Genomic DNA, 111,404 nt, shown 5'->3' on the forward strand with positions numbered 1-111,404 from the left:
GGGGGCGCGGCGGGCGGCGGTGCTGGGCTGGACTGCGCAGCGGCAGGACTCGCCAGCAGGGCCAGCAAGGCGAGGGTTCGGCAAGAGGCCATAGATCTAAATCTCTCCGTGATAACGATGGTCACGCCGGGATGGTGTCCAGCTCGAACTGGCCCTGGAATGTTGTGGCGACCGGTCCCGTCATCTCCACGTGGTCATCGTCGCGCCAGGCGATGTCCAGCACGCCACCATCGACGACGATCTCGGCATGCCGCCCTACCAGGCCACGCCGGCTGGCGTTGACCAGGGCGGCGCAGGCGCCAGATCCGCAGGCCAGCGTCAATCCCGCGCCCCGTTCCCATACCCGCAGCCGCAGCCGGCCCGGTGCCAATACCTGAACGAACCCGACATTGGCACGGTCGGGGAAGATCGGATCATGCTCGATCCGTGGGCCCAGGTCTGACGCAGATTCAAGCGGTTGATCGAAGAATGTGACGTGCGGATTGCCCATTGACGCTGCAGCCGGGTCACCATCGAGCGGCACGTGCAGCGTGTCCGCCGCGTGGGCCAGTGGAATGTCCTGCCAGCCAAGCCGTGGCTTGCCCATATCCACCCGGACACGCCCATCGGGCAGCATCTCAGCCGCCAAAATGCCGGCGATCGTGCGGATCGACTGCCTGGGGTGCCCAGCTTCACGGAACAGCAGGTCAGCCACGCAGCGTGTGGCATTGCCGCAAGCCCCAGCCTCACCGCCATCGGGGTTGTAGATGCGCATCGTCACGTCCGCATCCTCGGCCGGCCCCAGCACGATGAACTGGTCGCAGCCGATCCCGGTATGCCGATCGGCCAGTGCGGCCACGCGAGCCGAGGTGAGACCGAGGGGGCCAGCACGCTCGTCCACCACGACGAAATCATTGCCGGCGCCGTGCATCTTGTGGAAAGGGACGCGCATGCGGCGGCTTATAGCCCGGGCGTTTGGCGGAGGTAAGACACCGCTTTCCCGCAGGTGCTTGATTTCCAGGTAATCCGTAGGGTATACGCCCGCCCCTAGTCTGTGCGCTGGGCCTGAAATGGGCATGCCCAGCCACGACGCCTGCGTTTCTGTCTGCAGGTCATTCGTAAGGAGATGCAAATGCCCAAGTTGAAGACCAAGTCGTCGGTCAAGAAGCGGTTCAAGATTACCGCGACCGGCAAGGTGCTCGCCGGCCCCGGCAAGAAGCGCCACAACCTGATGGCGCGCAGCCAGAAGTCCAAGCGCGCCAACCGCGGCAGCCAGACCCTGACCCACGCTGACGGCCTGACCGTTAAGCAGTGGTGCCCATACGGCCTCGTTTAAGGAGAATCAGGAATGGCACGCGTCAAACGGGGTGTAACCACCCACGCTCGTCACAAGAAGGTTCTGGAACAGAGCAAGGGCTTCGTCGGCCGCTCGTCCACGAACTACCGCATCGCGCTGGAGCGGCTGGAAAAGTCGCTGCAATACGCCTACCGCGACCGCCGCGTTAAGAAGCGCGAGTTCCGCGGGCTATGGATCCAGCGCATCAACGCTGCCGTGCGCGAGCATGGGCTCACCTACAGCCGATTTATCGATGGCCTGAACAAGGCTGGGATCGAGATGGATCGCAAGGTGCTGTCCGCACTCGCCTTCGACGACCCGGCCGCGTTTGCTGCCGTGGTGCAGAAGGTCCAGGCCGCGCTGGCCTAACGAATGGTGGGCCGGCCCTTGACCCGTCGCGGCTTCGCCGCGCTGGCGGTGCTCGGGCTGGCCGCCTCGCCTGCCCTCGGGCAGAGCAGAGTTCCGGAAGTGGGGCCGCCCTTGGGGGTCGTCACCCTTCGGATCTCGTCCGCCAACGATGCGGGCTTTCTTCACGATCTGGCGGACTACACCAATCACTACGGCTTTGTCGTCGCCGGGACGCCCGGCGGCCCGGTCGTGGATGGCCGTCCCGCGTTCCTCGCCTGGTTCCGGCGCGACGATGGCGTGGTGATGCTGGTCACCGACATTTCCGCGGCGGAGAAGATGCAGACCTTCTTCTACGGCCGAAAGGACGGAACCGGCGGCGAGATCGCGGCCGACCTGATGAAGAACTATGTCGGCAAGATGAGTGCTTATCCGGCGTTCGGCGCGGGCAACTAATGCATCGGCGGCCCCTGGATTCGATCAACACCCAAATCAGTGGCATGCAATCATGACCGACCTCGAGACGCTCCAAGCAGAGACCGAGGCAGCGATCGCTGCCTCCACCACCCCGCGTGAGTTGGACGCGGTGCGCGTCGGCATCATGGGCAAATCCGGCCGATTGACCGCTATGCTGAAGGAACTGGGCCGCGCTACCCCCGACGAACGGCGGGAACGCGGCGCTGCTCTGAACCGGGTGCGTGACGTCATCACCGGGGCGCTGGATCTGCGCCGGGTCGGGCTGGAAACGGCGGCGCTGGACTCCCGGCTGGCGGCCGAGCGGATTGACGTCACCCTGCCCCCACCGCCCGAGCAGTCCGGGCTGATCCATCCGATCAGCCGCACCATGGAGGAAATGGCCGCGATCTTCGGCGCCATGGGCTTCAGCGTCGGCGAAGGGCCCGATGTGGAAACCACCTGGCACAATTTCTCCGCCCTCAACATCCCCGCCCACCACCCGGCGCGCGCCGAAATGGACACCTTCTATCTACCCGGCACCCGCAACGGCCACCCGTTGGTGCTGCGGACGCACACCTCCAACGTGCAGATCATCTCCATGCTGCAGGGGGAGCCGCCGCTGCGGGTGATCGCGCCGGGTCGCACCTATCGCGCCGACCATGATGCTACCCACTCCCCCATGTTCCACCAATGCGAGGGCATCGCGATCGACCGCGGCCTCACGCTCGGCCACCTCAAGGGCTGCCTCATCGACTTCCTGCGCGCCTTCTTCGGCATCTCCAACCTGCCGGTCCGCTTCCGCGCCTCCTACTTCCCCTTCACCGAGCCCTCGATGGAGGTCGATATTGGATGGAACCGCAAGACCGGCGAACTCGGCGGTGGCGGCGACTGGCTGGAGATCCTCGGCAGCGGCATGGTGCATCCCCGCGTGCTGGCCAATTGCGGCGTCGACCCGCGGGAGTGGCAGGGCTTCGCCTTCGGCATGGGGGTTGAGCGGGTGGCGATGCTGAAATACGGCATGTCCGACCTACGCCCGTTCTACGAAAGCGACGCCCGCTGGCTCCGCCATTACGGCTTCAACCCCCTTGCCCCCGTGGCCCTGCACGAGGGAGTGGCCCCATGAAGTTCACCCTCTCGTGGCTGAAGACGCATCTGGATACGGACGCGCCGCTGGACACGATCACCGACGCGCTGACCCGCATCGGCCTGGAACTGGAGGGCGTGGAGGATGCCGGCGCCCCGCTAGCGCCGTTCCGCATCGCGCATGTTGTCGAAGCGGTGCAGCACCCCAATGCCGACCGCCTGCGCGTCTGCACCGTGGACACGGGCGATGGCGCCCCCGTCACGGTGGTGTGCGGCGCGCCCAATGCCCGCACCGGCATGAAGGCGGTATTCGCCCCACCGGGCAGCTACATCCCCGGCCTGGATACCACGCTGAAAATCGGCGAGATCCGCGGCATCCAGTCCGCCGGCATGCTGCTGTCCTATCGCGAAATGGCCCTGGGCGAGGACCACACCGGTATCGTCGACCTGCCCGAAGACGCCCCGATCGGCATCCCCTACCCCGCCTACGCCGGCCTCGATGACCCGGTGATCGACATCTCCATCACCCCCAACCGCGGGGACGCGCTCGCCGTGCGCGGCGTCGCGCGGGACCTTGCGGCCGCCGGCATCGGCACCCTGCGACCCTGGGCGCGCCCGGCGATCGAGGGCAAATTCCCCTCCCCCATCACCTGGCGAATCGACAGCCCCGCCTGCCCCTGGGTGCTGGGCCGAACCGTGCGCGGCGTGCGCAATGGGCCGAGTCCGGAATGGCTGCAGCGCCGCCTGCGTGCCATCGGGCTGCGGCCGATTAGCGCCCTGGTGGACATCACTAACTTCTTCACCATCGATCTGGGCCGCCCGTTGCACGTGTTCGACGCGAACAAGGTGCGAGGTGGCGTGCTAGCCTTCCGATCCGGCGCTGGCGAGACGTTCCGCGCCCTGAACGGCCGCGACTACACCACCACGGCGGACGATTGCGTGATCGCCGACGCGGCCGGCGTGCAGTCCCTCGCCGGCGTGATGGGCGGCGAGGCAACCGGCAGCCAGTTGGACACCACCGACGTGTTCATCGAATGCGCCCTCTTCGACCCCGTTGCCGTGGCACTGACCGGTCGCCGCCACGACATCATCTCCGACGCCCGCAGCCGGTTCGAGCGTGGGATCGATGTCTCTCTCCTCCCCGCCGCACTCGATGCGGCAACCGCCATGGTCATCGAACTCTGCGGTGGCGAGGCAAGCGAAGTCGCCGAGGCCGGTGCCGAACCCGCCTGGCAACGCCACGCCACCCTTCGCTTCGAGCGCCTGGAAACCCTGGGCGGCTTGGCCGTCCCAGCGGCTGAGGCCGTGGCAGCGCTGGAGGCGCTGGGCTTCACCGTCCAGTCGCGCGATGCGAACCAGGTGACGGTCGCCGTGCCACCGTGGCGCAACGACGTAGCGTCCGCCGGGTCGCTGGACCAGGCGCCCGCCCTGCTCCCCGAACTCGCCCTATCCGCCGCCGCTGGCCGTGCCGAAGCCGAGCCGGAGGCTGACCTGGTCGAAGAAGTCCTGCGCCTGCGCGGGCTAGATGCGGTTCCCGCCGTGTCGATGCCCGCAATGGCGCCGGTGCCCCTGGCCACCTACACCCCGCGTCAGGTCCGCGCCGCCACCGCCCGCCGCACTCTCGCCAGCCGCGGCATGCTCGAATGCGTCACCTTCTCCTTCGTCGCCCGCGACCGTGCCGCCCTGTTCGGCGACGCCCCGGCGGCGTTGCGCCTGGTCAACCCCATCGCCGCCGATCTGGACCAGATGCGGCCGACTCCCCTAGCCACCATCACCCCCGCCGCCGCCCGCAACGTCGCCCGCGGCCTGCCCGTCGGCGCGCTGTTCGAAGTCGGGCCCGCCTTTAGCGCCGAGTCGCAGGAGGTGCTGGCCGCCGGGTTACGCCATGGCCCGGCGCCGCGCAGTTGGGATGGCGCGGCCCAGGCCGCAAGCGCCATGGGGACCAAGGCCGACGTATTTGCCGTACTTGCCGCTTTGGGCGTACCCATGGACAGCCTCAGCGTCACTGCCGAGGCGCCCGCGCACTACCACCCCGGCCGATCCGGCACGGTTCGGCAAGGCCCGAAGCTAGCGCTGGCCTATTTCGGCGAGTTGCACCCGCGCGTGCTCGCCGGGCTGGATCTTCCAGGCCCGGCCGCGGCGTTCGAGGTGCGGCTTGACGCAATCCCCGAACCGAAGCGGCGCCGCAAGGCCCTACCCGACCTACCCACTTTCCAACCGCTGCGGCGCGACTTCGCCTTCGTCGTCGACGCGGCCACCCCGGCGGAAACCCTGCTGCGCGCCGCCAAAGGGGCCGAGCGCACCCTGATCACCGGCGTATCGTTGTTCGACGTTTACGAGGGCGAAGGTGTGCCCGCCGGCCAAAAATCGCTGGCGATCGAGGTGGTGATTCAACCCCGTGACGCCACGATGACAGACGCCGCGATCGAGGCCGTGTGCGCCAAGATCGTCGCCGCCGTCACCAAGGCGAGCGGGGCCGTCCTGCGAGGGTAAACCGCCGCCGCCGTCATCGAACCGTCATCGTTGGGCGCGCATAACTGTAACGCAGTGCCGCCAAACAGCGCGCCATGCCGGATGCGCTCGTCGATCTTGCCACTGTTCTGCCGACCGTGCCACAGCCCCAACGCCATGTCGGCGCTCGCTCCCAGGCGGGCACGGCGTGGCTGTTGCTGCTGCCGTCGGTGCTGTTGCTGATCGCCTTCACGTATTGGCCGATCGCGCAGGTGACGTGGCGCTCGCTCGACCAGGCACGGCTTGGCCAGGCATCGACGTTCGGCCTCGGCAATTACGCGCGGATGTTCGCCGACCCACATTTCGCCCAGGCGGCGTGGAACAACCTGCTCTACGCCGTCTTCACCGTCGTGCCCTCGATCGTGCTGGCGCTGCTGTTCGCGCTAGCCTTGCGGGAGAACACGCGGCTGGACGCAATCCTGCGCACGTTGGTGGTGTTGCCGCTGCTGATCCCATTGGTGGCCGCCGGCGCGCTGTTCACCTTCATCTTGCTACCCGGCGAAGGGCTGCTGGATTTCTACCTGGCGAAGTTGGGCGTCGGCGCGACCAATTGGCTGGGTAATCCCTCACTCGCGCTGGGCGCCGTCATCGCGATCACGGTGTGGAAGAACACCGGCTACTACATGCTGTTCTTCCTCGCCGGGCTGGCGGCGGTGCCGACCGAGTTGCTGGACGCCGCACGCGTGGATGGCGCGGGCGCCTGGAACCGGCTGCGCCACGTCACCCTGCCGCTCTTAGGCCCGACCTTCGGCTTCGTCATCCCGATTGCATTGCTGAACGCGCTGACCCAGGTGGATCACGTGGTGACGATGACGCGGGGCGGTCCTTCGGACTCCACCAATCTGCTGCTGTATTACATCTACCAGCAGGCCGAGCAGAATTTCGACCCGGGCGTCGCCTCCGCCGCCACGGTGGTCAGCGTCGCATCCCTGCTGGCCCTGGCGCTGCTGGCACTGCGCACGTCCGATCGGAACGCGCACCATGCCAGCTAGCCGCATCCCAACGCTGATCGCGTTGCCCGCCGCGGTGCTGTGGGCTGTTCCGTTCCTCTGGATGCTGGTGGCAAGCCTGCGACCAGGCTACGCGCCCGACATCGCCTCCCTACTGCCGCACGGGCCATTCGGCGCCGACAACATCGTCGAGGCTTGGCAGGACGGCAGTTTTCCCATCTGGTACCTCAACACCATCCTGCTGTGTGGTGGCATTCTGGTGGTGCAGTTCGTCACCATTTCCATGGCCGGTTACGCCTTCGCCCGCCTGCACTTCCGTGGCGAGCGGTTGGTGTTCGCGGCGTTCCTGCTGCAATTGCTGCTGGTGCCGACGCTGCTGATCGTGCCGAACCTCACCACGCTCTCCGCGCTCGGACTATACGACACATTGACGGGCGTCGCCGCGCCCTACCTCGCCTCCGCCTTCGGCGTATTCCTGATGCGCCAGACGTTCCGCGCCATCCCCCGCGATTACGAAGAGGCCGCGATGCTGGATGGCGCCTCGCGTCGCCAGGTCATCACCAGCATCCTCCTTCCCATGGCGCGGCCGGGGCTGCTGGCCTTCGCCATCGTCTCCGTCACCTCGCATTGGAACGAGTTTCTCTGGCCGCTGATGGTGATCTCCTCCCCCAGCCATCAGGTGCTGACGGTGGGGCTCGCCTCCTTCGCCTCGGGGTCGGAAGCCGGCGGTACCTGGGGCGTCCTCGCCGCTGGCACGCTGCTCGTCGCCGGTCCGTTGTTGCTGGGCTTCGTCGCCTTCCAACGGCAATTCACCCAGTCTTTCGTGTTCACTGGTATCAAGTAGGAACATCCTATGCGCCGTCTCATGCAGATGCTTCTCGCCGGCACCGCCCTCTGCGGCGCCACCGCCGCGCATGCCGCCACCGAAATCGATTTCTTCTTTCCAGTCCCGGTGCAGGGCCGGCTATCGAACGAGATCCAGCGTCTGGTGACCGATTTCAACAACCGGCATCCGGATATCCACGTCACCCCCACCTACACCGGCAGTTATGACGACACGAACCTGAAGACCCACGCCGCCATCCAGGCCGGTCACTCCCCCGCAGTGGCGCTAATGAGCGCCAATTTCATCCGCGAATACGCCATCACTGGCGACGCGGTGCCGCTGGACAAGCTCATCGCCGCCGACGGCCAGACCGACGATCAATACATGGACAAGTTCTTCCCACCCCTGCGCACCAACGCGATGGAGGGTGGACACGTCTACGGCGTGCCCTACCAGAACTCGACCCCCGTGATGTACATCAACGAGACTGCCTTCCGTGAAGTCGGCCTGGACCCGGACCACCCCCCCCGCCACCTGGGCCGAGTGGGCCGACGCCGCCAAGAAACTCACCAAACGCGACGGCAACACCATCACCCGCTACGGCCTGATGATGGTCACCACCTACGACACACTGGGCTGGCTGATGTCGGGCTTCACCATGTCCAACGGCGGCCAATATTACGACCAGGCTTGGGGCGGCGAGGTCTACTACAACCAGCCCTCCACCCTCGGCGCCGTGCAATTCCTCGACAATTTGGTCCACCGCGACAAGGTGATGCCCGAGGGCGTCACCGACCCGAACGCCGTCGCCTCCGCCTTCTTCTCCGGCCGCGCCGCGATGATCGTGAACTCCACCGGCGCGCTCAGCTTCGTGCGGGACAATATGAAGCAGCCGTATCGCGTCGCCTTCATCCCCCGCGCCATGCGCAACGCCGTGGCCATCGGTGGCGGCAGCCTCATCATCCCCAAGGGCAATACGCCCGAGCGGGAGAAGGCCGCCTGGACCTTCATCAACGACATGACCAGCCCGGCGGTCTCTGGCGGATGGAGCCGGTTCACCGGCTATTTCGCCCCCAACCGCCACGCCTACGAGCTGCCGGAGATGACGTCCTACCTGGCCGAACATCCGGATGCCAAGGTGGCGCTGGACCAGTTGCAATACGCCCAGCCCTGGTTTGCCACCTACGCCACCGTGGCCGTGCGCAAGGCCATGGAGGACCAGGTCCAAGCCGTGCTATCCGGCCGTATCAAGCCCGCCGAGGCCGTCGCCAACGCGCAGCACGCTGCCGATGAATTGCTGCGCCCCTATGCGGAGCGCACCGCCCTGGAGGTGACCAAGTGAGCACGACGACGATCGTCCAGATTACCGATTTGCACATCCGCCCGGAGGGTGTGCCCGCTTACCGCGTCTGCGAAACCAATGCGCTAGCGGAGCGTGCCCTGCGCGTCGTCGCCCGGCTGAAGCCCGACGCCGTCATCATCACCGGCGATCTGACGGATTGCGGCCTGGCGACGGAGTACCAATTGCTGGCGGGTATGCTGCAACGGCACTTGCACATGCCGGTTCACATGATCCCCGGCAATCACGACCGCCGGTCCGAGATGCAGGCTCACCTGCCCGGCGTGCCAATGAGCGAAGGCTTTTTCCAATACACCGCCGAGATCGGCCCGGTCCGGATCGTCATGCTGGACACGGTCGTCCCCGGCCATGGCCACGGCAGCGTCGACGGCGGCCGCCTGGAATGGTTGGACCGCACCCTGGGGGAGCAGCCGAGCCAGCCCACCATGGTCGCCATGCACCACCCGTCCTTCGTGTGCGGCATTGCCCATATGGACCGGATCAAGCTGCAGGAGAGCGAGGCCTTCGCCGCCGTCATCGCCCGGCATCCCCAGGTCACACGGATCGTCAGCGGCCACCATCACCGCCCGATCGTCAGCCAGGTGGCGCACGCCATCGCCTCGATATCCCCCTCCGTCGTGAACGCGGTGGAGTTCGATCTGGACCCGGCCGCGCCGTCCGCCTTCGTGCTGGAGCCGCCGGCGTTCCAGGTCCACACCTGGACGCAGGCCGGCGGCTTCGTGTCGCACAACGTGTTGGTCGAAAGCTTCCCCGGCCCCTACCCGTTCACCCTGGACAAGGACTATCCAGGCCACTCCTAAGTCTAATACCCGGCGGCCGACCCAGCCGGCCGCCGGTCGTCGTTGGCGCCATACAGCAGGCCGGGGCGCACCCGGCCGGACATGGCCGCATCGTTGGCTGGGGCCGCCAACGAGCCCCCGGCCGTTTGGGAGGGCCCCACCTCGATCAGTTCGGCCGCGCCCCAGGGCACTTGTTCCGTAATGGTGTACCCCATGCCGCGCAGCAGGGCCTGCGTGTCTGGGGACAACGCATATGGCTCGGCATACAGCACGTCCGGCAGCCATTGGTGATGGATGCGCGGGGCGTCCACGGCCTCCTGCGGGCTCATGCCCAAATCGACCACGTTGAGGATCGTTTGCAGCGTAATGGTGATGATGCGGGAGCCGCCGGGCGAGCCCGTCACCAGCAGCGTGTGGCCATTCTGGGTGACGATGCTGGGCGCCATCGACGACAGTGGGCGCTTGCCCGGCGCGATCGCATTCGCCTCCCCCTGCACCAGGCCATACAGATTCGGCACGCCCGCCTTGACGGTGAAATCATCCATTTCGTCGTTCAGCAGGAAACCGGTATCACCGGCAATCACCACCGCGCCGAACGACCCATTGATCGTGTAGGTGACCGAGACCGCATTGCCATCCTTGTCGACCACGGAATACTGCGTCGTTTCCGGTTTTTCGTGCGGGGCCGTGCCGGGCTGTAAATCCGCCGAGGGCGTGGCGCGGTCAGTGATGCGCGCGCGGATGTCAGCGGCATAGGCCTTGGACAGCAAGCGATCCAGCGGGTTGTGCACGAACGCCGGGTCACCCAGGAAGGTGTTGCGGTCGAGATAGGCGTGGCGCATCGCCTCCGTCATCAGATGCACGGATTGCGCGCTGTGGAAGCCGAGCGACGTCATGTCGTAGCCTTCCAGAACGTTCAGGATCTCGCACATCGTGACGCCGCCGGACGATGGCGGCGGCGCGGAGACGACCACGACGTTGCGATAGCTGCAGCGCAACGGGTCGGTGTCCTCCACGCGGTAGGCGGCGAAATCAGCTTCCGTCAAGATGCCGCCATCCTCGCGCGCCGCCGCCGCGACTGCCTGCGGAATGTGCCCGTGGTAGAAGGCATCCGCGCCGCCGGCTGAAATCGCGGCCAATGTGTTGGCCAGGTCGGTCTGCACGAGGCGGTCGCCAGGTTGGAACGGGCTGCCGTCGGAGCGTAGGAAAATCTTTGCGATATTCGGTTGGCGTCGAAAACGGGCGATCTTGCTGTCCAAGATATCGGTATCGCCGCGGGCCAACACGAAGCCGTCGCGCGCTAACTGGATGGCCGGCGCCATCACCACGGCCCGGGGCAAGGTGCCATAGCGACGCAGTGCCGCCTCCAACCCCGCGACCGTGCCGGGCACGCCGGCAGAGCGGGTGCCGTATAGCGTGGCCTCGGGGACTGGATTGCCGGCGGGGTCCAGATACATGCCGACCGTGGCCGCGGCTGGGGCGGTTTCGCGGAAGTTCAAAAACCGGTCGCGCCCGTCGGCCAGATGCAGCGTCATGAACCCGCCGCCGCCAATATTGCCGCAGCACGGGTTCACCACTGCCAGCGCGTAGCCAACCGCCACTGCCGCATCCACCGCATTGCCACCCTGGCGTAACATCGCCAACCCGGCCTCCGACGCCGAATGTTGCGCGCTGACGACCATGCCGTTGCGCGCCTCCGTTGCATCAGGTGACGCCGCAAGCGCCGGAACGCCGACGATGAGGAGGGCTGCAAGGATCAAGCCTGATGGCGACATTGGCGACGCTCCGAGGGTGTCGAACCCTACCCTTCAAGCCCCGCGCCGAGCGAGGCGAGAAAGTCCTAACAAAATTTTTACGGTTCTCGATCAAAAATCGTCCAGTTTCTGACTAGGTGACCGATGCTGTCCATCCTTCGACGCTTGCCACCCTACGCGCCGGCGCTGATGTTACTGGTCGCGCTCACCATGGCCACGCTCGCGAGGGCCCGCGTATCCGCGCCCGGCGGTGAAGTGGCACTGGTGTTCCCACCCTGGTGGTCGCAGGCGCAAGTGATGAGCGAGGCCGCGGCCGAGGGCCAGGTTATCCGGCTGGGGCCTTGGCGCAGCGTGGTCGTCATCAGGCCGACCACGGACGGGCAGCCCGGTGGGGCCTGGCTGCGACTAAACCCGATCATGGCAGGATGTGGCGATGTTGCTTGATCCAGGAACGAGCGTGCAGCCCGAGGCAGTAGAGCTTCAAACCATACGCCGCCTCGCCAATCGCGGCCTGCAAACATTGTTGTGGCTGCAAGTGCCGCTCTGCGTCTTCGTGGCCTTGTGGAGGGGCGTCGACGCGATTTCCGCCGGCCTATCGACCGCGGGCATGGCAGCCGCGGCAACGCTCACTTGGGCCGCGTTCGGGTCGGGCGTGGCGACGCGGCTGACGGTTTCTGTTGCGCTGATGGGTTCGATTGCGGTGCTGCTGGCAGAAAGCGGCGGCGAATCCTGGCAGATCGACATCCACATGTATTTCTTCGCGGGCCTTGCCCTGCTGACCGCGTACTGCGACTGGCGCGCGATCGCATTGGCCACGGTGACCGTGGCATTGCATCATTTGCTGCTGAACGAATTCGTGTCGGCCATGGTTTATCCCGGCGGCCCAAACATCCTGCGCGTTCTGCTGCATGCCGTGATCCTCATTCTTGAGGCGTCGGCGCTGATGTGGGCCACCCACACCGTCGTGCAGTTGCTGGCAAGCCGGGCGCGTCTGTCGGAACAGGTGCATCTGGCCGACCAGCGCGCCGCAACCGCCGCGTTAGAAACCGAGCGTCAAGCACTGTTGGCCCGGCATGAGGTCGCAACCAACCTCGCCAGCCGCTTTCAGGACACCGTCACGAAGGTAGTCGGCGAAATGCTGGTCGCGACGGTCGAGATGCAGAAGACTGCATCCAACCTGTCCGGTATCGCCGGCGACGCGTCCGAACAGACGGCGGCAATCGCCGCGGCGTCGCAGCAAACCGCCATCAGCGTGATCTCGGTCGCGGAAGCTGCCGGACGGCTGACGGACAGCGTGTCCGGCCTGTCGGTGGAAATGGCCACCGCGGCCGTTGCGGCACGGGATGCCAGCGCCGCCGCCGAGCAGACCCGCACCACCGTGGCCGACTTGGCCGACGCCGCCAGCAAGATCGGCGAAGTGGTGAGCATGATCCATGGCATTGCCGGCAAGACCAACCTGCTGGCCCTGAACGCTGCCATCGAGGCCGCCCGTGCCGGAGAGGCCGGACGGGGGTTCGCCGTCGTGGCTGGTGAGGTGAAGGCACTGGCCGCGCAGACCGCGCGCGCCACTGCGGATGTGCAGGGCCATGTCGCCACCATCCAGGCCCGCACCGGCCCAGCCGTCGATGCGATCGGTGCTATCGCCCGCTCGCTGGCAGACCTCGGTTCGGTCACCGACCACGTTGCCGCGTCGATCCAGGAACAGGGCCACGCCACGCGGGAGATCGCCGCCGGGGTGCAACAGGCGGCCAGCGGCAGCGACGCCATCGCCTCGAATCTGGAGCAACTGGCGCGCAGCACCTCGCAAACCGATCGCGCGGCGGCAAGCGCGCAAGAGGCAGCGTCCCGCCTGTCCGACCGGTCGGACCGGTTGAACGAGGTGGTCAACCGGTTCGTGACAACGGTGCAGGCGGCGGCGTAGGTCGGCTCAGCCTAATAGGGCAAGACAGTCGAGGTCGTCGACGGCCAGCATGTTGCGCTCCAGGTTTGGCCACCAAACCCGCGCCGGCAGATTGCTGGTGGCCTGCCAGATCGGCCGCAGCATCTGCAGCAGAACCGACCAGCGATAGTCTTCGTCCAGCATCTGCCGTGTGTAGGTGGCTACGCCTAGCCCGGCGATGACGCCATGATAGGCGTCCAGCAGCGGCGCCTCGACCCGGCGGCGGCGATCGGGAAACCACAGCATCGCCATCATGTAGGCGAGGTCGGTCGTGACCGTGCCGATCGCCCAATCCTCCCAGTCCAGCAGCCGGACCCGATCGTAGTCGCTGTTGCGTGGTAGCAGGCAATTCCACCAATGCGCGTCGCCGTGAATTAGGGTCAGGTTTTTGCCGGTATCGAGACGCGCGAGCAAACGCTGTGGCGAGTCCAGCAGCCGCGCGACCACATCACGCCGTTCGTCCGGCAGTGCCTCCCCAAACCGGTCCATGAACTGTTCGAACCGCGCGACGGACCGGTGGAGAAACTGCGCCCACATCATATTGGCCGAACGCCCCGCAAGCTGCACCAGCCGTGGGTCGTCCCACATCGCCGCATGCAGGCCGCCCCATGCCTCAATCACGCTACGGCACTGCGGCACGCTGGGAGGCAGCGGATGCTCTGTTGCGGTGACATGCGTGTCGGTTAGATCCTCCAGCACCAGGTGCCATGGACTTGCCGCAGTCGCGCTGGCAGTCGCATAGCAGTGCGGCACGAGCCGCTTGGGCAAGGTCGGCGCGATGTCGCGGTAGAACGCGATCTCATGCCTGTTCGTGGATGGTCGGCCTTCGACAGCGGGGTGGCCCATTTTGATGATGAGCGACGACGGGGCGGCTTTGGCCCGGTTGCCCTCATAGGTCAAACCGATACGGATTGTATGTGAGCGTAGCTTCTTGACCGAACTCAGCAGCGTGACATCGGCCAATTCGCTGGACGCCAACACGCCGGATCGGCGTAGCACCTCCGTCAGATACGCGGCGGTTGCCGGTGTTGGCATGGACAGCGCCATCATGTTTGCCCCCTCTCTCACGGCCCCTTCGCTGCCCGTAACTGAGGTGACGACCGGGTTCAATCGGGATAGGCTGAGGGACATGATAGCCGCCTCCCCCAGATGACCCATGATTTCCAAGCGGACATCGACGCGGTGAACAGCATTGATGCCGTGCCGACCATTCTGAACGTTGTCTGTGCCACCACTGGGATGGGGTTCGCCGCCGTGGCTCGGGTGACGGAGGGGCGTTGGATCGCCTGCAATGTTCGCGACGATGTTCAATTCGGTCTGGCGCCTGGCGGTGAGTTGAAGCTGGAGACGACGATCTGCCACGAGATCCGGCAACATCGGCAGCCCGTGATCATCGACAACGTCGCCGAGGACGCGGAGTATAGGAACCACCACACGCCGGCCATCTACGGCCTGCAGAGCTACATATCGATGCCGATCATCCTGCAGGACGGCACGTTCTTCGGCACGCTCTGCGCCATCGATACCAAGCCTCGCTTGCTGAAGACGCCAACGGTCCTTGGCATGTTCAAGCTGTTTGCCGAGTTGATCGCGTTCCATCTCGACGCCCATGCGCGGATCGCGCTCAGCGAGTCACGGCTGGCGACCGAGGTCGAGACGTCGAACCTGCGCGAGCAATTCATCGCCGTGCTGGGCCATGACCTGCGCAACCCGCTCGCCTCGATCGGGAGCGGCGCCTCGATCCTGCTTCGGGAGCCGCAGACCGAGAAATCAACCCGCGTTGTCCAGCTGATGCAGAACAGTATCAAGCGAATGGCGGGGTTGATCGACAATGTCATGGATTTCGCGCGGGGTCGGCTGGGCGGCGGCATTACGCTGGCCGTCGATGCAGATGCCAGCCTGGGGCCGGCCCTGGAGCATGTCGTATCCGAGTTGCGGGCCAGTTGGCCGGATCGGCAGATCGAGGCAGCGTTCGACCTCCAAACGGCGGTAAGCTGCGATCCTGCCCGCATCGCCCAATTGTTTTCGAACCTGCTCGCCAATGCCCTCGCCCATGGTGTGCCGGAGTTGCCGATCACCGTGGCGGCCAGCGCCGGCAGCGGCGTATTCCGCCTGTCGGTCGCAAACCGTGGCGCGCCGGTTCCGGCGGAAACGCTGAAGCGTTTGTTTCAGCCATTCTTCCGGGGCGACGTCCGGCTGAACCAGCAGGGGTTGGGGCTGGGTTTGTTCATCGTATCGGAAATCGCCCGGGCGCATGGCGGCACGATCGACGTCACCTCCACGGCCGAGCGAACGCAGTTCACGTTCCAGATGCCATTGCAGGCCAGCGTAGGCTAGGCCGCATGCCCTATGCGGCGAGCGCCAGTTCCGCCAGTGGTTGGAGCTGAACCGCGCGGGTGCGGTCCGACACCAGCACATGGCCGGCGGGCACGCTGGTCCAGCCGCCCGCCGCATCGTCGATCGGCTCCGACACGACCACCAGCCCGCGGGCATCCTGCCGCCAATACAGCGTCGCCGGGCGATTGTCCGAGGCCCAGCGAAACGCCCATAGCCGCGCCCCGTCCGTCAGCGCCGCGGTGAAGCGCAGTGGGGCGGCGATGCCGGCAGCCCCCATCTTCGTGCGGATATCCGCCAAGGTGGCGGCGATGGCGGCGACTGGGTCTGCCGCGAGGCCGCGCGCCAGAGCGGCAAGGAAAATCGCCTCCGAATCCGTGGTGCCGGTTCGGTCGTCGTAGAAATCGTCGGGGATCATCGCCTCGACCCGGCGGCGCACTTTCGCCCACTCGCCCACCTGGCCGTTATGCATGAACATCATCCCGCCCGCGCTGAACGGGTGACAGTTCGCCCGGGTGGTGGCCGTGCCGGTGGAGGCGCGGACATGCGCGAAGAACAAGCCGGACCGTACCTGCGACGCCAGGGAGCGCAAATTTTCGTCCGACCAGGCGGGCCGGACCTCCCGATACAGCCCCGGTTCGGGCCGCTCGCCATACCAGCCCATGCCGAACCCATCGCCATTCGTCTCGGTCTTGCCTTCGCTGGCGTGCAGCGACTGATGCACTAACGAGTGGCACGGTGCGCACACCAGCGACTCAATCAGGATCGGCTCACCCTGGTAGGCAAGGAAACGGCACATGCGGCTGACATCCAAACGCAATGACTGACGCGAGACTGTAGCATTTCATCGGGCCGACATCACCTGATTTGACAGGCTGCGCATCCGACGCGATACCCCGCCGCCCCAACGATATCCTGGATCGCCAGCGCCATGCCCGTGCACGCATTCATCTTCCCCGGCCAGGGCAGCCAGTCCGTCGGCATGGGCCGGGACCTGGCCGCCGCCTTCACTGCCGCCCACGAGGTCTTCGACGAGATCGACGACACGCTGAAGCAGAAGCTGTCCAAGCTGATGTTCGAAGGCCCGGCCGAAGACCTGATCCTGACCGAAAACACGCAACCCGCGCTGATGGCCGTGTCCATGGCCGTGCTGCGGGTGCTGGAGACCGAGGGCGGCTTGTCGTTGAAGCGCAGTGCGGCGCTGGTCGCCGGGCACTCGCTGGGCGAATACAGCGCCTTAACCGCCGCTGGCAGCCTGACCCTGTCCGACAGCGCCCGGCTGCTGCGGCTGCGTGGCGAGGCAATGCAGCGCGCCGTCCCCGCCGGCGAAGGCGCCATGGCCGCCCTGCTGGGCACTGATTTGGAGGCCGCCCGCGCCATCTGCGCCGAAGCGGCCGAGGGTGAGGTTGTGGAGGCCGCAAACGACAATGGCGGTGGCCAGGTGGTGATCTCCGGCCACCGCACCGCAGTCGAACGCGCGGTGGAGCTTGCCAAGACGCGCGGGATCAAACGGGCGATGCTGCTCCCCGTGTCCGCGCCGTTCCACTGCTCGTTGATGGGTCCGGCGGCGGACGTCATGGCCGAGGCACTGGACGGTGCGGCCGTGCAAGGCCCCTTGGTGCCGCTGATCGCCAATGTGTCGGCGTCCAAGGTGACCGACCCGGCGGAAATCCGCTCCCTTCTGGTCAAGCAGGTGACCGGGACCGTGCGGTGGCGCGAATGCCTGCTGGCGGCGGTCGACCTGGGCGTCGACAGCTTCATCGAATTGGGCGCCGGCAAAGTGCTGTCCGGCCTGGCCCGCCGGGTGGCACCGGACGCTCGCACGGCATCCGCCGGGTCTCCGGCCGAGATCGAGGCGCTGCTGAAGACGCTGTAGCTGCCGGAACCAGACTGGGGCTGCGGCGCTAGGGTTCGTGACTGAACCTATTTGGTGGACGCCGAGATGATCCGGATAAGCATCGTTGCCCTGTTTTGCGCCATGGCGCTAAGTGGCTGCGCCGCCTATCAGCGCGATGCGGTGGGCGATCAGGAGAACCTGCTGTCCGCCGCAGGCTTCACCGTGCTGCCCGCCACTACTCAGGACCGTCAGACGATGCTGGCGGAATTGCCGCCCAATCGCCTGTCGCAGCGGATTGAGGGCGAACACGTATCCTACCTCTACCCCGATCTAGTACTGTGCCGCTGCCTCTACGTCGGCAGCCAGGCGGCTTTCGGCCGTTACCAGCAGATTATGGTGCAGCGGCAGATCGCCGGGGCGCAATTGCAGGCAGCCCGGCTGAATACCGATTTCGCCTGGGATTGGGGTGTTTGGGGCGGATATCGCGGGTTATACTACTAACTCACTCTGCTAACCTGTCGGCGCAGCCTTGCATTCCCGGGCTGGCCGTGCTTCACACCGCGCCTCCCTGCTGGGGCGCTTTGGCGGCGCCCTGGCTATGCCCACTTCCGGGCCGATCCAGCCATAGGGCCGAACATGCCATTATACGAATGCGTGCTTATTGCACGTAACGACGTCACGCAGCAGCAGGTCGAAACCGTCGCCGATACCATCGCCACCCAACTTGAGGGCGAAGGCGGGGCGATCAAGAAGCGGGAATACTGGGGCCTGCGCTCACTCGCATACCGCATAAAAAAGAACCGCAAGGGGCATTATATGCTTCTCGGTCTCGATGCGCCGCCGGCTTCCATCAACGAGATGGAGCGCCAGCTGGGCCTCAACGAAGATATCCTGCGCTTCATGACCATCCGCGTCGAAGAGATCAACGACGAGCCGTCCGCCATCCTGTCGCGCAAGTCCGACGATCGCGAGCGTTCGTTCCGTGGACCCAAGCCGGCTGGCCGGTTCGAGAGCGGCCGCAAGCGTGGCTTCGACGATCGCGAGGAATTCCGCGCGCGTGATGATTTTGGCCGCGACGAGCGCGGTGGTTTCAACCCTGGCGGGGAGGAATAAGCCCCTATGTCCGACATGAATCCCGCTGCGTCCAACGACAGCGACGTTAATCCCGCCGCCCGCCGCTCCGCGGTTGGTGCCCGCCGGCCGTTCTATCGCCGTCGCAAGTCCTGCCCGTTCTCTGGCCCGAATGCGCCGAAGATCGACTACAAGGATGTGCGCCTGCTGTCCCGCTTTTTGTCCGAGCGCGGCAAGATCGTGCCCTCCCGCATCACAGCGGTGTCGGCAAAGAAGCAGCGTGAGCTGGCGCAGGCGATCAAGCGCGCCCGCACCCTCGCCCTGCTACCCTACATTCTGGCCTAAGGAGCAGCCATCATGGCCGCCGTTGAACTGATCCTGATGCAACGGGTCGAAAAGCTAGGGCAGATGGGCGATGTCGTCCGCGTCAAGCCCGGCTTCGCCCGCAACTACCTACTGCCGCAGAAGATGGCTACCCGCGCCAACAAGGCGAACCGCGAGGCGTTCGAGACGCAGCGTGTCCAACTCGAGGCGCAGAACCTGCGCAAGCGTGAGGAAGCCGAGCGTTTTGCCGAGCGTATCGGCCAGATGACCGTCGTGATCATCCGCCAAGCCAGCGATTCAGGCAGCCTGTATGGCTCCGTTACGGTGCGTGACGTGGCCGATGCGTGCGTGGCCGACGGCCTGACGGTCACCCGCCAGCAGGTCATTCTCGAGCACCCGATCAAGGCGCTCGGCCTGGCTAAGGTGCGCGTCGTGCTGCACCCGGAAGTCTCGATCACGGTGACGGCCAACGTGGCCCGCAGCCCCGAGGAAGCCGAGAAACAGGCACGTGGCGAGCGCATCGGCCAGGATGCCGAGGACGAGGATGCCGCGGCTGACGAAGAGATCGCCGCGCTGTTCGAGCCCGGCGCCGAGCCCGGCACGCTGCCCAGCTAGCTGCCAAAATGCCGTTTTGGTGCCCAACAAAGCGCCAGACCGGCCGATTTGGCCTGCCTGCGGAATAACAGATAGTTACCGTTAGATGACCAAAGGTTTTTGACGGCGTAATGTTGAGCGCTCATGCTTGCCCGGCTTTTGTTGGCCGAGTGAGGTGCAATGCGGTCTATTCTCGATACGATCTTGCGACGGTACGTCACCAGCGGCCGTCTCTCTGTCCGTTACCCGGACGGCAGCCTCGTCACATATTCAGGCGCCGCAGGACCCGAAGCCGGCCTAGAGATTCGTACGGCGACGGCGCTTCGGCGTCTGATTATGGACCCCGCTTTGGCAGTCGGGGAGTGCTACATGGATGGCACACTATGCCCCCTTGGCGGAACAATCTACGACGTGCTGGACGTTCTCGGCCACAACATGATCGCGTCCGGGGCCCATCCCGGCCTGCAAATCGCGGACAAGATCCGCACGGCGTTCCGTCGGTGGGGCAGTTTAACCCGGCCACACAATCACGCCGCAACGTGGCGCATCATTACGACCTCGGCGACAAATTGTATGGTTTGTTTCTGGACAAGGACTGGCAATATTCCTGCGCCTACTTCCCGACCGGCAGCGAGACGCTGGAAGAGGCGCAGATTGCCAAGAAGCGCCACATCGCGGCCAAGCTGATGATGGACCGCCCAGACTTGACGGTACTGGACATCGGCTGCGGCTGGGGTGGAATGGGGCTGACGCTGGCCCGCGACTACGGTGCCCGGGTCACCGGCGTGACGCTCAGCACCGAGCAACTGGCCCGGGCGCGCCAGCGGGCTCAAGAGGCCGGGCTGAGCGATCGGGTGAAGTTCGAACTGCTCGATTACCGCGATCCAAGCCTGATCGGGCCGTTCGACCGAATTGTGTCGGTCGGCATGTTCGAGCATGTGGGCATCAACCATTACGACACGTTCTTCCATCACGTCCGGCGGCTTCTTGCGCCCACGGGCGTGTCGTTGATCCACGCGATCGGCCGGTCGGACCGGCCTTCCACGACCAATCCCTGGATCAACCGGTACATCTTCCCGGGCGGCTATTCGCCTTCCCTGTCGGAGGTGTTCCCGGCTGTCGAACGCAGCAAGCTGATTGCGACGGATGTGGAGATCCTGCGGCTGCACTATGCCGACACGCTGCGCCACTGGCGCCGCCGGTTCGCGGCCAAGCGGGTTGAGGCCGCGGCGATGTACGACGAGCGATTTTGCCGCATGTTCGAATTCTATTTGGCAGCTAGCGAGATCGCGTTCCGCCGCATGGGCCATATGGTCTGGCAAGTGCAGCTAACCCGCGAATTGCGCACGGTTCCGCTGACCCGGGATTACATTGTGGAGGCGGAGCATGGACATGGCGCGCTGTCTCCAGTGTCTCAGAATGCGAGCGAGGACGCCGACTAGCCAAAACTATCCCCGTTACTATCCACAGCTACACCCGGTATCCACAGGCACGGGGCGTGCCGTTTGGCTGCGACTCGTCTATGCTCGCGACTCGCATGAATAGCATCGACACGCCTCTCCTCGGACTCTCCCAGCGGATTCCGCCCTCTAACATGCAGGCGGAGCAGGCGCTGTTAGGCGCACTGCTTGCGAATAACCGAGCGTATGAGCGGGTGGCCGAATTCCTGGCGCCCGAGCATTTTGCCGACCCGGTGCACGGCCGGATCTTCGCCGCCATCCATCGCCGGGTGAACAGCGGCCAGTTGGCCGACGCGATCACCCTGCGGGCGGAGTTCGAGCATAGCGGCGTGCTGGATGATGTGGGTGGCACCGCCTATCTGGGCCAATTGCTGACGGCGATGGTCGGCATCATCAACGCCGGAGAGTATGGCCGGGCGATCCACGACGCCTGGCTGCGCCGCCAGTTGATCGATGTCGGCGAGGAGGTCGTCAACAACGCCTTCGGCGCCGATCCGGAAATGGACGGCAAGACCCAGGTGGAGGCAGCCGAGCAGCGACTGTTCGACATCGCCGATAAGGGCGTTACCACGGGCGGCTTCATCGTCTTCGAACAGGCGCTCACCGCCGCCATCCAAGGCGCCGAACGCGCCTTCCACCGACCCGGCGGCGTATCCGGCCTGGCAACCGGGCTGCGCGACCTGGACAAGAAGATGGGTGGCCTGCACCCCTCCGACCTGATGGTCCTGGCCGGCCGCCCCGGCATGGGCAAGACAGCACTTGCCACCAAGATCGCATTCGGCGCCGCCCGGTCCCTCCTGGCGGAGGCGCGAGCGAACGGCAATGGCGACGCCGTGCCGAAGGGCAGCGTCGCATTCTTTTCGTTGGAAATGAGCGCGGAACAGATCGCACTTCGTCTGCTAGCGGAGGAGGCACGGGTTTCCGGCGACAAGATCCGGCGCGGCGACATCGCCCAACGTGACTTCGACCGCTTCGTGCAGGTCAGCCGCGAGATCGCTGGTTTGCCACTTCATATCGACGAAACACCCGGCATTTCGGTATCGGCACTGCGCACGCGGTGCAGGCGGCTGAAGCGGACCAGTGGGTTGAGCCTCATCATCATCGACTATCTGCAGCTGATGCGCCCCTCCGCCGGCACGCGACCAGAAAACCGGGTGTTGGAGATCAGCCAGTTCACCCAGGGTTTGAAGGCGATCGCGAAAGAGATGGCGGTCCCGGTCATCGCCCTCTCCCAGCTTTCCCGCGCGGTAGAGCAGCGGGAGGATAAGCGGCCGCAGCTCTCCGACCTGCGTGAGTCCGGCACGATCGAGCAAGATGCGGACTGCGTCATGTTCGTCTATCGCGACGAGTATTATCTGCAACAACGCGGGCCGAAGCAGACGCAGTTCGACTCGGATGACAAGTTCAACGCCGCCATGGACAAGTGGCAGCAGGATATGGAGCGGGTGCATAACCGCGCCGAATTGCTGATCGAGAAGCAGCGCCACGGCCCGACTGGCAAGATCGACCTGCTGTTCGAGGGTGAGTTCACCCGCTTCGCCGATCTGGACCTCGTCCATAGCGACATGTAGCCGGCTCCTGCTATCGTCCGGCGAAACCACGGGGTGCGCGAATGGCCGAGATCAACCACCAGATCCTGCTCGCCAGCCGGCCGACCGGTGCGGTCAGCGCCGAAAATTTTCGCCTGGTCGAAACCCCGTTGCCGCCGCTGGTGGAAGGGCAGTTCAGGGTGCGCAATCACTTCCTGTCGCTGGACCCCTACATGCGCGGGCGCATGAACGAGACGAAATCCTACACCGCCTGCCAGGCCCTAAACGAGGTGATGGTCGGCGCCACCGCCGGTAAGGTCGTCGAATCTCGCAATCCGGCCTGGTCAGTTGGCGACACGGTAACGGCTGGGTTCGGCTGGCAGGAATACGGCACCACCGACGGCGCGGGCGTGAAGAAGGTGGATGCCAGCCGCGTCCCCCTCTCCGCCTATATCGGCTGCGTGGGCATGCCGGGTGCCACCGCCTGGTACGGGCTGCTGCATGTGTGCAAGCCGGTGGCCGGCGAGACCGTGGTGGTGAGTGCGGCCAGCGGCGCGGTGGGCAGTGTGGTCGGCCAACTGGCCAAGAAGCATGGCTGCCGGGTCGTGGGCATCGCCGGCGGCGCGGACAAATGCCGCTACGTGGTGGACGAGTTGGGGTTCGATGCCTGCGTCGACTACAAGGCCGGTGCGCTGGAGGCCGATCTGAAGGCCGCAGCGCCCAGCGGCATCGACTGCTATTTCGACAATGTCGGCGGCGTCGTGTTGGACGCCGTCATGGCGGACATGAACGCGTTCGGCCGGATCGCGATATGCGGCGCCATCTCCGGCTACGACGGCCACCCAATGATCATGGCCAATCCCCGTCTGATCCTGGTGTCCCGCCTGAGGATCGAGGGCTTCATCATCTCCGAACATCTGGACGTCTGGCCGCAGGCGCACGCCGAATTGGGCGAGATGGTCGCTAGTGGCGCGTTGAAATTCCGGGAAAGCATTGCACAGGGCCTGGCCAGTGCGCCGGTGGCATTCATGGGCATGCTGAAGGGCCATAATTTCGGCAAGCAACTGGTGAAGCTGATCCCGTGACAGCTTCGCCCGCGGCCGACTCCCTATGGCCGACCTGTCTCGAAATCGACACCGCTGCTGTTGTCGCCAATTGGCAATCGGTGCGGCGCGGCCCGACGGCCAGCGTGGTGAAGGCGGACGCCTACGGCTTGGGCGCCACCAAGATCGCCCCGGCCCTGCACGCCGCCGGGTGCCGTCATTTCTTCACCGCCCATCCGTCCGAGGCGATGGCCATCCGCGACCTCATCCCCGGCGCCATGCTGGCGGTGCTGAACGGGTTGTGGCCCGGCCTGGAGACAGACTTCGCCGCCAACGACCTGACCCCTGTGCTGGGCACGCTGGACGAGGTGGATCGCTGGGCCGCCCATGCCCGCCAGAACGGCCGCGCCCTGCCCGCCATCCTGCACATCGACACCGGCATGAACCGGCTGGGCCTGGATGCGTCGGAGTTGGAGGTCCTCGCCGCCGACCCGGCACGCCTCGGCGGGCTGACGATGCGCTACGTGATGACGCACCTCGTCTCCTCCGAATGCCCAGCCGATGCGATCAACGAGACGCAGCGCATCCGCTTCGCTGCCGCCTGCGCCCGGCTACCGGCGATGCCCCGCTCCCTCGCCAACTCCTCCGGCCTGTTCCTGGGGGCGGACTTCGACTCCGAGCTGTCTCGGCCGGGGGCCGCGCTGTATGGAGTGAACCCAACACCGGGCCAGCCGAACCCGCAGCGTTCCGTGGTGCGCCTGCGCGCCCGGGTGCTGCACGTGCGGGACGTGCCGCAGGGGGAGAGCGTTGGCTATAATGGCCAATGGACCGCCGTGCGGCCCAGCCGGATCGCAACGGTGTCGGTCGGTTATGCCGATGGCTATCTTCGTTCGCTCAGCCACCGCGCCACCGCGTATTTTGACGACCAGCCCGTGCCGCTGGTAGGTCGCGTATCTATGGACCTCTCCACCTTTGACGTGACGGAAGTACCCGGCCTCGCGGCCGGCCATTGGCTAGACATGATCGGGCCCGGCGGCGTGGATGCGCTGGCTGCGGAGGCCGGCACCAACGGCTACGAAATCCTGACCTCGCTCGGGCGTCGTTATAAGCGCGTCTATCTGTGATCGTGCTCGACTGGCTGGCGGCCATCGGCCGCGCAGCGTTCGCCATCTGCCGCACCACCGGCGCCGTCGCCCTGTTCGGGGCGGAAGGCGTGTCCCACATCGTCCGCCCGCCTTATTACGGGCGCATGTTCCTGCGGGCGTTCCTGGAATTCGCCTATTTCAGCCTGCCGGTGGTGGCGCTGACGGCGGTGTTCTCCGGCATGGTGATCGCGCTGCAATCCTACACCGGCTTCTCCCGCTTCAATGCGGAGGGCGCGGTCGCCTCCATCGTCGTGCTCTCGGTGGTGCGGGAGTTGGGTCCGGTGCTGGCCGGGCTGATGGTGGCGGGCCGTGTGGGTGCGGCGATGGCGGCCGAACTCGGCACCATGCGCGTGACCGACCAGATCGATGCGCTGGGTACATTGTCCACTAACCCGATGAAATACCTGGTGGCCCCTCGCCTGCTGGCCGGCACGTTGGCGTTGCCGCTGTTAGTCGTTGTGGCCGACATACTGGGCGTTGCTGGCGGGTATCTGGTTGCCACTGTGAAACTGGGGCTCAGTCCGTCTGCCTACCTGAACAACACGTTCAACTTCGTCACCACCAACGACGTCGTCAGCGGGCTGGCCAAGGCCGCGGTGTTCGGCTTCCTCATCGCGCTCATGGGCTGCTTTCATGGCTATAACAGCAAGGGTGGCGCGCAGGGCGTTGGCGCCGCGACCACATCGGCCGTGGTGATGGCCTCCATCATGATCCTGGCGGGCGACTACGTGCTGACGGAGTTGTTCTTTGCCCACTGACCCGATCCCCAAGATCCGCATCCGCGGGCTGCGCAAGCGCTTCGGCGACAAGCAAGTGCTGGACGGCGTTGACCTGGACGTGATGCCAGGCACCTCGATGGTGGTGATCGGCGGCTCCGGGACCGGCAAGTCCGTCCTGCTGAAATCCATCCTCGGCCTGGTCGAGCCCGACGAAGGCACGATCGAGATCGACGGCCGCAACATCCTCACGATGAGCCGGCACGAGCGGGAAACGCTGAACCGCCAGATCGGCATGCTGTTTCAGGCCGGCGCGCTGTTCGACAGCATCCCGGTTTGGGAAAACGTCGCATTCGGCCTGCTGGCGCAGCAGAAGATGAGCCGTGACGACGCCCGCAAGCGCGCCGGCGAAGTGCTGAGCCAGGTCGGCCTCGCCGCGAGCGTCGGTGACCTGTCCCCGGCCGAACTCTCCGGCGGCATGCAGAAGCGTGTCGGCCTCGCCCGTGCCATTGCCGCGCAGCCGAGCATCCTGTTCTTCGACGAGCCGACCACCGGGCTGGACCCAATCATGGGCGCCGTCATCGACGGTCTTATCGTGGATTGCGTCAAACGCCTTGGCTCGACCGCCGTCGCCATCACCCACGACATGGCGAGCGCCGTGCGCATCGGCGACCGCGCCGCCATGCTCCACCGTGGCAAGATCGTCTGGACCGGCCCCGCTGCCGACCTGCTGCAAAGCGGCAACGAGGTCGTGGACCAGTTCACCCACGGCCGCCGCGACGGCCCGATCCAGATGGAATTGCGCAAGTAGCCGGCGGCTCAGTCCTCCGCCTGCACGAAGGTCACCACCGTCAGCACCGCCGCCACCGCTGCGGCCGGCCATAGTGCTCCCAGGCCAAGTTGGCGGAACACGAACCCGCCAATCACCGCACCCGCCACCAGGCCCAGCCAGCGCAGAAAATTGGGCACCCAGCCGAGCGGCGGGCCCCCCATCATCGCGCTCGCCATATGCTGCGCCATCTTCACCAGCGTGCCGGTCATGTAGGTCAACCCGACGCTGACCTCGCCGTCATGCTCGAACACGCTGTTCTCCACGCCCATGGCCAGCGTGGCAGCACAGATCGCCAGTGTGGTCTGGCCGAACGCCTGCAGCGCGCCCGCCATGGTCAGCAGGGCCGTAACCAGCGTCATCACCGCGGCCCTGCCGCCACGTACGACCCGGCGCAGCAGCGTGGCCAGGATCACGCCTACGACAAACAGGCCAACGATGCCCAGCGGAACCGCTGCGTGTGCCCAATCGGGGCTGCTCAACTCCACCCCCATCTGGGTGGAATTACCGCTCATGAACGAGATGAAGACGCCGCCGAGCCATAGGAAGCCGATGGCGTCGACGTAACCCGCAAGCCCGGCCAGGAAGATGGCAAGGGGCTGGTCCCGCCTTGGACGGAACACCTAGGCGGGTTTTGTCCCATTGCCGCTGTGTGCCGGGTCGGTCTGGGACGGCGGGTCGCTTGCAGGGAAGCTCTCGTCCAGCGACTCGTCCAACGCGTCCTCGTCGGCCTGTGTCGGCGGGGGGGATTTTGGATCAGCCATCGCGGTTCTCCCTAGGGTATTCGGTGGTAACTTCTGCCCAGCCGCCCGAGTGCTTGACCGGCCGGGCGGGCCAGAGGATGGCTGCGTCATGGCCAAACCCACCCATCGATTTGTCTGCCAATCCTGCGGTGCCGTCACGGGCAAATGGTCGGGCAAGTGCGATTCTTGCGAAGAGTGGAACACGATCGTCGAGGAGCCGATCGAAAACCGCCCCGGCGCGCCGAAAGCCGGCGGCAAGTCGTCGCGGCTGGACTTCGTCGGCCTGCAAGGCACCGCCGAGCCACCGCCCCGCGCCCAAACCGGTATCGCCGAACTGGATCGCGTGCTGGGCGGCGGGTTGGTCAACGCATCGGCGGTGCTCGTGGGCGGCGATCCGGGCATCGGCAAGTCCACGCTGTTGCTTCAGGCAGCGGCATCCTTGGCCCGGGCCGGACGGCGCGTCCTGTATATCACCGGGGAAGAATCGATCGACCAGGTCCGCCTGCGCGCCCGGCGGCTTGGCCTGTCGGATGCCAAGCTGGAACTGGCTGCCACCATCAACGTGCGCGATATCGCCGCGGCGCTGGAGCAGGCGACGGACGCCGCGCTCGTGGTGATCGACTCGATCCAGACCATGTGGATGGACACGATCGATTCGGCACCGGGCACGGTCAGCCAGGTGCGCGCCTGTTCGTTCGAGCTGATCCGGTTGGCGAAGTCGCGCGGTTTCGCCCTTGTTCTCGTGGGACATGTCACGAAGGACGGCGCCCTGGCCGGCCCGCGCGTGCTGGAGCACATGGTCGACGCAGTGCTGTATTTCGAGGGCGATCGAGGCCACCAATTCCGCATCCTGCGCGGGGTGAAGAACCGCTTCGGCGCCACCGACGAGATCGGCGTCTTCGCCATGACCGAAACGGGGCTGGCGGAAGTTCCCAACCCCTCCGCCCTGTTCCTGGCGGAGCGCCGGGGCAACATCGCCGGGTCAGCCGTGTTCGCCGGGCTAGAGGGCACGCGACCGGTTCTGGTCGAGGTGCAGGCCCTGCTATCCCCCAACGCCGGCGGATCGCCGCGCCGCTCGGTCATCGGCTGGGATAGCGGGCGGCTGAACATGATGCTGGCGGTGTTGGACAGCCGCGCCGGGCTGCGCCTGTCCAGCCACGACGTGTATCTTAACGTCGCAGGCGGTCTGCGCGTGATCGAGCCGGCAGCAGATTTGGCCGTCGCCGCCGCCCTCGCCTCCGCCGCGACGGAAACGCCGACCGACGCCGGCACGGTCTATTTCGGCGAGATCGGGCTGTCGGGCGAGGTGCGGCAGGTAGCGCAGGCCGACGCCCGGCTGAAAGAGGCGCAAAAACTGGGCTTTGCCGCCGCGTGCCTGCCGCGTCGCCTAGCCCAGGGCGGGCGCAAGCCGGCGGTGCTCCCCGGCTTGCGCCTCAACGAGATGGGTCATCTGGCGGAGCTGGTGGCCGCGTTCACCGGCAAGGGCTAGGCCATCTGGCCCAGCCGATCCAACCCGGCGGCGCTGCCCAGCACGGCTGCCTTCTCGCCGCGGGTCATCGCCGCGGCGGCGGCTTCAAGTGTGTCAGCCTCCTCCAGCTTCGCCAGGCCGGTCGCCAGCCCGGCATCCTCGGAGCGACGCCGCGTCGGCGGCAGCATCCGGACATGCGCGGCCCACAGCGCCGGGTCATCGCGCAGGCGGCGCATTGCCTCCGGGGTAGGCCCATCACCCATCTCGCGGGCGCGCGCGACCGCCATGACCAGCACGGGCGGGGGCGCCACCTCCTCCGGGATCCGCAGCAACCCGATCCGGCGTAACCCACGCCCAATGCCGGCGCTGCCCGTGACCAACACCAGCGGGATCGCGAGGGCCTGGCCGATCACCACGGGCGACATCCAGGCCAGCAGATAGGGCGACACCAGGAACGACGCGACAGCCAGCGATATGCCGAACAGCGTGTGCCAGGCATACAGCCGCGCAATCATGCCGAACGGAATACTGCCATCGTCGCGGCGCTGCGCGTTCCAGCCGGAGTCCCGCCCCAACAGGATGGCGAACACGTCCAATGACTGCGTCAGCATCGTCACCGGTGCCAGCAGCCCGGCAATCACCGTCTCCAGCAGCAGGGAAAACATGGCCCGGATCGCCCCGCCACAGCCGCGCCGCATCCGGCTATCGAACAGCAGGGCGATATAGGCCAGCAGCTTCGGCGCCAGCAGCAGCGCCATAGTGCCGATGAACACCAGCTTCGCACGCTCCGGGTCGATGATCGGCCAGGTCGGAAACAACGACTTCCCGTTCGGGAAATAATCCGGCCGAATGAACCGCGACTGCAACGAGATCAAGATCCCGACAAGGATGAACGCCAGCCACATCGGCGCGGTGATGTAGGACCCGATCCCCGTCAGCAGATGCATCCGGCTCACCCAATGCAGCCCCCGCGACGGCAGCACCGCGATATGTTGCAAATTCCCCTGGCACCACCGCCGGTCCCGCACCGCCAGATCCGGCAAGGAGGGCGGGCTCTCCTCATATGACCCCGGCAAACCCGGCACCATATGCACTGCCCAGCCGCCCCGCCGGATCAGCGCCGCCTCGACGAAATCGTGGCTGAGGATGTGGCCGCCGAACGGCTTGCGCCCCCGCAGCAGCGGCAAGCCGGCCTGCTCGGCAAACGCCACCGTGCGGATCATCGCATTATGGCCCCAGTAATTGCCCTCCGCCCCGTGCCACCAGGCGATGCCATGCGCGATCACCGGCCCGTACACCCGCCCGGCAAACTGCTGCATCCGGGCAAACAGGCTGTTGCCGTTGGCAATCGTCGGCAGTGTCTGGATCAGACCCACTTCCAGATGCTGCTCCATCGCGGCCGCCAGCCGCACCAGGGCGTCGCCGGTCATCACGCTATCGGCGTCCAGGATCAGGAATTGCGGGTAGCCGCCGCCCCAGCGCCGCACCCAGTCGGCGATGTTGCCAGCCTTCCGCTCGGTATTGATCGGGCGGCGGCGATAAAACACCCGCGACCCCGAGCCCAGCCGGTCGCGCAGGGCAAGGAACGCCGCCTCCTCCGCCACCCACACATCGGCATCCGTCGTGTCGCTGAGGATGAAGGTATCGAACTGGCTACCCTGCCCGGTTTCCCGCAACGACAGCTGGATCGCCTCCAGCCCTGCCATCACCCGGGAAGGCTGTTCGTTATAGGTCGGCATCAACAGCGCCGTGCGTATGCCCAAGCTTGGTAGCGGAGTCCGCAGCCCGATTCCCAGCCGGCGCCCGCCACGGAACAGGCAGGATATGAACCCGGCCACCGAACTGGTGAACGACAGTGCAATCCAGGCGAACAGCGCCACGAACAGGACCATCAGCACCACGATCAGCGTGGTGATACCGCCGGAGTCCAGCACCGCCGCCATCTCCCGCGCCGCCTGCACCGTCATCGCGATCGCGGGAACGATCACGACCAGCCGGCGAAGCCACACCAGATGAGGCGCCTTGCCCACAGGTCGCATCCGCGGCGCCGCCGGGCCACGCAGCGCCTGCACTGGCATGTCCAGCGGCGTCTCCAGCGGCAGCGCCGCGGGGGAGTCCGGACTTATGTGGTCCATCGATACAACCAGGTCTCGGTGAGCGGGGTATCGCCAGCCATCAGCCGGCCGTGCAGTTCGATCGCCGTCTCGCGGCCCGGCACCAGCTCGAAGCTGATGCGCCAGCCGACCCCGGGAATCTCGGTCGACGTTAGGTTGCGCAGCTGGCCCTTGTCGTTCGTGACATCCAGCTTCGGTGTGATGCCGGGCTTCAACGGCGCCAGATCCAGCACGACCAACCGCGACCCATCCGGCCCCGGCCCAACCATGGTGTTGGTGAACGGCGTCGGCAGCCCTTTCACCGGCGGCGCGGCACACCAATGCAGCCTGTAGGCGTAATTATACGCCACCCCCGCCTGCAGCTTCGATTTCGGCCGCCAAAACGCGACGATGTTGTCGTTCACCTCTTTATCGGACGGGATCTCCACCAGCATCACCGAACCCTCGCCCCAGTCGCCGATAGGCTCGATCCAGGCGCAGGGGCGGTTTTCGTATCGTGACTCGATATCCTCGTAGCCGGCGAAGCTGCGTTTGCGCTGCTGCAGGCCGAATCCCTTCGGGGATTTGTCCATGAAACTGCTCACCTGCAGCCGGGTGGGGTTGTCCAGTTGCCGCCACAGCGTCTCACCGCGCCCGGTCAGCATCAGCAGCCCATCCGAGTCGTGGACCGCCGGGCGCCAATCATCCACGCGATTGCGTTCATTGCCGTCGAACAGGAACATGCTGGTCAATGGCGCGATGCCGGCCTGGTCGATGTCGACCCGGGGAAACAGCGTCACGGTCGTTTCGAACACCGTGTCCACGCCCGGCGAAATCACGAACTTGAAGGCGGCAGCCGCACTTTGGCTGTCCAGCAGCGCATACACCGTGATCGGCTGCGCCACCTTCCCCGGCTTCGGACGTTCGATCCAGAATGTCTTGAAATATGGAAATTCCTCGCCGCCCGGGTCCGCCGTCTTGATCGCCAGGCCCCGGGCCGACAGGCCGTAGCCGAGCCCTTTCGCCACCGCCCGGAAATAGCTCGCGCCGAGAAACGCGGCGACCTCGTCGAAATAATCCGGCCGGTTCAGCGGCGCATGCAGCCGGAACCCCGCATAGCCGAGATCCTCGTTGGTTGGGCGCTGCACGCTACCGAAGCTGAATTCCTCCGGATTGTAGCGCACCGGGGCACTGCGACCGTCCACGACCTCATTGACGTCGATGCGGCCCTTGTAGATCGAGCCTCGATGGAAGAATTCCACCTGCCACGGCAGCTTCGTGTCCCGCCACAGCGCATGCCGCTTGTCGAAGCGGAGCATGCGGTATTGGTCGTAGCCAATATTGGCGAGATACCCCGGCAGGCCGGTTTCCTGCGCCTGAAAGGGCCTGGAGGCGAGATCCCGCGCCGCGTCGCGCACGGTGGCGGCGGAGAAGGCGGTGCCGGTGTCAGGGGCGGCCAGGCTGGGCCGCGCTGCCAGTACCGCGGGCAAGGCGGCGGCGGCGGCGAGTAGGTCGCGTCGTTGCAAACTCTGGATCTCCGATGCATCCACACCACAATGTGCGCAGACGTGTAGGGTTGCGTCATGATCCGCTAGACCAGTCACATGCCACCCGTTACGAGGAGCGCCATCATGACCGACCTACGCATCACAGCCGGCGCTTTCACCTTCGGCGCCCGGTTCGAGGCATCTGCCCCCCGCACTGTGGCCAAATTCCGCAGCCTGCTACCCTACCGCGAGCGCGTTATCCATGTGCGTTGGAGCGGTGAGGCCTGCTGGATTCCGTTAGGTGACCTCGACCTCGGCCTCGGCTACGAGAATCCGACCAGCTACCCGGCGCCGGGCCAAATCATTCTGCACCCAGGCGGCGTCAGTGAGACGGAGATCCTGTTGGCCTATGGCAGCGTCCAATTCGCCAGCAAGGTTGGCGTTCTCGCCGGAAACCACTTCCTCACCGTCACTGAAGGGCTGGAGAATCTGCCGGCTTTGGGTAAATCTGTGCTGTGGAGTGGAGCGCAGGAGATTGTGTTCGAGCTTGTTGGTTAACCAGAGCCTCTTCGCATGAACTGGGTCGATGTCGCCATCCTGGCGGTGATTGCCTTTTCTGGCATGCTCGGATTCCTGCGCGGGATGGTGCGGGAGGTTTTCGGGCTGATCGCCTGGGTCGGCGCCGTCATCGCTGCGATCTGGTTCTTCCCGCAAGTTCAAGGCATTGCCCGCCGCTCCATCGAAAACCCGGACATCGCGGATCCAGTAGCGTTCGGCGCGGTTTTCCTGGTCGTGCTGATCATCCTGTCGCTGATTGCGCGCATGTTGGGCGGTGCTGTACGCAAGTCGGCGCTCGGTGGATTGGACCGCACGCTGGGCCTGGTCTTCGGGCTGGCCCGCGGTGCGGTGTTGATGATCGCTGCCTATCTCATAGCTGGTGTGGTCGAACCGGTGGACCGCTGGCCCAATGAAGTGTTGGCAGCGCGCACCTTACCATCCATCTATGTCGGATCGGTCTGGGTCGTACAACGTCTGCCGCCGGAGTATCGGCCGGCGCTGCCCGTCCCGCCGACCGATCGGCCCGCGAGTTCGGCAGATCTGCTACATGCCAACCCCGTAGGCCGCGCGCTCGGCTCACCGCCGCCGCGCCTGTAGGAGTGTCGCTCATGCTGCCGGACCGTTTTGACGACGACAAGCCGCACGAGGAATGTGGAGTTTTCGGTGTCTGGAATGTGCCAGACGCCGCGGCGCTCACCGCGCTGGGCCTGCACGCGCTGCAGCATCGTGGGCAGGAAGCCACGGGCATCGTTAGCTTCGACGGGCAGAAATTCCACCAGCACCGCGGCCTCGGCCTGGTCGCGGATACATTCGGCGATGCGCGGGTCATCTCGTCACTGCAGGGCCCGACCGCAGTCGGGCACAACCGATATGCCACGACCGGCGAGACGATTCTGCGCAACGTGCAGCCACTCTATGCCGATTTCGAGTTCGGTGGCCTAGCGGTCTCGCATAACGGTAACCTGACCAACGCGATGGCGCTGAAACGCGCCCTCGTGCGTCGCGGCTGCCTGTTCCAGTCCACCACCGATAGCGAGGTGTTCGTTCACCTCATCGCCATCAGCCTGTATTCCACCGTGGTGGACCGTCTGATCGACGCGCTGAAGCAGGTCGTCGGCGCCTACTCCCTGGTATGCCTCTCCAACGACGCGCTGATGGGCGTCCGCGACCCGCATGGCGTTCGTCCCCTGATCCTGGGGCGCATTGGCGGCAACGAGCGCAATAATGGCGGCTGGGTCCTGGCCTCCGAAACCTGCGCGCTGGACATTGTGGGGGCTGAATTCGTCCGGGACGTGGAGCCGGGCGAGATCGTTATCATCAACGACAAGGGCGTTCACAGCATCAAGCCATTCAGCCCGGCGAGCGACCGGTTCTGCGTGTTCGAATATATCTATTTCGCCCGTCCCGACTCGGTCGTCGAGGGCATGCCCGTCTACGAAGCCCGCAAGCGCATTGGTGAGGCCCTCGCCCGCGAATCGGCGGTGCCGGCGGATGTGGTGGTGCCGGTGCCGGATTCAGGCGTGCCCTCTGCCATGGGCTACGCCGAGGCGAGTGGCCTACCCTTCGAGCTTGGCATCATCCGCAATCACTATGTCGGTCGCACTTTCATCGAGCCGACTGACCAGATCCGCAACTTGGGCGTGAAGCTGAAGCACTCCGCAAACCGAGCCGTGCTGAAGGGCAAGCGCGTCATCCTTGTGGACGACTCGATCGTGCGCGGGACCACCAGCCGCAAGATCGTGGAAATGGTGAGACAGGCCGGCGCCGCGGAGGTGCACATGCGCATCTCCTCCCCGCCGACGACACATTCCTGCTTCTACGGCATCGACACGCCGGAACGTGGCAAGCTGCTGGCCGCGCGGCATGACGTCGCCGAGATGGCCAAGCTGATCGGCGCCGACACCCTAGCCTTCATCAGCATCGACGGGCTGTACGAGGCGCTGGGCAAGGCTGGCGGGCGTGGCGCGCAACCGGCCTATTGCGACGCCTGCTTTACCGGCGACTACCCGATCAGCCTGTCGGACATGACCAATGAGGCAGAGCGTCAGCTCAGCCTGCTACCCGGCCAGTGACCCGGCGTTGACGGGTCGCGTTGCTTTCGTCACCGGGGCGAGCCGCGGAATCGGGGCTGCTGCGGCGATCGCCCTGGCGAAAACCGGGACGCATGTGGTGATAACGGCCCGCACCCAGGGTGGCCTGGAAGAAACCGACGACGCGATCCGCGCCGCCGGCGGCACCGCGACCCTGTTGCCGCTGGATCTGGCGGAGGGCGACGTGCTGGATACCGTCGGCCCTAGCCTGTTCGAGCGGTTTGGCAGGCTGGACGCGCTGATCCACGCCGCCGGGTCGCTGGGAAAGCTCACCCCAGCGCCGCACATCCTGCCACGGGACTACACGGCCACGGCGGCGGTGAATATGGAGGCGGCTTGGCGGCTGATCCGCACCTGCGGCCCGTTGCTGCTGGCGAGCAGCGCCGGGCGTGCCGTGTTCGTCACCGATGCGTTGGTGGCCAACCCGCGGGCGTACTGGGGCCTGTATGGTGCCACCAAGGCAGCGATGCAGCATCTGGTGCTGTCCTGGGCGCACGAGACGGAGGACACGACCTGCCGGGTAAACCTGTTCGACCCCGGCCCGGTCGCAACCCGGCTACGCAAGGAGGCAATGCCGGGTGAAAACCCTGCCAAGCTGCGCCAACCGGAGGATGTGGCCGATCCGCTCGTTGCCCTGTGTGCCGCGACCGAGCAGCGGCACGGTGCGATCGTCACGGTGGCTTAGACCCCCGCCTTCGGATGCGCGGCGGTCAGCCGGGGACGCAGCAGAACCCGTTTCGTCTGCTGCAATCTCTGCTGGATTGGTCGGTCCAACCAGCGGTCGAATGCAACCCCGGCGAGTACTCCGCAGCCAGCGCAGGCCAGGCACAGCACGTTGGTGACGGGCAGGTTCAGCCGCATGACTATGCCTGCCATCAACGTGACTACGGAGAAATGGACCAGGTAGATCGAGTACGACGCCTGCCCCAGCAGCATCAGGACGCCCGGCACGCGAATGCGGCCCGCCTGCTCCAACCGGACCAGCGATACCACGATCGCCCCTGCGCCGAGCGCACAGGCAATCCCGGCCCATTCCGGGTGATCGTTCCGCGCCATTCCGACTACGAACGCCCCAATGCCCGTCAGCAGCACGGCATTCCAGACCGGCGCCGGCAGCAGGTTGGATGCACGGCGCAGCCACCAGGCGCATCCTAGCCCGACGGCAAATTCCAGACAGATCGAACGCAGGTAGTAACCTGCCAGACCCAACTCCGCCCCGCTTAGCGTCAGCAACAGTGTGGCGACCTGCCATGCGAGCAGCAGCGCCAGCCCCATCGTCCGGTTGATGATGATGACGGCGAACACGGCGTAGAAGAAAAGTTCGTAGGTTAACGTCCAGGTGACGTTTACCAGCGCGTCACCAAGCTGGGGCAGCAATAACGTGCTTGCCACCAGCGCGGATGGGGCCAGCTTGCCAATCTTATCCGGCCCTCCAAAGCCGAGGGAATAAAGGGCGATCGCCGGCACGGTCATAATCCAGACCGAGGGATAGATCCGCACGAGCCGGTTGTAGACGTAGTTCCCCAACCGAACCGGGCGGCCGATATCGGCCCCATGCACGTAGGCGATGATGAAGCCGCTGAGCACGAAAAACAGGTCGACGCCACGGTTGCCGGCGGCAAACCAACCGCCGAACGGCACGTGACCCGACCGGATGCCGAAGATAAACTGGGTGTGGAACAGCACGACCAGCAGCGCCGCCACCGCCCGAAGCATCTCCAGCGATCGCAGTTTCGGCAAGCTGGCCCCTCCAGTCGACGCAATTTGGCAGAGTTTGGTTAACGTGAACTAGCACGTCACTCTGCCAGATTTGCATCACTCTGCAGGCATGATCCTGCCGCTCGGCGCCTGTTCCAGGCTGGAATCGTGTCGCAGCGCCATGACGATGACCATTGCCACGAAGCCGGCCGCAGCCAGGGTCCACAGCCCGCCGTTATAGCTGCCGGTCGCATCTTTGATGTAGCCCATGGCATAGGGGCCAAAGAAACCCGATAGATTGCCGATGGAGTTCACCACTGCGATCCCGCCGGCGGCAGCCGGGCCGGAAAGGTAGGCGGTGGGCAGCGTCCAGATGACGGGCAGCGAGGCGAAGATTCCGAACCCAGCGACAGTGAACGCCACCATCTTGACCAGCGGATCGTCGAACATCGTCGAGGCGCCGATACCGGCGGCGGCGATGAACAGGGCGATTGCCGCATGGCCCTTCCGCTCCTGCTTCAGATCGGACCGCCGGCCCCACAGCACCATCCCGACCGTTCCGACGATATACGGCAGCGCAACGACGAAGCCGGTCTGCAGGTTGCTGAGGCCGAAGCCTTTCACGATGGTCGGCAGGAAGAAGCTGAAGCCATAATTACAGGCGACCGCGCCGAAATAGACCAGCGACACCGCCAGCACACGTGGGTCGGTCAAGGCCTGCCACACGCTGTAGTGCCGGGCGGCTTCGCGGACCTTCTGTTCGGTCGCCAGACGGTTGATCAGCCACGCCTGCTCATCCGCGGCAAGCCAGGTCGCATCGGCCGGCTTGTCGGTGAGGTAGAACAACACCACGACGGACAGAACCAGGGCGGGCGCGGCCTCCAGAATATACAACCACTGCCAACCATGCATGCCCATCCAACCATCCAATCCCAGCAGCGCACCCGACACCGGCGCACCGATGACGGAGGACAGGGGAATGGCCGCCATGAACAGGCCGATGATGCGCGCCCGCTCCTTCGCCGGAAACCACAGCGTCAGGAAGAAGATGATGCCGGGGAAGAAGCCGGCCTCGGCAAAGCCCAGCAGCACGCGCACGACATAAAAGCTGGTTTCACCACCGATAAACGCCATCGCGCCGGACAGCAGGCCCCAGCTGAACATGATCCGCGCAATCCATTTCCGCGCGCCGAACCGCTCCAAGAACAGGTTCGAGGGGACTTCGAACAGGAAATACGCGATGAAGAAGATGCCGGCGCCTAAGCCGAACGCCGTCTCGGACAGGCCCAGGTCTTTGCTCATGGTCAGCTTGGCGAAGCCGACGTTCACCCGGTCCAGATAGGCGACGAAGTAACACAGCACCAGAAACGGTACCAACCGCAGCGTTACCCGGCGAAGGGTCCTTGCTTCCAAATCCATCGAACATTCCCTGCAATACGCTGCCTTTGCGGCAGTTCGTTATGGTGCCGACTGTGGCGAAACCGGCCGCGGCTGGAAAGAACAATCTGAACCCAGCGCACCGCGTCACGTTGACCCGTGAGGGGGTAGCGGAGCACCAACCCAGTGATCAAATTACGTATACTTGCGGGATGCCTCGCCCTGGGGCTTGCCGGATGCAACGGTTCCGCCTCCCCGCCAGCAGTGGGACAGCGCGTCGGCGACTCGCTGGACAATGCAGGCGTCGCTACGGGAAACGCGCTCGGGCGGGCGGGCGATGCTACCGGGAGTGCTCTGCAGCGGGCCGGCAACAGCGTGCAAAAGGCGACCTCGCCTTAGCGGATCAGACCCGGTGGCTGTTCACCCCGGTCCGATCAGAACGCCTCGGGTTTCGCCAGCGGCTGCAGCAAGTGGATCGGATTGACCCCAGGTCGTTTACTCGTCGGCGTAGGGGTTCTTCGTTCCGCGGAACTGCAGTCGGATAGGGGTGCCGGGCAAGTTAAAACTATCGCGTAACCCATTGACCAAATAGCGGCGATAATCTTCCGGAGTTTGTTCCGCCCTGGTGCCGAAGATAATGAAGGTCGGCGGTCGCGCCTTCGCCTGGGTGGTGTAGCGCAGCTTCAAGCGGCGGCCGTCCACCAACGGCGCGGCGTGCCGTTCCAGAGCGGCTTCGAACCACCGGTTTAGTTCGCCGGTGGGCACGCGGGTGTTCCAGATGGTGTGGATTCGGCGCACGGCGGGCAGCAGCTTATCCACCCCGGCACCGGTCATGGCCGACAGGGTGACCACCGGAATGCCCTTCATCTGCGCCAGACTGGTTTCCAACCGGTCGCTGACGCCTTTGCGCGCTTCGTTCCGGTCCGCGACCGCGTCCCATTTGTTCAGCGCGATCACGCAGCCGCGGCCCTCACGCTCGATCAGGCGCGCAATCTGCAGGTCCTGCTCGTGAATGCCGTCCACCGCATCAATGCAGAGCACGACGACCTCCGCCATCTTCAGCGCTTCGATGGTGGACGAGGTGCTCATCTTCTCCAGCCCCACCTCGATCCGCGCCTTCTTGCGCAGGCCCGCGGTATCGACCAACTCGATCGGCCCCTCTTCGTCGGAGAAGCGGACGGCGACGGAATCCCGGGTCAGCCCTGGTTCCGGGCCGGTGATCATCCGCTCCTCGCCAAGCATGCGGTTCAGCAGGGTGGATTTGCCCGCATTGGGCCGGCCAACGACAGCCAAGCGCAACGGACGATTCAGGCCGTCCTCATCCTCCTGCCTAGCAGGCAAGCGATCGGCAATTTCGCCCATCAGATCCGCAAGGCCCTCGCCATGCTCCGCAGAAACCGCCAGCGGCTGCCCAAGACCGAGGCTAAAGCCTTCCATCGCCGCCTGCGCGCCGCCCCTGCCCTCCGCCTTGTTGGCGACCAGCAGCACTGGCCGACCCTGCCGGCGGAGCCATGCGGCGAAGTGCTCGTCGGCTGGCGTAATGCCAGTCCGGGCATCGACCACGAACACCACCAGGTCGGCGCCGGCAACCGCCGCCTCCGAACTCGCGCGCATGCGGCCATACAGGCTGTCGGGTGCGCTTTCCTCCAGTCCGGCGGTGTCGACCAGGCGGACGGTCCGGCCACGCAGTTCGGCCGTGGCGTCCTTGCGGTCGCGGGTGACGCCGGGCGTGTCGGCAACCAGCGCGAAACGGCGGCCGGCCAGTCGGTTGAACAGCGTGCTCTTCCCGACATTTGGCCGTCCAGCGATGACGACGACGGGAAGCATCGCTCTAACCGAACGCTGTTAGGGAGGCATCATCCGTCACGACGAACAGCTTACCCCCTGCTGCGACCAAGCCGACCGACACTGCATCTGGCAGATCCTGCTGGCCCAGAACCTCGCCAGTCTGCGGATTCACCGCCGTCAACTTCTCGGTCGAGCCGGCGAGATACAGGTATTGGCCACCCAGCAGCGGGCCTGTCCAGAAAATCGGGTCGCGCGACTTCGCCGGGTCCTCGTATCGGGCCAATTGCGTCATCCAGCGAATGCGGCCATCGGCCTTGCTGAGGCAGGCGATCTGCTGGTCCAGCGTCAGCACGAAGATCCAGTCGCCAGCGATGCAGGGTGTGTTCTGCCCGGCGGCCTCACGCTCCCAAAGACGGCGACCAGAGCGCAAGTCCAACGCCAGGAACAGGCCGCCGACGCCGATCGCGTAGACGACGTTGTCCACGATCACCGGCAGGGCGCGGATAGCGGACAAGTCGGCCATGCTATTGCGCCCACGGGCTGCCGCCAAGCTATCGCTCCACGCCAGGGTGCCGGTGTCGGCGCGCAATGCCACCAGGTCGCCTGAGCCAAACCCGGCTACGACCAGCCCATCCGCATAGGCCGGCGCCGGCTCCCCCAACACGATCGTGCTGGAGCTTGTGGCTTGATAATTCCACAGCTGCTTGCCGTCCGACGTCGACAGGGCGACCAGGCGCTCGTCGATGGTCGACACGAACAGTCGGCCATCCACGACCGTGGGCGCAGACCGCGCGGGTGCGCCTATCGACACGCGCCAATTGGTCTTGCCGGTCGCCGGATCCAACGCCAGCACATCGCTGCGCCCGGTCGTCACGAACACGACGCCAGCGGCAAAGGCGAGGCCGCCGCCGACATTGGTGCTGCGGTCCTTCTCGCCCTGCGTATCCACCCGCCATTGGCGCGAGCCGCTCGCGAGGTCGAAGGCAGACACGCTGGCATCCGAATCCATCGTATACACGCGGCCGCCGGCGATCACAGGGGCAGCGGTGATCTTCTGGCGATAGCCACCGCCCTCCCCGATCGAGCGGCGCCAATGCTGGCTGAGATCACCCAACGCCACATTGCCCATCACATGGGCCGGCCCGCCGCCGGACTGCGGCCATTCGGCATTCAGCACAGGGGCCGGAAGGTTCACCGGACGATGGTCGGACGGGTCGACCTGCATGCCGCGGGTCGTGATGATAACGGCCTCGCGCTTGCCCGGCAGGGGCGGCTTGTCCGATTCGAACAGATCGTCGAGCGTGTTACAGCCGGCCAGCACCGCGATAGGCGCCAGCGACACCGTGCGCAGCAGCACGCGCCGGCTGAAATCGGGGGAACGGCTCATCCGCGGGCCTCCGGCGGGGCACCCAGCACGACCAGCAACTCGCTAGCCCGGCGGCGCAGGCCGTCGGCGGCGGCAGGGTCCGCCACCAGGGTGCGCAACAGCCGGGTCGCCTTATCTTTATCGTCCTGGCGAATCGCCACCATTGCATCCACTTCCTGCGCCAGCGGACGCCACGGGTTCGCCTGGGCCTGCAGCTTGGATGTGCGCGCGGCGATCGCGGACGGGTCGCCAGCATCGATCGAATGCTGCGCCCATAGCAGGTTGCCGAGGTCGCGCAGCATCGGGCTATCACCGTCCGTGCCGACCTTATCCCACAACGCCAGGGCCTTGGCGGTATCGCCGGCCGACCAGCGCAAAGCGGCCTCCTGCAGTTCGGCCAGCGTGCGGTAGCCGGTTGGCGCCGTGGCCGCAATCTTCGCGAACGCGTCCGGATCGGTCGGCTGGCCGCGCTGGGCACCCGGCGTCAGCACGCCAGTGGCCGCCAGATATGGGCCGGACGCCGCCTCGGCCTGGCGGGACTGCTGCCACTTCCAGCCCTGCCAGCCACCAACGCCGATCAACACGACCACCAGCACGCCGGCTCCCATGGCGCCGTAGCGCCGTGCCAACCCGCGCGCGCGCTCGGCCCGGAGGTCCTCATTCAGCTCATCAAAGATGTCGGCCACTCGATTAAAACCCTTGAACCAGGCGCGGGACCATAGCGGCGGGCCCCCGCGCGTGAAACCCTCTGTTCATCCGTTCATGGTTCATTAGATCCATGAACAAGCTTCTGCGTATCACGCTCACCATCTCCACCCTCGGTCTGGCAGCCACCCAGCTATGCGGCTGCGTGGCCGCGGCGGCCGCGGGCGGGGTGGAGGCAGCCAGCGTTGCAGTGTTCGGGCGGGGTGTGGTGGACATCGGTGTCTCCGCCGTCACCGGGCGGGATTGCTCGATCGTTCGGCTCGATCGGCAACAGGATTACTGCGCCCCGCGCGAGCACATGCCCCGCACGGAGCCCTATTGCAGCAGAACCCTTGGCGACGTCCAGTGCTGGCAGGATCCGGAGAGTTTCGGACCGACCCCGCCACGCTCGATCGCCGACAGCCCAGCTGTCACACCGGAGCAAGCGCGACAGATCACGTCGAACTGGCCGAAGACGCTAAACGTCCCCAAGACATTGGATTAGCTAGGCGGCGAAGTTCACCAATCGGCCGCCGGGTTCGCCCAACACTTCGCCATCCCGCATCACCGTGCGGCCGCGGATGATGGTGGCCATCGGCCAGCCGGTGATGGCCATGCCATCGAATGGGGTCCAGCCGCAGGGGGTGACGATCCAGTCATTGGTGATCATGCGCTTCTGCTTCATGTCGACCAGGGTGAAGTCGGCGTCGTAGCCCGCTGCGATCCGCCCCTTCCCGACCACGCCATACACGCGAGCCGGCCCGGCGCACATCAGATCCACCATGCGGGCCAGCGACAGCCGCCCAGCGTTCACGTGGTCCAGCATGACGGGTACCAGAGTCTGCACCCCGGTCAAACCGGCGGGAACCTCGGGCCACGGCTTCAGTTTCGCCGCGTGGGGATGTGGAGCGTGGTCGCTGCCGATTGTGTCGGCAGTGCCGTCGGCGATGGCGGCCCAGGCAGCGTGCCAATGCTCCTTACCGCGGATCGGCGGGTTCATCACGCCGAAGCCGCCAAGACGGTCGTAGACGTCCGGCGCCCATTGCGTCAGGTGGTTGACCAACAGCTCGGCAGTTGCGACGTCCTTGTAATCGCGCAGTAATTCAAGTTCCGACGCGGTGGAGACGTGCAGGATGTGGGTCGCTCGGCCGGTCTTGCGGGCCAGCGCCATCAGCCGCCTGGTGCCCAGTAGCGCACATTCCTCATCCCGCCATTCCATGTGGCTGCGGTATGGCATGCCGGAGTGGAACATTGGCCGGCGCTCCTGCAGCCGATACTCGTCCTCGCTGTGATAGGCGACGGCGCGGCGGCCGTTGCGCATCACCGCCTCCAGGCTGGCATCGTCCTCGATCAGCAGGTCGCCGGTGGAGCTGCCGGCGAACACCTTCACCGCGCACACGCCCGCCATGGTCTCCAGCATGCCGAGTTCCGGCGTGTTGCCATTCGTGGCGCCGACGTACAAGCCCATGTCGCACCAACTATTCGCCTCGATATAGCCCTGCTTCCACGCCACCCGATCGGCATTGGTGATCGAAGGCGTCGTGTTCGGCATGTCGAACACTGCGGCCAAGCCGCCCAGCACCGCGGCCTTGGTGCCGGTCGGCAGCGTCTCGATCGTCGGGTCGCCGGGGTCGCGCAGATGAACGTGCGGATCGATGAGCCCGGGCAGGACGTGCAGCCCAGTCGCGTCCACCACCGCGTCCGCCGTGCCAGAAGCGCCGATGGCCGCGATGCGCCCGTTGCGCACACCGATATCAGCGGCGACCTCGCCCCAGGGCAGCACGGCGGTGCCGTTCTGGATCAGCAGGTCGAAATGGGTCATGCGCGGACTCCGGGGAACGATGGGTTAGGCCTTCACGCCGACGAAAAACAGCCGTGGGAACAAAAGCAACCGGTTGCCATCGGCCCGAACTTCGTAGTTCTCGGCAATAGCAGCTTCATATTGCTGCAAATACCCCGCCTTCTCGGCTTCGGATAGCGGCTTAATGAAGGGTTGCAAGCCAGTGCTGCTCACCCATTGGACGATGGCGGCGGCAGAGTCCATCGGATGGTGATAGATCGTGCGCCACACTTCGGCCAGGCCGCCAGCGCCGACGAGAATGTCGTAATATGCGGTGATTGGCAGCACGGCCAGACGCTCCGCCGCCTTGTCGCCGATCGTCGCAGCCCACGGGCCGGATGCCGCAATCTCCCGCATCAACCGGTGGGAGGGCTCGTGGCGGTTGTCCGGCACCTGCACCGCCAACACCCCGCCCGGTGCCAGCAGACCGAACAGTCGCGGCACCAGCGTCGCATGGTCCGGCACCCATTGCAGGGCGGCGTTCGCATAGATCAGGTCTGGCGCGCGATCTGGCGTCCAACTGCCGATATCGCCGAGTTCGAACCGGCAGCCCGGCAGCCGCTCTCCCGCGGTTTCCAGCATGGATTCAGAGGTATCGACGCCAATAACCTCTGCTCCCGGAAAGCGGTTCACCAGCAACTCGGTCGAATTACCCGGCCCACAGCCGAGGTCTACCACCAGGCGCGGTGATTCCAATTCTACCCGGGCTAGCAAATCGCGCGCCGGTTGGGTGCGCTGTGTCTCGAAGCGGCGGTAGAGTGCGGGATCCCAACTATCGGCTGCCATGGGCGGTCTCCTCCAAACGGGCCAGCACCATATCGCCGACGGCCAGCGATGCGGTCAGGCCAGGGCTTTCGATGCCAAACAAATTCACCAGTCCGGGCACGCCATGCATGTCCGGCCCCAGCACGGCAAAGTCCGCCGCCGGTTCCTTGGGGCCGCTGATCTTCGGGCGAATGCCGGCATACCCCGGCACCAGCGCGTCGTCCGGCAACCCCGGCCAATAGCGGCGGATAGCGGCGTAGAACCCGGCGGCGCGACTGAGGTCGACGTCGTACTCCTCCTGCGCCACCCACTCCACATCCGGCCCGAACCGCGCCTGCCCGCCCAAATCCAGCGTCAGGTGCACGCCGAGGCCGCCGGGCTCCGGCACCGGGTAGATCAGGTGGCGGAACGGCGCGCGGCCCTGCAGACCGTAGTAGTTGCCTTTGCACAGATAGGCTTGGGGGATCGACTGCGACGGGATGCCCACGATCCTCCGCGCCAGATCCGGCGCGTGCAGGCCGATCGCGTTCACCAACGTGCCGCACTCGATCTGCATCGGGTGCTCACCCCCGACGTCCAGGCGGAAGCCGTAGGACAGCACCTCCCCAGACAGCACCGGCGCGTGGAAGGCGATCATCCCGCCGGCATCCTCCAGGTCGCCCTGATAGGCCAGCATCACGCCATGGCTGTCCACGATCCCGGTTTCCGGCGAATGCAACGCGGAGTCCACGCGCAAGGCCGGCTCCATCTCTCGCGCCTGCGCCCCGGTCAGCAGGGTAAGTTCCACACCATTGGCGGCGGCCTGGGCCTGGATCGCCTCCAGCTTCAGCGTCTCCGCTGGGTCGCTGGCGACGATCAGCTTACCGATCTTGTGCGCCGCCACTCCATGCGCCGCACAATACTCGTACAATGCCACCCGGCCCGCGACGCACAGCCGGGCCTTGAGGCTGCCGGTGGGATAGTAGATACCGGCATGCACCACCTCGCTATTACGCGACGAGGTGATCGTGCCGATCGCCCCGGCCGCCTCCAACACCAGCACCTCTCGACCGGCCATTGCCAGTGCGCGCGCCGTGGCGAGGCCGACCACGCCCGCCCCCAGAACAACCGAGTCCACACGTTCGATCATGACCCTAGCATCCTCCACCTCCCCATCGCTGAAAAGCGCCGTTGTCGTCGGCGCCGGCCCCGCGGGGCTCATGGCCGCCGAGCGATTGGCGCTGGGCGGCGTGTCCGTGACGATTTTCGACCACATGCCCTCCCCTGCGCGCAAGCTGCTGATGGCGGGTGTGGGTGGGCTGAACCTGACGCATAACGAGCCGCTCGAAACCTTCCTATCGCGCTATGGCGAGGCAAGGCGCGCGCTGGAACCCGCCATCACCGCATTTCCCCCAGCGGCGCTGCGGGAATGGTGCGACGGGTTGGGCCAGCCAACCTTCGTCGGCAGCAGCGGCCGGGTGTTTCCAAAGGCAATGAAGGCCTCCCCCCTGCTCCGCGCCTGGCTGCGGCGGCTGGACGGGCTTGGCGTGCAATTGCGCCTGCGCCATCGTTGGCTGGGGTGGGAGGGCGACGCATTGGTGTTCGATCCCGCGGTAGAACCGCAAGCCGGCGCCGTCGTGCTGGCCATGGGCGGCGCGTCCTGGCCCAGGCTGGGCTCGGACGGTGCTTGGTCCGGGGGAATGGCGCCCTCGCTGCTGGCACCGTTCCTGCCCGCCAATTGCGGCTTCATCGCGCCGTGGAGCCCCTACATGCTTCGTCACGCCGGCACGCCGCTGAAGCGTATCACGCTCAGCTTCGCCGGCCGCACCGTGCCCGGCGACGCCACGTTGACGGACGCTGGAATCGAGGGCGGTCCGGTTTACGCCCTGTCCGCCGCGATGCGCGACACGATTGCGTCCGATGGCGTCGCCACCGCCATGCTGGATCTACGCCCCGACCTCTCGCTGGAAGACCTGCGCCAGCGCTTGGCCGTACCCCGCCGGGCACAATCCCTGTCCACCTTCCTGCGCAAGGCGGGTGGCCTGTCCCCTGTTTCCGTCGCGCTGCTACGGGAATGCGCAGGCACGCCGGAAAACGTCGCCGCCGCGATCAAGGCGCTGCCGGTGCGACTGACAGGAACGACCGGCCTCGCGCGTGCTATCTCCACCGCGGGCGGATTACGGCTGGGCGCGCTGCACGGCCTGGCGGAACGCGGCGTCTTCGCCGCCGGGGAGATGCTGGATTGGGAGGCGCCGACCGGCGGCTACCTGCTGCAGGCCGCATTCAGCACCGGCTATGCCGCCGGAGAGTCGGCGCTAGCCTGGCTGCAGGGCAACCCGGCTACATCGCCAGACTGACCACGACACGCGTGCCTTCATACTTCGGGTCGACCGCCACGGTCGCCTGAACCGTGCGGGCCATCGCGTTTACGATCATGGTGCCCAGCCCGCTGCCCTTGGGAGCGGCGCCGCTCTCGTAGCCGACCCCGTCATCCTCGACCACCAGCTGCACGGTATCGGCGTGGCGGCGAAATCCGACCCGAATGTCGCCATCACCACCGGGATAGGCATATTTCAGCGCATTGGTGACCAGTTCGTTCACAATCAGGCCGATCGACACGGCCTTGTCCGTCTCCACCCGGATCGGCTCGGCCAATAGGGTGATTTGCCCCGAGCGTTCTTCCACTGCGCCCGCACGACGCAACTCGTCGATCAGGCCCTCCAGATATTGGTCCATGGCAACGAACTCGACGTCGTTGCTGGTGTAGAGCCGGCGGTGGACCAACATCACTGCCTCTACCCGCTCGGCAGCACGCTTCAGCGCCTCTCGCGCGTCAGGGTCGGCGATCTTACGGGCCTGTAGCTCGATCAACGAGGAAATAAGCTGCAGGCTGTTGGCGATGCGATGATTGACCTCTCGCAGCAGCAGCGCCTGCTGGGCGGCCAGTTTTTCCAGCCGATCCCGGCTCTCCTGCAGTTCCTGCAGCGCCGTCTCACGCTCCCGCCGCAGCCGAACCTGATGCTGGGATTGACGAATGGAGGTGGACAGGAACTCCATGAACGTCCCCTGGACGTCCTTGACCACGTAATCGAATGCCCCGGCTTTGAGGGCGGCGACCGCGATCCGCGGCTCCTCCGCCGCGGTGACGAAGATGATCGGGGGTGCCGCGGGCAGCCCGACCAGGTCCGCCAGCACGTCCAAGCCGTCGCGGCCGGGCATGAAGTGGTCCAGCGCGATGACGTCAAATTCCTGCGCGCGGGCCAATGCCAGCCCAGCCTCGCCGTCGCACGCGACCTCCACCGCGAAGCCATCACGGGCCAGGTGGCGCCCCACCAGGCGGCACAGGCCTTGATCGTCATCCACGTAGAGCACTCGGACGGGAGGCGTCACCCGGTCAGTCCGCTTCGGGGACCTGCATCACCGCCAGGAACAGGCCGAGTTGCCGGATCGCGACGGCAAAGCTCTCATATTCGACAGGCTTGGTGATGTAGACGTTGCAGCCCAGGTCGTAGCAGCGCTGGATCTCCACCTTGTCGTCCGTCGTCGTCAGCACGATCACCGGGGCACGGCGCACCAGGTCATCGGCCTTGATCCGGGCCAGGATGTCCGTCCCGCTCATATCCGGTAGGTTCAGGTCCAGCAGCACGAGAACCGGGAGGTGCACATGGCGCTTGCCGTCCGGCCCGGTGCCGAACAGATGCTCCAACGCCGCCGTGCCGTCGGTGAACGGGATGATCTGGTTGTTCACCCCTGCCCGGCGCACGTTCTTTTCGATCAGCCTTGCGTGGCCGGGGTCGTCCTCGATCAGAAGGATCGTCACGGGATTGGCATTCACGCCGCATTCTCCATCGCGTTCGGTGCGACCACTGGTAGCCTAATGATGAAAGTCGTTCCTACGTCCAGCGTCGACGTGCAATCTATACTGCCACCCAGCCTGCGGACCAAAGCACGGACATGGGCCAATCCGATACCCTCCCCCGGCACCGTTTGGTCGCCAGCGCGACGAAATAGCTCGAACACTCTCTCAAAATCTCGCTCGGCGATACCGCGCCCATTATCAGAGATCTCATAGCGGATCATCGGCCCCTCTCGCCTGCCCTGCACACGGATCAGTCCAGGACGTCCAGGCTTGAGGTATTTTAGGGCGTTATCAATGACATTGGTGAACACCTGCTCAATCGCCAGTCGGTCGGCGGTGATGTTCGGCACGGTGGCGATCTCAATTTTCGCCTCCTTCAGGGTGGTTTGGTGCTGCATGCTGTCCGCCATCGCATCCAGCATGCCCGCCATATTCAACGGCTCCGCCGCCAGCACCCGGCGCCCCTCCCGCGACAGCTTTAGGATCGCGTTGATCAGCCGGTCCATCTTGCTGGTGGAGCTTTTGATGAAACGCAGGGCTTCCGGGATGTCCTCCAACACGGCCTCGCGCAGGTCGGGCGGCGTGTCCTCAACCTTGATGTGCAGGCTCAGCGCCTGAGCAGCCTGCTCCAGCTCACTGGTAAACCCCATGATGTTGACCAGCGGCGCCCGAAGGTCATGCGAGACGATATAGGCGAACCGCTGGATCTCCTCATTGGCCGCGGTGAGGTCGGCGGTGCGGTTTCGGACAGTCTCGTCCAGCCGTTCGTTGCTCATCTCCAGCAGGACGTTCGCCTCGTCCCTGGCCACCTGGGCGGCCCGCATCGTCTGCAGGTAACCGCGCAACCCCAGCCCGATCAGCCCAGCCAGGCCCAGCACCGTCACCAATCCAGCAAAGTCGATCGCGATCAGAAAACGTCCGCCGCTGGTGACCACCGCAACCCGGCGCGCCAGGTCGACGTCCAACTGGCCCTCTAGCGACGCGACGAGCTGGCGGATCATCACCATGCTGTCCCGCCCGAGATTGCTGCGGACCAGCGCGACCGCATCGGGGAGTTTATCGTCCTGCGCCAGTGTGATCGTCTGACGTAGCTCGGCGAGCTTGGCCACGACCACTTGCTGAAATGCCGCCACCTGGGGGTCGCCAGGGCGATCCTGCATCAATGTCTTCAGCAGTCCCGGCAGCACCTGCTCGGCGTGGACCAGCGGATCGAGGTAGTCGGGGTTCAGCGTCAACAGGAAGCCGCGCTGCGACGTCTCGGCATCCTGAGCCGCCAATAGGATCGCCCCAACATTGTTACGTTGGGCCCGTGTCGTCTGCGCCCTGGCGAGCGCGGTCGAATTCCGGCTCGCCTGCCAAACCGACGCCCCGGCGACGCCAACGAGCAAGAGCAACACCGCGGCCAATGCGACGATGCCGGCACCGCCCAAGGCACGGGGCGCACGCTTAAGCTGCACAGGGGCATTCACCATAGGATGGTTATGCCGCCTCGAGCCCTGATGCGTCAGTCGGCCCAGGCAAGGAACGCGCAATGATTAATCACGAGACCGTGATCTTGGTGATGGGTCGGCGAAATATTCAAGACTGTCACGAACCCCTTGGTCCATTCCATGGTTAGGGTGTCATATGAGACGCCGCTGCCGCAGGGCGTGGCTTGGCTTGCCCTGCCCCACAGGCAGCGCTGGGCTGCAAACGGGGTAGACACTGCCATTTGGAGAACGAGTTCGATGGACCAACCGGTATCAACCATGACAGCGTCGACGACCGTGCGGGGGGACATCGACGAGGTTGCGATCAATACGATCCGGACCTTGGCCATGGATGCAGTGCAGAAGGCTAATTCTGGTCATCCCGGCACGCCCATGGGAATGGCCCCCGTCGGCTACACCTTATGGCAACACGCGTTGCGGTATGACCCGGCGGATCCGCATTGGCCAAACCGTGACCGCTTCGTCCTCTCCGTCGGCCATGCCTCGATGCTGCTCTACGCGCTTCTCCATTTGGCACAGGTCGCGTCCGACAAGGAACACCGGGACAAGGGTCCATACGCCGTCACGCTGGACGACATTAAGCAGTTCCGGCAACTCAGTTCGGTCACGCCGGGTCATCCGGAATACCGTATGACGGCGGGCGTCGAGACGACGACGGGCCCGCTGGCACAGGGAGTGTCCAACAGCGTCGGCATGGCAATGGCGCAGCGCTATCTGGCCGCGCGCTACAACCGGCCTGGCTATGACATATTTGATTATCATGTCTACGCCCTTTGCGGCGACGGCTGCATGATGGAAGGCGTGTCAAACGAAGCAGCTTCCGTCGCCGGGCATCTGAAGCTCGGGAACCTCACCTGGATCTATGACAGCAACCACATCACCATCGAGGGCGCCACCAGCCTGGCGTTCAGCGACGATGTGGGCGGCCGGTTGGCCGCGATGGGTTGGCACGTCATCCACGTGAACGACGCGAACGACACTGCGGCAGTGGCCAAGGCACTGGACGATGCGAAGGCCGTCACCACCGGCCCCACCATCATCGTAGTGCATAGCATCATCGGCTACGGCGCGCCCAAAAAGGCCGGCACGCGCGAGGCGCATGGTGAACCGCTGGGCGTCGAGGAGATCAAGGGCGCCAAGCGCAATTATGGCTGGCCCGAAGATGCGCAGTTTCTGGTGCCAGACGGCGTGCACCAGCGCTTCTCCGAGGTGATGGGAGCGCGCGGAGCCACAGCGCATGCCGCGTGGAACGAACTGATGGCGCGCTACCGCAAGGAATATCCTGATCTCGCGGCCGAGTTGGACATGATCGAGGGCCATACGCTCCCGCAAGGCTGGGATGCCGATATCCCGGTTTTCCCCGCCGATGCGAAGGGCATCGCCTCGCGAGATTCGTCGCAGAAAGTCTTGAATGCTATCGCGAAGAACGTGCCGTGGTTGATCGGCGGTGCGGCAGACCTTGCGCCGTCCACCAAGTCCAACGTCACTTTCGAGGGCGCCGGTTCGTTCGAGGCGGGTAGTTATGGCGGCCGCAACTTCCATTTCGGCATTCGCGAACACGCCATGGGCTCGATCGTCAACGGCATGGGGCTATCAGGCATCCGCGCGTATGGAAGCGGCTTCTTGATCTTCTCCGACTATATGAAGGCGCCGATCCGGCTCTCTGCGATCATGGAGCTGCCAGTGATCTACATCTTCACCCATGACAGCATCGGCGTCGGCGAGGACGGCCCGACTCACCAGCCGATCGAGCAGATCGTCTCGCTGCGTGCCATCCCCGGCATGATCGTGCTGCGCCCCGCCGATGCGAACGAGGTGGCGGAGGCCTGGCGCATCACGATGCACGAGGTCGACCGGCCGGTATCGCTGATCCTTAGCCGGCAGGCACTCCCGACGCTGGACCGTAACAAGTACGCCCCAGCGTCCGGCGTTGCCAAGGGCGCCTATATTCTGGCCGATTGCGAGGGCACGCCCGAGGTGATCCTGATGGCAACGGGCTCCGAAGTGTCGATGTGCATCGGCGCCTATGAAACGTTAAAGACCGAGGGCGTTAAGGCACGGGTCGTGTCCATGCCGTCCTGGGAACTGTTCGAGGCACAAGGACAGGCCTACCGCGAGGAAGTGCTGCCCCCGTCGGTCAAGGGACGCCTGGCTGTGGAACAGGCGGCGACGATTGGCTGGGATCGCTATGTGGGCTTTGGCGGTTTCGTGATCGGCATGCACAGCTTCGGCGCCTCTGCCCCGCTGGCCGCACTACAAACCAAGTTTGGCTTCACCCCCGAGGCTGTGTTGAACGAAGCACGCAAGCAGGCAAAGCGCGCGAGCTAGGAGAGCGACGATGGACATGCAGACCGAAACTTCCAATCCGCTTAAGTCGCTCGAGCAATTCGGGCAGTCACCATGGCTGGACTTCATCGAACGGAACTTCCTAACCGAAGGCTTACAGGCGCTGATCGAGCGCGACGGGCTGAAGGGGATGACCTCAAACCCGTCGATCTTTGAAAAGGCGATGGGTCACGGCACCAACTATGACGCCGGATTCAAGGAGCTTGCGGCGAAGGGTGACGTAGACGCCCAGACAATCTACGAGAGCCTGGCAATCCAGGATATTCAGAAAGCGGCAGATATGCTGCTGCCCGTCTATCACGCGACCAACAAGGTCGATGGCTACGTCTCGCTGGAAGTCTCCCCCTATCTGGCGCTGCGGACCGATGACACCATCGCCGAAGCGCGTCGCCTGTGGAAAATGGTCGGGCGCGACAATCTGATGGTGAAGGTGCCCGGCACTCACCAAGGAACACCCGCCATTCGCACGCTGATCGGCGAGGGCATGAACATCAACGTCACCCTGCTGTTCAGCCAGCAGGCCTACAAGGACGTGGCCGAGGCGTTCATCGCCGGGCTGGAGGATTTCAAAGCCAAGGGTGGCGATGTCAGCCGCGTGGCGAGCGTGGCGTCGTTCTTCGTCAGCCGCATCGATGCACAAATCGACAAGCAGATCGACAAGAACCTGGAAGCCGGCGGCACGGACGTGCCAGACCTGAAGCGTATTCGGGGCAAGGTTGCTATCGCCAACGCGAAGCTGGCGTACCAACACTTTCTATCCCTGATCAGCAGCGATCGGTGGAAAGCCCTGGGCGGCGCCGGCGCGATGCCACAGCGTTTGCTGTGGGCCAGCACCGGCACCAAGGACAAAGCATATAGCGACGTCCTGTATGTCGAAGGGCTCATCGGCCGCGACACGGTAAACACCATGCCACCTGCGACAATGGACGCGTTCCGCGACCACGGTAAGCCGGCAGAGGCGTTGACCGTCGGTGTCGACGACGCGAAGGAAGTGCTGGCAACGGCGAAGCGCCTTGGCCTGAATCTGGACAAGGTGACGAGCGACCTGGTGGATGACGGCGTCAAGCAATTCGCCAAGGCCGCCGACGACCTGCTCGGCGCCGTGGCTGCGAAGCGCAACGCCATGTTGGGCGACACGCTTGTCACCGTTTCGTCCAGCCTGCCGAAAGACATGGGTGAGGCCGTCGAAAAGAGCCTGGATAGCTGGCGCGAAGCCGGCAAGGTTCGGCAGCTCTGGGCGCACGACTCCTCGATTTGGACCGGGCAGGATGAGGGGAAATGGCTTGCTTGGCTGGATATCGTCAACGACCGCATCGCCGATCTGGCGCAGCTGCAGTTGTTCCAGGACAGCGTGAAGGAAGGTGGCTTTACCGACGTCCTGCTGCTCGGCATGGGCGGCTCCAGCCTAGGGCCAGAGGTGCTGGCCGAGACATATGGCAAGCGCGGCGGCTTCCCCACCCTGCACGTCCTGGACAGCACCGATCCGCAGCAAATTGCGGCGTTCGAGAAGAAGGTGACGCTGGCGACCACCCTGGTCATCGTGTCCAGCAAGTCCGGCGGAACGCTGGAGCCAAATATTCTGAAGGCCTATTTCTTCGACGCCATGCAGAAGGCGGTCGGCGCTGGTAAGGCGGCCGAGCATTTCGTCGCCGTCACCGACCCTGGGTCGCACATGCAGGAAGTCGCGGAGAAGGACGGGTTCCGCAACATCTTCTACGGTGACCCAGGCATTGGCGGCCGCTACTCCGTGTTGTCCAATTTCGGCATGGTGCCGGCGGCTGCGATGGGGCTCGACCTCGATCAGTTCCTGAACTCTGCCGCGCTGATGGTGCGTGCCTGTGCGGCTGGCACACCACCGCTGCAAAACCCTGGCGTCCAGTTGGGCGCCGTGATTGGCATCGGTGCGACCACCGGGCGTGACAAGGTCACCATCACCGCCTCGCCCGGGATCGCCGATGTGGGCGCCTGGTTGGAGCAATTGCTTGCGGAAAGCACCGGCAAGGAAGGCCACGGCATCGTCCCCGTGGATAACGAGCCGCTGGCCGATGCTTCGCATTACGGCACCGACCGTGTGTTCGCCTATCTACGGATGCGGGATGCCCCTGACGCCGCGCAGGAGAAGGCGGTCGAGGCCTTGAAGGCGGCCGGCCAGCCCGTCGTGACGGTCGAGATGGCCACCACGCTGCAGCTTGGCCAGATGTTCTTCCTGTGGGAATTCGCGACCGCGGTGGCCGGGTCGATCATCGGGATCGACGCATTCAACCAGCCGGACGTAGAGGCCAGCAAGATCGCCACCAAGAAGCTGACCAGCGCCTATAATGACAGCGGCAAGCTGCCGGATGAAACGCCGTTCCTGACCGATGGCGCCATCCAATTGTTTAGCGACCCGAAGAATGCCGGGGAACTGGCCAAGGCCGGCAACACGCTGGCTGCAGTGATGAAGGCGCATCTCGCCCGCGTGGGTGCCGGCGATTACGCAGCCCTGCTCGCCTACATCCAGCGCACGCCCGAAAATATTGCGCTGCTACAGGAATTGCGGACTGGCATCCGCGACGCCAAGAAGGTGGCGACCGTGGCCGAGTTCGGGCCACGGTTCCTACACTCCACTGGCCAGGCCTATAAGGGTGGGCCAAACAGCGGTGTGTTTACGCAGGTGACGGCAACCGACGCCGCCGATCTCGCCGTGCCTGGTGAGCGTTACACGTTCAGCGTCGTCAAGGCGGCGCAGGCGCGCGGCGACTTCGACGTACTAGCCGAACGTGGCCGCCGCGCCTTGCGTGTGCATATAACCGGCGACTTGCAGGCTGGGCTGAAGACGCTGGCGACCGCCATTCGCGGCGCCCTCTAGATGACGACCGTGGCCAGGGGGATCCTTCCCTGGCCACACGCCGGGGCTCGGCCCCGGACCCAGGTTTTCCCTAATTTCGGAGCATCGGCATGAAACTCGGCGTGATCGGCCTCGGTCGCATGGGCGGCAACATCAGCCTGCGTTTGATGAAGCACGGCCATGAATGCGTGGTCTTCGACCAGAGCGAAAAGGCAGTGGATGGCATCGTTGGCCAGGGGGCCGCCAAGTCCAGCGGCTTGCAGGACATGGTGAAACAACTCCCCTCCCCCCGCATCGTCTGGGTGATGCTGCCCGCCGGCAAGATCACTGAAGAGGCGGTACAAACACTGGGTGGCATATTGGAGAAGGGCGACATCATCATCGATGGCGGCAACTCCATGTACAAGGACGACATCCGGCGCGCAAGGGAGCTGCGCGAGAAGGGCGTCGTCTATGTCGACGTCGGCACCTCCGGAGGCGTGTGGGGCCTGCAACGCGGTTATTGCATGATGATCGGCGGCGAGGATGCGGCCGTAAAGCACATCGACCCAATCCTATCCGCGCTGGCACCAGGCGAAGGCACCATCGACAAGACGCCGCATCGCGAGGGGCGCAATCCAACTGCCGAACAGGGCTATCTGCATTGCGGCCCGGCAGGCAGCGGTCATTTCGTCAAGATGGTCCACAATGGCATCGAATACGGGATGATGCAGGCCTATGCCGAGGGCTTCGACGTCCTAAAGAACAAAAACAGCACCGAACTTGAGGAAGACCAGCGTTTCGACCTCAACATGGGCGACATCGCCGAAGTGTGGCGCCGCGGCTCCGTGGTGTCGTCCTGGCTGCTGGATCTGACCGCATTGGCGCTGGCCAGTGATGAGAAGCTGGAGAAGTTCACCGGCGACGTGTCCGACAGCGGTGAAGGCCGCTGGACAATCGACGCCGCGGTGGAGGAGGCCGTCCCCGTCCCTGTGCTGGCCGCCTCCCTCTTCGCACGCTTCCGTTCGCGGCAGGAGCATACGTTCGGCGAGAAGATGCTGTCGGCGATGCGCTTCGGCTTTGGTGGCCACGTCGAACCGAAGGCTTGAGCGCGATGAGCGAGACCGGAACCGTGCCGGAAGACACCGCCGCCCTGGCGAAATCGGCGAAGCCCGCACCGGCCTGCACCATGGTGATCTTTGGCGCCAATGGCGATCTGACAAAGCGCCTGCTGATGCCGGCGCTGTACAATCTATCGGGCGCCAAGCTGCTGGACGATCAGTTCACCATCCTCGGCGTCGATCGTGACACCGGGAGCGACCAGGACTTCCAGGGCCGCCAGCGAACCATGATGGAGAGTTTTACCCCCGACAAAGGGGGGGAGTTTGCCGAGAAGACTCTGAACCAGGATTGGTGGAGCTGGCTGGAACAGCGTCTGCACTACATGGCCGGCGACTTCACCAAGCCGGAGACGTTCAAGGCGCTTGCGGACAAGTTGGGCGACGGCAACGCGATCTTCTATCTGGCCGTGGCCGACCGTTTTTTCGGCACCATCATCGACCAACTGCATGCCGCCGGGCTGGTGAAGGAAAAAGAAGGGACATTCCGCCGGGTCGTGATTGAAAAGCCGTTTGGCCACGATCTGCAATCCGCCAAAGACCTGAACGCGCACATTCTGTCTGAACTGGATGAAAACCAGATCTACCGAATTGACCATTTCCTGGGCAAGGAAACGGTGCAGAACATCATGGCCCTGCGCTTCGGCAACGGCATCTTCGAGCCGCTGTGGAATCGCGATCATATCGATAGCGTGCAGATTACTGCATCCGAAACCGTTGGTGTGGAAAAGCGCGGCAAGTTCTACGAAATTACCGGCGCGCTGCGTGATATGGTGCCGAACCACATGTTCCAACTGCTGGCGATGACGACGATGGAACCACCTAACTCCTTCGACGCCGACGCCGTCCGCAGCGAAAAGGCGAAGGTGATCGAGGCCATCCACCCGATGTCCGCCGCCGACGTCGAGACGAATGTCGTACGCGGCCAGTACATCGCCGGGCACATGAAGGAAGAGGGCGACGTCCAAAGCTACACCAGCGAGCCCGATGTGGCGGGAGACTCCACCGTGGAGACCTACGTTGCCCTGAAGCTGATGATCGACAACTGGCGTTGGGCTGGCGTGCCGTTCTACCTGCGCACGGGCAAGCGGATGTCCACACGCAAGACCGAAATCGCCATCCACTTCAAACAGGCGCCATTCGCGATGTTTCGCGATACCCCGGTGGATAAGATGACCCCCAACGTCATGGTGTTGCATCTGCAGCCGCATGAGGGTATCTCCGTCCATTTCAGCGCCAAGCAGCCGGGCCAGAATGTTGTCCTGAAGCCGGTGCGCATGGACTTCAACTACCAAGACTACTTCGAACTGAAGCCTTCCACCGGGTATGAGACGCTGATCTACGACGTGCTGATCGGCGATCCGACGCTGTTCAATCGCGCCGATAATATCGAGGCGGGATGGACCGCGGTTCAGCCGATCCTGGATGCAGTGGCGAAGGGCGGCTGCAAGATCCACACCTACGCCGCCGGCACCAACGGCCCGGCGGCGGCCGATGCCATGCTCTCGCTCGATGGGCGTGAGTGGCGGAAGCCCGGCTGATGCCCATCAAGCTGGTTGTGTCCGACGTCGATGGGACGATGGTGAACAGCGAAAAGCTGCTCACTCCGGCCACGATCGACGCCGCCCACCGCCTGCGCCACGCGGGTGTGCATCTGGCCCTGGTCAGCAGCCGACCGCCGCGTGGCATGGCGTTCCTCACCATGGACCTCGGCCTCACCGGGCCGTTGGGCGGCTTTAACGGCGCGACCATCCTGGCGCCGGACGGTGCGGTGATCGAGGAGAACGTGGTGCCGGAGGCGGCGGTCCGCGCCAGCCTGGATTTGCTGGCAAGGCGAGGCGTCGATGCCTGGCTGTTCGCCGACAACCAGTGGTTCATCAAGAACTTGGACGGCGCTTACGTCCCGAAGGAGCGGCGGACCGTCCGGTTTGACCCAGTCGTGGTCGACGATTTCGAGCCCTATGTCGCGCGTTGCGGCAAGGTCGTCGGCGCGTCGAAGGATTTCGACGGGTTGGCGGAGTGCGAGGCCGAGTTGCAAGGCGTGTTGGGGCATAGCGCTCACGCTCACCGCTCCCAGCGGTACTACCTGGACGTGACCAACCCGCATACGGACAAGGGCACGGCAGCGAGATCCTTCGCGAGTTGGTACGGCATCGACATTTCCGAAGTCTGCGCCATTGGTGACCAATTCAACGACGTGCCGATGTTCCGTGTCGCCGGGTATAGTGTAGCCATGGGCAATGCGCCACCTGCGGTATCCGCGCACGCAAAGCATCACTCGTCGACCAACGAAGAAGACGGCTGGGCCGCGGCGATCGATCGCTACGTGCTGCCCAACGCAGGATAGGAGTTTCCGAATGGGTCGTCCTCGCCCCGACAAGATCAAACTGTTCCTCGCCGACGTCGATGGCACGCTGGTCACGAAAGACAAGATTCTCACCGAACGCGCGCAGAAGGCGGTACGCGATCTGGAAGCCAAGGGCATCAAATTCGCCCTCACCAGCGGCCGCCCGCCAAAGGGCATGAAGATGCTGATCGAGCCGCTGAAGATCACGACCCCGATCGCCGGTTTCAACGGCGGTCTATTCGTGAATGCCGACATGAGCATCATCGAAAGCCGCACTCTGTCCCCGGAAGCCGCCCACAAGACTGCCGATCTGATCGCCAAGCAGGGCCTCGACGTCTGGCTCTATTCCGGCGACGACTGGCTAATCCACGACCTGAACGCCCCCCACCGGGAGAAGGAGGAGCACACCGTGCAATTTCCCCCCAAGGTGGTGAAGGAATACACGGACGAGCAGCTGAAGAACGCGGTGAAAATCGTCGGCGTCAGCGATGATCTGGACAAGGTCGCCGCCTGCGAGAAGGCCGTGCGGGAGGCACTGGGGAAATCAGCCTCCGCGGCGCGATCCCAGCCCTACTACCTCGACGTGACCCATCCGGAGGCCAATAAGGGCGGCGTCGTCGCCTACCTTGCACGCACCATGAAGATCGACCCGGGCGAGATCGCGACCATTGGCGACCAGCCGAATGACGTGCTGATGTTCAAGCCAAGCGGCTTCTCCATCGCCATGGGTAATGCCAGCGAGGCCGTGCAGAAGGAGGCGGACGTGGTCACCGACAGTTTCGACGATGAAGGGTTCGCCAAGGCCGTCGAAAAGTACCTGCTGGCATGACCGGCACCGTCGACATCTCCGTCGATGGCGATGCGGTCGCACGCCGGGTCGCGGAATGGGTGCTGGAGCGAGCCTTGGCCACGGCAGGACGCTTCGCCTGGTGCCTATCCGGCGGGTCGACGCCAAAAACCACGTTCGGCGTCCTCGCCAGCGACGCATTCCGCAACCGCTTCCCCTGGGACCGAACGCACATCTTCTTCGGTGACGAGCGCTTCGTGCCGCCCGATCACCCCGATAGCAACTACCGCATGGCACGGGAGGCGATGATCAGCCACGTGCCGATCCCGGCGGAGCAGGTCCATCCCTGGCAGACAATCGGCACCGACCCGGAACACTCTGCCCTGCACTACGCCGACACACTGAAGCGCTTTTACGGTGCCGACACGTTGGACCCCGCGCGCCCGTTATTCGACGTGATGTTCCTGGGATTGGGTGAGGACGGTCACACCGCCTCCCTCTTCCCCGGCGTAGCGGCCTTGAAGGAGCGCACGGCATGGACCGCCGCGGTGATCGGCGCCAAGCCCGAGCCGCGTCTGACGCTCAGCTATCCTGTGATCGACAGCAGCCGCGTCGTCGCCTTCCTGGCCGCTGGCGAGGGTAAACGCGACATCCTGGCAAAGGCACTCGCCGGCGATACCAGCCTGCCCGCAGTCGGTGTGAAGCCGATTGGCGAACTGTGTTGGTTTACCGACAAGGCTGCCGCCGGGACATGACGGACGATCCGAACGCGGCGCTAAAACGCCAGGCAGCGGAGGCGGCGGCCGCCCTGGTGACGGACGGCATGGCGGTCGGACTTGGCACCGGGTCCACCGCCTACTTCGCCATCGCCAACCTCATCGCACGGGTGAAGCAGGGTCTTCGCATCACCGCCATTCCCACCTCCGAGAGAAGCGCCACCCAAGCTCGTGAGGGCGGGATCGAGCTGGTGGAGCTGACCGAAACCACCCGCCTGGACCTGACGATCGACGGTGCCGACTCCGTGGCCGCCGGGTCGCTGGACCTGGTGAAGGGCCTTGGCGGTGCTCTGCTGCGGGAAAAGATCGTCGCCGCAGCAAGCGCCAAGCTGCTGATCGTGGTCGATGGCGGCAAGTTAGTGGACAAATTGGGGATGAACGCCCCCATCCCGGTGGAGGTCGTGCCGTTCGGCTGGCGCCGCGTTGCCGGGCAAATGGCTGAACTCGGCGCCCGCCCGGTGCTGCGGCTGGATCCCGGCGGGTCGCTGTTCCATACCGATGGCGGTAACTTCATTCTGGACTGCCACATGCCCCCGATCGACGACCCTGCCGCTTTGGACTCCGCGCTGCAATCCATCGTTGGCGTGGTCGAAACCGGCCTCTTCATCAGCCGCACCACCACCGTGTTCGTCGCGGACCCGGCGGGCGTTCGGACGCTCACCCCATGAGCCGCGTTGTCGTCGTCATGGGCGTCTCCGGGTCCGGCAAGACCACCGTGGCGGAGCGTATTGCCGGCGCGCTGGGCTGGATCTTTCAGGAGGGGGACAAGCTGCACCCCGCTGCCAATGTGGCGAAAATGAAGGCCGGGCAGGCGCTGGACGATGCCGATCGGGCACCTTGGCTGGCAATCATCGCCGAGTGGATCGACGCCCGGCTGCACACCGGGCAGAACGCCATTATCACCTGCTCCGCCCTGAAGCGCCGCTACCGCGACCAGATCGGCAACGGCAAGTCCGGTGTGCAGATCGTGTACCTCTACGGCGATCGGCACACGTTGGAAGACCACGTCGGCAACCGCCACCACGAGTACATGCCAGCCACCCTGCTCGACAGCCAGTTGGCAACCCTGGAGGAGCCCGTCGCGGACGAGCACGTCATCACCGTCGACGTCGACGGCACGATCGAGCACACCGTTGCCGAGGTGATCCGTCAGCTACAGGTGTGATGTAAACGCGCCCCAGCCATGAAACTTTTGTGGCATCCTGATTAACGGCATGTAATTTGTTCCCATGGGCGTGGAACGCGCAGGCATTTCGCCCGCGGTGCGCACGTCAGGGAGATTGCGGCCGTGAAATCTAGCCGAATGACGACCTACATCCTGGTCGCGATGGTCTTGGGTGTCGTGGTTGGCGGGCTGATCCACTCGTATTTCGTCGATGCCGCCACCCAGAAGATGCTCGCCAGCTACATTTCATTCGGCAGCATGATCTTCCTGCGGCTGATCAAGATGATCATCGCCCCCCTCGTCTTCTCCACGCTGGTGGTTGGCATCGGCCGTATGTCGGATGCCGGCGCGGTCGGCCGGGTCGGCGGCAAGGCCATGCTGTGGTTCGTCAGCGCCTCGCTGGTGTCGCTCACCCTGGGCCTCATCCTGGTAAACATTTTCGAACCGGGCGCCGGCGTGCACAAGGTCGCCAGCGGCCTGGCCACGGGCATCGATGCCCACGCCATGTCGCTCGACGGCTTCGTCAAGCACGTTTTTCCTGACTCCGCCCTGCGCCCGATGGTCGAGAACGAGATCCTGCAGATCGTGGTGTTCTCCATCTTCTTCGGCGTCGCCTGCGCCTCGATGGGCTCGAAGGCCAAGCTGGTGCTGGAGGGGATCGAGGGGATTTCCCACATCATCCTGCTGGTCACCGGTTACGTCATGAAGCTTGCCCCGCTCGCAGTGTTCTGTGCCATGGCGGCGACGATCGCCACCAACGGCTTGGGCATCCTGCTGAACTATGCGAAGTTTATGGGCGAATTCTACTTCGGCCTAGTCTGCCTCTGGCTCGTGCTCATCCTCGTGGGCTTCCTCATCCTGGGCCCATCCGTCTCGCGGCTCATCCGCCTGGTACAGGAGCCATTCCTGCTCGCCTTTTCCACGGCGAGTTCGGAGGCCGCTTATCCTAAGATGTTGGAACAGCTGGCGAAGTTCCCCATCTCGAAGAAGATCTCCAGCTTCGTCCTGCCGCTCGGCTACTCGTTCAACCTGGACGGGACGATGATGTACTGCACCTTCGCCAGCGTGTTCATCGCCCAGGCCTACGACATCCCGCTGGGTTGGGGCACACAGATCGCGATGTTGCTCACGCTGATGCTCACCAGCAAGGGCGTCGCCGGCGTGCCGCGGGCATCATTGGTGGTGATCGCCGCAACGCTCAGCCAGTTCAGCCTGCCGGAAGAAGGCCTGCTGCTGATCCTGGGCATCGACACCTTCCTGGACATGGGCCGCTCGGCGACCAACGTCATCGGTAACTCATTGGCGACGGCAGTCGTCGCGAAGTGGGAGGGTCAGTTGGTCCCCGACGCCGACACGGCCGAGGTCATCGGCGAGTTGGAAGGCCACCCGGCGTAAGCCGACACGAAAGCCCCTCCCCAATCGTGGGAGGGGCGATCAGCCCCCGTCGATCAGCCCTTGTCGCGCATGAGCCGGGCTTTGTCCCGGGCCCAATCCTTCGCCGCTGCCGCCTGGCGCTTGTCCGCCTTCTGCCGGCCTTGGCCCAGGCCCAGCAGCACCTTGGCCATTCCCTTGTCGTTGAAATGGATATCCAGCGGCACCAACGTGTTGCCATCGCGACTGACAGCACCCAGCAGGCCATCGCGCTGCTTACGCTTCACCAACAGCTTGCGCGGCGCGCGGGGTTCGAACTTGGACAGCACGCCGCCCTGGTATTCGGGGATATAGCTGTTGAACAGCCACAACTCGCCATCGCGCTCACCGGCCCAGGCCTCGGTGATCGTGGCGCGGCCGTAGCGCAGGCTCTTCACCTCCGGCCCCTTCAGCACGATCCCTGCCTCCACCGTCTGCTTGATGGTGTAGTCGAAACGGGCCTTGCGGTTCTGCGCGGCGATCCCGTGGCTGATCAGGCCACTCTTCTTCTTCTCCGGCACGGTCTTAGTTCAGCAGTCCCGCCTGCGTCATGGCGGCGCGAACCTTCGCCTTGGTCGCCTCCGCCACGGGTGCAAGCGGCAGGCGGCAATGGTCGCTGCCACGCCCGAGCAAGCTTGCGGCATATTTCACCGGACCCGGACTGGTTTCGGCGAACATCGCGTCGTGCACGGGTGTGAGCCGCTGCTGGATCTGCATCGCGTCGGCGATCCGCCCCTCGGTCCAGGCCGTATGCATCGCGCTGCACAGCGCCGGAGCGATGTTGGCCGTCACGCTGATGCAGCCATGACCGCCGGACGCCATGAACGCCAAGGCGGTATGGTCCTCCCCCGACAACTGAGTGAAATTGGGGCCGCAGGTCGCGGTGGTGTGCAGCGGCCGTGTCAGGTTTGCGGTCGCATCCTTCACGCCGACGATGTTCTTGTGCTTGGCCAGCCGGGCCATGGTGTCCACGCTCATGTCCACGACGGACCGGGCGGGGATGTTATAGATCACCAGCGGTATGTCTACCGCGTCGGCGATGGCGCTGAAATGCAGAAACATGCCTTCCTGGGTCGGCTTGTTATAGTATGGCGTCACCACCAGGACGCCATCCGCGCCAGCTTGCTTTGCATGCCGGGCCAGTTCCACCGCCTCGGCCGTGCTGTTGGACCCGGCGCCCGCCATAACGGGCACGCGCTTGGCGGCCACTTCGATCGCGATCTCGACCACCCGTTTATGCTCGTCATGGGACAGGGTCGGGCTCTCGCCTGTGGTTCCGACGGGGACCAACCCGTGCGTCCCCTGGGCAATCTGCCATTCGACGAATTGGGCGAACGCATCCTCGTCCACGGCGCCGTCGGGGCGCATGGGGGTGATGAGGGCGACGAGCGAGCCGGTGAACATGGCGGGGGCCAATCCAGGTAAAGGGATGCCAACCTAGGCATCCACCGGACTGGCTGCAAGGATGCTGCAATCTGTGCCATGCTGCGTTTGCATGTTACGCGCAATCGCCCTGTCCGTGCTGCTGATGACCGCCTTGCCCGCCTGGGCGGCGACGGAGGGCATGGGTGCCGCCCTGCACGACAACAAATGGGCCGACGCAGACGCCATCGCCGCCACCTCTCCCGACCCGGTGGCGCGCAAGCTGGTGCAGTATTACCGCATGCTGACGCCGGGCGCCGCCCACCCGGCGGAAATCGCCGCCTTCATGGCGGACAACCCGACCTGGCCCAACCAGGGCCTGCTATCGCGTCGCCTGGCCGACGCCCTGGCGACGGAGCCGGACGACAAGACGGTGCTGGAGATCTGCAATCGCCAACCGGTACGGGAGATCCCATCCCTGCTGCGCTGCGCCGCGGCCGACGCCAATGCCGGCCGCGCGCCCGATGCGGCAGAGGTCGCACGCCAGGCCTGGTTCACCGGTATCACCGATGTGCCGGGCGAAACCGCATTCCTGCGGCAATGGGGAAAGGGACTGACGGCGGCGGATCAATGGCACCGGTTCGACCGGCTGGCCTGGACCGATAACGGCGGCGTCGGCGGCCCGGCATGGCGACAAATCGCGCGGCTGGACCCGTCGCAGCGCCCAGCAGCGGAGGCGCGGCTGGCGCTGAAGCGCGACGACGCCTCTGCCCGCGCCCTGGTGGCTGCCCTGCCCGGCGGCGCCACCGTCGACCCGGCACTGATGTTGGAACTGGCAAAATGGCTGCGCCGCGCCGGGCAGGATGAGGACGCGCAGAAGCTGTGGATTGCCCTGGGCAGCGCCGCGGAACACGCGGTGGCTCCCGACCACCGCGCCGCATTCTGGGATGAGCGCAATTTGCTGGCCCGTCGGCGCCTACGCAGTGGCGATGCGGCCGGCGCCTATGCCATTGCCGATGGTGCGACCGAGTTGGCGCCGGCCGAGGCGATCGAAGCGGAATTCCTCGCCGGGTTCATCGCCCTGCGCCGCCGGGTCGACACGGATTCGGCGGCCCGGCATTTCCGCGCACTGGCAACGCTCAGCCCAGCCGCGATCACGCAAGGCCGCGCCTATTACTGGCTGGGCCGCACGGCGGATGCCCGGCACGATGCGGCTGGCGCGCGGGAGGCCTACACCGCGGCGGCGGCTTGGCCCACGACCTTCTACGGCCAACTCGCCGCTCGCGCCCTGGGCGAGGATGACGCCGCCCTGGCCGCCCGCATCCGCGCCGCGCGCGACCCGGGATGGACGCCAGAGCGTGCACTGAGCTTCGCCGGGTCGGAAAACGCGCGCGCCGCCGCCGTGCTGGTGGAATGGGGCGAGCCGCGACGCGCCCGCAGCTTCCTGCTGCGATTGGACGAGCTGGCGCCGGATGGCACCGACAGAATACTCGCGGCACGCATGGCCGTTGGGTTCGGCCTGCCCGACCTAGCCGTCGCCATCAGCCGCCGCGCCGGGCGAGACGGCGTGATGATGACGGAAGCCGGGTGGCCGATGGCGGTAGCCCCCCCGAGCGGCCGGGTCGAACCCGCCTTGGCGCTGGGCCTGATCCGGCAGGAGAGCAACTTCAATACCGAGGCACTGAGCCCCGTTGGCGCGCGTGGGTTGATGCAGATCATGCCCGGCACGGCCAAGGCGGTCGCCAACAAGCTGGGGGAAACCAGCGTGAACATCCCGGCGCTCAGCACCGACCCGGCGTATAACATGCGGCTAGGCACGGCCTATTTAGGCACGCTGCTGGACCAGTTTGGCGGTGCCATCCCCTACGCGGTGGCCGGGTATAATGCCGGGCCGGGGCGGGTGACGGACTGGCTTGCGTCCAACGGTGATCCGGCGACACCCGGCAGCCTGGACATGATCGACTGGATCGAGTTGATCCCGTTTGCCGAAACCCGCAACTACGTTCAGCGCGTCGTGGAAAATCTGGTGATCTATCGCGCCCTTGCCGGCACCGTGCTGCCGCATCCGCTGGCACGCTGGCAGGGATGACGCTGCCTCGGCTGGTCGCCAGCTTCGGCGGCGCCGGATTTCTGCAACCCGCGCCGGGCACCTGGGGTTCGCTGGTGGCGCTGTTGCTGGGTGGGTTGCTGCTGGCGGCCGGCGGCTGGGTATTGCTCGCCGCGTGCGCAGTGCTCGCGGTGGCTGCCGGGTTATGGGCGATCCCACGGGCCGGCGGTGAGTCGGACCCAGGCTGGGTCGTCATCGACGAGGCAGCGGGAATGTGGCTGACCATGCTGCCGCTGCACGGGCCGTCCCCGATCGGGATGGCGGTAGCCTTCGCGTTGTTCCGCCTGCTGGATATCACCAAGCCGGGCCCAATCGGCGCCATCGACCGCATGCACGGCCCGGTTGGCGTTATGGGGGACGACGTCCTCGCGGGGCTGGTGGGCGCGATCGTGCTATGGGTGCTGGTCGTCACATTGTTGCCAAGCTGAAGGAGCCGCCATGCTGGATCCCGCCACCCTTGCCGACGCCGCCACTGTCCTCCAAGTCTTGCGGGATGCCGGATTGCGCGCCGCCACGGCCGAAAGCTGCACCGGCGGGCTCATCGCTGCGGCGCTGACCCACGTCCCCGGTTCGTCGGACGTGGTGGATCGGGGCTTCGTCACCTACTCCAACGAGGCGAAGGCGGAGATGCTGGGCGTTCCCCCGGGTTTGATTGCCGAGCACGGCGCCGTCAGCCAGCCCGTGGCGGCGGCCATGGCGGAAGGTGCAGTGGCGCGCTCGCTGGCCGATGTCGCGGTGGCCGTCACCGGCGTGGCCGGACCCGGCGGCGGCAGCACGGAAAAGCCGGTGGGGCTGGTGTGGTTCGGTCTGGCGCGGCGGGGCCAGCCGGTTCGAACCGAACACCGCGTGTTCCCCGGCGACCGCACCGCCGTTCGTGCAGCCACCGTTGCCCTGGCGCTGGAATTGTTGCGCACTGCAGCCTGACCAGACTGGAGACAAGGCAATGACCGTGCCCCGCACCGACGACAAAGTGCGCTGCGACGCCTGCCCGGTCATGTGCTACATCCGCCCGGGCCAGGCCGGCGCTTGCGACCGCTACGCCAATCACGATGGCGAATTGGTGCGCGTCGACCCGCACGTCATCCTGCAACAAGCGTTGGACCATGGCGCGCAACTGGTGCCGTTCAGCGTCGCCGGGCCGGATTGGGACGGCAGCCTGCTGCACGAGCCGCAGGCCTTCGTCACCGCCATTGGCGCCGGCACCACCTACCCCGACTACAAACCTGCCCCGTTCATCGTTGCCTCCCAGGTGGAGGGCGTCGACATGGTTACGGTCGTGACGGAGGGGATATTCAGCTATTGCGGCGTTAAACTGAAGATCGACACCGACCGTTTTCTCGGCCCGGAACAGGCGGTGGTGCGCGCCGACGGGGAGCCCGTCGGGCACGTCACAACCAGCGAATATGGCTCACAAATGCTGTCGCTGGGCGGGGTGCACCACCTGACGGGCGGCAGCAAGAAAGAGGGCCGGGTCACCTGCGACACGCTGCTGGCGCTATGCAATGGGGCGGCAGTGGCGTTGTCGATTGATGACGGTGCCACCGTGCTAGTGCAGGCCGGGCAACCCCCCGTGGTGAATGGCCAACGGGAGGACCGGATGCGCGTCGGTTGCGGATCCGCCGCGATCGGCATGTTCGCCAAACAATGGGACGGCAAGGTGGACGAGGTGATCGTGGTGGACGACCACATCACCGGCGTGCTGTCGGAGCACCAGGCCGGCAAGTTGCTGGGCATCCCCGATACCGGCGTCCGGATCAAGGGCCGCCGCTCCACGCCTGGACGGTATTTCCAGGTGGCGGAACCGGGCACCGGCTGGGGCGGGACCAATATCAGCGACCCGCTGTCGATCCTCGGCCCGTTCGATCCCAAATGGGCCCGGCCGGGGCTGACGATGCTGATGACGTCGACCACTGGCGAAAACCAGGGCTACTTTGTGCTGGATGACGCGCTGCGCCCCATCGAACAGGACATGCCGCCTGCCCTGCGCAATTCTGTCGACCTCATCCGGGAGAATTGCGAGCCGGCCTTGTGCACCGTGCTGTTCATCGGCGGCGCCGGCGGCTCGCTGCGGTCCGGCGTGACGGAGAACCCGGTGCGGCTGACCCGGTCGGTCAAGGACCGGCTGACCACCGTCACCTGTGGCGGTGCCCAGGTCTATATCTGGCCCGGCGGCGGCATCACCTTCATGGTGGACGTCACGCGCATGCCGCCCGGCAGCTTCGGCTATGTACCGACGCCCGCATTGGTGGCGCCGATCGAGTTTACGCTGCGGATGTCGGATTATGCGGCACTGGGCGGCCATATGGACCATGTCCGCTCGCTGTCCGACATCACCGCTGGGCGGCAATTGACGTCGGATAAGGACAATCCTTGGCCGTTGACGCTGGGTGCCCGGCGTTGAGCCCGCGCATCCGCAAGCTGCTGACGGTCGTGGAGGAAACACGGGAGGAAATGGGGCGCCCGGTCGATCCGCCGACCCGGCGCGCCGCCGCCATCGCCGTGATCCAGAACCCGTTCGCCGGCCGCTATGTGGAAGACCTGTCCGACCTGATGGCGATCGGTGCCGAACTTGGCGCACTGCTCGCCGCGCAAGCGATCGAGGCGCTGGGCATTCCCGGCACGGCGGTGCAGAGCTACGGCAAGGCCGCACTTGTCGGCGAGAATGGTGAATTGGAGCACGCGGCTGCCATCCTGCACCCGCTGCTGGGCGCGCCGGTACGCCGGGCACTGGGCAAGGGGGCGGCGCTGATCCCATCCTCCAAAAAACGGAGCGGGCCGGGAACGCCGTTTGACATTCCGCTGGGCCATAAGGACGCCGCCTTCGTGCGCAGCCATTTCGACGCAATGGAGATCCGCGTCACCGACGCGCCACGCGCGAACGAGATCGTGGTGGCCATCGCGCTCACCAACGCCGGCCGGCCGCTGCCCCGCATCGGCGGATTGCGGGCCGATGAGGCAAAGGGCGATGATGGGTTGCGCTAAGGCACTCCCTATGCCGGCCGACGCTCCGGCACGAAATCGAACTCCGCAAAGCCGAGTTTGCCCAGGCCTTTTGCGACGCTCATGCCATACCGCGCCTTGCGGGTCGCCATCCACAACGCGCCGTAGACGCCGAGCTGGCCGAGTCCTACGACGCCGATCCCCAGCCGGGTCAGCAATTTGTTATCGCTGATCGCCAGGCGCACGGCGGTGGAATGGCGCCCACTGCGGCGCACCCGGGCGGCCATGTAGGCGGGGGACAGGCGCGACGCTTCGTTGAACTCGATCACCTTTGCGTCGGGGCACCACATGAAACGGCGACCCTCCTTGGCCAAGCCCAGCAGCAACATGGAATCTTCACCGCCGCTGCGGCCGAACACTTCGTCGAACGGCGTGTCGCCGGCAAGGCACGTGTAGCGGCGCAGCATCGAGTTCCCGGTGCCCAGGCCGCGCGCCTGCGGCGGCCACCATTGCAGCGGCCGAATTTCGGTATCCGGGGGCAGGTCGAAATCGGTCGTGTAGAACTTGCCGTCAGGGTCCCAATCCGGCGCCCTGCCGCCCTCGAACACCGGGTATTTCGGGCCGAAGCTCGCATCGGCCCCGGTGCGGCGCAGGCAAGCGACATGGGCAGTCAGCCAACCCGGCTCCGGCGCTTCGTCATCGTCCACGAAGGCGATCAGGCTGCCCTTTGCCGCCGCCACGCCGCGATTGCGCGCCAGTGCAATGTTGCGCTCTCCCGCCGGTACATGCCGCAACGGCACTGGCGAGTTCAACCCGGCCAGCATCGGCGCGGCCAAGCGATCGGGATGGTTGTCGGCCACCACGATCTCCCAAGCGATGCCCGCCGCCGCCTGGCTGAAGCACGCGCGCAGCGTTCGCTCCAGCAAAGCAAGGCGATCGTAACACGGAATCACCACGCTGACTTCAGGCTCTGTCAAGGCTTGCTCCTGCAAGATGGGCGAACGAGAGGGCCGATGGCCGTAAGGACGCACCGATGAACGCGACGCCGAATTCTATTCCCGCGTGGGTTAACCGCCTGACAATCGTCGTGATGAGTCTGATGCTGCTGTACGCAGTCGTCGGCATTCCCGAATTCAACCGCGATGTGCTGGTCGCCACCGACAACGTGAACCCGCTGAACCGCGTCATCTGGCTGGGTCTGCTGGGCGCCGCCGCCCCGATCGCGCTGGTCCGCTGGCGGGCGGTGCTGGAACTTTTGGCGTCCAGCTGGGCGTTGCTGTTGCTCTACGCATTCTTCGCACTCAGCGTCGGCTGGGCGCTGGATCCAGATGCCTCGATGCGCCGCATCATGTTCACCATCGTACAACTGCTGCTAGCGGCAGTGCTGCTGTGCGGGCTGCGCCGTGCCTCCACCCTGCACATCCTCATCGCCTGCGTCTGCGCCATGGCCGCTGCGGAGGATTTGGTCGCCTGGGCACTATGGCCCGGCTACGCGATGACCGACGAGGGCCTGGCCGGGCTGCAGTTGCAGAAGAACCAGACCGGGCTGCTGATGATGTATGGCTGCCTGTCGGCGACCACTGGCTATTTCCTCGTGCGGGGCAAGTGGCTCCGTCTGATGGTCGCCGGGTCCGTGGTGCTGATGGCCGGGCTGCTGGTGGCCACGCGCTCCTCCACCAGCCAGTCGATCGTGCTGATGGCCCCCGTCGTGATCCCGATGATCCTGCTGGTGTCACGCCTTCCCGCCCCGGCAATCTGGGCAGTGGTGGCGGCGATCCCCGCCGCCATTACCGCATTGTTCTTCGGCTACCTGGCGTGGTGCGGCGTTACCAACTACGATCCATGGCTGCCCCTACGCGGCGTCACCTTCACCAGCCGGCTGGATTTGTGGGAGTTCGCGGTGCAGGAAATCGCCAAACGGCCCTGGCTGGGGGCCGGCTACAGCTCGTTCTGGGCGATCAACCCGGCGGTGCAGCCCAGCCTGAAAAGCGACATGTGGTTCGGCACCTACGCGCAGATCAACGAGGCGCATCAGGGCTACCTGGATCTGCTGGCGACCTGTGGCGTCGTCGGGCTTATGGGCGGACTGTTCGTGGTGTTCCGCACCCTGGGCATCGCTGGCCGCGCCATCGTGCGGGCCGAGCCAGTGGACGCGGCGGACCACGCCGGGCGCATGGCGTTTCCGACCGCCGTGTTCCACATGTCGCTGCTGGTCGGGCTGCTGGTGCATAACTTCACGGAGTCAAACCTGTTCTCCAACAACTCGGTGCTGGCGGTGGCTTTCGTGCTGGCTGCGCTGGATCTGGAGAAATGGCGCCTGGCGATGCGCAGGCCGGTGACCGTTCGCTACCCCAACCCCGCGCCGATCAGGGGCTCGGTTCCGAACGCGATGCGCATCTAGACGCATCGCGTACGCTAGGCGGGCAAGGCCGCGGGCTGGCGGAGGCGGCGCTGCAACAGGGCCGCCATCAGGACGATCTGCGTCGTCTGCCCCATCATGGTGGCGACGACGGCGTAGGGGTAATCGAAACGCCCCATCAGGCCGAAGATCGCGCCCGTGGTGACGATCGCACCCACCAGGTCGATCAAGGCCAGGTTCTTGAACTCGCCCATCACGAGGATGGCCACATTCAGCGCCAATGCGATGCTGCCCAGCATGACGTTCGCACCCCAGAAATAGACCAGCGGGCCAACTTCCTGATAGCGGCCATGATACAGCTCGCCCGAAATCCACGGCCATCCCGCCAGCACCAATGCGGACCACAGAAAACTGCCCGCTGTGCTCAACGTCGCACCGGTCAGCATCACGCGCAGGAACCCGGCGCGGTCACCCTCCGCAAACCGCGCCGCCATCTGCGGATAGCCGATCGACGACCAGGCTGCGGACAGCATCCATGCCGGGCGAATAACCACCTGCACCGCCGATAGGGCGGCCAGGTCGCTGGTGCCGTAGCGCCCGACGACGACGAAGCTGTACAGCCGGCTCGTCACCTCACCCGACCCCGCCCCGAGCGCCAACCAGCCGGAGCCGCGCAGCACGGTCACGTAGCCCCGGATCTCCACCCAGCCGAGCATGGGCCGCATGCCGTTCAGCAGGATCAGCAGGATTACCAACGCGCAGCCGCCATAGGCGCCCGCGGTCAGGAACAGCACGCGCTCGGCATCGGGATGGAAGCCGAGCAGAAAATCGCCACCGAGGAGGATGATCGCCGTGGAGAGCACCGTTCCCGTGAGGCAGGCCGCCAGAAGTGGACGCTGGCGCGAGAATGCGAAGGAGCGGGTGTATTGGAATAGCAGGAACGCCGGGATGAACATCACCGCGCCGGGTGACGCCAGCTCCGACCCCATATACGCCAGCGCGGCATCCACCAGCGTGACGATGAGGGCTGAGGCGATGGTGATGCCGATGGCAAAGGACAGCAATAGTCGCTCGGGCTGCCGCCGCTCCTCCATTCGGTCGTGGGCGGATGGCAGGCGATACAGATGCGCCAGGACCAGCGTGCCCTGCGCCGTTCCCAACACCCAGGCAACGGATAGCCAGAAGACATAGACACCGTAGGATTCGGCGGCGCCATTACGGATCAGCCAAAGGTTGATCGCGAAGGTCAGGATCGAGCCGAATCCTTGTTCCGCCAGGGAGACGACGAACCTCATGCCGCCCACTCCGACTGAGGATCATCCTGAGCCGTGGGCGCCGGGTCCAGGAACGGCAGTCCCATATTCGGCTTGTCTGCCCGCTGGCCTAGCACCCAACGATACACCTCCAGCGTCTGCGCGGCCTTTGCGGGCCAGGCGAACAGGCCGAACGCACGGTCGATGCCTACGCGGGACTTGGCCGCGATCTGTCCGGGATCGACCAAGATCTCATACAGTGTGGCGCGCAGGCTCGCGATGATGGCGGCGCGATCCCCTAGTGGCAGCAGGTAGCCGCTGGCCGGGCTCACCAATTCCGCCGGGCCGCCGTAATTCACCACTACCGGCACGACGCCGGCCGCCATCGCCTCCAGCACCACGGCGCCCCCGAATTCATGCACCGAGGGGAACGTCAGCAGGTCGGCGCGGTTCAGCCGGGGCGCCAGGTCGAAATGCGACAGCTTGCCGGCGAAGGTCACCGACCCAGCCACGCCGAAATCGGCCACCATGCGATCCAACCGTTCGCGTTCCGGCCCGAAACCGATGATGTCCAGCAGCAAGCGGCCGGATCGCAGCAGCGGGGCTGCCGCCTCCAGCAACATGTCGCAGCCTTTATAGGGTACCATGCGGCCCAGAAACGCGGCACGCAGTGGGCGCCCGGCGTAGCTTTCCGCGGTGCGGACGGCGGGACGTGGAAAGCGCGCCGGGTCGATCCCGTTTTCCGGAACATACACTGCCTTCGATCGCCACTTCACCGGCAAATCCGCAATGGCGCTGGCGCCCCCAACCATAATAGCGGCGGCGTCGCGACGCGTCGCGCGGTAGCCCGGCACCAGGCGATACAATCCGCGCAGCTTCGATAAGAATTCGCCTTCCTGCCGCTGCAACTCAGGAAATTCCTTCGGCCATGGCAAGCCGCCGTTCAACGGGCCCAGGATGAATGGCACGCCGATCCGCCGGCACAGTGTCGCCAGCTGGCTTGGCACCGCGGCGCTCAGCGGCGTAATGCGATGAACCAGATCGAACTCGCCAGCACGCAACGCCTTGCCGAACCGGCGCCACATCATACGCTCCGTCAATAGATAGGCCGGCATCGTCAGGGCGGTGAGCATCGCGTAGCCCTTATTCGGTCCGCTGATCCGTTCCACCAGCCGCGCGACAGGATTGACCAACCAATCGGTGTCGAACACCGTGTAATCCCGCCCCTCCACCAACCCGATGCGGTCCAGCGCGGGCTTGTTCCAGTTACGGGTGATCAGATGGGTGTCCACCAGATTGGTCAGCGCCTCGTAATGCGACCAGCCGACCAACGGGATACTCTCCCATTCGGGGTTGCACGAATCGGCAATCACCAAAACACGCAGGCGACGGCCTTCTCGGCCGGCCAAATGACAATTTGTTACATCAGTAATGAATTGTTTAGTCACCAGGACGCCCTATAGATGCGACTGCACAGTGCATCCCACCGTGACATGATTTCCTTAACGATGTGAGACCTCGATGGCCTTGGGCACCGCTTCGCATGTGGTCTGCATGCTGGCAGAACGTAGCTACTTCCACGGTGCCGCAGCACTCTCGAATTCATTGGTGCGAAATGGGTTTACCGGGCATATCGTCGTTGGCTATCGCGGCGCGTTGCCGGTGTGGGGCGGCCCGGTGAAACCCGCGGCAGGTTCGGCACAGCCGATCACGGCCGATGTCGACATTCAATTCATCGAATGCACCGGGGATTGGAACCTCAGCAACCAGAAGCCTCAATTCCTGCTGCAGGTGGCCGAGACGTTGCACCCCGATTTCACCACCCTGTGGTATTTCGACTGCGACGTCGTCATTAAGACCGCCTGGGCTAATTTCGCACGCTGGGCGGAGACGGATGTACTGCTGGTACTAGACCTGGCGGAGACATACATGCCCGCCAACCATGTTTTCCGGCGGGAATGGCAGAACTTCGCGGAACGCGCCGGGCTGGGCAACCGCCCGGTCAGCGGCTATTTCAATAGCGGCTGCGTGGGCGTCGCACCCGGCCTCACCCGTTTTTTGGACGCGTGGGCGAAGCTGCTGCACTTGCTGGCCGACACGGGCACCAATATGTCCGTGTTAGTGGACAAGACCGGCCGCCCCGAATTTGCCAAGATGGACCAGGACTTGATGAACGCCGCCATCATGGCGACGGACGTGCCCTACAACGCGCTTGGGGTCGAGGCGATGGACGCCTTTCCCTCTGCCAACATCATGTCGCACGCCATGGTTTTCGCCAAACCGTGGCGGCGCGACTACATCCATGACGCCTTGCTCGGCTACCAGCCCGACCCAGCGCATCTCAGCTACTGGATTTATGCCGACGGCCCGATCCTGTCCTTCACGCCCGCCGAGTGGAAAAAGAAGCAGCGCGTCCTGAAGCTGACGCGCTGGCTCGGGTTTCTCAAGCGCAGTTCCGTCGATTATTGGTGAGGCCAGGCTCGGCTAGAATAGGCTCTGGCCGATGCCGCCGAGGTTGTAGTTCAGCGTCTTCTGGAACGGCAGCGCCTGGTTCAGGTACTGGTCCACGAACAAATCGAACTCGGCAATATCCGCCTTCGGCACGAAGATCACGTCCGATGGCTGCAGCGGCAGATCGTCCTGCATGTCAGCCGACCCGGCGTAGCGGCGCAGGTTCAACGTGCGCAGCATGGGCGCGTTGTCGGCGCGACGGCGGATCAACACCACCTCGCTGGACCGCGACGTGGGCAGGAAACCACCGGCCATCAGCACACCCTGTAGCGCATCGGTCGGACCCTGCAGCGGCAGGACGCCCGGCGTCTTCACGTCCCCGCCGACGAAGATCCTCGATGAGGCGTAATTGCGCACCACGACATCGAGATCGGCAACCCGCAGTTTGGAGGCATAGCCGTCCTGCAATTTCTTGCGGAATTCCGGCAACGTCAGCCCGCCAGCGACGACATCGCCCAGCAACGGCACCGTCACCCTTCCATCCGGGCCGATCACCAGCTTGGCGTCGTTCAGCTCCGGGTTCAGCAGGAATTTCAAATCGAATTCGTCCCCGCCTGCCAGGCGATGCGGCGGGACCTCGTTCGACCAGGGGGCAAACCCGTCCACCTGCTTGGGGACGATGGTGATGTGCTGCGTGCACGCACCGAGCATCACGGTGAGCGACAGGGCTATCAGAACGTTCGGGCGCAATTTTTGGCCTTTCACGGCGGCATGAACCATGGGGAAACGCAGCCGGCACCGCCGGCGCGGTCTTCTTAACCCTGCAGCGATTAAGAGGGATTTAAGCCCTACCGCCTACAACACGAAAACCAACCGTCCTGTAAGGCCAGTGAACGCCCGTGAGCGATACCACAGCACGCGACTTCCCCGCCGGCGGCGTCCGGCACCGATCCGGATCGTTCCCCAGCTTCAGCCTGCGGGACCTGGTAACGGCGTTTTTCTATTATAAGCGCGTTACCCTGCTGGCCTTCATTATACCCTGCATCCTGGGCGTGCTGGCCGGGCTGGTCGCGCATACCAGCTACATGGCGCAGGCCCGACTGCTGGTGCTGTACGGCAGCGACTACGTGTTTCACCCCGGCAACCGCGACACCGGCAACGACATCACGCTGGATCGCAACCAGATCATCCAGGCCGAATTGCAGATCCTGCTGAGCCCCGCGCTCGCATCCGAAACCCTGCAGGCCGTCGGCGTGGATAAGGTCTATCCTGGCCTGCATACGGATGATGATGGCCTGCACGTCGCGGTCGCGCGCTTCGCCAGCGACCTGAACGTGACAAGCGTGCCGCAATCCAACGTTATCGAGATGAGCCTGCGCAATGCCGACCGCGGCGTCGCGGTGCAGGTGCTGAAGGAACTGATCTCCCATTATATCAGCTATCGCTCCGGCATCTTCGACAAGCCCGGGCCACAGGGCGCGGATGCACAGCGGGCGCAGTTCGCCGACCGCCTGAAGAAGGCTGAGGAAGACCTGGCCCAGTTCGGGATCGAGCACGGGATCGGCAATCTGGACGAGCAGATCAGCCTGCAGATCCACCAGAAGGCCGACAACACCAACCAACAGAGCCTGACGGCGCAGCAGATCGACGAGACGGCGGCCCGCGTGGCCGCGCTGCACAAGCAATTGGCCGGCCTCCCGCAGACCGTCCAGATGTTCGCCGAAAGCACCCGGTCCCAGCAATCCACTGGGCTGACGGATAGCCTGGTGAAGCTGCAGATCCAGCGCCGCGAACTGGTGTCGAAATACCAGGATGATTTTCCGCTGGTGCGTGACATCGACCGGCAGATCGCCGGCGTTCACGCCCAAATGGGGACCGACCCCGGCCGTGAGGCGAACATTAATCGCTTAGGCCGCAACACGATCTATGACGATCTGCACCGGGAGGAGATCACCCTCACCTCCCAATTGCAGGGGTTGAACGCCAAGCAGGCGCAACTCGTCGTCGAAGCTGGCCGGATCCAGGATCGATCGGATGAACTGGCCGGGCTGTCCCGCCACTACCGCGATCTGCAGCGCACCCGCGACGTGCTGGACCAGAGCTACCGTTCGATTGCCCGCAGTGGTGAGGAGACCCAGCTCTCCGCCGCGGTGGAGCGGGCTGGTGCAGCCAACGTGCGCGTCGTGCAGCCGCCGGATGCGCCGATCGCCGGGCGCAACCAGCGTTCGCTGCTGATGGCCGGTGGCGTGGTGCTGGGCGTGCTGGCGGCGATCGCGGTGTTCGCCATGCTGAACGCCACCCGCCAGGTCTTCGTCAGCGTCCGGGATGTGGAGCGCCAATTGGACCTGCCGGTGCTGCTGGCGGTGCCGTTGGCGGCCAGCCGCCGCCCCGCCCCGAAGGCGCCGCCGCCCACGATACGCCGAACCGTTCGCCGTCCGAGTTTTGGGGTATGAGCGCCGTGATCGATGCCGAGCCTGACGCCGCCGGCCTGCCCCCGCCGCTGCTGCTGAGCGTCTCGCACGCCAGCCAGCTGCTATTCACGGTGCGGCGCGATCGCACCGATGGCGTTGCGATGCAGCTGATGTCGACCCGCAAGGGCGAAGGCGTGTCCACCCTGGTGCGGGACCTATCTCTGGTGGCGGCATCTCAGGGCGGGCTGCGCACGCTGCTGCTGTCCTCCGAACCGCTGGGTCGGCATGGCGCGAATTGGCCGCGCAGTGTTTACGGGTTGCCGTCCGGCCTACGCGCCATCGCCGATGGCCCGGCCGAGTTGGAGATGTATCGCGTTGGGCCCACCGGGCTGGTGGCGGCGGCCCCGATCGGCAATACGGTGCAGCCGCAGACCTGGGCCACGCTGCTGCGGGCGCTGCGGCCGCAATTCGACATCATCATCACCGACTCACCGCCGCTGGACCGCTCCTTCACCGGCATCGTGCTGGCGCCGCATATGGATGCGACGCTGCTGGTGGTAGCGGCCGAGAGCACCCGGGCCAGCGCCGTGCGCACGCTGCGCGACCGCTTGGCCGAGGTTGGCGGCCACACGGCAGGCGTCATTCTGAACAAGCGACGCTTCCACGTGCCGCAGGCGGCCTACGAACGACTGTGACCGTGCGATAGCCCTTTACGGGCCGCCATCGCCCCGGCGGCGTAACGCGAGCGATGAAGGGTGCATACCGCTCGTCGCCGAGCGCGAGTCCTATCGTCTACTGTTAGGCCGGGCTTTGGCCGCACGTGGATATTATTGCCGGACGCGGCGGATCGGCTCGTCTTGGTCGTGCACGACGCCCGTGTGCCCGATCGCATAGGGATAGGGCGACGGCAGGCTCCGCATCGGCACCTGCTCCAGCAGCAAGCCCTGCGGCAGGCTAGACGCCCGGCGGCGGCGCGGCAGCAATGAGGCCAGCGCGGACAACACTAGCCCGGCGGCGGCGACCGCCGTTATGTCCGCCAGCCGCTGATCCTCGCCGGCGGAACTCGTGGTCGAAGCCACGATCAGAACTGGCGCGACGGCGGTAGCCATGGGGGCGATGCTGGCGGTTTGCACCGGCATCGCCGTCAGCTTGCCATCCAATGCGGTAAGCTGGGCCGTCAGATCACGGCGGCGGTCGCCAAGCTGCGCCATCTCCGCCCGCAACCGGTCGCGTTCGGCGGACAGGACAGCATCGCCCGGGTCGGGCTGAACCGGGCGGCCCTCTACCCGGCGGGTCTCGTCCGCCAGGAAGGCGCGCATGGTTTTGATCTGCCCGTCCATGACGACGACGGCCGGGTAGGTGTCCTGGTATTTCGTCGCCAGTTGCAACCGCTGTAATTGCAGGTCGGCCAGGGCGGCGTTGGCCTTGTCCAGCGTTTCGCGCCCCGGCTTGCGATCTGCCGCGGCACGGCTGGCCGCCACCGAGTCACGAGCCAGTCCGGCCAAACTGGTTGACATCGCGATCGATCGCGCATCGGCCGCATCGATGGCGGCAACCAGACGAGTTCGGCTCGCGCGGAGCTCACTTGCCGTATCGGCTTGCGCGGTAACTGCGGTGCTCGTGGCCAGCGCGGCGGTCGGAATATTCAGGATCGCGTCCACCAGCGAAGTTACATGCTGCCGGGCCTGCGCCGGGTCGGCATCGCGCGCAGTGACGACCAGCGCCTCCCCATTCTCCTGCAGGGCCACGGGGCGCTCGGGCGCCATGGCCAGGCGCAACGCCACGTCGGACAGCGCGGCGCGGCCGGCGGCGTCGGTGTTGCCGTCCGCCACGATACGGGTGCTGACGATGGTGTCGGGGCTCATATGCTCCCATATCACCCGGCCGGCGCCTGTAGTTGTCGCCAGGCCGAGGGCAAACACGCTGATCTGCAGCAGCCATGTCCGCCGGCGCGACCGCGGCTTCGGCAGATCCGAACCGACGATGCGCCAGACGGCTGTGTCGCCCGACGCCACCGACATGTCGATCAGCGCTGAACCCCGCACCGGGAAATCGTCCATCCTATCGCTCATTTCGGGGTGAAGGCGGAGCGTATGGCTGCTTCCGCCGGAAGATGCATGCCGTGAAAGGCCAGCATGGTGCAGACTGCGGCCCCGAGCACGGGCCAGCCGACGATGCGCGGCCGTGGACCAGCCAATACGCCCAACACGCACAGCCCAGCCGCGCCGACGAAGCCGCCGACAATCACCTCGGCCAGATCATGCGCGTGCAATTCGATGCGCGAGTATCCCATGGCAACGATGATCGCGACCGCTATCGCGCCCAGTGCGATCCGCGGCACCACATCGCGCAGCAGCAGCACGGCCAGGCCGCCATACACGATGCAGGCGGAGGCAACGTGGCCGCTGGGGCTCGCGGCGGAGGCGAATTCGAAATCCTCGGCGATGGCCAGGCAGCACAGCTTCAGCACCAGCATGACCGCCAGCGTGCCGCAAATCGCGCCGACCCAGGCCAGTACGCCGCGCCACCAGCCCAGCACGCCGAGCACGAGCGCCACCACAGTTGCCAACGGCAGCACGACAGCCTGGTCGGCAAAATCGGAAAGGAAAATCATGTGCCTCGATCGTGCGGCTCGCTACGGCGGCATCATGCGGGGCAACGGTAAACATAAGAAGAATGGCTAGCGCATCGCCCCGCGGACGTGCCGGATCAGCGTGGTGATGGAAGGCTCCATGAAAATGGTCAGGTGATCGCCGGGCACGGCGACCATGCGCAGCCCCTTGCCCACCAGCCGGCCCCAGCCGAAACGGCGGTCCAGCCCGAAACCCCGTGGCTCCTCGGACGAGCGGATATGGAGCAAGCAACCATCGAACGGGCGCGGGCGATACGATTGTGCCGCGCGATGCAATTGGGCCTGCAGGTCTGCATCGAAGGCCTGCTGCGCCAAATAGGCCTGCGCGGCCGGGCTCAGCTTGCCGTCGTCTGCCCCGGGTGCCCGCACGAGGTGCTTCGTGGCGTTTCGGGCCCTTAGGAATTCCACAAGGGGCAACTTGCCGCAGAGCACCTTGGCGATGCCGGTAAGGATGATCTGCCAACCATAGGACCGCTCGGCGATTTGCCGCCGCCACGTCCCCATGTTGTTGAGATAGGCCGGGTTCCAGGTATCCACCATGATGACGGCTTTCACCTCGTGCCCGGCTGCCCGTAATTGCTGGGCTGCCTCGTAGGCGACGTTGCCGGCCAGGCACCAGCCGAGCAGCACGTACGGTCCCTGCGGCTCCACCGTGCGCAGTTGTTGGACGTAGCCCTCGGCAATTGCCTCGATCGTCGCGGGCAGGCGCCCGCCGGTGCGGCGGTCGGCCGCCTGCAACGCGACGAACGGATGGTCGACACCGACATCCTGGCCCAGCGGAAAGAACGCGCCGTTGCTGTGCATCACTGCATAAACCGGCTTTTCCATCCCACGCCCCAGCCGCGCCACGCGGTCGAACCGGAATTGCCGGGCTGGCGGCTCCGCCTGAACGGCGCTTAGAACCGCAGCCAGGGTGGGGTCGCGGTAGAATTGCGGCAGTGGGATCTTGACCGCGAACTCCCTCTCGATCCGCGACAGCAGCCGGGTTGCCAGGAGGGAGTGGCCGCCCGCGGCAAAAAAGTCGGCATCGGGATCACTGGACGATCCGGGCAGAAGGTCCGCCCAAATCCGCTTCACGCGGCACGGCGTGTCGTTCATCGCAAAGTCCATGGTCCCTCCTGTGCGCTTGGGCGCATTCGGAGTGATCGGCCTTGAAGCGCTTCGGCCAGACTCTGCTCCGGTCCGGGCGTCAATAACGCCGCAACGTTAATATTTCGCTGACTAACTTGTGCAATTCATAAATGATTAGAGCACGCACGCTCGATCACCAGCCAGACCAGGCAGGTAATTGTCCGTCAACGCGAGGTTAGGCGCGTCCTGCGATCTGCGCGGGCGTGACGACGCAGACAAACAGGGCAAGCTTTGAAACGATCTTGGACAGGGGAATGGGTCGTCTCCGCTGTTGAGCAGCGGGCAGCAGCGACGATGCCGATGCTAAAACTCGCGCAGCACGTCCCGCAAGGTCGCACCCTGATACTGCGTGCGCACCAGGCCCCGGCGTTGCAGTGCCGGCACCAGCCCCTCGGTTATCTCCACCACCACCCGGCGGCTGGACCGTTGGAATGGCGTGCTCACCAGGAAGCCATCGCCACCGATCGCCTCCATCGCCTCGCCCATCTTCTCGGCAATCTCGTCCGGCGTGCCGACCAGGCGGAGCCCCCCGTCATAACGTTCGGAGGCAAGCTGGCGTAGGGTCTTGCCGCTGCCCCATTGGGCGAATTTGTCCAGCGAGCCCTGTTCGCCGTTCGTGGTCAGGTGCGGCAATTCCTTGTCCAGGTCGAACTGGGAGAAGTCGATGTCCGTCACGGTGCCGATGGCGGCGAGCGCGGCCTCGATGAAGGCCGGGTGATGGACCATCCGGTCGTATTTGGCCTGCGCCTCCGCCGTGGTTTCCCCGATGAACGGGTAGATCAGGAACAGCACCTTGATGTCGTCCGGGTTGCGCCCGGCGGCGGCAGCCCGGGCGCGGACGTCGTCGCGATACGCCTTCATGCCGCTATATCCGTTCGCGGTCGCGATGATGCTGTCGGCGGTGCGGGCTGCAAATTCTCGCCCACGGGGCGAGCCGCCGGCCTGCACGAAGGTCGGCCGCCCCTGCGGCGAGCGCACCGTGTTCAGCGGTCCGCGGCATTTGAAGAACTTGCCCTCGAAATGGACCGGGTTGACCTTGGTATAGTCGGCATAGGTGCCGGTCTCGCGGTCCATTACCACCGCATCGGGCGACCAGGAATCGAACAGGCGGCAGACGAGTTCGACATACTCGTCGGCCATGGCGTAGCGCTGCTCGCGCGGCGGCAATTCGTCCATGCCGAAATTCTGCGCGGCGGCGTCCTCGCCCGAGGTCACGATGTTCCAGCCGAACCGCCCCCCGGCGATGTGGTCCAACGTGCTGGACAGACGGGCGAGCATGAAGGGTGGGTATGCCATGGTGGACATGGTCGCCACCACGCCCATGCGGCTGGTGCCAGCCGCGATCATCGCAGCCAGCGGCATCGGGTCGTGCTTCGGCGCTTGCAGGGCATGCTTCAGCGTCGCCTCGGTGGTGCCGCGCCAGGCGTCGGACACCATCAGCGTGTCCTCCAGCATGATGTAGTCGAAGCACGCCCGCTCCATCGCCTGCGCCATCTCGACGTAGAACTTGCCGTCCCAGGGCGAACTGGTAGGCGCATATGGATGATCCCACTCACCCGCACTGAAGTTGCAGAACCAGGCGAGATGAAAGGGCTTGGGCATCTTCGTGTCCATTCAGGGGGGCGGCACCGATCCACGCAAGATCAGTGCCGCGCCGTTTACGGGGTGAGCCATTTCGCCATGACCGTCCGGGGCGAGACCTCGAAGCCCAGACGCTCGTAGAAGGCGATCACCTTGGTGTTGGTCTCCCGCACCAGCAACTGGACCTTGAGCACGCCGCGCTGCCGCAGCCACGCCTCCCCGGCCGCCACCACCTGCCGGCCGATCCCGGTGCCCTGTGCATCGGGCGTGGCGGCAACGTAATAGAGCCAGCCCCGGTGACCGTCATGCCCCACCATGACGCTGCCGCTGATGGCGCCTGACTCGCCGATTGCGACCAACACGTCCGACGAAGGGCCAGCCTTGGCGAAGCGGAAATCCTCCGCCGGGTCGTTATAGCTGGCCACCAGGTCGCAGGCGCGCCACAACGCGACGACCGCCTGCTCATCCTCTGGCGCGGCGCTTCGGATCGTCAGCGCCATGGCGCTAATCGTCCGCGTGCCCGGCGGTGTTGCCCTGGCCGCGGCCGGGTAGCCACACCGGGTCGGGCCGGCGCCACATCGCCTTGTCGCGCATCGCCGCCGCCAGGGTTTCTGCCTGGACATCCAGGAACCGCTCGCCCTTCGCCGCCGTCGCCGGGCGCGGGTCGCCGCGAACGCCAGTGACGGGCGCACGCTCGGAGAAGCTCCAGAACCGGCTGAATCCGTCATATTTCGGCACCGGCTCCGGCCGCTGGCGCACGGCCTCCTCGAACTTGTCGGTGCGCACCAAGTCCCCGGCGATCGCCATCATGACGGACGTCTCGCCCTCGCAGGCATGCGCCGGGGTTTCCTTGGTCTCGGCGATGTCGCCGATCATGTCGCGGGTCAGATACCAGGGCGTGCAGGCAATGACCGGCAGGCCGAATTCATGCGCCAACTCGCGCGCCGCCACCGCCAGCGGCTCCACATTGCCGCCATGACCGTTGACGATCAGCAACCGGGCGAAGCCGAGCGCGCGTAGGGAGCGGACGATCCCCGTCAGCACGCCGCGCAACTCGCTGAAGTTCAGGCTGATCGTGCCGCCGAACGGCAGATGATGCTCGCTCATCCCGGTCCATAGCCCCGGCAGCACCAGCACCGGCAACTCCGCCGACACCAGCCGCGCCGCGCGGATCGATGCGGCGCTGGCGCTAGCCGTGTCGGTGATGACCGGCAGATGCGGCCCGTGCTGTTCCAGCGAGCCGATGGGCAGCACCGCCAGCGCGCCGGGTCGCCCAGCCACTTCTCGAATGTCCGGGCCGGTCAACCGGGCCCACTCCACCTCGTTGGTCATGCTGCGCTCCTGTCGTTATGGGCGCAGTTGCAGCGTAACCAGGCTGGTATGTCCAGGTTAGAACAGCTTGGGTGGCTTTTCCGCCGTTCTGCCCCGCGGGAATGCAGTTTCCCAGCCACCGCCCAGCGCCTTGTAAAGCTGCACGAGATTGGTCGATACCGTCGTCGTGCTGTCGGCGTATTGCTGTTCGAACTGGAACATCGTGCGCTGCGCCGTCAGCACGTCGAGAAATGTGCCGAGCCCCTGCACGTATTGCTGCCGGGCGAGGCCAAGTGCCTTGCGCGCCTGATCGACCGACTTGGCCAGCTGGTCGCGCCGCAGTTGTTCGGAGGAATACGCCGTCAGCGCGTTGTCCACGTCGTGGAAGGCCTGCAGCACCACCTGTTGGTATTGCACCGCGGCCTCTTGCTGCTGCGCTTTGCGCAGATCCAGCGTGTATTTTAGCCGTCCGCCCTCGAAGATTGGGATGCTGATGGACGGGCCACCGGAATATTGCAGCGCACCGAAGGCACCGATATTGGCGAGATTTTTATAATCCGTCGCCTGCACCCCGATGCTGCCGGACAGGGTGATTTTCGGGAAGAAATCCGCCTCGGCCGAGCCGATATCGGCGGTCGCGGCGTGCAATTGCGCATCTGCCCGGCGGATATCCGGCCGTCGCTCGGCGAGTTCGGACGGCAGCCCCACCGGCACGGCCGGCGGCACCGGCGGCACTGGTTGGGCCGGGGACAATTTTGCCGTCAGCGAACCCGGCGTCTGCCCCAGCAGAAGGCTGATCGAGTTGATCGTAGTGGCCGCCGTCGCCTCCAATTGCGGGATCTGCGATGCAGTGTTGGACACCTGGGCGGACGCGTTGGCCACGTCCAATCCGGTGGTGAGCCCGCCGCGCTGGCGTTCCTGCGTGAGGCGTAGGCTCTGCTGCTCACTGGCCAACGTGTCCCGGGCGATCTGCAGGTCGCGCTGCTGACCGCGCAATTGCAGGTAATCGCGCGCTAATTCGGCCAACACGGTCACCATCGAGTCCCGCCGAGTCTCGGCCGAGGCGGCGATGGCCGCGTCCGCGGACTCGACCTGGCGCCGCACACGGCCCCAGAAATCGATCTCCCACGTCGAATCGAAGCCCGACTGGAACAGGTTGAACGCGCCCAGATGCGTGCCTGGCCCACCAGACGCCTCGGACGACGCGCCGGATGGGATTCCTCCCTGCGTGCCGCCCAGCCCATTCGCACTCGTATTCGTGCTGCTGCCGCCGGAGCTTGTGGCGCCGCCGCCCAACAGCCCGATCACGCCACGATCGCTGATTTTCTCGCGCGTGTAGGACGCGTTGCCGTTCAGGTTCGGGAACTCGTCCGCCGCCGTCACACCACGCTGCAGGCGGCTTTCCTGCAGACGAATGGTCGCTAGGCGAATATCCAGGTTGGAGGCGGCAACCTGCTGCTCCAACTCCGTTAGGATCGGGTCATTGAACGCTTGCCACCAATTGGCGTCGATCGGCTGCAACACTACCTGGCTGGGCGTGGCCGGAGGCGGCGCCGAGCGGCTCGCGAACCAGGATGTGGGCGACCACATGCTGGGTTCCTGATAGTCCGGGCCCAGTGTGCAACCAGCCACCGAGGCGACAGCGAGTAGTGCGATATATCGGAACTTCACGGGCGACCACACACCTTTGGCAGGGACGGCGAACCCCGTCGGCAGAAAGTGACCGACCGGTTCGGTCAGTCTTTGACAACAACCGCGCTTCGGGCTGAAGGTCAACCCAGTTCAATGGAGCGATGATGCCCGTGATGTCGGATACGGACGTTCTATCGCCCGAGAAGCACCAGCAAATCCTCCGCGGTGCGGCCACGATTTTCTCGCAGGATGGCTATGAAGGCGCCAGCATGTCGCGCATCGCAGCCTGCGCGGGCGTCTCCAAAGGAACGCTTTATAACTACTTCGCGAGCAAGGCCGAATTATTCTCCGCCTGGGTGGCGCAGGAGTGTGAGCGCAAGCTGTCCCTGGTGTTCGGCGATGCCGAGGTGAACGAACAGTTGGAGGCCGGGCTGCTGGCCCTGGGCAGCCGCATCGTCCACATGATGATGTCGCCCTCGGGGCTCACGATCTACCGGTTGACGGTGGCCGAGGCGTCCAAATTCCCCGAGCTCGCCCGCAGCTTCTATGAGGCCGGGCCGGCGCACGCCACACAGTTCATGACCGCCTGGCTGATGCAGCATATCCAGGCCGGCCGGCTGGCCATTCCCGACGCGGCATTTGCGGCAGAGCAATTCTTCGCCCTGTGCCAGACCCGCATCGGAATGCTACGCCGGCTGGGACTGATGACAGAGATCGACGACACCCTGGCGAAGCGCGTGGTCGAGGGTGCCGTGACCATGTTCTTGAACACCTACGGAGTGACACCGTGACCGCAAAGCTGACCGCCGTCCTTGACCATATCGAGGCCGGGTTGGACGGCACCCGAGACCGCTGGTTCGACCTGCTGCGCATCCCGAGCGTGAGCGCGCAGCCGAACCATAAGGGCGACTGCGCCGCGGCCGCGGAATGGCTGCGTGCCGAATTGGCAGCGATCGGGTTCGAGGCCAAACTGGTGACCACTCCAGGCCATCCAGTGGTGCTGGCCCACCATTCCGGCACCGCGCCCGGCCCTCGCCTGCTGTACTACGGGCATTACGACGTGCAGCCCGCCGAGCCGCTGGAGCTATGGACCAGCCCACCGTTCGAGCCAGTCTTGAGTGAAGGCCCGCGCGGCCCACGCATCTCGGCCCGCGGCGCCGTGGACGACAAAGGCCAGGTGATGATGTGGCTAGAGGCGCTCCGAGGCTGGCACGCGGTTGCCGGCGGCCCACCCTGCCCCGTGACGGTGCTGATCGAGGGTGAGGAGGAAGTCGGCAGCGTCAATCTGGAGCCTTTCCTGGCGGCGCATCGGGACGCGCTTGCCGCCGACATCGCCATCATCAGCGACACAGGCATGTGGGACATCGACACGCCCGCCGTCACCACGAGGCTACGCGGCCTGGTCTACACGGAACTGACCCTGCATGCCGCCGAACGGGACCTGCATTCTGGCCTATACGGCGGTTCGGCGCTGAACCCGATCAATGCGCTGACGCGGATCCTGGGCGATCTGCACGATGCATCCGGCCGAATCCAGCTGCCGGGTTTCTACGATGGAATCGCGGACACTTCCCCGGCGCAAATGGCCGAATGGGCGGCGCTAGGCTTCGACGAGGGCGCGTTCCTGGGCGACATCGGCCTGTCCAAGCCGATCGGCGAGCAGGGCCGGTCGCCCTTGGAGCGGATGTGGGCGCGCCCGACCGCCGATATCAACGGCATCTGGGGCGGTTATGCCGGGGCTGGCAGCAAAACGGTGATCGCGGCGCAGGCCTCCGCCAAAGTGTCGTTCCGGCTGGTGCCGGGCCAGGACCCGGCGAGAGTGTATGAGTCATTCAAGCGCTTCGTCGCCGATCGCACCCCGGCCGATGCCAGGGTTGAGTTCCAGCTTTTCGGCACCGCACCAGGAATCGAGATCCCGACGGACAGCCCCTGGGTTCAAGCCGCCCGCGCCGCGCTGGCCGACGAGTATGGCCGCCCGGCGGTGCTGATGGGCAGCGGCGGGTCGATCCCAGTTGTCGAGAGCATGCGCCGGCTGCTGGGCGTCGACTCGCTATTGATGGGATTCGGCTTGGCAGACGACCAGGTGCATAGCCCCAACGAAAAGTTCGAGTGGCGCTGCTTCCACCAGGGCCTTCGCAGCCATGCTCGCCTGCTGGCCAAGCTCGCGGCGCCGTAGCCCGTCTGATCTAGCGCCACGCCCGTTTGCACTGTAACGGTGCGACGGATGAGCGAGCAATTAATAGCAAACCGTCGTCTGCGAGTCGTAATTACCGGCGGCACCGGGCTCGTCGGCACTGCGCTTGCGGCGGAATTGCGGGCTGCGGGGTATGAGACGGTCATCCCCCTTTCCCAGGCCGATGGCGACCTCGCAAATCAGGCGGAGGCCGAGACGGCGATCGCCCGCGCCCGGCCGGATATCGTCTATCACCTGGCAGCCCGGGTGCATGGCATCATGGGCAATCTACGAACCCAGGGCGAAAGCTACCTCGCCAACATCCGCATCAATACCAACGTGATAGAGGCCGCCCGCCGCGCCGGCGCCCGCAAGTTCGTGGCAATGGGTTCCACCGCGATCTACTCGGACCAGGTGCCACGCCCGATGCGGGAGGCGGATTTGTGGCTGGGCGCTCCGCATGGGTCGGAAGCGGGCTATGCCCATGCCAAGCGCGCCATGCTGGCCCAGTTGGGCGCGTATCACGAGCAATACGGCCTAGACTACGCATTCTGCATCGCCACCAACATGTTCGGCCCAAACGACCGGTTCGACGAACAGAACGGGCACGTCATCCCGTCCCTGCTGTCGAAGTTCGAACGCGCCATCCGCAATGGCGAGCCGGTTGAGGTCTGGGGAACCGGCACGCCGCGCCGGGACTTCCTATTCTCGCATGATGCCGCACACGCGATGCGCCTGGTGGGCGAGCGCTTTACCGGGCCGATCAATCTCGCCACCGGCAAAGCCATCTCCATTGCCGACATGGTGGAGGCAATGGTGCGCGTCACCGGTTTCCCAGGAAGTGTTATTTGGGACCGCAGCAAACCGGATGGCCAGATGCTACGCGACTACGATGTCGGGCAGTTGAGGGCGCTGGGCTTCGAACCGGTCAACACGCTGGACGACGCTTTGCGCACCACCTTTGCCTGGCTGCGCGACCATGCCGGGGCAGCCCGGCGGTGACCATGCTGGGTCACAAACCCTGCCCGGCCTGCACGTCCCGCTACACGGTTCATTTGCAGGACGTGCTGGGGCAGCGCAGCGGCAAGCCCATCCCACAATTCGTCTGCCTGGATTGTCATTCGTTCTTCAATCACTCCGGTTATCGCGAGACGGACGAGCAGAAGGCGCATGATTTCGAGTTCCTGCACAACATGCGGGAGAGTATCTACGCCAACCAGAACCGCCTTTGCCTGGAGCTGGTGACACGCTGCCCTCACGTGCAGACCGTGTGCGAGATCGGCTACGGCCTCGGCTGGTTTTTGCGATCTTGTAACGATTACAGACGCAAAAGTTACGGATTCGAAACTAACGCCAATTGTCACGCATACGCGACCGGTGATCTGGGCTTGGACTGCGCCCTGGGCCTGTTCGACGCTAGCCACACCAAACATTATGACATGTTCGCATCAATCATGGTGTTCGAACATCTAGAAGATCCCCGCGCATTGTTTACGCAGATGCGGGATCGGCTGAACCCGGATGGCGCCATCTATCTGTGCGTCCCCTTCGTGGAACGGCGGGATTGGCCCTATTTGTGGACCGCCGGGACCACCCCGGCCAACATGCCGCCCGACGTGTTCTACGACAATGACGTTCACATTATGCACTATAGTGTCGAGGGATTGACCCGCATGGGGATCTCGCTGGGTGCCCGCTCGGCGGAGTTCTTCACCTCCCCGGATGTAGCCCACAACTCGCCCGGGGCTTATCAAGGGGTGTTATTTCGCTTCTAGCTTAATTGCAGCGTCTGAGATAACCAACCCAAGCTTCAGCGTAAGGACACTCATGCCAACAGCACTCGTAACCGGCGTGACCGGACAGGACGGCGCCTATCTCTCGCAACTTCTGCTGGCCAAGGGCTATCGGGTCATCGGGCTGATGCGCCGTTCTGCTTCTTCGGACGTCATTGGGGAGCGTTTGCGCTGGCTGGGCATCCTGAAGGATGTCGAGTTGGTTGACGGCAATCTGACCGATCTTTCTAGCCTGATTCGGGTGCTGAGCGTCTACAAGCCGGATGAGGTCTACAACCTCGCCGCACAATCCTTCGTCGCGGCATCATGGCAGCAGCCGCTGTTGACCGGCAACGTGACTGGCCTCGGCGCCGCGAACGTGCTGGAGGCGGTGCGGCTCATCAAGCCGGATGCCCGGTTTTACCAGGCCAGTTCATCCGAGATGTATGGCCTGATCCAGGAACCAAAGCAGAGCGAGACGACCCCGTTCTACCCGCGTTCGCCCTACGCTGCGGCCAAGCTCTATGCGCATTGGATGACGGTAAACTACCGTGAAAGCTTCGGCATGCACGCCAGCAGCGGCATCTTGTTCAACCACGAGAGCCCGCTGCGCGGGATTGAGTTCGTGACCCGTAAGGTGACGGACGGTGTGGCTCGTATCAAACTGGGCCTTGCCACGGAGCTGCCGCTAGGCAACCTGAACGCCACGCGCGATTGGGGGCACGCCCGCGACTACGTGCAGGCAATGCACCTGATGCTGCAGCAGAAGGTGCCGGATGACTACGTGATCGCCACCGGCCGCACGACCTCCATCCGCGATCTCTGCATCATCGCGTTCTCCCATGTCGGCCTGAATTGGGAGGAGCACGTCACCACCCGCGCCGACCTGATCCGCCCGGCCGAGGTCGACGTTCTGCTGGGTGACTCCACCAAGGCGCAGACGACCCTTGGGTGGAAGCCGGAAACGACGCTGGAAATGATGGTCGCCGAAATGGTCGAGGCGGATCTCGCCCGTCACCGCACCCGCATGGCGTCCTGAGTATGGCGGCGGGGCAACCTCGCCGCATTCTGGTCACGGGCGCTGGCGGGTTTGTTGGTGGGCATCTGCTCACCGCCATTCGCGGCGCCCTTCCAAGCGCTGAGCTGTTCACCGATTGGTTCGACATCGCCGACGCCGCCGCCGTTCGCCACGCCGTTCGGGCAGCCCGGCCGGATGCGTGCGTGCACCTGGCCGCGATCGCCGCCATTCCTGCCGCCCAGAAGGATCCGGATGAGGCGTGGCGAGTAAACCTGCATGGCACATTGTCTCTCGCCCGCACGCTGATGCAGGATGCGCCGGATTGCGCCCTATTGTTTGTGTCTACGTCAGATGCTTATGGCGCGACATTTAAGTCCGGCGTGATGCTTGATGAGACTGCGGCGCTGAATCCGATGAACACCTACGGCGCCACCAAGGCCGCTGCCGACCTCGCCTTGGGCGCCATGGCGCGCGAGGGGTTGCGGGTGATACGGGCGCGGCCGTTCAACCACACCGGACCCGGACAGTCGGATGCGTTCGTCGTGGCCTCGTTTGCACGTCAGGTGGCGCTGGTTGCGGCGGGCAAGCAGGATGCGACGCTCATGGTTGGTGCGTTGGATTCGGAGCGCGACTTCCTGGACGTGCGGGATGTCTGCGCCTGCTATCTGCAATGCCTGTTGAGGGCGGATCGCATACCTAGCGGCACGATCTTCAATATTGCATCCGGCCAGCCGCGCAAGGTTGGCGATGTGTTGGCCGACCTTATCGACATCGCCGGCGTGAAAGTGACGGTCTCGACCGACCCGGGCCGCCTGCGCACCGCCGAAATCCCACTTGCCGCCGGCAACCCGGCGCAAGCCAAACGCCTGCTGGATTGGCAGCCCGCCATCCCGTGGCGCCAGACCCTAACGGATGTGCTGGCGTATTGGCGCACGACGATCGGAGCTACCCAGGACTGACCCGCCAGCGAATGTGGAACGCCGCGGTCGGCCTCACTCTAGTCGGCTTCGCGGTCTGGGCGATCGTGACCACGGGGCAGAGCGTGATGGCTCTTGGAGCCGCGAGCGTGCGGGCACTGTGGGTCTTGCCGGGCCTGCTGGCGCTGCATTTGTTGCAGCTGTTTCTATCCGCCCGTTCGTGGCAGTGCGTGCTGCCGCCCGGGCCGGCGCTGCTCCGGCTCTATCGGCTGCGCATCACCCGGGAAGGCATCGACTCGATGTTGCCGGTAGCGCAGGTGGGCGGGGAGATCATCGGCGCTAAATTGCTGGCCGCCGATGGCCTTCTACTTGCCGTCACGGCCGCCAGCGTCGTGGTGGACGTAACGCTGGAATTTCTGACGCAACTGATCTTCCTGCTGATCGGCGTCGCCGCCCTGGCCATGATTTCGCCGGATGGCGCGTGGCAGGCTTGGATCGGCGCCGCTGTACTGACCGGCGCTGGGGGAGTGGGCCTACTGGCGGCGCAGCGCTTTGGACTACTGCGGATTCTGGAGACGCTGGCCCGCCGCATCGCGGCGCGCTGGCCCGGCGTTGGTGCGCTAACTGGGTTGGATGCGGCGGCGGCGGCGATGTATCGCAGCCGGTCTTCGATGCTGCAGGCAGGTAGCCTGCATCTGTTGGCCTGGCTGCTCGGCTCCCTGGAAAGCTGGGCCGTGCTGAACGCGATCGGCACCGGCACGTCTCTTACCCAGGCAATGGCAATTGAGGCGCTGGGCATGGCGGCCCGTAGCGCCGGGTTCGCCGTGCCGGGCGCGCTGGTGGTTCAGGAAACCGGCTTCGCCCTGGCCGCGGCGGCGGTAGGCCTGCCGGAGGCATCGGGCCTGTCCCTCTCGCTGGTCAAGCGCGCACGGGAGGTCTGCATCGGCCTGCTCGGCCTGGCGTTGTGGCGGCTGGAGCGGCGCTAGGCTCGGCACATTGCGCTCAGCGGTAGCCAGGAGAGATAGGCGAAATTATGGATCGTCTGTTCCGCCTGCAGCCGCATGCCGTGGAAGCACAGCATGATGGCCAGGACCACGACTGCAACCGGCCAGCTACGCAGCGCCGGGCGCGGGCCGGCCAATGGCAGCAGCACCGCGGCTCCCAAAAGACCCACCACGCCGCCAACCACGGTCTCCACGGGGACATGGGCACCCAGGGAGACGCGGGTGATAGCAATCACCACGGTGATCGCGGGTGGGACTAGCACCAATAATGGCATCGGCACCCGGCCGCGGCCCAATAGCAACAGAATGCCCCCATAGGTGACAGTCGCCGCAGCCGTGTGGCCGCTGGGGCTGTGGATCCCCAGCCCGGACAGCGGCTCGTAGCAGGCCACGAACAGCACTTTTAGGAACCCCATCGTCCCTAAAACGCCTGACACCGACACGGTCCAGGCAAGCGCGCCGCGCCACCATCCCAGGGCGGCAAGCACGACGGCAATCGTCGCCGCCAGCGGCAGGATGACCGCCTCGTCGGCAAAATCAGTCAGAAACTCCACCGCCGATCAACGATGACGGCGGGGTGGGTGGTAAGCCGGGCGATGATAGGTGGGATGGCGGTAGGCCGGCGCGTGGCGAGCCGGTGTGTGGTAGGCGGGTGCATGGTAGGCGGGCCTGTTATAGGTCGGCCGGTTATAGGTCGGCCGGTGATACGTCGGGCGTAGCGCGCGATCACTGCGGATCGCCGGGCCGCGCTGATGTCGCACGACGGCGCGCCCCCGATAACGCGGTGCGTCGGCATAGTGACGCCGCCCCTGCGCGGAGTAGCGCGAAGCATAGTGGCGCGGGGCATAGTAGCGGGACGCGGCCCGGTAGCTTCGCCGATAGGCCGGGCGATACGACCGTCGCGGCGCATACCCGCCACCGCCGCCGCCGCCAGCCGGGCGCGCGGTCAGTGCCTCCAGCGACAATTTGTTCAGCTGGTCCGTAGTCACCTGTGCCCGGGCCGGCCCCGCGAGCGGCAGCAAACTGGCCGCCAGCACCGCCAGGAGCAGAAATCGTCGCATGGTTCACTTACCCCCGTGATCGTCGGTTGGGGCGATACAGGCGCGCCGCCCGCGGTGCAATCTTGACGCGGCGCCTGGTCGCGGTCATACCCCGGACCCGGATGCATGGGCATCCCGCCCCCAAGGGGGCACCGCCGCTCCGCGATAGTCGCGCAGCGGCGCGCTGGTCGTTGTGGAGCGTGCGATATGTTCGACACACTGTCGAGCAAGTTGAACGGGGTGTTCGAGGGGTTGCGCAAGCGCGGCCGCTTGTCCGAACTCGACATCGCCGAGGCGCTGCGTGAGGTTCGCCTTGCGCTGCTGGAGGCGGACGTCGCCCTCCCCGTCGTCAAAGATTTCATCAGCAAGGTCCGCGATGCCGCCACCCAGGTGGAGGTGCTGGACAGCGTCGCCCCTGGCCAGCAGGTCATCAAGATCGTCAACGACGTGATGGTCGAGGCGCTGGGTGGCGCCGGGGCTGTCCCGCTGAACCTGTCCGCCGTCGCCCCGGTGCCGATCCTGATGGTCGGCCTGCAAGGCTCCGGCAAAACCACCACCTCCGGCAAAATCGCGCTGCGCTTGCTGCAGCGTGAGAAGAAGAAGGTGCTGCTCGCCTCGCTGGACACGCAGCGCCCCGCCGCCCAGTTGCAGCTGCAGCAATTGGCCGAGCGCGCGGGCGTCGCCAGCCTGCCGATCATCGCCGGGCAGACCCCGATCGAGATCGCCCGCCGCGCCATGGAAACCGGGCGTCGCGAAGTCTACGACGTCGTGATCCTGGACACCGCCGGCCGCCTGTCGATCGACATGGCGCTGATGGACGAGGTCCGCGCCATTCGCGGCGAAACCAACCCCGCGGAAACCCTTCTGGTGGTCGACGCGATGACCGGCCAGGACGCGGTGAACACCGCCAAGGCGTTCAACGACGCGCTGGGTATCACCGGCATCGTCATGACCCGGATGGACGGCGACGCTCGCGGTGGCGCCGCCCTGTCCATGCGCGCCATTACCGGCGCCCCGATCAAGCTGACGGGGTCGGGCGAGAAGATCGACGCGCTGGAGGAATTTCACCCCGAACGTGTCGCCGGCCGCATCCTTGGCATGGGCGACATCGTCGGCCTGGTGGAAAAAGCCGCCGAACACGTCGACGAGGCGGAGGCCGAGAAGCTGGCGGCCAAGATGCTGGCCGGCAAGTTCGACCTGGACGACTACGCCAAGCAGCTGAAGCAGATCACCAAGATGGGGTCGATCTCCTCCATCGTTGGTATGCTGCCCGGCATGGGCGCGGCGAAGGAAGCGCTGGAGAACGCCAACGTCGACAAGACGATTTTGGCCAAGCAGGGCGCGATGATCTCCTCCATGACCATGAAGGAGCGACGCGACCCGGACATCATCAAGGCGAGCCGTAAGAAGCGGATTGCCGCCGGGTCCGGGACGACCGTGCAGGACGTGAACAAGCTGCTGAAGCAGTTCGACGACATGTCCACCATGATGAAGAAGATGCGCAAGCTGGGGCAAAAGGGGCTGATGCGTCACGGCCTAGGCGCGATCATGCCCAAGAGCATGCAGCAGCGCCGCCCCTACTGAGACTTTGCCGACACCGAACTGAGACTGATTAGGAAAATACGATGGGACTTAAGATTCGCCTTGCCCGCGCGGGCGCCAAGAAGCGGCCCTACTACCACATCGTGGTGGCCGACAGCCGTTCCCCCCGCGACGGCCGCTTCATCGAGAAGCTGGGCAGCTACAACCCGATGCTGCCGGCCGACCATGCCGAGCGGATTCGCCTGCAGGACGAGCGCATCACCCATTGGCTGAGCGAGGGCGCGCTGCCGACCGACCGCGTTGCCCGCTTCCTGGGCCGCGCCGGCCTTGCGCCGATGCCCGCCTATCGTGAGCAGCCCGTGCAGTCCGCGCCGAAGAAGAAGGCGCAGGAGCGGGCCAAGGAAGCCGCCGGCGCCTGATGCCAGACGAGCGTATCCTGATGGGCGTGGTAGGTCGGCCGCACGGCGTGCGGGGGCTGGTGCACGTGCACAGCTACACCGCAGAGCCGGCCGATCTGCCCACCTACGGTGCGCTGTTGGACGATAGCGGCCGCCGCTGGACCCTGGTCTGGCGCGGCGACGGCGTGGCCGAAATGCGGGACGAGCAGGGCCGCCCCCTGCCCGACCGCAATGCGGCCGAAAAGCTGGTGAACACCCGCCTGTCGGTCGAACGCAGCCGCCTACCCAAAACCGAGGACGACGAGTACTACCTCGCCGATCTGGTAGGGCTTGCGGTCATGTCGGCCGAAGGCGCGACGCTGGGCCGGGTAACGGCGGTGCACGACTACGGCGCCGGCGCCAGCTTGGAGATTGCGGGCGAAGGCCAGCCGATCCTGCTGCCCTTCACCCGTGCTTGCGTGCCGAGTGTGGATATCACCGCCGGTCGCGTAATCGCCGTGTTGCCGGAGGAGGTGGTGGTTGCCACCGACGCCCCAACCACAGCCGCCGGGCCGGATCAGCACCCGGCATGACTTGGCGCGCCACCACGCTGACGCTGTTCCCGGACATGTTTCCGGGCCCTCTCGCCGGGTCACTGGCGGGTCGGGCACTGACGACCGGGATCTGGTCGCTGGATACGCACGACATCCGCACCGCCGGGTTGGGCCGCCACCGCAGCGTGGACGACACCCCGTTCGGCGGGGGCGCCGGCATGGTGATGCGGCCGGATGTGGTGGATGCCGCCATTGCCGCCGTGGCCGATGATCGTCCCCTCGTGTTCCTCACCCCGCGCGGGCGGCCGTTCCGCCAGGGCGACGCAACCCGGTTCGCGACGGGACCGGGCATCATCCTGCTATGCGGCCGATACGAGGGAATCGACCAGCGCGTGATCGAGGCACATGAGGCCGAAGAAATCAGCGTCGGCGACTACGTTCTCTCCGGCGGCGAGCTGGCGGCCATGGTTGTGCTGGATAGCTGCGTGCGCCTGCTGCCCGGCGTGATGGGCGCTGCCGAAAGCGCCATCGAGGAAAGCTTCAGCACCGGCCTACTGGAATACCCCCACTACACCCGCCCGGCCGAATGGCAGGGGCGCGCCGTGCCCGACGTGTTGCTGAGCGGCGACCATGCCGCCATCGCACGCTGGCGCCGCGCCCGGGCGGAGGAGACCACGCGTGCCCGCAGGCCGGACCTGCTGGCGCACCCCGTTGCATCCGGCGCTTCGGCACCGTAACTGATCTCGAGAAGGACAAGACCATGAACTTGATTCAGCAATATGAGGCCGACGAGATCGTCCGCCTGACGGCGGCCCGCGCCGTGCCGGAATTCGTCCCCGGTGACACCGTTCGCGTGTCCGTGAACATTAAGGAAGGCGAGCGCTCCCGCGTCCAGGCCTTCGAAGGCGTGTGCATCGCCCGCTCCAACAAGGGCCTCAACAGCAACTTCACCGTCCGCAAGATCAGCTACGGCGAAGGCGTGGAACGCGTGTTCCCGCTCTACGCGCCGACCATTGCTGCCATCGACGTGGTGCGCCGTGGCGATGTCCGCCGGGCCAAGCTCTACTACCTTCGTGGCCGTCGCGGTAAGTCTGCTCGCATTGCCGAGAAGGCCCGTGACACGCGTACCACCGAGACTGCCGCCGCCGAGTAAGTCTAGGCCAGGGCGGCAAGCCCTGGACCCCCTGAATGTAAGAGGACACGCGTCCTCCCGTGGGGTCCAGGGGCTATGCCCCTGGCTTCACGGGAGAACGAAGAATGCCGCGCACGCTGTTCGATAAAGTCTGGGACGCCCACGTCGTTGACCGAATGGAGGACGGTACATGTGTGCTCTACATCGACCGCCACCTCGTTCATGAGGTGACAAGCCCGCAGGCATTCGAGGGGCTTCGCCTAGCCGGCCGCCCGGTGCGCCGGCCCGATGCGACCATCGCCGTGGTCGACCACAACGTCCCGACCAGCGACCGCCGCCTTGGCATTGCCGAGGAAGAAAGCCGCATCCAGGTCGAGACGCTTGAAAGCAACGTCGCGGCATTCGGCGTGCCCTATATTCCGTTGCTGGATGCGCGGCAGGGCATCGTCCACATCATCGGACCGGAACTGGGCATCAGCCTGCCGGGCACCACGATCGTTTGCGGCGACAGCCATACATCGACCCATGGTGCATTGGGCGCGCTGGCATTCGGCATCGGCACGTCGGAGGTGGAGCACGTGCTGGCCACCCAGACCCTGCTGCAGAAGCCGGCGAAGAACATGCTGGTGTCGGTTGAGGGCACGCTGGGCGCCGGCGTTACCGCCAAGGACGTGGTGCTGGCGATCATCGGCACGATCGGCACCGCCGGTGGTACCGGCCACGTCATCGAATACGCGGGCAGCGCCATTCGCGGGCTGGACATGGCTGGCCGCATGACCGTTTGCAACATGAGCATCGAGGCAGGTGCCCGCGCCGGCATGATCGCACCGGACGAGACGACGTTCGACTACGTCCGCACCCGGCCGCAAGCCCCGAAGGGCGACGCGCTGGAACAAGCAATCGCCTGCTGGCGCACCCTTCCCTCCGACGAAGGCGCAACCTACGACAAGATCGTGGCACTGGATGCCGCCGATATCGCGCCGATGGTAAGCTGGGGCACCAACCCCGAGGCCGTGCTGCCCATCACCGCTTCCGTCCCCGACCCCGACAGCTACGCCGACCCGGCGAAGGCCGATCAGGTGCGCCGCATGCTGGACTATATGGGCCTCACCGTCGGGCAGAAATTGTCTGAGGTGCCGATCGACGTCGTGTTCATCGGCAGTTGCACCAACGGGCGGATCGAGGATTTGCGTGCCGCCGCCGCCATAGCCCGCGACCGGCACGTCGCACCCGGCGTGCGCGCCATGGTAGTCCCCGGCAGTGGCCTGGTAAAACAGCAGGCCGAAACCGAGGGCTTGGACAAGGTGTTCCTGGACGCCGGGTTCGAGTGGCGGGAGGCTGGGTGTTCCATGTGCCTAGGCATGAACCCGGACAAGCTGACGCAAGGCCAGCGCTGCGCCAGCACGTCCAACCGCAATTTCGAGGGCCGGCAGGGCCCAGGGGGACGCACCCACTTGCTATCCCCAGCCATGGCTGCCGCAGCCGCCGTGACCGGCCGTTTGTCCGATGTTAGGGAGATCGCGTGATGCAGGCCTTCACCACCCTCACCGGCGTAGCAGCGCCACTGCCGCTGGCCAATGTCGATACCGATAAGATCATTCCGGCGCGGTTTCTGAAAACCATCAAGCGCACCGGATTGGGCGTCCACGTATTCGACACGCTGCGCTACGACTCGACCGGCGCCGAGCGGCCGGATTTCGTGTTGAACCAGCCAGCCTATCGCCATTCCGAGATCCTCATCGCGCATGAGAATTTTGGCTGCGGCTCGTCGCGCGAACACGCGCCTTGGGCATTACTGGATTTCGGCATCCGCTGCGTGATCGCGCCGGATTTCGCCGACATCTTCCACGGCAACTGCTTCAAGAACGGCATCCTGCCGATCCGCCTGCCGCGCGCCGTGTGCGACCAACTGATGGAAGACGCCAAGCTGGGCGGCAACGCCCGGCTGACAGTGGACCTTGCCCGGCAGGTCGTCGTCCGCCCCTCCGGTGAGGAAATCCCGTTCGAGATCGACGCCTTCCGCAAGCACCTGCTGCTCAATGGATTGGACGACATCGCCCAAACCATGCAGCGCACCGCGGCGATCGACACCTACGAGGCCAAGCAGCCTGGCTGGCTGCCCGGCGTCACGGTCTAGCGCCCAGTTCCCTATCGGCCACCACCGGGCCGGGGTGAGGAACGCCTCACCCCGCAATGCCCCTCCATGGAGAATCGAGTCCATGCCCGCGAATAAAAAATTGCTGCTGCTGCCTGGTGATGGTGTCGGCCCGGAGGTGATGCACGAGGTGCGCCGGGTCATCGACTGGATGGCGCGCCGCCGTCGCGCCAGCTTCGAACTCGCGGAAGATCTAGTGGGCGGCGCCGCCATCGACGCGCACGGCAGCGCCATCTCCGCCGCAACTGTGGCGCGTGCAAAGGAGGCTGATGCGGTGCTGTTCGGCTCCGTCGGTGGGCCGAAATGGGACACGCTGGGCTTCGACAACCGCCCCGAAATCGCCATCCTCACGCTGCGGCGCGAGTTGGGCCTATACGCCAATTTGCGCCCGGCCATCGTGCTCGATCCGCTACTGGACGCATCCACCCTCAAGCCGGACGTCGTGCGCGGCCTGGACCTGATGATCGTGCGGGAGAGCACCGGCGGCATCTATTTCGGCGAGCCCCGTGGCGTGGAAACCCTGCCCGACGGCCAACAGCGCGGCTTCAACACCGAAACCTACACCACGCATGAGATCGAGCGTGTGGCCCGCGTTGCGTTCGAACTCGCCCGCAAGCGGCAGAACCGCGTGACAAGCGTGGAAAAGGCCAACGTGATGGAAAGTGGCCTTCTGTGGCGCCAGGTGGTGACCGCGCTTGCCGCCCGCGAGTTCCCAGACGTAACGCTCAGCCATATGTACGCCGACAACTGCGCCATGCAGCTGGTGCGCAACCCGCGCCAATTCGACGTCATCGTCACCTCCAATCTGTTCGGCGACCTGCTGAGCGACCTGGCATCGATGCTGACGGGCAGCCTGGGCATGCTGCCCTCTGCCACCCTGGGCGACACGGACCCCACCACAGGCCGCCGCTATGCCCTGTACGAGCCCATCCACGGCAGCGCCCCCGACATCGCCGGCCGCGGCATCGCCAACCCGCTGGGGCAGTTGCTGAGCTTCGCAATGCTGCTGCGCCATTCCTTCGCCATGGAGGAGGACGCCGCGATGATCGAGCGCGCCGCCACCAACGTGCTGGCAAGCGGTCTGCGCACCGCGGACGTGATGGCACCGGGTGCCGCCCAGGTTGGTACATCGGTCATGGGCGAGAGCATCCTGCGCGAACTTGAAAAACTCGCCGCATAGGGGGTTGCCTGCCTCGGCAGGTTGTCCTACACCGCCGCCTCGGTTGCGGTCCTAGACTGCGGCCACGGCTGCGGTCTCATACCGCGGTCAAGGTTGCGCCCGTAGCTCAATTGGATAGAGCACCAGACTACGAATCTGGGGGTTGGAAGTTCGAGTCTTTCCGGGCGCGCCATTTTTTCTTCTGAGTCACAGGCCATCTGGAATTCAGCTTCACTGGTTGGTGTTGCTGACCCATACCGTGTGTCGGTGATCTAACCGTCCAGGCGGGTCGCTGAATGTGCCCGTGTACGGGGTCGGGCGCCGGGCTGGCTATGCACCAGGCCGGCGTGCGACATCAACCGATGCGAAAGTGCGACGTGCCCAGAGCGGCCGGGGTCAGGTTACTGAATTGCACGGTCGTTCCGTCATGAAGCGTCAACGTGGTGCCGCCGGCGCCGTTATCCGCCAGCACGCCAGGCGCGGCCAAGTCGGCAGTGCTCGTGAAGCCACCGACACCGCCTTGCAGGTCGATCACGAAATTCGAGTCCGCACCGTGGTTGAAGATGAGAGAACTGGACGACGGCCCAATCTGCACGGTCAGCGCATTCGAGTTATCTGTCACCTGCGAGATGCCTCCGCCAGGCGCTAGCACGACGAATGAATTGCTGCCGCCGGCCACCGTCAGTTCCATGTGGCTGATGGAGATGGTGTCATCGCTGCCGCTACCGAGTGAGACGGTGTCATTGCCGCTGCTGACACCCCGGCCCAGCAACACCGAATTGAGGTAGCCATCCACGTTGACCTGGTTGTCGCCATTCCCGACCTGCACAGTCGATTGTCCCAACCCGGCGGTGATCGTGCTGTTACCGTCGCCGACGACAACGAGGTTGGAATAGCCGCCCGCCGACACACTGCTTGAACCATTGCCCAGCTTGATTTGGGCCAGACCTTCTGGACCAGTCACGGTATGTTGGCCGTTGGCTGCCGTGATAGCGTCGTTATAGCCCAGTGCAGTGATGGACGCGTCGCCGTTGCCCATCGTGACAGTATCGTTGCCGTCGCCAGCAAAGATCATCTCGGTACCGGATGAATTACCAACAACGATGCTGTTGTTGTAGCCGGCTAGGTTGATCGAGTCGGTACCGTTGCCAAGGTTCACGGTGGTGTTACCCAGCGCACCGTCCACCGTGTGGTTACCGTCGCCGCCGCTGATGAAGTTGGCGTAGCCGCCGGCACGGATGGAGGAACCGCCGTCCCCGACGATTACCGTATCGCTGCCGGCCCCGGCATCGACGAACTGCGTACCGTTTCCAAGCTCTACAAGGTTGCCGTAGCCACCCGTGCTGACAGTGTCGCTGCCGTCGCCCAACTGCACGGTGGTGAACCCGAGCGAGCCACTTACGGAACTATTGCCGGAACCGCCAACAACCTGGTTGTTGTAGCCGCCCAGCGTAATCCGCAGATTACCAGAGGTTCCGGCGAACACCGTCGCGCTGCCCAGGCCGCCGATGACCGTGTCATCGCCGCCGCCAGTGTTGAACGTATTGAAGTAATTGAAGCCGCGGAGGACCTCAGCACCGTCCGACCCGGTCAAGACACTGCCGCCGTACGCGCCACCAGTAATCGTCGTCGCCATCGTGCATTCCTTAGTAAATTACTGGCTACTCAGCCCGATCTTCATAGCGGCATCGCCTTTATTGTCTCTAGAATAGAATTCTTAAAGCCAAGTTAAGTAAAAATATGTCAGCCAAGACGGCTTGTAGCCATCAATTTTTTTGTGGCCAAAATGCTAATTGTCGAAACGATTGCGCGCCGGCGCGCGGCTGATAGCCGGCGGTGCAATTATGACGCGAGCCGAGTTGCCGCGCGGCCCCATCCGCTATATTATGCACCACGCACCGTGTTCCCTCAGGTTTCTCAGGCGAAGAGCCCCGCAGGGGTATCAGCCTTTCGTGCCGCCTGGGCTGAACAAGTCGCGTTAGGAATCTACGCACGCAATTCTGGGATCAGTTGGACGCGGATCTGGCGCGCGTATTTCGGCAGGCAGCCGCGGCCGTCTGTCCAGCGCGCCGGGCCACCGATCTTGCCGCGGGCAATCTCCGGCTTATGCCAGCCCTCATCAGGCAAATCCGCAAGCGGCATCGTGTTACCGCCCAGCCACAACGCCGATCCTGGCCTCGTCTGCGAACCAGACTTCTACGGCATCGGTGCCGATGCCCTGCTCGCGCGCGATCGCCGCCAGGCGGGCAGGAAAGCTTTTTTAAAACCGTCGACCGCTCCGGCTGCCTGAGCATGGTGGCGCGGCCGGGCGGACAGCTTGCGATACCCGAGCTTGCGCAACTCGCGGCTGACCGTGTCCTCGCTGAGTGACATACGGAACTCCTCCCAAAGCCACTGCACCAAGTCTATCAGCCGCCAGCGGACCACACCGTCTACGGCTGGGATCGGTCCATCATCCACCCTGCCGGCCAAGGCGCAGCGCTGTGCATCGGTGAGCTTGGGGATCGGTCCGGCAGTCTTCCGGGCAACCAAGCCCGGCGGACCTTCGGCGTTGAATCGCACCACCCAGTCCCGCACGATTTGCAACGTGACACCGCCAACGCGCGCCGCCTGGCTGCGCGTGCCACCGTCGTAGACCACCGCCAGCGCCAGCAGCCGCCGGGCTTGGCCAGCATCGCGGCTGTGCCGGGCGTGGTGACGCAGGGTCTCGGCAGTGAAATCAGCCCGCAGAGGGGTCGGAGCAGCCATGGCAAACACCTCATCTTTGCCGTGGTGAATCACAGATCGGCCCGCGTCGGGAATCCCCCCTCGTAAGTCAAACGTCATGCGGGTTGGTATCAGACCTCCAGGGCCTTTTTAGGAATGTGTCCCTTAGCACCTATGCAGTCTTTAGCGACCATCTCAATTTCCGCTTGCCCGTGCCGCCGAAAATTGCGGGCGTCGTTGCGTTTGTATCCATCAGCTGTAACTCGGCATGGTATAGCTACACGTCAGAGATGGATCGAGACAATGGACCAACCGAAGCTTCCTTTCATTGATGCCCTACGCGGATATGCCATTGTTCTAGTTATTGCCAGTCATGCTTTCCCTACTCTGCCTGAGCTACCTTGGACAATGAAGCGTTTCACCAATCTTGGCTTCTTTGGCGTCCAGCTGTTCTTTGTGGTGAGCTGCGTTACACTGACCCGGTCTTGGCGGCAGCAGCAGGCACTTCGAGGCTATCCAAGCTTGCGGGATTTTATGATCCGGAGACTGTTCCGCATCGCACCTGCCTACTATCTCGCGGCCGCCCTCTATTTGTGGCTGTCGTGGAATGGCCTGCCCGCTGCTACACGCCTAGCCACTTTTCTGACGTTCACCAATGGATGGAGTCCTGGGCAGATGCCAACGATGCCCGATGCCTGGATTGGGGTGCCCGGCGGATGGAGTATCGAGGCGGAGGTTGCCTTTTACGCCTTGTTCCCCATGCTAATGGTCACCATACGCGGCTTCTGGCCAGCCCTCGTCGCGCTGCTGGTCAGTCTGCCATTCGCCTGGGTTGCCAACGGTCTAGGTTGGGCAGCCTATGTGCAGGATTACGGCTCGACAGCCACTGACCAGTTCCTCTACTACTGGTTGCCTAATGAGATGCCAGTATTTCTTGCTGGATTGGTGTTGCATGAGGTGATCATTAAACTATCGCCAGGGGGCCAATGGCAGCTTCTGGGTGTCCAGGTATCCCAATATGCGAGATTGCTCCTAGCGGCATGTGTGGTTACTTTCTTGTCGCTTGGATTGATTGCGTGGCCTCGCTTGCCGGTCCCCGGCTGGCTCTTTGTACCGTCTCATCTCGTTGCGGCACTTGCTTTCAGTGGCATCACACTCGCATTCGCGCTTCGGCCGATGCCGCTGCTGGTCAACTGGGCCATCGTTCGTATAGGCCAGGGCAGTTTTAGTGCATATTTGCTGCATTTCGCACTTCTGGAAGGGATAGTGCGGCTCCTACCCGCTTCGGTGCTCGGCGCCACTGGTATAAACGCCATCGCAGCCGCGACCGCCCTGTTTGTCGCCGTGCTGGTGATCACGGGCGTACTGGCCCAAGCCACTTACCGCTGGATCGAGACACCAGGTATTCAAACTGGCCACCACGTCAGCCGTGTGCTGAACGGGAAACAATGGTCGGCAAAGACCGATCCAAGTGCGGCGGGCTGAAGCAGATGAACAGGTTTTTAACATTGCCTCATAGGAGGCAGGATCGACCTGCATTGCGGTCCATTGTAAGGCAATTTCTGCCTTTGGTCATATTCCTGGTCGGCTGTTCTATCGCAGTTCATTTTGTTCAGTACGGACAGACGGAAGGTGAGTCCTCTCGTGCCGCGGAAGCGCTGTTGCACCGTGGTTACATTGGTGATCCATACCTGCTGCCAACTGGCCCGTCCGCCCACGTCTCCCCATTGCAGGCCATATACATGGCCGGGGTCTACGCACCGTTCGGCGTGGACACTCCGATGTCTAATATCATCCTGAGTCTTGTGACTGCGAGTATCTTCGCCAGCGGTGTGGCAATCACGTTGCAGCTCGTATCTGATCTCGCCTTGACCCGGTGCGGCCACTGGGTGGCTGTCGGCTTGCTCCTCATGACGTCATTCTTGGTGTTCTATGAGGTGACGATTTGCCGGGTTTGGGAGCAGCCTATATCCGCCGTGATCCTGCTCGCTGGCTGGCTCGCCCTGGTTCGATACAAATCCGGCGCTGGCAAATGGAGCCTTTACGGAATGGCTGTATTGGCAGGGCTGGGCTTCCTGCTCACTGCCGCCATTCTACCATCGCTGCTGCTGGGATTGGGTATGATGCTCTGGACCGGGCGGCATCGGCCCGGCCTACTCACCCGGGCGATCATGGCAGGACTGATCGTGCTGGCGATGGCTCTTCCATGGGGCGTGCGAAATGAGGCTGCGTTGGGCAAATTTATCCTCACCCGGTCGAACTTCGGGTTGGAGCTGGCATTAGGCAACCAACCCGGTGCATTAGGGCCCTCCTCCCTTGGCTGGACGGCGCCGATCCATCCCAGTCTTTCTGCCGCCGCGGCCAAGCAGGTGCAGGACGTCGGAGAAGTGGCATACATGGCAAGCATGACAAGGCTCGCCCTCGGATGGATCGAAGCCGATCCAGAGCGCTTCGCTCAGCTGACTGCCATTCGCGCCGAACTCAGTTTTTTCCCCAGTGCCGCCATGGTGGGCTGGTTTCCCGTGCTCGGCGTTGCTGTGGTAGTCTTACTTCTCACGATATTCGGGGCACTGAAGCTGGCTGCCTGCGCCGGCAGTTTGGCCTTGCGGTGCCAACCAGGGCCGGTTCTGGTGTTCGGCGTGCTGCCGCTAGTGCCGTATTGGCTAACACACCTCTACTTGCGCTATGTGTTGCTGACCTACTTCACGAGTGTTGTGTTAATTACCCTGGTGATTGACCGGGCGGTATACCAATACCTGCCCAGAGGGATCATGGGTCTCGGGCAAAGAGGTACGGGGCATAAAAATTCAACGTGAGATGACACCATTTTTTTGTTAGGACAGCAAAATGCCGGAAGAAAAGACGGATATTAAACTCTCCTTCTCGGTCGATAATACAATTGGACCTGTAACGGATTATGATGTCGCTATGGCCTATGAACTTTTCTTGGGACGGCCGCCGAAAAATTCCGCAGTCATCAATAGCGATAAGCAGCCTCAAGAATCCCTCAATTTGATCTGAGGTGCTCTAGGCCCGATTCGCGTTTGCTGCGTAGACATTTCGCATGATTGCGGCTGAGTTCGGAAGTATGGGCAAATCGACTGTAACCATACCCTTCCGGGTGAACTTGCTGATATTTCTCCAACAAGATCATCAGGTTGACCCAGGGCGCTTCATCTCCCGCGCCAACGACGCCCAATCCGGCTCCACATAGCGCCGCACGCCTGGCTTTAGTCTAGGTCGCTTCGGTGGCTTACTGGAAGTGTTAATGGCTCATCAGGCGTGACCAGCCGCACACCCATTCTGCTCATGCTGGTAGGTGTTGACGGCTGGTGGCCAGGCATGACAGAAACCACAGTACAATGCCGAAAGAAGTCAATTACTTAGCGCCAGGTTCTCCCAAAGGGCTGGAGCAGCACGCGCCGTCGAGCGGCGGGCTGGGGCTTGAGGCCCTGCAATCAATGGGGGCAAAATCGCGCATCTGGCATTGCCAGGTCGTTTGGATTTTGTCCGCCATGCTGTTGAGCGGGTGCGTGACGAAGCCGCCAGTGGTGGCCGCCGCGCCCCCGAAGGCAGACCCCCAAGCCGCCTATCGCCTGTGCACCGACCGGGCGACGGCGGCCACCGCCTCCATCACCGAGCGCCGGGGTGCGGCGGAAAGCCGGATCTTCGGCCAATGCATGGCTGTCGAAGCGCCGGATGACCCGGCTGCCATGCGGTGACCTTCGGCGTGACGAGGGTTTGCGGTCTCGTGCTACTGGCCCGGAGCGCCACTTCGGAGCAGGTATCGATCGTCAGTCTTCGGTCGCCGCAGACCCCGGGTCAGCCCGCGGGTTTGGAGGTGTGGGTGGCCAGCACTGCGTCGGTATCGGTGTCGACCTCGTGCAGGCGGATCTCGTAGCCCCAGAGCACGGCCAGGTATTTCAACGTCGCTTCCGCGTCCTTCTTGGCAAGCAATTGGCCCGGATGGGTGCGATGCTCCAGCCGCAACTGGCGATCTCCTGACAGATCGACGTCCACGACCTGGATATCGGCATCGTTCAGGCCTGGATCGTAGGATCGTGCCAGGCTGCGCCGAATGGCGCGGTAGCCGTCATCGTCGTGGATCGCGTCCACTAGCAAGGTGGGTTCGGACGTGTCGTCCATCAGGCGGAACATGCGGAAATCGCGCATGACCTTCGGCGACAGGAACTGCAGGATGAAGCTTTCGTCCCGGTAATTCGCCCAACCATGCCGCAACGTTCCGAGCGCGTCGCCATTGCCCGCGATATCGGGAAACCACGACTTGTCCTCCGCAGTCGGCTGGTCGCAGACGCGCACGATGTCGGTCATCATTGCATAGCCGAGCGCATAGGGGTTGAAGCCCGGCCCGTATTCGAAACCCGGCTGCATGATGACGTTGCTAGTGGAGTGGATTACCTCCAGGAACGCCGCGTCATCGATCTGCCCGGTTTCATGCAGCCGGGTCATGATGCGCTGGTGCACCCAGGTAGCGCAGCCCTCGTTCATCACCTTGGCCTGGGGCTGTGGATAGAAATACTGCGCGATCAGCCGGACGATCCGGATGATCTCCCGCTCCCAGGACTGCAACCGGGGCGAGGATTTTTCGAGGAAATACAACAGATTTTCCTCGGGCAGTCCCAACAGCCGCCGCCGATCGGCGAGTTTGTCGCTCCCCGGCATGGGCTTGGCATCCGGCAAGGTACGCCACAGATCGTCGAATACCTTCTCATCATACTCACGGCGCTCGCGCTCGCGCTTTTCCTCGGTTTTGAGATTTAACGGGCGCGTGCCACCATGCCGGTGAACGCCATGTCGCGACAGGGCATGCGAGGCGTCCAGAATACGCTCCACCGCCGCCACGCCGTAGCGATCTTCGCAGGCGCTCACATAGGTGCGGGCGAACTCCAGATAGTCGATGATCGCCGATGGTTCCGTCCACTGCCGGAACAGATGGTTGTTGCGGAAAAAATGATTGTGGCCGAACGCGGCATGCGCAATCACCAGCGCCTGCATCGTCGCGGTGTTTTCCTCCATCAAATAGGAGATGCAGGGGTTGGAGTTGATGACGACCTCATACGCCAGGCTGGAATAACCCTGGCGGTAGCTGTTTTCGTGCTGCAGAAACCGTTTGCCATACGACCAATGCCGATACGTCAGCGGCATCCCGTGTGCGGTGTAGACGTCGAGCATCTGTTCCGACGTAATGACCTCGATCCGGTTAGGGTAGAGTTCGAGGCCCAGTTCTTCCGTCGCAATCCGCTCGATGGCATCGTAGGAGCGTTGCAGCGTGCCGTAATCCCAATCCGTCCCAGAATAGAGCAGGGGGCGGTCCATTAGGTTTCCCCTACATGTGTCATGCGGCCACTTTCCGGCCGAACAGGTCGCGGAAGACGGGGAAAATATCCTTGCGCTCGGCCACGCGCCGCATCGCTAATTTTGGCGCGCGCTCCGCCAATGGAGCGTACCCTCGCCACAGATCGGTCTCCCCACGGATGATTGCGGCGGAGATCGACACCTCGATATAGGCGAAATGCTGGACGATCGGCAGGATGTCGTTTTCCAGCATCGCCACGGCACGATGCGTGTCGCTGCCAGAGTTATCGCCATCCGACGCTTGCGCCGCGTAGATATTCCATGACCCGGCGGGATAGCGCTCCCGTTGAATGCGGGTCAATTCGGCGAGTGCGGTGGACACAATGGTGCCGCCTGTCCGCGGGTCGGTGAAGAACACCTCCTCTTCCACCTCTTCCGCGACTTCGGTATGGCGAATGAAGACGAGGTCGACACGCTTGTAGCGCCTCTCCAGAAACACGTGCAGCAGCAGGAAGAACCGCTTGGCCAGGTCCTTCATGCTCTCCGACATTGAACCGGATACGTCCATCAGGCAGAACATCACCGCGCGGGCGGAGGGCTTCGGCACCGGAGTGAAGCGGCGATACCGCATGTCGATCGGATCGACCCAGGGCACGCGCGCCAGGCGTCGCAGCGCCAGCTCCAACTCCCCCCGCAGCGCCTGCAACTTTTCGACGTCCTCACCGGTGGAGGTGAGGCGCGCCACTTCCTCCTCCAACTCTTTCACCTCGGGCGGCTTCGGCCGGCGCAGGCCGATGCGCCGGGCCATCGATTGCCGCATGGTGCGCGACATATCTACCTGAGACGGCGTGCCGTCGACGCTGATGCCGGCGCGGGATGGCGTCATCGTGTCGGTCGCAACGACCTGGTTTTTCACCAAATCGGGCAATTCCAAATCCTCGAAAAACAGGTCTAGGAACTCGTCCCGGGTCAGCACGAAGCGGAAGCCGTCCTGTGCCTCCCCCTCGCCCTGGCCGGCGCCGTTTCCAGCGCCGCCACCACCGCCACCACCGGGTGGGCGCTTCAGCCGGTCGCCCTTCGAAAACTCCTTATTGCCGGACAGCACCACGTCGCGTTGCCCGGCGGTGAACACGGTATGGAAAGAAGGCTCGTGCAGGACGTCGGCCGGTATGGTGACAGTTTCGCCCTGCCCGGTTTCCCGCAGCGTGCCCTGGTCTATCGCGTTTCGGGCGGCCCGCGCGATGGCGCCCCGGGCACGCGCCAGCACACGCTGGCGGTTGTCCAGGTTCTTGCCATGGGGGTTCGATCTGCGGTCGATAATGTCCAATCGTGCGCCCTCAGGCCGACTGCTTGACCCGCATGTACCACTCGACCAACCGGCGCACCTGGCGTTCGGTATAGCCGCGCGAGACCATGCGTTCGACGAAGTCGTTGTGTTTCTTCTCCGTGTCCCCGTCCTTCTTCGAGCCAAAGCTGATGACCGGCAGCAGATCCTCCACCTGGGAGAACATCCGCTTCTCGATGACGTCCCGGATCTTCTCGTATGACGTCCAGGACGGGTTCTTGCCGCCATTGGCTGCCCGGTTGCGCAGGGCGAACTTTACCACCTCGTTCCGGAAATCCTTCGGGTTGGCGATGCCCGCCGGCTTCTCGATCTTGGTGAGTTCCGCGTTCAGCAATTCCCGGTTCAGCATCTGGCCGGTGTCAGGATCCTTGAAGTCCAGGTCTTCAATCCAGGCGTCGGCGTAGTCCAGGTAGCGGTCGAACAGGTTCTGGCCGTAATCGCCATAGCTCTCCAGATACGCCTTCTGGATCTCGTTGCCGATGAACTCGGCATAGCGCGCGGCCAGTTCGGACTTGATGGTGGCGAGGTAGGTCGCCTCCATATCAGCCGGGAATTGCTCGCGCCGGATCGCCTGTTCCAGCACATACATCAGATGCACCGGATCAGCCGCGATCTCGTTGGCGGAGTGGTTGAACGTCGCCGACAGCACCTTGTAGGCGAAGCGGGTGGAGATACCGTCCATGCCCTCATCCACCCCGGCGGTGTCACGATATTCCTGCATCGTGCGAACCTTGGGATCGGTCTCGCGGATGTTCTCGCCGTCATACACCCGCATCTTGGCAAACGGGCGGGAGTTTGCGTGCGGCTTCAACCGTGACAGCACCGCGAACCGCGCCAGCATTTCCAGTGTGCCGGGTGCCAGTGGAGCTTCTGCCAATGCCGAACCGCTGATGAGCTTCTTGTAGATCAGCCCTTCTTCGGTGACGCGCAGGCAATACGGGACTTTCACGACCGATACACGGTCGAGGAACGCTTCGTTGGTGCGGTTATTACGGAAGCTCTGCCACTCCGCCTCGTTGGAGTGGGCGAGCAAGATACCTTGGAATGGAATAGCGCCGATATTCTCGGTGCCGAGGTAATTACCTTCCTGCGTCGCCGTCAGCAACGGATGCAGCATCTTGATCGGCGCCTTGAACATCTCGACGAATTCGAGGATGCCCTGATTGGCGCGATTCAGCCCGCCGGAGAAGCCATAGGCGTCTGGATCGTTCTGGCTATACATCTCCAACTTGCGGATATCGACCTTGCCGACCAGGGCGGAAATGTCCTGGTTGTTGTCGTCACCGGGCTCGGTCTTGGCGATACCGATCTGCTTGCGACGGGAGGGATAAATCTTCACCACCCGGAACCGCTCGATATCACCGTCCCATTCATCGAGGCGCTTCAGCGCCCACGGGCTGGCGATGCCGGTCAGCACCCGGCGGGGAATCCCGTACCGCTCCTGTAGCGAGTCGGCCATGGTTTCGGGGTCGAACAATCCGAGCGGGCTTTCGAACACCGGGCTCAGTTCAGTGCCGGCCTTCAGCACGTAGATTGGCTCTTGCTCCATAAGCGCCTTCAGGCGTTCGCCGAGGGAAGACTTGCCGCCACCGACCGGCCCCAGCAGATAAAGGACCTGCTTACGCTCCTCCAGCCCTTGGGCGGCGTGGCGGAAGAAGCCGACGATTCTCTCGATCGTCTCCTCCATGCCGTGGAATTCGGCAAAGGCGGGAAATATCCGCACGGTACGGTTCATGAAAAGGCGGCCAAGCCGAGCATCGCGAGAAGTATCGACGATCTCTGGC

General features: G+C 64.9%; 107 protein-coding genes, 1 tRNA gene and 2 pseudogenes. 70 read left to right on the forward strand and 40 right to left on the reverse strand.

Features of this window, described 5'->3' with window-relative positions:
- Positions 1-121: 121 nt before the first annotated feature.
- A complete protein-coding gene (gene dapF, locus GSQ76_RS24520; RefSeq protein ID WP_158746730.1) occupies positions 122-931 on the reverse strand; it encodes a diaminopimelate epimerase in 810 nt (269 codons plus the stop codon).
- Positions 932-1,111: 180 nt separating this feature from the next.
- On the opposite strand from dapF, the gene rpmI reads away from it, so the two are divergent.
- The 10 genes and pseudogenes from rpmI to GSQ76_RS24565 all read left to right on the forward strand — a co-directional run bounded on the left by rpmI (position 1,112) and on the right by GSQ76_RS24565 (position 9,646).
- Complete coding sequence (rpmI, locus tag GSQ76_RS24525) at positions 1,112-1,315, forward strand: 50S ribosomal protein L35 (RefSeq protein WP_158746731.1); 204 nt, start codon at positions 1,112-1,114, stop codon at positions 1,313-1,315.
- Positions 1,316-1,327: 12 nt separating this feature from the next.
- A complete protein-coding gene (gene rplT, locus GSQ76_RS24530; RefSeq protein ID WP_158746732.1) occupies positions 1,328-1,684 on the forward strand; it encodes a 50S ribosomal protein L20 in 357 nt (118 codons plus the stop codon).
- A gap of 18 nt (positions 1,685-1,702) precedes the next feature.
- The gene (locus GSQ76_RS24535; protein ID WP_158746733.1) at positions 1,703-2,116 is read left to right on the forward strand and encodes a hypothetical protein; all 414 of its coding nucleotides are present in this window, start codon (positions 1,703-1,705) and stop codon (positions 2,114-2,116) included.
- 49 nt (positions 2,117-2,165) lie between these two features.
- Positions 2,166-3,239: a phenylalanine--tRNA ligase subunit alpha gene (gene pheS, locus GSQ76_RS24540; protein ID WP_158746835.1), complete on the forward strand. Its 1,074-nt coding sequence runs from the start codon at positions 2,166-2,168 to the stop codon at positions 3,237-3,239.
- A complete protein-coding gene (gene pheT / locus GSQ76_RS24545) occupies positions 3,236-5,692 on the forward strand; it encodes a phenylalanine--tRNA ligase subunit beta (RefSeq protein ID WP_158746734.1) in 2,457 nt (818 codons plus the stop codon). The genes pheS and pheT overlap by 4 nt, the downstream gene beginning before the upstream one ends.
- 74 nt (positions 5,693-5,766) lie before the next feature.
- Positions 5,767-6,702 (forward strand): carbohydrate ABC transporter permease, encoded by a 936-nt coding sequence (locus GSQ76_RS24550; protein WP_158746735.1) that lies wholly within the window; start codon positions 5,767-5,769, stop codon positions 6,700-6,702.
- On the forward strand, positions 6,692-7,504 hold the full coding sequence (locus GSQ76_RS24555; RefSeq protein WP_158746736.1) for a carbohydrate ABC transporter permease: 813 nt from the start codon (positions 6,692-6,694) through the stop codon (positions 7,502-7,504). Before GSQ76_RS24550 ends, GSQ76_RS24555 begins: the two co-directional genes overlap by 11 nt.
- Positions 7,505-7,531: 27 nt before the next feature.
- Positions 7,532-7,960 (forward strand): annotated as a pseudogene (locus tag GSQ76_RS32895) (extracellular solute-binding protein); the annotation flags it as partial.
- Positions 7,961-7,982: 22 nt separating this feature from the next.
- On the forward strand, positions 7,983-8,828 hold the full coding sequence (locus GSQ76_RS32145) for an extracellular solute-binding protein (protein WP_254070616.1): 846 nt from the start codon (positions 7,983-7,985) through the stop codon (positions 8,826-8,828).
- Positions 8,825-9,646, forward strand: coding sequence for a phosphodiesterase (locus GSQ76_RS24565; protein WP_216851281.1), 822 nt, complete (start codon positions 8,825-8,827; stop codon positions 9,644-9,646). The genes GSQ76_RS32145 and GSQ76_RS24565 overlap by 4 nt, the downstream gene beginning before the upstream one ends.
- 2 nt (positions 9,647-9,648) lie before the next feature.
- Here the strand turns inward: GSQ76_RS24565 and ggt are convergent, their stop codons facing one another.
- Positions 9,649-11,400, reverse strand: a complete 1,752-nt coding sequence (ggt, locus tag GSQ76_RS24570; RefSeq protein WP_158746737.1) for a gamma-glutamyltransferase — start codon at positions 11,398-11,400, stop codon at positions 9,649-9,651.
- Between the two features lie 123 nt (positions 11,401-11,523).
- On the opposite strand from ggt, the gene GSQ76_RS24575 reads away from it, so the two are divergent.
- Together GSQ76_RS24575 and GSQ76_RS24580 are read left to right on the forward strand one after the other, a co-directional pair.
- Complete coding sequence (locus GSQ76_RS24575) at positions 11,524-11,823, forward strand: hypothetical protein (RefSeq protein WP_158746738.1); 300 nt, start codon at positions 11,524-11,526, stop codon at positions 11,821-11,823.
- A complete protein-coding gene (locus tag GSQ76_RS24580; protein WP_158746739.1) occupies positions 11,813-13,300 on the forward strand; it encodes a methyl-accepting chemotaxis protein in 1,488 nt (495 codons plus the stop codon). Before GSQ76_RS24575 ends, GSQ76_RS24580 begins: the two co-directional genes overlap by 11 nt.
- Positions 13,301-13,306: 6 nt before the next feature.
- Here GSQ76_RS24580 and GSQ76_RS24585 read toward each other — a convergent pair whose 3' ends face one another.
- Positions 13,307-14,449 (reverse strand): phosphotransferase, encoded by a 1,143-nt coding sequence (locus GSQ76_RS24585; RefSeq protein WP_158746740.1) that lies wholly within the window; start codon positions 14,447-14,449, stop codon positions 13,307-13,309.
- Positions 14,450-14,467: 18 nt separating this feature from the next.
- Here GSQ76_RS24585 and GSQ76_RS24590 point away from each other — a divergent pair, with 18 nt between their 5' ends.
- Positions 14,468-15,655 (forward strand): GAF domain-containing sensor histidine kinase, encoded by a 1,188-nt coding sequence (locus GSQ76_RS24590; protein ID WP_158746741.1) that lies wholly within the window; start codon positions 14,468-14,470, stop codon positions 15,653-15,655.
- Positions 15,656-15,665: 10 nt separating this feature from the next.
- Here the strand turns inward: GSQ76_RS24590 and GSQ76_RS24595 are convergent, their stop codons facing one another.
- Complete coding sequence (locus GSQ76_RS24595) at positions 15,666-16,451, reverse strand: class II glutamine amidotransferase (RefSeq protein WP_158746742.1); 786 nt, start codon at positions 16,449-16,451, stop codon at positions 15,666-15,668.
- A gap of 132 nt (positions 16,452-16,583) precedes the next feature.
- Between GSQ76_RS24595 and fabD the strand changes: the two genes are divergently transcribed.
- From fabD to GSQ76_RS24650, 11 genes and pseudogenes are all read left to right on the forward strand, one after another.
- Entirely contained in the window at positions 16,584-17,528 is a 945-nt protein-coding gene (fabD, locus tag GSQ76_RS24600) for an ACP S-malonyltransferase (RefSeq protein WP_158746743.1), read from the forward strand.
- A gap of 66 nt (positions 17,529-17,594) precedes the next feature.
- On the forward strand, positions 17,595-17,990 hold the full coding sequence (locus GSQ76_RS24605; protein ID WP_158746744.1) for a hypothetical protein: 396 nt from the start codon (positions 17,595-17,597) through the stop codon (positions 17,988-17,990).
- 135 nt (positions 17,991-18,125) lie between these two features.
- The gene (gene rpsF / locus GSQ76_RS24610; protein ID WP_158746745.1) at positions 18,126-18,602 is read left to right on the forward strand and encodes a 30S ribosomal protein S6; all 477 of its coding nucleotides are present in this window, start codon (positions 18,126-18,128) and stop codon (positions 18,600-18,602) included.
- Positions 18,603-18,617: 15 nt separating this feature from the next.
- Complete coding sequence (gene rpsR / locus GSQ76_RS24615; protein WP_158746838.1) at positions 18,618-18,905, forward strand: 30S ribosomal protein S18; 288 nt, start codon at positions 18,618-18,620, stop codon at positions 18,903-18,905.
- 12 nt (positions 18,906-18,917) lie between these two features.
- A complete protein-coding gene (gene rplI, locus GSQ76_RS24620) occupies positions 18,918-19,499 on the forward strand; it encodes a 50S ribosomal protein L9 (RefSeq protein WP_158746746.1) in 582 nt (193 codons plus the stop codon).
- Between the two features lie 159 nt (positions 19,500-19,658).
- Positions 19,659-20,920: pseudogene (locus GSQ76_RS24625) on the forward strand (class I SAM-dependent methyltransferase).
- Between the two features lie 95 nt (positions 20,921-21,015).
- On the forward strand, positions 21,016-22,509 hold the full coding sequence (locus tag GSQ76_RS24630) for a replicative DNA helicase (RefSeq protein ID WP_158746747.1): 1,494 nt from the start codon (positions 21,016-21,018) through the stop codon (positions 22,507-22,509).
- 41 nt (positions 22,510-22,550) lie between these two features.
- Positions 22,551-23,552, forward strand: coding sequence for an NADP-dependent oxidoreductase (locus GSQ76_RS24635; protein ID WP_158746748.1), 1,002 nt, complete (start codon positions 22,551-22,553; stop codon positions 23,550-23,552).
- The gene (gene alr, locus GSQ76_RS24640) at positions 23,549-24,634 is read left to right on the forward strand and encodes an alanine racemase (protein WP_158746749.1); all 1,086 of its coding nucleotides are present in this window, start codon (positions 23,549-23,551) and stop codon (positions 24,632-24,634) included. Before GSQ76_RS24635 ends, alr begins: the two co-directional genes overlap by 4 nt.
- On the forward strand, positions 24,634-25,413 hold the full coding sequence (locus tag GSQ76_RS24645) for an ABC transporter permease (protein WP_158746839.1): 780 nt from the start codon (positions 24,634-24,636) through the stop codon (positions 25,411-25,413). The genes alr and GSQ76_RS24645 overlap by 1 nt, the downstream gene beginning before the upstream one ends.
- Positions 25,403-26,182 carry an ABC transporter ATP-binding protein gene (locus GSQ76_RS24650; protein WP_254070617.1) on the forward strand — a complete coding sequence of 260 codons (780 nt, stop codon included), beginning with the start codon at positions 25,403-25,405 and terminating at the stop codon, positions 26,180-26,182. The genes GSQ76_RS24645 and GSQ76_RS24650 overlap by 11 nt, the downstream gene beginning before the upstream one ends.
- A gap of 8 nt (positions 26,183-26,190) precedes the next feature.
- On the opposite strand, the gene GSQ76_RS24655 is transcribed toward GSQ76_RS24650, so the two are convergent.
- Both GSQ76_RS24655 and GSQ76_RS24660 read right to left on the reverse strand, forming a co-directional pair.
- The gene (locus GSQ76_RS24655) at positions 26,191-26,823 is read right to left on the reverse strand and encodes a YoaK family protein (RefSeq protein ID WP_158746750.1); all 633 of its coding nucleotides are present in this window, start codon (positions 26,821-26,823) and stop codon (positions 26,191-26,193) included.
- Positions 26,824-26,964, reverse strand: coding sequence for a hypothetical protein (locus tag GSQ76_RS24660; protein ID WP_158746751.1), 141 nt, complete (start codon positions 26,962-26,964; stop codon positions 26,824-26,826). It lies immediately after the preceding gene.
- Positions 26,965-27,052: 88 nt separating this feature from the next.
- Between GSQ76_RS24660 and radA the strand changes: the two genes are divergently transcribed.
- Complete coding sequence (gene radA, locus GSQ76_RS24665; protein WP_158746752.1) at positions 27,053-28,432, forward strand: DNA repair protein RadA; 1,380 nt, start codon at positions 27,053-27,055, stop codon at positions 28,430-28,432.
- Here the strand turns inward: radA and mdoH are convergent.
- A complete protein-coding gene (gene mdoH / locus GSQ76_RS24670) occupies positions 28,429-30,546 on the reverse strand; it encodes a glucans biosynthesis glucosyltransferase MdoH (protein ID WP_158746753.1) in 2,118 nt (705 codons plus the stop codon). The two genes, radA and mdoH, sit on opposite strands and share 4 nt — an antisense overlap.
- A complete protein-coding gene (locus tag GSQ76_RS24675) occupies positions 30,534-32,030 on the reverse strand; it encodes a glucan biosynthesis protein (RefSeq protein ID WP_158746754.1) in 1,497 nt (498 codons plus the stop codon). The genes mdoH and GSQ76_RS24675 overlap by 13 nt, the downstream gene beginning before the upstream one ends.
- Positions 32,031-32,135: 105 nt before the next feature.
- Here GSQ76_RS24675 and GSQ76_RS24680 point away from each other — a divergent pair, with 105 nt between their 5' ends.
- Genes GSQ76_RS24680 through GSQ76_RS24695 form a run of 4 tightly spaced genes read left to right on the forward strand, consistent with a single transcriptional unit; the run spans position 32,136 to position 35,324 of the window.
- Complete coding sequence (locus GSQ76_RS24680) at positions 32,136-32,549, forward strand: DUF3830 family protein (RefSeq protein ID WP_158746755.1); 414 nt, start codon at positions 32,136-32,138, stop codon at positions 32,547-32,549.
- A 15-nt stretch (positions 32,550-32,564) separates the two neighbouring features.
- Complete coding sequence (locus tag GSQ76_RS24685) at positions 32,565-33,146, forward strand: CvpA family protein (protein ID WP_158746756.1); 582 nt, start codon at positions 32,565-32,567, stop codon at positions 33,144-33,146.
- Between the two features lie 11 nt (positions 33,147-33,157).
- Positions 33,158-34,621 (forward strand): amidophosphoribosyltransferase, encoded by a 1,464-nt coding sequence (purF, locus tag GSQ76_RS24690; protein ID WP_158746757.1) that lies wholly within the window; start codon positions 33,158-33,160, stop codon positions 34,619-34,621.
- On the forward strand, positions 34,581-35,324 hold the full coding sequence (locus GSQ76_RS24695) for an SDR family NAD(P)-dependent oxidoreductase (RefSeq protein ID WP_158746758.1): 744 nt from the start codon (positions 34,581-34,583) through the stop codon (positions 35,322-35,324). Before purF ends, GSQ76_RS24695 begins: the two co-directional genes overlap by 41 nt.
- Here the strand turns inward: GSQ76_RS24695 and GSQ76_RS24700 are convergent.
- The 5 genes from GSQ76_RS24700 to GSQ76_RS24720 all read right to left on the reverse strand — a co-directional run bounded on the left by GSQ76_RS24700 (position 35,321) and on the right by GSQ76_RS24720 (position 41,554).
- Positions 35,321-36,379 (reverse strand): acyltransferase, encoded by a 1,059-nt coding sequence (locus tag GSQ76_RS24700; protein WP_158746759.1) that lies wholly within the window; start codon positions 36,377-36,379, stop codon positions 35,321-35,323. The two genes, GSQ76_RS24695 and GSQ76_RS24700, sit on opposite strands and share 4 nt — an antisense overlap.
- A gap of 75 nt (positions 36,380-36,454) precedes the next feature.
- Positions 36,455-37,756, reverse strand: a complete 1,302-nt coding sequence (locus GSQ76_RS24705; protein ID WP_158746760.1) for an MFS transporter — start codon at positions 37,754-37,756, stop codon at positions 36,455-36,457.
- Between the two features lie 453 nt (positions 37,757-38,209).
- On the reverse strand, positions 38,210-39,541 hold the full coding sequence (gene der / locus GSQ76_RS24710) for a ribosome biogenesis GTPase Der (RefSeq protein WP_158746761.1): 1,332 nt from the start codon (positions 39,539-39,541) through the stop codon (positions 38,210-38,212).
- Positions 39,542-39,545: 4 nt separating this feature from the next.
- A complete protein-coding gene (locus GSQ76_RS24715) occupies positions 39,546-40,889 on the reverse strand; it encodes a PQQ-binding-like beta-propeller repeat protein (RefSeq protein ID WP_158746762.1) in 1,344 nt (447 codons plus the stop codon).
- Positions 40,886-41,554, reverse strand: a complete 669-nt coding sequence (locus GSQ76_RS24720; RefSeq protein WP_254070618.1) for a tetratricopeptide repeat protein — start codon at positions 41,552-41,554, stop codon at positions 40,886-40,888. The genes GSQ76_RS24715 and GSQ76_RS24720 overlap by 4 nt, the downstream gene beginning before the upstream one ends.
- Positions 41,555-41,646: 92 nt before the next feature.
- Here GSQ76_RS24720 and GSQ76_RS24725 point away from each other — a divergent pair, with 92 nt between their 5' ends.
- Positions 41,647-42,057 carry a hypothetical protein gene (locus GSQ76_RS24725; RefSeq protein WP_158746763.1) on the forward strand — a complete coding sequence of 137 codons (411 nt, stop codon included), beginning with the start codon at positions 41,647-41,649 and terminating at the stop codon, positions 42,055-42,057.
- Here GSQ76_RS24725 and GSQ76_RS24730 read toward each other — a convergent pair whose 3' ends face one another.
- The 3 genes from GSQ76_RS24730 to GSQ76_RS24740 are packed head-to-tail and all read right to left on the reverse strand — an operon-like array spanning position 42,058 to position 45,283.
- The gene (locus GSQ76_RS24730) at positions 42,058-43,374 is read right to left on the reverse strand and encodes a dihydroorotase (RefSeq protein ID WP_158746764.1); all 1,317 of its coding nucleotides are present in this window, start codon (positions 43,372-43,374) and stop codon (positions 42,058-42,060) included.
- Positions 43,375-43,398: 24 nt separating this feature from the next.
- Positions 43,399-44,178, reverse strand: coding sequence for a trans-aconitate 2-methyltransferase (tam, locus tag GSQ76_RS24735; protein ID WP_158746765.1), 780 nt, complete (start codon positions 44,176-44,178; stop codon positions 43,399-43,401).
- Entirely contained in the window at positions 44,165-45,283 is a 1,119-nt protein-coding gene (locus GSQ76_RS24740; protein ID WP_216851284.1) for an NAD(P)/FAD-dependent oxidoreductase, read from the reverse strand. Before GSQ76_RS24740 ends, tam begins: the two co-directional genes overlap by 14 nt.
- 1 nt (position 45,284) lies before the next feature.
- Between GSQ76_RS24740 and GSQ76_RS24745 the strand changes: the two genes are divergently transcribed.
- On the forward strand, positions 45,285-46,493 hold the full coding sequence (locus GSQ76_RS24745) for a TIGR03862 family flavoprotein (RefSeq protein ID WP_158746767.1): 1,209 nt from the start codon (positions 45,285-45,287) through the stop codon (positions 46,491-46,493).
- On the opposite strand, the gene GSQ76_RS24750 is transcribed toward GSQ76_RS24745, so the two are convergent.
- The 3 genes from GSQ76_RS24750 to GSQ76_RS24760 are packed head-to-tail and all read right to left on the reverse strand — an operon-like array spanning position 46,477 to position 49,467.
- Entirely contained in the window at positions 46,477-47,526 is a 1,050-nt protein-coding gene (locus GSQ76_RS24750; RefSeq protein ID WP_158746768.1) for a sensor histidine kinase, read from the reverse strand. The two genes, GSQ76_RS24745 and GSQ76_RS24750, sit on opposite strands and share 17 nt — an antisense overlap.
- A gap of 4 nt (positions 47,527-47,530) precedes the next feature.
- Entirely contained in the window at positions 47,531-47,971 is a 441-nt protein-coding gene (locus tag GSQ76_RS24755) for a response regulator (protein WP_158746769.1), read from the reverse strand.
- Positions 47,968-49,467, reverse strand: a complete 1,500-nt coding sequence (locus tag GSQ76_RS24760) for an ATP-binding protein (protein WP_158746770.1) — start codon at positions 49,465-49,467, stop codon at positions 47,968-47,970. Before GSQ76_RS24760 ends, GSQ76_RS24755 begins: the two co-directional genes overlap by 4 nt.
- Positions 49,468-49,743: 276 nt before the next feature.
- Between GSQ76_RS24760 and tkt the strand changes: the two genes are divergently transcribed.
- From tkt to GSQ76_RS24810, 10 genes are all read left to right on the forward strand, one after another.
- Entirely contained in the window at positions 49,744-51,813 is a 2,070-nt protein-coding gene (gene tkt, locus GSQ76_RS24765) for a transketolase (protein WP_158746771.1), read from the forward strand.
- Between the two features lie 10 nt (positions 51,814-51,823).
- A complete protein-coding gene (locus tag GSQ76_RS24770; protein WP_158746772.1) occupies positions 51,824-54,679 on the forward strand; it encodes a bifunctional transaldolase/phosoglucose isomerase in 2,856 nt (951 codons plus the stop codon).
- Positions 54,680-54,768: 89 nt separating this feature from the next.
- Positions 54,769-55,746 (forward strand): phosphogluconate dehydrogenase (NAD(+)-dependent, decarboxylating), encoded by a 978-nt coding sequence (gene gnd / locus GSQ76_RS24775; protein ID WP_158746773.1) that lies wholly within the window; start codon positions 54,769-54,771, stop codon positions 55,744-55,746.
- Positions 55,747-55,751: 5 nt separating this feature from the next.
- Complete coding sequence (gene zwf, locus GSQ76_RS24780) at positions 55,752-57,296, forward strand: glucose-6-phosphate dehydrogenase (protein WP_158746774.1); 1,545 nt, start codon at positions 55,752-55,754, stop codon at positions 57,294-57,296.
- Entirely contained in the window at positions 57,296-58,102 is an 807-nt protein-coding gene (locus tag GSQ76_RS24785) for a Cof-type HAD-IIB family hydrolase (RefSeq protein WP_216851283.1), read from the forward strand. The genes zwf and GSQ76_RS24785 overlap by 1 nt, the downstream gene beginning before the upstream one ends.
- Before the next feature lie 10 nt (positions 58,103-58,112).
- Complete coding sequence (locus GSQ76_RS24790) at positions 58,113-58,931, forward strand: Cof-type HAD-IIB family hydrolase (RefSeq protein WP_158746775.1); 819 nt, start codon at positions 58,113-58,115, stop codon at positions 58,929-58,931.
- Positions 58,928-59,644, forward strand: coding sequence for a 6-phosphogluconolactonase (pgl, locus tag GSQ76_RS24795; RefSeq protein WP_158746776.1), 717 nt, complete (start codon positions 58,928-58,930; stop codon positions 59,642-59,644). Before GSQ76_RS24790 ends, pgl begins: the two co-directional genes overlap by 4 nt.
- On the forward strand, positions 59,641-60,333 hold the full coding sequence (gene rpiA, locus GSQ76_RS24800) for a ribose-5-phosphate isomerase RpiA (RefSeq protein WP_158746777.1): 693 nt from the start codon (positions 59,641-59,643) through the stop codon (positions 60,331-60,333). Before pgl ends, rpiA begins: the two co-directional genes overlap by 4 nt.
- On the forward strand, positions 60,330-60,830 hold the full coding sequence (locus tag GSQ76_RS24805) for a gluconokinase (RefSeq protein WP_158746778.1): 501 nt from the start codon (positions 60,330-60,332) through the stop codon (positions 60,828-60,830). Before rpiA ends, GSQ76_RS24805 begins: the two co-directional genes overlap by 4 nt.
- 123 nt (positions 60,831-60,953) lie before the next feature.
- Complete coding sequence (locus tag GSQ76_RS24810) at positions 60,954-62,225, forward strand: dicarboxylate/amino acid:cation symporter (protein WP_254070619.1); 1,272 nt, start codon at positions 60,954-60,956, stop codon at positions 62,223-62,225.
- Positions 62,226-62,278: 53 nt separating this feature from the next.
- On the opposite strand, the gene smpB is transcribed toward GSQ76_RS24810, so the two are convergent.
- Together smpB and dapA are read right to left on the reverse strand one after the other, a co-directional pair.
- On the reverse strand, positions 62,279-62,761 hold the full coding sequence (gene smpB / locus GSQ76_RS24815; protein ID WP_254070620.1) for an SsrA-binding protein SmpB: 483 nt from the start codon (positions 62,759-62,761) through the stop codon (positions 62,279-62,281).
- A gap of 4 nt (positions 62,762-62,765) precedes the next feature.
- The gene (dapA, locus tag GSQ76_RS24820; RefSeq protein ID WP_158746779.1) at positions 62,766-63,644 is read right to left on the reverse strand and encodes a 4-hydroxy-tetrahydrodipicolinate synthase; all 879 of its coding nucleotides are present in this window, start codon (positions 63,642-63,644) and stop codon (positions 62,766-62,768) included.
- A 91-nt stretch (positions 63,645-63,735) separates the two neighbouring features.
- On the opposite strand from dapA, the gene GSQ76_RS24825 reads away from it, so the two are divergent.
- Genes GSQ76_RS24825 through GSQ76_RS24845 form a run of 5 tightly spaced genes read left to right on the forward strand, consistent with a single transcriptional unit; the run spans position 63,736 to position 68,691 of the window.
- Entirely contained in the window at positions 63,736-65,691 is a 1,956-nt protein-coding gene (locus tag GSQ76_RS24825) for a lytic transglycosylase domain-containing protein (RefSeq protein ID WP_158746780.1), read from the forward strand.
- A complete protein-coding gene (locus tag GSQ76_RS24830; protein WP_158746781.1) occupies positions 65,688-66,137 on the forward strand; it encodes a phosphatidylglycerophosphatase A in 450 nt (149 codons plus the stop codon). Before GSQ76_RS24825 ends, GSQ76_RS24830 begins: the two co-directional genes overlap by 4 nt.
- A 10-nt stretch (positions 66,138-66,147) precedes the next feature.
- On the forward strand, positions 66,148-66,633 hold the full coding sequence (locus GSQ76_RS24835) for a CinA family protein (protein ID WP_158746782.1): 486 nt from the start codon (positions 66,148-66,150) through the stop codon (positions 66,631-66,633).
- Positions 66,634-66,652: 19 nt separating this feature from the next.
- Complete coding sequence (locus GSQ76_RS24840; RefSeq protein WP_158746783.1) at positions 66,653-68,110, forward strand: 6-hydroxynicotinate reductase; 1,458 nt, start codon at positions 66,653-66,655, stop codon at positions 68,108-68,110.
- Complete coding sequence (locus GSQ76_RS24845) at positions 68,107-68,691, forward strand: amino acid synthesis family protein (protein ID WP_158746784.1); 585 nt, start codon at positions 68,107-68,109, stop codon at positions 68,689-68,691. The genes GSQ76_RS24840 and GSQ76_RS24845 overlap by 4 nt, the downstream gene beginning before the upstream one ends.
- Before the next feature lie 8 nt (positions 68,692-68,699).
- Here GSQ76_RS24845 and GSQ76_RS24850 read toward each other — a convergent pair whose 3' ends face one another.
- Entirely contained in the window at positions 68,700-69,626 is a 927-nt protein-coding gene (locus GSQ76_RS24850) for a glycosyltransferase family 2 protein (RefSeq protein ID WP_158746785.1), read from the reverse strand.
- A gap of 56 nt (positions 69,627-69,682) precedes the next feature.
- On the opposite strand from GSQ76_RS24850, the gene GSQ76_RS24855 reads away from it, so the two are divergent.
- Positions 69,683-71,050 carry an O-antigen ligase gene (locus GSQ76_RS24855; RefSeq protein ID WP_158746786.1) on the forward strand — a complete coding sequence of 456 codons (1,368 nt, stop codon included), beginning with the start codon at positions 69,683-69,685 and terminating at the stop codon, positions 71,048-71,050.
- 14 nt (positions 71,051-71,064) lie between these two features.
- On the opposite strand, the gene GSQ76_RS24860 is transcribed toward GSQ76_RS24855, so the two are convergent.
- Together GSQ76_RS24860 and GSQ76_RS24865 are read right to left on the reverse strand one after the other, a co-directional pair.
- The gene (locus GSQ76_RS24860) at positions 71,065-72,303 is read right to left on the reverse strand and encodes a lipopolysaccharide biosynthesis protein (RefSeq protein WP_158746787.1); all 1,239 of its coding nucleotides are present in this window, start codon (positions 72,301-72,303) and stop codon (positions 71,065-71,067) included.
- Positions 72,300-73,592, reverse strand: coding sequence for a glycosyltransferase family 4 protein (locus tag GSQ76_RS24865; RefSeq protein ID WP_158746788.1), 1,293 nt, complete (start codon positions 73,590-73,592; stop codon positions 72,300-72,302). The genes GSQ76_RS24860 and GSQ76_RS24865 overlap by 4 nt, the downstream gene beginning before the upstream one ends.
- 223 nt (positions 73,593-73,815) lie before the next feature.
- On the opposite strand from GSQ76_RS24865, the gene GSQ76_RS24870 reads away from it, so the two are divergent.
- The gene (locus tag GSQ76_RS24870; RefSeq protein WP_158746789.1) at positions 73,816-74,733 is read left to right on the forward strand and encodes a hypothetical protein; all 918 of its coding nucleotides are present in this window, start codon (positions 73,816-73,818) and stop codon (positions 74,731-74,733) included.
- Between the two features lie 12 nt (positions 74,734-74,745).
- On the opposite strand, the gene GSQ76_RS24875 is transcribed toward GSQ76_RS24870, so the two are convergent.
- On the reverse strand, positions 74,746-75,462 hold the full coding sequence (locus GSQ76_RS24875; RefSeq protein ID WP_158746790.1) for a polysaccharide biosynthesis/export family protein: 717 nt from the start codon (positions 75,460-75,462) through the stop codon (positions 74,746-74,748).
- 149 nt (positions 75,463-75,611) lie between these two features.
- Between GSQ76_RS24875 and GSQ76_RS24880 the strand changes: the two genes are divergently transcribed.
- Together GSQ76_RS24880 and GSQ76_RS24885 are read left to right on the forward strand one after the other, a co-directional pair.
- Positions 75,612-77,165: a hypothetical protein gene (locus GSQ76_RS24880; protein ID WP_158746791.1), complete on the forward strand. Its 1,554-nt coding sequence runs from the start codon at positions 75,612-75,614 to the stop codon at positions 77,163-77,165.
- On the forward strand, positions 77,162-77,818 hold the full coding sequence (locus GSQ76_RS24885; protein ID WP_158746792.1) for a hypothetical protein: 657 nt from the start codon (positions 77,162-77,164) through the stop codon (positions 77,816-77,818). Before GSQ76_RS24880 ends, GSQ76_RS24885 begins: the two co-directional genes overlap by 4 nt.
- Before the next feature lie 132 nt (positions 77,819-77,950).
- On the opposite strand, the gene GSQ76_RS24890 is transcribed toward GSQ76_RS24885, so the two are convergent.
- The 7 genes from GSQ76_RS24890 to GSQ76_RS24920 form a co-directional block, all read right to left on the reverse strand.
- A complete protein-coding gene (locus GSQ76_RS24890; RefSeq protein ID WP_158746793.1) occupies positions 77,951-79,183 on the reverse strand; it encodes a hypothetical protein in 1,233 nt (410 codons plus the stop codon).
- An 8-nt stretch (positions 79,184-79,191) separates the two neighbouring features.
- Positions 79,192-79,737, reverse strand: coding sequence for a phosphatase PAP2 family protein (locus tag GSQ76_RS24895; RefSeq protein ID WP_158746794.1), 546 nt, complete (start codon positions 79,735-79,737; stop codon positions 79,192-79,194).
- Between the two features lie 66 nt (positions 79,738-79,803).
- Positions 79,804-80,865, reverse strand: coding sequence for a thioesterase domain-containing protein (locus GSQ76_RS24900; protein WP_158746795.1), 1,062 nt, complete (start codon positions 80,863-80,865; stop codon positions 79,804-79,806).
- 324 nt (positions 80,866-81,189) lie between these two features.
- The gene (locus tag GSQ76_RS24905) at positions 81,190-82,488 is read right to left on the reverse strand and encodes an NtaA/DmoA family FMN-dependent monooxygenase (RefSeq protein ID WP_158746796.1); all 1,299 of its coding nucleotides are present in this window, start codon (positions 82,486-82,488) and stop codon (positions 81,190-81,192) included.
- Positions 82,489-82,544: 56 nt separating this feature from the next.
- Complete coding sequence (locus tag GSQ76_RS24910; RefSeq protein ID WP_158746797.1) at positions 82,545-82,967, reverse strand: GNAT family acetyltransferase; 423 nt, start codon at positions 82,965-82,967, stop codon at positions 82,545-82,547.
- Between the two features lie 4 nt (positions 82,968-82,971).
- The gene (locus GSQ76_RS24915) at positions 82,972-83,799 is read right to left on the reverse strand and encodes a creatininase family protein (RefSeq protein WP_158746798.1); all 828 of its coding nucleotides are present in this window, start codon (positions 83,797-83,799) and stop codon (positions 82,972-82,974) included.
- Positions 83,800-83,856: 57 nt separating this feature from the next.
- On the reverse strand, positions 83,857-85,368 hold the full coding sequence (locus GSQ76_RS24920) for an efflux transporter outer membrane subunit (RefSeq protein ID WP_158746799.1): 1,512 nt from the start codon (positions 85,366-85,368) through the stop codon (positions 83,857-83,859).
- A gap of 215 nt (positions 85,369-85,583) precedes the next feature.
- On the opposite strand from GSQ76_RS24920, the gene GSQ76_RS24925 reads away from it, so the two are divergent.
- Genes GSQ76_RS24925 through GSQ76_RS24955 form a run of 7 tightly spaced genes read left to right on the forward strand, consistent with a single transcriptional unit; the run spans position 85,584 to position 92,276 of the window.
- On the forward strand, positions 85,584-86,201 hold the full coding sequence (locus tag GSQ76_RS24925; RefSeq protein WP_158746800.1) for a TetR/AcrR family transcriptional regulator: 618 nt from the start codon (positions 85,584-85,586) through the stop codon (positions 86,199-86,201).
- Positions 86,198-87,586 carry a dipeptidase gene (locus GSQ76_RS24930; protein WP_158746801.1) on the forward strand — a complete coding sequence of 463 codons (1,389 nt, stop codon included), beginning with the start codon at positions 86,198-86,200 and terminating at the stop codon, positions 87,584-87,586. The genes GSQ76_RS24925 and GSQ76_RS24930 overlap by 4 nt, the downstream gene beginning before the upstream one ends.
- A 48-nt stretch (positions 87,587-87,634) precedes the next feature.
- Positions 87,635-88,585 carry a GDP-L-fucose synthase gene (locus GSQ76_RS24935; protein WP_158746802.1) on the forward strand — a complete coding sequence of 317 codons (951 nt, stop codon included), beginning with the start codon at positions 87,635-87,637 and terminating at the stop codon, positions 88,583-88,585.
- 2 nt (positions 88,586-88,587) lie between these two features.
- Entirely contained in the window at positions 88,588-89,358 is a 771-nt protein-coding gene (locus GSQ76_RS24940) for a class I SAM-dependent methyltransferase (protein ID WP_158746803.1), read from the forward strand.
- A 52-nt stretch (positions 89,359-89,410) separates the two neighbouring features.
- On the forward strand, positions 89,411-90,394 hold the full coding sequence (locus GSQ76_RS24945) for a GDP-mannose 4,6-dehydratase (RefSeq protein WP_158746804.1): 984 nt from the start codon (positions 89,411-89,413) through the stop codon (positions 90,392-90,394).
- 2 nt (positions 90,395-90,396) lie between these two features.
- Positions 90,397-91,332 (forward strand): GDP-mannose 4,6-dehydratase, encoded by a 936-nt coding sequence (locus tag GSQ76_RS24950; RefSeq protein ID WP_158746805.1) that lies wholly within the window; start codon positions 90,397-90,399, stop codon positions 91,330-91,332.
- Positions 91,299-92,276 (forward strand): lysylphosphatidylglycerol synthase domain-containing protein, encoded by a 978-nt coding sequence (locus GSQ76_RS24955; protein ID WP_158746806.1) that lies wholly within the window; start codon positions 91,299-91,301, stop codon positions 92,274-92,276. Before GSQ76_RS24950 ends, GSQ76_RS24955 begins: the two co-directional genes overlap by 34 nt.
- Here GSQ76_RS24955 and GSQ76_RS24960 read toward each other — a convergent pair.
- Positions 92,273-92,848 (reverse strand): phosphatase PAP2 family protein, encoded by a 576-nt coding sequence (locus GSQ76_RS24960; RefSeq protein ID WP_158746807.1) that lies wholly within the window; start codon positions 92,846-92,848, stop codon positions 92,273-92,275. The two genes, GSQ76_RS24955 and GSQ76_RS24960, sit on opposite strands and share 4 nt — an antisense overlap.
- Positions 92,849-92,854: 6 nt before the next feature.
- On the reverse strand, positions 92,855-93,355 hold the full coding sequence (locus GSQ76_RS24965) for a hypothetical protein (protein WP_158746808.1): 501 nt from the start codon (positions 93,353-93,355) through the stop codon (positions 92,855-92,857).
- A 186-nt stretch (positions 93,356-93,541) separates the two neighbouring features.
- Between GSQ76_RS24965 and ffh the strand changes: the two genes are divergently transcribed.
- The 9 genes from ffh (at position 93,542) to GSQ76_RS25010 (ending at position 100,446) form a co-directional block, all read left to right on the forward strand.
- The gene (ffh, locus tag GSQ76_RS24970) at positions 93,542-94,918 is read left to right on the forward strand and encodes a signal recognition particle protein (protein WP_158746809.1); all 1,377 of its coding nucleotides are present in this window, start codon (positions 93,542-93,544) and stop codon (positions 94,916-94,918) included.
- 41 nt (positions 94,919-94,959) lie between these two features.
- Positions 94,960-95,295 carry a 30S ribosomal protein S16 gene (rpsP, locus tag GSQ76_RS24975; RefSeq protein ID WP_158746810.1) on the forward strand — a complete coding sequence of 112 codons (336 nt, stop codon included), beginning with the start codon at positions 94,960-94,962 and terminating at the stop codon, positions 95,293-95,295.
- On the forward strand, positions 95,295-95,846 hold the full coding sequence (gene rimM, locus GSQ76_RS24980; protein WP_158746811.1) for a ribosome maturation factor RimM: 552 nt from the start codon (positions 95,295-95,297) through the stop codon (positions 95,844-95,846). The genes rpsP and rimM overlap by 1 nt, the downstream gene beginning before the upstream one ends.
- The gene (gene trmD / locus GSQ76_RS24985) at positions 95,843-96,544 is read left to right on the forward strand and encodes a tRNA (guanosine(37)-N1)-methyltransferase TrmD (protein WP_158746812.1); all 702 of its coding nucleotides are present in this window, start codon (positions 95,843-95,845) and stop codon (positions 96,542-96,544) included. Before rimM ends, trmD begins: the two co-directional genes overlap by 4 nt.
- A gap of 23 nt (positions 96,545-96,567) precedes the next feature.
- Positions 96,568-96,960, forward strand: coding sequence for a 50S ribosomal protein L19 (gene rplS / locus GSQ76_RS24990; RefSeq protein WP_158746813.1), 393 nt, complete (start codon positions 96,568-96,570; stop codon positions 96,958-96,960).
- Positions 96,961-97,064: 104 nt separating this feature from the next.
- Positions 97,065-98,465 (forward strand): 3-isopropylmalate dehydratase large subunit, encoded by a 1,401-nt coding sequence (gene leuC, locus GSQ76_RS24995; protein ID WP_158746814.1) that lies wholly within the window; start codon positions 97,065-97,067, stop codon positions 98,463-98,465.
- Positions 98,465-99,076, forward strand: coding sequence for a 3-isopropylmalate dehydratase small subunit (leuD, locus tag GSQ76_RS25000; RefSeq protein ID WP_158746845.1), 612 nt, complete (start codon positions 98,465-98,467; stop codon positions 99,074-99,076). Before leuC ends, leuD begins: the two co-directional genes overlap by 1 nt.
- Positions 99,077-99,158: 82 nt before the next feature.
- Positions 99,159-100,274: a 3-isopropylmalate dehydrogenase gene (leuB, locus tag GSQ76_RS25005; RefSeq protein WP_158746815.1), complete on the forward strand. Its 1,116-nt coding sequence runs from the start codon at positions 99,159-99,161 to the stop codon at positions 100,272-100,274.
- A gap of 95 nt (positions 100,275-100,369) precedes the next feature.
- Positions 100,370-100,446: transfer RNA gene (locus GSQ76_RS25010), tRNA-Arg, on the forward strand.
- A 162-nt stretch (positions 100,447-100,608) separates the two neighbouring features.
- Here the strand turns inward: GSQ76_RS25010 and GSQ76_RS25015 are convergent.
- From GSQ76_RS25015 to GSQ76_RS25025, 3 genes are all read right to left on the reverse strand, one after another.
- The gene (locus GSQ76_RS25015) at positions 100,609-101,889 is read right to left on the reverse strand and encodes a calcium-binding protein (RefSeq protein WP_158746816.1); all 1,281 of its coding nucleotides are present in this window, start codon (positions 101,887-101,889) and stop codon (positions 100,609-100,611) included.
- Positions 101,890-102,239: 350 nt separating this feature from the next.
- Complete coding sequence (locus tag GSQ76_RS25020; protein ID WP_158746817.1) at positions 102,240-102,416, reverse strand: hypothetical protein; 177 nt, start codon at positions 102,414-102,416, stop codon at positions 102,240-102,242.
- A 33-nt stretch (positions 102,417-102,449) separates the two neighbouring features.
- Entirely contained in the window at positions 102,450-103,079 is a 630-nt protein-coding gene (locus GSQ76_RS25025; RefSeq protein WP_158746818.1) for a winged helix-turn-helix domain-containing protein, read from the reverse strand.
- Positions 103,080-103,262: 183 nt separating this feature from the next.
- Between GSQ76_RS25025 and GSQ76_RS25030 the strand changes: the two genes are divergently transcribed.
- The 4 genes from GSQ76_RS25030 to GSQ76_RS25045 all read left to right on the forward strand — a co-directional run bounded on the left by GSQ76_RS25030 (position 103,263) and on the right by GSQ76_RS25045 (position 106,681).
- On the forward strand, positions 103,263-104,444 hold the full coding sequence (locus tag GSQ76_RS25030) for an acyltransferase (protein ID WP_158746819.1): 1,182 nt from the start codon (positions 103,263-103,265) through the stop codon (positions 104,442-104,444).
- Between the two features lie 53 nt (positions 104,445-104,497).
- A complete protein-coding gene (locus GSQ76_RS25035; RefSeq protein ID WP_158746820.1) occupies positions 104,498-105,775 on the forward strand; it encodes a hypothetical protein in 1,278 nt (425 codons plus the stop codon).
- A 31-nt stretch (positions 105,776-105,806) separates the two neighbouring features.
- Positions 105,807-105,980 (forward strand): hypothetical protein, encoded by a 174-nt coding sequence (locus GSQ76_RS25040; RefSeq protein WP_158746821.1) that lies wholly within the window; start codon positions 105,807-105,809, stop codon positions 105,978-105,980.
- A gap of 512 nt (positions 105,981-106,492) precedes the next feature.
- Positions 106,493-106,681: a hypothetical protein gene (locus tag GSQ76_RS25045; RefSeq protein ID WP_158746822.1), complete on the forward strand. Its 189-nt coding sequence runs from the start codon at positions 106,493-106,495 to the stop codon at positions 106,679-106,681.
- A 100-nt stretch (positions 106,682-106,781) separates the two neighbouring features.
- On the opposite strand, the gene GSQ76_RS25050 is transcribed toward GSQ76_RS25045, so the two are convergent.
- From GSQ76_RS25050 to GSQ76_RS25060, 3 genes are all read right to left on the reverse strand, one after another.
- Positions 106,782-108,296 (reverse strand): SpoVR family protein, encoded by a 1,515-nt coding sequence (locus GSQ76_RS25050; RefSeq protein ID WP_158746823.1) that lies wholly within the window; start codon positions 108,294-108,296, stop codon positions 106,782-106,784.
- 19 nt (positions 108,297-108,315) lie between these two features.
- Positions 108,316-109,602, reverse strand: a complete 1,287-nt coding sequence (locus GSQ76_RS25055; RefSeq protein WP_158746824.1) for a YeaH/YhbH family protein — start codon at positions 109,600-109,602, stop codon at positions 108,316-108,318.
- 10 nt (positions 109,603-109,612) lie between these two features.
- A partial coding sequence (locus GSQ76_RS25060; RefSeq protein WP_254070621.1) for a PrkA family serine protein kinase occupies positions 109,613-111,404 on the reverse strand: 1,792 nt, incomplete at its 5' end.

This window comes from Acidisphaera sp. L21 (assembly GCF_009765685.1).
Taxonomy (GTDB): domain Bacteria; phylum Pseudomonadota; class Alphaproteobacteria; order Acetobacterales; family Acetobacteraceae; genus LMUY01.

What these genes read in the sequence shown, in the direction of transcription:
- dapF (WP_158746730.1), bottom strand. Translation starts at nt 931, where the DNA reads ATGCGCGTCCCTTTCCACAAGATGCACGGCGCCGGCAATGATTTCGTC.
- rpmI (WP_158746731.1), top strand. Translation starts at nt 1,112, where the DNA reads ATGCCCAAGTTGAAGACCAAGTCGTCGGTCAAGAAGCGGTTCAAGATT.
- rplT (WP_158746732.1), top strand. Translation starts at nt 1,328, where the DNA reads ATGGCACGCGTCAAACGGGGTGTAACCACCCACGCTCGTCACAAGAAG.
- pheT (WP_158746734.1), top strand. Translation starts at nt 3,236, where the DNA reads ATGAAGTTCACCCTCTCGTGGCTGAAGACGCATCTGGATACGGACGCG.
- GSQ76_RS24550 (WP_158746735.1), top strand. Translation starts at nt 5,767, where the DNA reads ATGCCGGATGCGCTCGTCGATCTTGCCACTGTTCTGCCGACCGTGCCA.
- GSQ76_RS24555 (WP_158746736.1), top strand. Translation starts at nt 6,692, where the DNA reads ATGCCAGCTAGCCGCATCCCAACGCTGATCGCGTTGCCCGCCGCGGTG.
- ggt (WP_158746737.1), bottom strand. Translation starts at nt 11,400, where the DNA reads ATGTCGCCATCAGGCTTGATCCTTGCAGCCCTCCTCATCGTCGGCGTT.
- GSQ76_RS24575 (WP_158746738.1), top strand. Translation starts at nt 11,524, where the DNA reads ATGCTGTCCATCCTTCGACGCTTGCCACCCTACGCGCCGGCGCTGATG.
- GSQ76_RS24580 (WP_158746739.1), top strand. Translation starts at nt 11,813, where the DNA reads ATGTTGCTTGATCCAGGAACGAGCGTGCAGCCCGAGGCAGTAGAGCTT.
- GSQ76_RS24585 (WP_158746740.1), bottom strand. Translation starts at nt 14,449, where the DNA reads ATGTCCCTCAGCCTATCCCGATTGAACCCGGTCGTCACCTCAGTTACG.
- GSQ76_RS24590 (WP_158746741.1), top strand. Translation starts at nt 14,468, where the DNA reads ATGACCCATGATTTCCAAGCGGACATCGACGCGGTGAACAGCATTGAT.
- GSQ76_RS24595 (WP_158746742.1), bottom strand. Translation starts at nt 16,451, where the DNA reads ATGTGCCGTTTCCTTGCCTACCAGGGTGAGCCGATCCTGATTGAGTCG.
- fabD (WP_158746743.1), top strand. Translation starts at nt 16,584, where the DNA reads ATGCCCGTGCACGCATTCATCTTCCCCGGCCAGGGCAGCCAGTCCGTC.
- GSQ76_RS24605 (WP_158746744.1), top strand. Translation starts at nt 17,595, where the DNA reads ATGATCCGGATAAGCATCGTTGCCCTGTTTTGCGCCATGGCGCTAAGT.
- rpsF (WP_158746745.1), top strand. Translation starts at nt 18,126, where the DNA reads ATGCCATTATACGAATGCGTGCTTATTGCACGTAACGACGTCACGCAG.
- rpsR (WP_158746838.1), top strand. Translation starts at nt 18,618, where the DNA reads ATGAATCCCGCTGCGTCCAACGACAGCGACGTTAATCCCGCCGCCCGC.
- rplI (WP_158746746.1), top strand. Translation starts at nt 18,918, where the DNA reads ATGGCCGCCGTTGAACTGATCCTGATGCAACGGGTCGAAAAGCTAGGG.
- GSQ76_RS24630 (WP_158746747.1), top strand. Translation starts at nt 21,016, where the DNA reads ATGAATAGCATCGACACGCCTCTCCTCGGACTCTCCCAGCGGATTCCG.
- GSQ76_RS24635 (WP_158746748.1), top strand. Translation starts at nt 22,551, where the DNA reads ATGGCCGAGATCAACCACCAGATCCTGCTCGCCAGCCGGCCGACCGGT.
- GSQ76_RS24660 (WP_158746751.1), bottom strand. Translation starts at nt 26,964, where the DNA reads ATGGCTGATCCAAAATCCCCCCCGCCGACACAGGCCGACGAGGACGCG.
- radA (WP_158746752.1), top strand. Translation starts at nt 27,053, where the DNA reads ATGGCCAAACCCACCCATCGATTTGTCTGCCAATCCTGCGGTGCCGTC.
- mdoH (WP_158746753.1), bottom strand. Translation starts at nt 30,546, where the DNA reads ATGGACCACATAAGTCCGGACTCCCCCGCGGCGCTGCCGCTGGAGACG.
- GSQ76_RS24680 (WP_158746755.1), top strand. Translation starts at nt 32,136, where the DNA reads ATGACCGACCTACGCATCACAGCCGGCGCTTTCACCTTCGGCGCCCGG.
- GSQ76_RS24685 (WP_158746756.1), top strand. Translation starts at nt 32,565, where the DNA reads ATGAACTGGGTCGATGTCGCCATCCTGGCGGTGATTGCCTTTTCTGGC.
- purF (WP_158746757.1), top strand. Translation starts at nt 33,158, where the DNA reads ATGCTGCCGGACCGTTTTGACGACGACAAGCCGCACGAGGAATGTGGA.
- GSQ76_RS24695 (WP_158746758.1), top strand. Translation starts at nt 34,581, where the DNA reads ATGAGGCAGAGCGTCAGCTCAGCCTGCTACCCGGCCAGTGACCCGGCG.
- GSQ76_RS24705 (WP_158746760.1), bottom strand. Translation starts at nt 37,756, where the DNA reads ATGGATTTGGAAGCAAGGACCCTTCGCCGGGTAACGCTGCGGTTGGTA.
- der (WP_158746761.1), bottom strand. Translation starts at nt 39,541, where the DNA reads ATGCTTCCCGTCGTCGTCATCGCTGGACGGCCAAATGTCGGGAAGAGC.
- GSQ76_RS24715 (WP_158746762.1), bottom strand. Translation starts at nt 40,889, where the DNA reads ATGAGCCGTTCCCCCGATTTCAGCCGGCGCGTGCTGCTGCGCACGGTG.
- GSQ76_RS24725 (WP_158746763.1), top strand. Translation starts at nt 41,647, where the DNA reads ATGAACAAGCTTCTGCGTATCACGCTCACCATCTCCACCCTCGGTCTG.
- GSQ76_RS24730 (WP_158746764.1), bottom strand. Translation starts at nt 43,374, where the DNA reads ATGACCCATTTCGACCTGCTGATCCAGAACGGCACCGCCGTGCTGCCC.
- tam (WP_158746765.1), bottom strand. Translation starts at nt 44,178, where the DNA reads ATGGCAGCCGATAGTTGGGATCCCGCACTCTACCGCCGCTTCGAGACA.
- GSQ76_RS24745 (WP_158746767.1), top strand. Translation starts at nt 45,285, where the DNA reads ATGACCCTAGCATCCTCCACCTCCCCATCGCTGAAAAGCGCCGTTGTC.
- GSQ76_RS24760 (WP_158746770.1), bottom strand. Translation starts at nt 49,467, where the DNA reads ATGGTGAATGCCCCTGTGCAGCTTAAGCGTGCGCCCCGTGCCTTGGGC.
- tkt (WP_158746771.1), top strand. Translation starts at nt 49,744, where the DNA reads ATGACAGCGTCGACGACCGTGCGGGGGGACATCGACGAGGTTGCGATC.
- GSQ76_RS24770 (WP_158746772.1), top strand. Translation starts at nt 51,824, where the DNA reads ATGGACATGCAGACCGAAACTTCCAATCCGCTTAAGTCGCTCGAGCAA.
- gnd (WP_158746773.1), top strand. Translation starts at nt 54,769, where the DNA reads ATGAAACTCGGCGTGATCGGCCTCGGTCGCATGGGCGGCAACATCAGC.
- zwf (WP_158746774.1), top strand. Translation starts at nt 55,752, where the DNA reads ATGAGCGAGACCGGAACCGTGCCGGAAGACACCGCCGCCCTGGCGAAA.
- GSQ76_RS24785 (WP_216851283.1), top strand. Translation starts at nt 57,296, where the DNA reads ATGCCCATCAAGCTGGTTGTGTCCGACGTCGATGGGACGATGGTGAAC.
- GSQ76_RS24790 (WP_158746775.1), top strand. Translation starts at nt 58,113, where the DNA reads ATGGGTCGTCCTCGCCCCGACAAGATCAAACTGTTCCTCGCCGACGTC.
- pgl (WP_158746776.1), top strand. Translation starts at nt 58,928, where the DNA reads ATGACCGGCACCGTCGACATCTCCGTCGATGGCGATGCGGTCGCACGC.
- rpiA (WP_158746777.1), top strand. Translation starts at nt 59,641, where the DNA reads ATGACGGACGATCCGAACGCGGCGCTAAAACGCCAGGCAGCGGAGGCG.
- GSQ76_RS24805 (WP_158746778.1), top strand. Translation starts at nt 60,330, where the DNA reads ATGAGCCGCGTTGTCGTCGTCATGGGCGTCTCCGGGTCCGGCAAGACC.
- dapA (WP_158746779.1), bottom strand. Translation starts at nt 63,644, where the DNA reads ATGTTCACCGGCTCGCTCGTCGCCCTCATCACCCCCATGCGCCCCGAC.
- GSQ76_RS24825 (WP_158746780.1), top strand. Translation starts at nt 63,736, where the DNA reads ATGTTACGCGCAATCGCCCTGTCCGTGCTGCTGATGACCGCCTTGCCC.
- GSQ76_RS24830 (WP_158746781.1), top strand. Translation starts at nt 65,688, where the DNA reads ATGACGCTGCCTCGGCTGGTCGCCAGCTTCGGCGGCGCCGGATTTCTG.
- GSQ76_RS24835 (WP_158746782.1), top strand. Translation starts at nt 66,148, where the DNA reads ATGCTGGATCCCGCCACCCTTGCCGACGCCGCCACTGTCCTCCAAGTC.
- GSQ76_RS24840 (WP_158746783.1), top strand. Translation starts at nt 66,653, where the DNA reads ATGACCGTGCCCCGCACCGACGACAAAGTGCGCTGCGACGCCTGCCCG.
- GSQ76_RS24855 (WP_158746786.1), top strand. Translation starts at nt 69,683, where the DNA reads ATGAACGCGACGCCGAATTCTATTCCCGCGTGGGTTAACCGCCTGACA.
- GSQ76_RS24860 (WP_158746787.1), bottom strand. Translation starts at nt 72,303, where the DNA reads ATGAGGTTCGTCGTCTCCCTGGCGGAACAAGGATTCGGCTCGATCCTG.
- GSQ76_RS24870 (WP_158746789.1), top strand. Translation starts at nt 73,816, where the DNA reads ATGCTGGCAGAACGTAGCTACTTCCACGGTGCCGCAGCACTCTCGAAT.
- GSQ76_RS24885 (WP_158746792.1), top strand. Translation starts at nt 77,162, where the DNA reads ATGAGCGCCGTGATCGATGCCGAGCCTGACGCCGCCGGCCTGCCCCCG.
- GSQ76_RS24890 (WP_158746793.1), bottom strand. Translation starts at nt 79,183, where the DNA reads ATGGACGATTTCCCGGTGCGGGGTTCAGCGCTGATCGACATGTCGGTG.
- GSQ76_RS24895 (WP_158746794.1), bottom strand. Translation starts at nt 79,737, where the DNA reads ATGATTTTCCTTTCCGATTTTGCCGACCAGGCTGTCGTGCTGCCGTTG.
- GSQ76_RS24900 (WP_158746795.1), bottom strand. Translation starts at nt 80,865, where the DNA reads ATGGACTTTGCGATGAACGACACGCCGTGCCGCGTGAAGCGGATTTGG.
- GSQ76_RS24905 (WP_158746796.1), bottom strand. Translation starts at nt 82,488, where the DNA reads ATGCCCAAGCCCTTTCATCTCGCCTGGTTCTGCAACTTCAGTGCGGGT.
- GSQ76_RS24910 (WP_158746797.1), bottom strand. Translation starts at nt 82,967, where the DNA reads ATGGCGCTGACGATCCGAAGCGCCGCGCCAGAGGATGAGCAGGCGGTC.
- GSQ76_RS24915 (WP_158746798.1), bottom strand. Translation starts at nt 83,799, where the DNA reads ATGACCAACGAGGTGGAGTGGGCCCGGTTGACCGGCCCGGACATTCGA.
- GSQ76_RS24920 (WP_158746799.1), bottom strand. Translation starts at nt 85,368, where the DNA reads ATGTGGTCGCCCACATCCTGGTTCGCGAGCCGCTCGGCGCCGCCTCCG.
- GSQ76_RS24925 (WP_158746800.1), top strand. Translation starts at nt 85,584, where the DNA reads ATGTCGGATACGGACGTTCTATCGCCCGAGAAGCACCAGCAAATCCTC.
- GSQ76_RS24935 (WP_158746802.1), top strand. Translation starts at nt 87,635, where the DNA reads ATGAGCGAGCAATTAATAGCAAACCGTCGTCTGCGAGTCGTAATTACC.
- GSQ76_RS24940 (WP_158746803.1), top strand. Translation starts at nt 88,588, where the DNA reads ATGCTGGGTCACAAACCCTGCCCGGCCTGCACGTCCCGCTACACGGTT.
- GSQ76_RS24945 (WP_158746804.1), top strand. Translation starts at nt 89,411, where the DNA reads ATGCCAACAGCACTCGTAACCGGCGTGACCGGACAGGACGGCGCCTAT.
- GSQ76_RS24950 (WP_158746805.1), top strand. Translation starts at nt 90,397, where the DNA reads ATGGCGGCGGGGCAACCTCGCCGCATTCTGGTCACGGGCGCTGGCGGG.
- GSQ76_RS24965 (WP_158746808.1), bottom strand. Translation starts at nt 93,355, where the DNA reads ATGCGACGATTTCTGCTCCTGGCGGTGCTGGCGGCCAGTTTGCTGCCG.
- ffh (WP_158746809.1), top strand. Translation starts at nt 93,542, where the DNA reads ATGTTCGACACACTGTCGAGCAAGTTGAACGGGGTGTTCGAGGGGTTG.
- rpsP (WP_158746810.1), top strand. Translation starts at nt 94,960, where the DNA reads ATGGGACTTAAGATTCGCCTTGCCCGCGCGGGCGCCAAGAAGCGGCCC.
- rimM (WP_158746811.1), top strand. Translation starts at nt 95,295, where the DNA reads ATGCCAGACGAGCGTATCCTGATGGGCGTGGTAGGTCGGCCGCACGGC.
- trmD (WP_158746812.1), top strand. Translation starts at nt 95,843, where the DNA reads ATGACTTGGCGCGCCACCACGCTGACGCTGTTCCCGGACATGTTTCCG.
- rplS (WP_158746813.1), top strand. Translation starts at nt 96,568, where the DNA reads ATGAACTTGATTCAGCAATATGAGGCCGACGAGATCGTCCGCCTGACG.
- leuC (WP_158746814.1), top strand. Translation starts at nt 97,065, where the DNA reads ATGCCGCGCACGCTGTTCGATAAAGTCTGGGACGCCCACGTCGTTGAC.
- leuD (WP_158746845.1), top strand. Translation starts at nt 98,465, where the DNA reads ATGCAGGCCTTCACCACCCTCACCGGCGTAGCAGCGCCACTGCCGCTG.
- leuB (WP_158746815.1), top strand. Translation starts at nt 99,159, where the DNA reads ATGCCCGCGAATAAAAAATTGCTGCTGCTGCCTGGTGATGGTGTCGGC.
- GSQ76_RS25015 (WP_158746816.1), bottom strand. Translation starts at nt 101,889, where the DNA reads ATGGCGACGACGATTACTGGTGGCGCGTACGGCGGCAGTGTCTTGACC.
- GSQ76_RS25025 (WP_158746818.1), bottom strand. Translation starts at nt 103,079, where the DNA reads ATGACGTTTGACTTACGAGGGGGGATTCCCGACGCGGGCCGATCTGTG.
- GSQ76_RS25030 (WP_158746819.1), top strand. Translation starts at nt 103,263, where the DNA reads ATGGACCAACCGAAGCTTCCTTTCATTGATGCCCTACGCGGATATGCC.
- GSQ76_RS25040 (WP_158746821.1), top strand. Translation starts at nt 105,807, where the DNA reads ATGCCGGAAGAAAAGACGGATATTAAACTCTCCTTCTCGGTCGATAAT.
- GSQ76_RS25050 (WP_158746823.1), bottom strand. Translation starts at nt 108,296, where the DNA reads ATGGACCGCCCCCTGCTCTATTCTGGGACGGATTGGGATTACGGCACG.